At 56.4% G+C, this 115343-nt stretch carries 110 protein-coding genes and 1 pseudogene (2 of these 111 cut by a window edge); 43 read left to right on the plus strand and 68 right to left on the minus strand.

Annotation, left to right across the window (positions count from 1 at the left end):
* Positions 1-491, minus strand: partial view of a DnaJ C-terminal domain-containing protein gene (locus AB4Y96_RS00275; RefSeq protein WP_441914898.1) — the 5' portion only. Its footprint begins 430 nt before the window's first position; 491 of the gene's 921 nt are visible here — the first part of the coding sequence; its start codon is at positions 489-491; the stop codon falls past the left edge of the window.
* 146 nt (positions 492-637) lie between these two features.
* Entirely contained in the window at positions 638-1099 is a 462-nt protein-coding gene (locus tag AB4Y96_RS00280; RefSeq protein ID WP_244518347.1) for an RT0821/Lpp0805 family surface protein, read from the minus strand.
* Positions 1100-1132: 33 nt separating this feature from the next.
* On the opposite strand from AB4Y96_RS00280, the gene pdxH reads away from it, so the two are divergent.
* Positions 1133-1756 (plus strand): pyridoxamine 5'-phosphate oxidase, encoded by a 624-nt coding sequence (gene pdxH / locus AB4Y96_RS00285; protein ID WP_441915257.1) that lies wholly within the window; start codon positions 1133-1135, stop codon positions 1754-1756.
* An 8-nt stretch (positions 1757-1764) separates the two neighbouring features.
* Here the strand turns inward: pdxH and AB4Y96_RS00290 are convergent, their stop codons facing one another.
* Together AB4Y96_RS00290 and AB4Y96_RS00295 are read right to left on the minus strand one after the other, a co-directional pair.
* Positions 1765-2517 carry a crotonase/enoyl-CoA hydratase family protein gene (locus tag AB4Y96_RS00290; protein ID WP_441914900.1) on the minus strand — a complete coding sequence of 251 codons (753 nt, stop codon included), beginning with the start codon at positions 2515-2517 and terminating at the stop codon, positions 1765-1767.
* 9 nt (positions 2518-2526) lie between these two features.
* On the minus strand, positions 2527-4299 hold the full coding sequence (locus AB4Y96_RS00295) for an acyl-CoA dehydrogenase family protein (RefSeq protein WP_441914901.1): 1773 nt from the start codon (positions 4297-4299) through the stop codon (positions 2527-2529).
* Between the two features lie 292 nt (positions 4300-4591).
* Here AB4Y96_RS00295 and AB4Y96_RS00300 point away from each other — a divergent pair, with 292 nt between their 5' ends.
* From AB4Y96_RS00300 to AB4Y96_RS00310, 3 genes are all read left to right on the plus strand, one after another.
* Entirely contained in the window at positions 4592-5830 is a 1239-nt protein-coding gene (locus AB4Y96_RS00300) for a glycoside hydrolase family 25 protein (protein ID WP_441914903.1), read from the plus strand.
* 170 nt (positions 5831-6000) lie between these two features.
* Complete coding sequence (locus tag AB4Y96_RS00305) at positions 6001-7413, plus strand: HD domain-containing protein (RefSeq protein WP_441914904.1); 1413 nt, start codon at positions 6001-6003, stop codon at positions 7411-7413.
* Positions 7392-7907, plus strand: coding sequence for a hypothetical protein (locus tag AB4Y96_RS00310; protein ID WP_441914906.1), 516 nt, complete (start codon positions 7392-7394; stop codon positions 7905-7907). Before AB4Y96_RS00305 ends, AB4Y96_RS00310 begins: the two co-directional genes overlap by 22 nt.
* A gap of 87 nt (positions 7908-7994) precedes the next feature.
* Here the strand turns inward: AB4Y96_RS00310 and AB4Y96_RS00315 are convergent, their stop codons facing one another.
* The 3 genes from AB4Y96_RS00315 to AB4Y96_RS00325 all read right to left on the minus strand — a co-directional run bounded on the left by AB4Y96_RS00315 (position 7995) and on the right by AB4Y96_RS00325 (position 11249).
* A complete protein-coding gene (locus AB4Y96_RS00315; protein ID WP_441914907.1) occupies positions 7995-9686 on the minus strand; it encodes a calcium-binding protein in 1692 nt (563 codons plus the stop codon).
* 90 nt (positions 9687-9776) lie between these two features.
* A complete protein-coding gene (locus AB4Y96_RS00320) occupies positions 9777-10838 on the minus strand; it encodes a calcium-binding protein (protein ID WP_441914909.1) in 1062 nt (353 codons plus the stop codon).
* A gap of 69 nt (positions 10839-10907) precedes the next feature.
* Positions 10908-11249 (minus strand): hypothetical protein, encoded by a 342-nt coding sequence (locus tag AB4Y96_RS00325; RefSeq protein WP_441914911.1) that lies wholly within the window; start codon positions 11247-11249, stop codon positions 10908-10910.
* A 181-nt stretch (positions 11250-11430) separates the two neighbouring features.
* Between AB4Y96_RS00325 and AB4Y96_RS00330 the strand changes: the two are divergent.
* The 5 genes and pseudogenes from AB4Y96_RS00330 to AB4Y96_RS00350 all read left to right on the plus strand — a co-directional run.
* A pseudogene (locus AB4Y96_RS00330) lies at positions 11431-13044 on the plus strand (peptidoglycan D,D-transpeptidase FtsI family protein); the annotation flags it as partial.
* A 101-nt stretch (positions 13045-13145) separates the two neighbouring features.
* Positions 13146-13694, plus strand: coding sequence for a GNAT family N-acetyltransferase (locus AB4Y96_RS00335; RefSeq protein WP_441914912.1), 549 nt, complete (start codon positions 13146-13148; stop codon positions 13692-13694).
* 122 nt (positions 13695-13816) lie between these two features.
* On the plus strand, positions 13817-15358 hold the full coding sequence (locus AB4Y96_RS00340; RefSeq protein WP_441914914.1) for a cation:proton antiporter: 1542 nt from the start codon (positions 13817-13819) through the stop codon (positions 15356-15358).
* 15 nt (positions 15359-15373) lie between these two features.
* Positions 15374-15772, plus strand: a complete 399-nt coding sequence (locus tag AB4Y96_RS00345; protein ID WP_441915259.1) for a VOC family protein — start codon at positions 15374-15376, stop codon at positions 15770-15772.
* 98 nt (positions 15773-15870) lie between these two features.
* Positions 15871-16503, plus strand: coding sequence for a LysE family translocator (locus AB4Y96_RS00350; RefSeq protein ID WP_441914916.1), 633 nt, complete (start codon positions 15871-15873; stop codon positions 16501-16503).
* Here the strand turns inward: AB4Y96_RS00350 and AB4Y96_RS00355 are convergent.
* Positions 16500-16937 (minus strand): VOC family protein, encoded by a 438-nt coding sequence (locus AB4Y96_RS00355; protein ID WP_091880967.1) that lies wholly within the window; start codon positions 16935-16937, stop codon positions 16500-16502. The two genes, AB4Y96_RS00350 and AB4Y96_RS00355, sit on opposite strands and share 4 nt — an antisense overlap.
* A gap of 105 nt (positions 16938-17042) precedes the next feature.
* Positions 17043-17606, minus strand: a complete 564-nt coding sequence (locus tag AB4Y96_RS00360) for a TetR/AcrR family transcriptional regulator (RefSeq protein WP_441914918.1) — start codon at positions 17604-17606, stop codon at positions 17043-17045.
* A 222-nt stretch (positions 17607-17828) separates the two neighbouring features.
* Here AB4Y96_RS00360 and AB4Y96_RS00365 point away from each other — a divergent pair, with 222 nt between their 5' ends.
* The gene (locus AB4Y96_RS00365; protein ID WP_441914920.1) at positions 17829-18641 is read left to right on the plus strand and encodes an SDR family NAD(P)-dependent oxidoreductase; all 813 of its coding nucleotides are present in this window, start codon (positions 17829-17831) and stop codon (positions 18639-18641) included.
* Positions 18642-18712: 71 nt separating this feature from the next.
* Here the strand turns inward: AB4Y96_RS00365 and AB4Y96_RS00370 are convergent, their stop codons facing one another.
* Both AB4Y96_RS00370 and purD read right to left on the minus strand, forming a co-directional pair.
* Positions 18713-20044: a TolC family outer membrane protein gene (locus AB4Y96_RS00370; RefSeq protein ID WP_244518362.1), complete on the minus strand. Its 1332-nt coding sequence runs from the start codon at positions 20042-20044 to the stop codon at positions 18713-18715.
* Positions 20045-20208: 164 nt separating this feature from the next.
* Positions 20209-21492 carry a phosphoribosylamine--glycine ligase gene (purD, locus tag AB4Y96_RS00375; RefSeq protein WP_441914922.1) on the minus strand — a complete coding sequence of 428 codons (1284 nt, stop codon included), beginning with the start codon at positions 21490-21492 and terminating at the stop codon, positions 20209-20211.
* Positions 21493-22069: 577 nt separating this feature from the next.
* Here purD and ubiA point away from each other — a divergent pair.
* Entirely contained in the window at positions 22070-23080 is a 1011-nt protein-coding gene (gene ubiA, locus AB4Y96_RS00380; RefSeq protein ID WP_441914924.1) for a 4-hydroxybenzoate octaprenyltransferase, read from the plus strand.
* A gap of 4 nt (positions 23081-23084) precedes the next feature.
* Here ubiA and AB4Y96_RS00385 read toward each other — a convergent pair whose 3' ends face one another.
* A complete protein-coding gene (locus AB4Y96_RS00385) occupies positions 23085-24377 on the minus strand; it encodes an aminotransferase class V-fold PLP-dependent enzyme (RefSeq protein ID WP_441914925.1) in 1293 nt (430 codons plus the stop codon).
* A gap of 89 nt (positions 24378-24466) precedes the next feature.
* Positions 24467-25039, minus strand: a complete 573-nt coding sequence (locus AB4Y96_RS00390) for a DUF6101 family protein (RefSeq protein ID WP_091880977.1) — start codon at positions 25037-25039, stop codon at positions 24467-24469.
* Positions 25040-25369: 330 nt separating this feature from the next.
* On the opposite strand from AB4Y96_RS00390, the gene AB4Y96_RS00395 reads away from it, so the two are divergent.
* Entirely contained in the window at positions 25370-26437 is a 1068-nt protein-coding gene (locus tag AB4Y96_RS00395) for a MerR family transcriptional regulator (protein WP_441914926.1), read from the plus strand.
* Here AB4Y96_RS00395 and AB4Y96_RS00400 read toward each other — a convergent pair.
* Positions 26393-27808, minus strand: a complete 1416-nt coding sequence (locus AB4Y96_RS00400) for an FAD-binding oxidoreductase (protein ID WP_441914927.1) — start codon at positions 27806-27808, stop codon at positions 26393-26395. The genes AB4Y96_RS00395 and AB4Y96_RS00400 overlap by 45 nt on opposite strands.
* Complete coding sequence (locus AB4Y96_RS00405; RefSeq protein WP_441914929.1) at positions 27805-28797, minus strand: L-threonylcarbamoyladenylate synthase; 993 nt, start codon at positions 28795-28797, stop codon at positions 27805-27807. The genes AB4Y96_RS00400 and AB4Y96_RS00405 overlap by 4 nt, the downstream gene beginning before the upstream one ends.
* 166 nt (positions 28798-28963) lie before the next feature.
* On the opposite strand from AB4Y96_RS00405, the gene AB4Y96_RS00410 reads away from it, so the two are divergent.
* A complete protein-coding gene (locus AB4Y96_RS00410) occupies positions 28964-29362 on the plus strand; it encodes a hypothetical protein (RefSeq protein WP_091880983.1) in 399 nt (132 codons plus the stop codon).
* A gap of 58 nt (positions 29363-29420) precedes the next feature.
* Here the strand turns inward: AB4Y96_RS00410 and glyS are convergent, their stop codons facing one another.
* The 4 genes from glyS to AB4Y96_RS00430 all read right to left on the minus strand — a co-directional run bounded on the left by glyS (position 29421) and on the right by AB4Y96_RS00430 (position 35812).
* Positions 29421-31715 carry a glycine--tRNA ligase subunit beta gene (gene glyS, locus AB4Y96_RS00415; RefSeq protein WP_441914931.1) on the minus strand — a complete coding sequence of 765 codons (2295 nt, stop codon included), beginning with the start codon at positions 31713-31715 and terminating at the stop codon, positions 29421-29423.
* Entirely contained in the window at positions 31715-32650 is a 936-nt protein-coding gene (locus AB4Y96_RS00420) for a glycine--tRNA ligase subunit alpha (protein ID WP_175540617.1), read from the minus strand. Before AB4Y96_RS00420 ends, glyS begins: the two co-directional genes overlap by 1 nt.
* Before the next feature lie 177 nt (positions 32651-32827).
* Positions 32828-34639, minus strand: a complete 1812-nt coding sequence (locus AB4Y96_RS00425) for a tetratricopeptide repeat protein (RefSeq protein ID WP_441914933.1) — start codon at positions 34637-34639, stop codon at positions 32828-32830.
* 156 nt (positions 34640-34795) lie between these two features.
* Positions 34796-35812 (minus strand): polyprenyl synthetase family protein, encoded by a 1017-nt coding sequence (locus AB4Y96_RS00430; RefSeq protein ID WP_091880990.1) that lies wholly within the window; start codon positions 35810-35812, stop codon positions 34796-34798.
* A 199-nt stretch (positions 35813-36011) separates the two neighbouring features.
* On the opposite strand from AB4Y96_RS00430, the gene AB4Y96_RS00435 reads away from it, so the two are divergent.
* The 8 genes from AB4Y96_RS00435 to AB4Y96_RS00470 all read left to right on the plus strand — a co-directional run bounded on the left by AB4Y96_RS00435 (position 36012) and on the right by AB4Y96_RS00470 (position 41792).
* Positions 36012-36587 carry a chorismate mutase gene (locus AB4Y96_RS00435; RefSeq protein WP_091880992.1) on the plus strand — a complete coding sequence of 192 codons (576 nt, stop codon included), beginning with the start codon at positions 36012-36014 and terminating at the stop codon, positions 36585-36587.
* A 47-nt stretch (positions 36588-36634) separates the two neighbouring features.
* Positions 36635-36856, plus strand: a complete 222-nt coding sequence (locus tag AB4Y96_RS00440) for a putative signal transducing protein (protein WP_091881204.1) — start codon at positions 36635-36637, stop codon at positions 36854-36856.
* A gap of 3 nt (positions 36857-36859) precedes the next feature.
* Positions 36860-37633 (plus strand): tRNA1(Val) (adenine(37)-N6)-methyltransferase, encoded by a 774-nt coding sequence (locus AB4Y96_RS00445; protein WP_441914935.1) that lies wholly within the window; start codon positions 36860-36862, stop codon positions 37631-37633.
* A 79-nt stretch (positions 37634-37712) separates the two neighbouring features.
* On the plus strand, positions 37713-38570 hold the full coding sequence (locus tag AB4Y96_RS00450) for a S49 family peptidase (protein ID WP_441914937.1): 858 nt from the start codon (positions 37713-37715) through the stop codon (positions 38568-38570).
* An 86-nt stretch (positions 38571-38656) separates the two neighbouring features.
* On the plus strand, positions 38657-38842 hold the full coding sequence (locus AB4Y96_RS00455) for a hypothetical protein (protein ID WP_091880998.1): 186 nt from the start codon (positions 38657-38659) through the stop codon (positions 38840-38842).
* A gap of 4 nt (positions 38843-38846) precedes the next feature.
* Positions 38847-39725 (plus strand): 4-(cytidine 5'-diphospho)-2-C-methyl-D-erythritol kinase, encoded by an 879-nt coding sequence (locus tag AB4Y96_RS00460; RefSeq protein WP_441915261.1) that lies wholly within the window; start codon positions 38847-38849, stop codon positions 39723-39725.
* Between the two features lie 2 nt (positions 39726-39727).
* The gene (moaB, locus tag AB4Y96_RS00465) at positions 39728-40270 is read left to right on the plus strand and encodes a molybdenum cofactor biosynthesis protein B (RefSeq protein WP_441914938.1); all 543 of its coding nucleotides are present in this window, start codon (positions 39728-39730) and stop codon (positions 40268-40270) included.
* Positions 40271-40619: 349 nt separating this feature from the next.
* Positions 40620-41792, plus strand: coding sequence for an MFS transporter (locus AB4Y96_RS00470; protein WP_441914939.1), 1173 nt, complete (start codon positions 40620-40622; stop codon positions 41790-41792).
* Between the two features lies 1 nt (position 41793).
* Here AB4Y96_RS00470 and AB4Y96_RS00475 read toward each other — a convergent pair whose 3' ends face one another.
* Complete coding sequence (locus AB4Y96_RS00475; protein WP_441914940.1) at positions 41794-42300, minus strand: glycosyltransferase; 507 nt, start codon at positions 42298-42300, stop codon at positions 41794-41796.
* Between the two features lie 148 nt (positions 42301-42448).
* Between AB4Y96_RS00475 and AB4Y96_RS00480 the strand changes: the two genes are divergently transcribed.
* Positions 42449-43600, plus strand: a complete 1152-nt coding sequence (locus tag AB4Y96_RS00480) for a PA0069 family radical SAM protein (protein ID WP_441914942.1) — start codon at positions 42449-42451, stop codon at positions 43598-43600.
* A 138-nt stretch (positions 43601-43738) separates the two neighbouring features.
* Positions 43739-44398: a ribonuclease HII gene (locus AB4Y96_RS00485; RefSeq protein ID WP_441914943.1), complete on the plus strand. Its 660-nt coding sequence runs from the start codon at positions 43739-43741 to the stop codon at positions 44396-44398.
* 943 nt (positions 44399-45341) lie between these two features.
* Here the strand turns inward: AB4Y96_RS00485 and AB4Y96_RS00490 are convergent.
* From AB4Y96_RS00490 to AB4Y96_RS00530, 9 genes are all read right to left on the minus strand, one after another.
* Positions 45342-45821, minus strand: a complete 480-nt coding sequence (locus AB4Y96_RS00490) for a F0F1 ATP synthase subunit B (RefSeq protein ID WP_091881011.1) — start codon at positions 45819-45821, stop codon at positions 45342-45344.
* A gap of 11 nt (positions 45822-45832) precedes the next feature.
* A complete protein-coding gene (locus tag AB4Y96_RS00495) occupies positions 45833-46459 on the minus strand; it encodes a F0F1 ATP synthase subunit B (protein ID WP_091881013.1) in 627 nt (208 codons plus the stop codon).
* A gap of 94 nt (positions 46460-46553) precedes the next feature.
* Positions 46554-46781 (minus strand): F0F1 ATP synthase subunit C, encoded by a 228-nt coding sequence (locus AB4Y96_RS00500; protein ID WP_008125314.1) that lies wholly within the window; start codon positions 46779-46781, stop codon positions 46554-46556.
* Positions 46782-46852: 71 nt separating this feature from the next.
* On the minus strand, positions 46853-47605 hold the full coding sequence (locus AB4Y96_RS00505) for a F0F1 ATP synthase subunit A (protein ID WP_441914946.1): 753 nt from the start codon (positions 47603-47605) through the stop codon (positions 46853-46855).
* Between the two features lie 35 nt (positions 47606-47640).
* Positions 47641-48051 (minus strand): AtpZ/AtpI family protein, encoded by a 411-nt coding sequence (locus tag AB4Y96_RS00510; protein WP_441914948.1) that lies wholly within the window; start codon positions 48049-48051, stop codon positions 47641-47643.
* Between the two features lie 609 nt (positions 48052-48660).
* Positions 48661-49776, minus strand: a complete 1116-nt coding sequence (locus AB4Y96_RS00515) for a cell wall hydrolase (protein ID WP_441914950.1) — start codon at positions 49774-49776, stop codon at positions 48661-48663.
* A 252-nt stretch (positions 49777-50028) separates the two neighbouring features.
* On the minus strand, positions 50029-51501 hold the full coding sequence (gene der, locus AB4Y96_RS00520) for a ribosome biogenesis GTPase Der (RefSeq protein ID WP_441914952.1): 1473 nt from the start codon (positions 51499-51501) through the stop codon (positions 50029-50031).
* 17 nt (positions 51502-51518) lie between these two features.
* Positions 51519-52199, minus strand: coding sequence for a tetratricopeptide repeat protein (locus AB4Y96_RS00525; RefSeq protein WP_441914953.1), 681 nt, complete (start codon positions 52197-52199; stop codon positions 51519-51521).
* 153 nt (positions 52200-52352) lie between these two features.
* The gene (locus tag AB4Y96_RS00530) at positions 52353-52934 is read right to left on the minus strand and encodes an NnrU family protein (RefSeq protein ID WP_091881025.1); all 582 of its coding nucleotides are present in this window, start codon (positions 52932-52934) and stop codon (positions 52353-52355) included.
* A gap of 148 nt (positions 52935-53082) precedes the next feature.
* Between AB4Y96_RS00530 and AB4Y96_RS00535 the strand changes: the two genes are divergently transcribed.
* The gene (locus tag AB4Y96_RS00535; RefSeq protein WP_441914955.1) at positions 53083-54120 is read left to right on the plus strand and encodes a polysaccharide deacetylase; all 1038 of its coding nucleotides are present in this window, start codon (positions 53083-53085) and stop codon (positions 54118-54120) included.
* 22 nt (positions 54121-54142) lie between these two features.
* Here AB4Y96_RS00535 and sbmA read toward each other — a convergent pair whose 3' ends face one another.
* The 5 genes from sbmA to AB4Y96_RS00560 form a co-directional block, all read right to left on the minus strand.
* The gene (sbmA, locus tag AB4Y96_RS00540) at positions 54143-55393 is read right to left on the minus strand and encodes a peptide antibiotic transporter SbmA (protein WP_441914956.1); all 1251 of its coding nucleotides are present in this window, start codon (positions 55391-55393) and stop codon (positions 54143-54145) included.
* A gap of 107 nt (positions 55394-55500) precedes the next feature.
* Positions 55501-56646 (minus strand): YbfB/YjiJ family MFS transporter, encoded by a 1146-nt coding sequence (locus AB4Y96_RS00545; RefSeq protein WP_441914958.1) that lies wholly within the window; start codon positions 56644-56646, stop codon positions 55501-55503.
* An 88-nt stretch (positions 56647-56734) separates the two neighbouring features.
* Positions 56735-57325, minus strand: coding sequence for a class I SAM-dependent methyltransferase (locus AB4Y96_RS00550; protein WP_091881207.1), 591 nt, complete (start codon positions 57323-57325; stop codon positions 56735-56737).
* A gap of 146 nt (positions 57326-57471) precedes the next feature.
* Positions 57472-58842, minus strand: a complete 1371-nt coding sequence (locus tag AB4Y96_RS00555) for a sensor histidine kinase (protein WP_441914960.1) — start codon at positions 58840-58842, stop codon at positions 57472-57474.
* Positions 58842-59516, minus strand: coding sequence for a response regulator (locus AB4Y96_RS00560; protein WP_441914962.1), 675 nt, complete (start codon positions 59514-59516; stop codon positions 58842-58844). The genes AB4Y96_RS00555 and AB4Y96_RS00560 overlap by 1 nt, the downstream gene beginning before the upstream one ends.
* A gap of 224 nt (positions 59517-59740) precedes the next feature.
* Between AB4Y96_RS00560 and AB4Y96_RS00565 the strand changes: the two genes are divergently transcribed.
* A complete protein-coding gene (locus tag AB4Y96_RS00565) occupies positions 59741-60109 on the plus strand; it encodes an ArsR/SmtB family transcription factor (RefSeq protein ID WP_091881033.1) in 369 nt (122 codons plus the stop codon).
* On the plus strand, positions 60106-60585 hold the full coding sequence (locus tag AB4Y96_RS00570) for an SRPBCC family protein (RefSeq protein ID WP_441914964.1): 480 nt from the start codon (positions 60106-60108) through the stop codon (positions 60583-60585). The genes AB4Y96_RS00565 and AB4Y96_RS00570 overlap by 4 nt, the downstream gene beginning before the upstream one ends.
* On the opposite strand, the gene AB4Y96_RS00575 is transcribed toward AB4Y96_RS00570, so the two are convergent.
* The gene (locus AB4Y96_RS00575) at positions 60582-61052 is read right to left on the minus strand and encodes a MarR family winged helix-turn-helix transcriptional regulator (protein WP_441914966.1); all 471 of its coding nucleotides are present in this window, start codon (positions 61050-61052) and stop codon (positions 60582-60584) included. The genes AB4Y96_RS00570 and AB4Y96_RS00575 overlap by 4 nt on opposite strands.
* A 111-nt stretch (positions 61053-61163) precedes the next feature.
* On the opposite strand from AB4Y96_RS00575, the gene AB4Y96_RS00580 reads away from it, so the two are divergent.
* A complete protein-coding gene (locus AB4Y96_RS00580) occupies positions 61164-62090 on the plus strand; it encodes a PLP-dependent cysteine synthase family protein (protein WP_441914967.1) in 927 nt (308 codons plus the stop codon).
* A 10-nt stretch (positions 62091-62100) separates the two neighbouring features.
* On the opposite strand, the gene AB4Y96_RS00585 is transcribed toward AB4Y96_RS00580, so the two are convergent.
* Entirely contained in the window at positions 62101-62691 is a 591-nt protein-coding gene (locus AB4Y96_RS00585; protein ID WP_441914968.1) for a 2'-5' RNA ligase family protein, read from the minus strand.
* A gap of 129 nt (positions 62692-62820) precedes the next feature.
* Entirely contained in the window at positions 62821-63459 is a 639-nt protein-coding gene (locus AB4Y96_RS00590; RefSeq protein WP_441914970.1) for a TetR/AcrR family transcriptional regulator, read from the minus strand.
* Positions 63460-63550: 91 nt separating this feature from the next.
* Between AB4Y96_RS00590 and AB4Y96_RS00595 the strand changes: the two genes are divergently transcribed.
* Positions 63551-64165, plus strand: a complete 615-nt coding sequence (locus AB4Y96_RS00595) for an NAD(P)H-dependent oxidoreductase (protein WP_441914971.1) — start codon at positions 63551-63553, stop codon at positions 64163-64165.
* 19 nt (positions 64166-64184) lie between these two features.
* Here the strand turns inward: AB4Y96_RS00595 and AB4Y96_RS00600 are convergent, their stop codons facing one another.
* Entirely contained in the window at positions 64185-64667 is a 483-nt protein-coding gene (locus tag AB4Y96_RS00600; protein ID WP_441914973.1) for a MarR family winged helix-turn-helix transcriptional regulator, read from the minus strand.
* Positions 64668-64772: 105 nt separating this feature from the next.
* Between AB4Y96_RS00600 and AB4Y96_RS00605 the strand changes: the two genes are divergently transcribed.
* A complete protein-coding gene (locus AB4Y96_RS00605; RefSeq protein ID WP_441914974.1) occupies positions 64773-65186 on the plus strand; it encodes a VOC family protein in 414 nt (137 codons plus the stop codon).
* Positions 65187-65240: 54 nt separating this feature from the next.
* Here the strand turns inward: AB4Y96_RS00605 and AB4Y96_RS00610 are convergent, their stop codons facing one another.
* The 4 genes from AB4Y96_RS00610 to AB4Y96_RS00625 are packed head-to-tail and all read right to left on the minus strand — an operon-like array spanning position 65241 to position 67431.
* The gene (locus tag AB4Y96_RS00610; RefSeq protein ID WP_441914975.1) at positions 65241-65654 is read right to left on the minus strand and encodes a GFA family protein; all 414 of its coding nucleotides are present in this window, start codon (positions 65652-65654) and stop codon (positions 65241-65243) included.
* A gap of 36 nt (positions 65655-65690) precedes the next feature.
* The gene (locus tag AB4Y96_RS00615) at positions 65691-66155 is read right to left on the minus strand and encodes an SRPBCC family protein (RefSeq protein WP_441914977.1); all 465 of its coding nucleotides are present in this window, start codon (positions 66153-66155) and stop codon (positions 65691-65693) included.
* Positions 66152-66481, minus strand: a complete 330-nt coding sequence (locus tag AB4Y96_RS00620; RefSeq protein WP_441914979.1) for an ArsR/SmtB family transcription factor — start codon at positions 66479-66481, stop codon at positions 66152-66154. The genes AB4Y96_RS00615 and AB4Y96_RS00620 overlap by 4 nt, the downstream gene beginning before the upstream one ends.
* 56 nt (positions 66482-66537) lie before the next feature.
* Positions 66538-67431: an SDR family oxidoreductase gene (locus AB4Y96_RS00625; RefSeq protein WP_441914980.1), complete on the minus strand. Its 894-nt coding sequence runs from the start codon at positions 67429-67431 to the stop codon at positions 66538-66540.
* 123 nt (positions 67432-67554) lie between these two features.
* Between AB4Y96_RS00625 and AB4Y96_RS00630 the strand changes: the two genes are divergently transcribed.
* Positions 67555-68535, plus strand: coding sequence for an AraC family transcriptional regulator (locus AB4Y96_RS00630; protein WP_441914982.1), 981 nt, complete (start codon positions 67555-67557; stop codon positions 68533-68535).
* Between the two features lie 28 nt (positions 68536-68563).
* Here the strand turns inward: AB4Y96_RS00630 and AB4Y96_RS00635 are convergent, their stop codons facing one another.
* The 8 genes from AB4Y96_RS00635 to katA all read right to left on the minus strand — a co-directional run bounded on the left by AB4Y96_RS00635 (position 68564) and on the right by katA (position 76752).
* On the minus strand, positions 68564-69268 hold the full coding sequence (locus tag AB4Y96_RS00635) for a 3-oxoacyl-ACP reductase family protein (protein WP_441915263.1): 705 nt from the start codon (positions 69266-69268) through the stop codon (positions 68564-68566).
* 106 nt (positions 69269-69374) lie between these two features.
* Positions 69375-69959: a TetR/AcrR family transcriptional regulator gene (locus tag AB4Y96_RS00640; protein ID WP_441914984.1), complete on the minus strand. Its 585-nt coding sequence runs from the start codon at positions 69957-69959 to the stop codon at positions 69375-69377.
* A gap of 145 nt (positions 69960-70104) precedes the next feature.
* Complete coding sequence (locus AB4Y96_RS00645; protein ID WP_441914986.1) at positions 70105-70671, minus strand: hypothetical protein; 567 nt, start codon at positions 70669-70671, stop codon at positions 70105-70107.
* A gap of 161 nt (positions 70672-70832) precedes the next feature.
* Positions 70833-72395 (minus strand): glutamine-hydrolyzing GMP synthase, encoded by a 1563-nt coding sequence (gene guaA / locus AB4Y96_RS00650; RefSeq protein ID WP_441914988.1) that lies wholly within the window; start codon positions 72393-72395, stop codon positions 70833-70835.
* A gap of 308 nt (positions 72396-72703) precedes the next feature.
* Positions 72704-73342, minus strand: a complete 639-nt coding sequence (locus AB4Y96_RS00655) for a 5'-methylthioadenosine/S-adenosylhomocysteine nucleosidase (protein ID WP_441915264.1) — start codon at positions 73340-73342, stop codon at positions 72704-72706.
* Positions 73343-73349: 7 nt separating this feature from the next.
* Positions 73350-73808: a TspO/MBR family protein gene (locus AB4Y96_RS00660; protein WP_441914990.1), complete on the minus strand. Its 459-nt coding sequence runs from the start codon at positions 73806-73808 to the stop codon at positions 73350-73352.
* A 43-nt stretch (positions 73809-73851) separates the two neighbouring features.
* Positions 73852-75141 carry an RsmB/NOP family class I SAM-dependent RNA methyltransferase gene (locus tag AB4Y96_RS00665; RefSeq protein ID WP_441914991.1) on the minus strand — a complete coding sequence of 430 codons (1290 nt, stop codon included), beginning with the start codon at positions 75139-75141 and terminating at the stop codon, positions 73852-73854.
* 114 nt (positions 75142-75255) lie between these two features.
* Positions 75256-76752 (minus strand): catalase KatA, encoded by a 1497-nt coding sequence (gene katA, locus AB4Y96_RS00670; RefSeq protein WP_091881071.1) that lies wholly within the window; start codon positions 76750-76752, stop codon positions 75256-75258.
* 146 nt (positions 76753-76898) lie between these two features.
* Between katA and AB4Y96_RS00675 the strand changes: the two genes are divergently transcribed.
* Positions 76899-77828 (plus strand): LysR substrate-binding domain-containing protein, encoded by a 930-nt coding sequence (locus AB4Y96_RS00675; RefSeq protein ID WP_441914993.1) that lies wholly within the window; start codon positions 76899-76901, stop codon positions 77826-77828.
* A 406-nt stretch (positions 77829-78234) separates the two neighbouring features.
* Here AB4Y96_RS00675 and AB4Y96_RS00680 read toward each other — a convergent pair whose 3' ends face one another.
* Together AB4Y96_RS00680 and AB4Y96_RS00685 are read right to left on the minus strand one after the other, a co-directional pair.
* Positions 78235-78660, minus strand: coding sequence for an MAPEG family protein (locus AB4Y96_RS00680; RefSeq protein WP_441914994.1), 426 nt, complete (start codon positions 78658-78660; stop codon positions 78235-78237).
* 55 nt (positions 78661-78715) lie between these two features.
* Entirely contained in the window at positions 78716-79615 is a 900-nt protein-coding gene (locus AB4Y96_RS00685) for a LysR family transcriptional regulator (RefSeq protein WP_441914996.1), read from the minus strand.
* A 104-nt stretch (positions 79616-79719) separates the two neighbouring features.
* Between AB4Y96_RS00685 and AB4Y96_RS00690 the strand changes: the two genes are divergently transcribed.
* Entirely contained in the window at positions 79720-80778 is a 1059-nt protein-coding gene (locus AB4Y96_RS00690) for an SDR family oxidoreductase (protein WP_441914997.1), read from the plus strand.
* Between the two features lie 274 nt (positions 80779-81052).
* Here AB4Y96_RS00690 and AB4Y96_RS00695 read toward each other — a convergent pair whose 3' ends face one another.
* The 3 genes from AB4Y96_RS00695 to AB4Y96_RS00705 all read right to left on the minus strand — a co-directional run bounded on the left by AB4Y96_RS00695 (position 81053) and on the right by AB4Y96_RS00705 (position 83710).
* Positions 81053-81592, minus strand: coding sequence for a DinB family protein (locus tag AB4Y96_RS00695; protein WP_441914999.1), 540 nt, complete (start codon positions 81590-81592; stop codon positions 81053-81055).
* Between the two features lie 16 nt (positions 81593-81608).
* Positions 81609-83114, minus strand: coding sequence for an IMP dehydrogenase (gene guaB / locus AB4Y96_RS00700; protein WP_091881079.1), 1506 nt, complete (start codon positions 83112-83114; stop codon positions 81609-81611).
* A gap of 176 nt (positions 83115-83290) precedes the next feature.
* Positions 83291-83710 (minus strand): lysozyme inhibitor LprI family protein, encoded by a 420-nt coding sequence (locus AB4Y96_RS00705; protein WP_441915001.1) that lies wholly within the window; start codon positions 83708-83710, stop codon positions 83291-83293.
* A gap of 179 nt (positions 83711-83889) precedes the next feature.
* On the opposite strand from AB4Y96_RS00705, the gene AB4Y96_RS00710 reads away from it, so the two are divergent.
* A complete protein-coding gene (locus AB4Y96_RS00710) occupies positions 83890-85197 on the plus strand; it encodes a chloride channel protein (protein WP_441915266.1) in 1308 nt (435 codons plus the stop codon).
* Here the strand turns inward: AB4Y96_RS00710 and AB4Y96_RS00715 are convergent.
* Positions 85194-86177: an MBL fold metallo-hydrolase gene (locus tag AB4Y96_RS00715; protein ID WP_441915002.1), complete on the minus strand. Its 984-nt coding sequence runs from the start codon at positions 86175-86177 to the stop codon at positions 85194-85196. The genes AB4Y96_RS00710 and AB4Y96_RS00715 overlap by 4 nt on opposite strands.
* 251 nt (positions 86178-86428) lie before the next feature.
* Here AB4Y96_RS00715 and AB4Y96_RS00720 point away from each other — a divergent pair, with 251 nt between their 5' ends.
* On the plus strand, positions 86429-87829 hold the full coding sequence (locus tag AB4Y96_RS00720) for an MFS transporter (RefSeq protein ID WP_091881084.1): 1401 nt from the start codon (positions 86429-86431) through the stop codon (positions 87827-87829).
* A 4-nt stretch (positions 87830-87833) separates the two neighbouring features.
* Here AB4Y96_RS00720 and AB4Y96_RS00725 read toward each other — a convergent pair whose 3' ends face one another.
* The 3 genes from AB4Y96_RS00725 to AB4Y96_RS00735 all read right to left on the minus strand — a co-directional run bounded on the left by AB4Y96_RS00725 (position 87834) and on the right by AB4Y96_RS00735 (position 90805).
* Complete coding sequence (locus AB4Y96_RS00725) at positions 87834-88541, minus strand: RlmE family RNA methyltransferase (protein ID WP_441915004.1); 708 nt, start codon at positions 88539-88541, stop codon at positions 87834-87836.
* 20 nt (positions 88542-88561) lie between these two features.
* Positions 88562-90022: a Ppx/GppA phosphatase family protein gene (locus AB4Y96_RS00730; protein ID WP_441915005.1), complete on the minus strand. Its 1461-nt coding sequence runs from the start codon at positions 90020-90022 to the stop codon at positions 88562-88564.
* A gap of 183 nt (positions 90023-90205) precedes the next feature.
* Positions 90206-90805, minus strand: a complete 600-nt coding sequence (locus AB4Y96_RS00735) for an NADPH-dependent F420 reductase (RefSeq protein WP_441915007.1) — start codon at positions 90803-90805, stop codon at positions 90206-90208.
* Positions 90806-90929: 124 nt separating this feature from the next.
* On the opposite strand from AB4Y96_RS00735, the gene AB4Y96_RS00740 reads away from it, so the two are divergent.
* From AB4Y96_RS00740 to AB4Y96_RS00765, 6 genes are all read left to right on the plus strand, one after another.
* Positions 90930-91859 carry a LysR substrate-binding domain-containing protein gene (locus AB4Y96_RS00740; protein WP_441915009.1) on the plus strand — a complete coding sequence of 310 codons (930 nt, stop codon included), beginning with the start codon at positions 90930-90932 and terminating at the stop codon, positions 91857-91859.
* 244 nt (positions 91860-92103) lie between these two features.
* Entirely contained in the window at positions 92104-92370 is a 267-nt protein-coding gene (locus tag AB4Y96_RS00745) for a hypothetical protein (protein WP_091881090.1), read from the plus strand.
* A gap of 41 nt (positions 92371-92411) precedes the next feature.
* Complete coding sequence (locus AB4Y96_RS00750) at positions 92412-92552, plus strand: hypothetical protein (RefSeq protein ID WP_175540610.1); 141 nt, start codon at positions 92412-92414, stop codon at positions 92550-92552.
* A gap of 504 nt (positions 92553-93056) precedes the next feature.
* The gene (locus tag AB4Y96_RS00755; RefSeq protein ID WP_091881092.1) at positions 93057-93254 is read left to right on the plus strand and encodes a hypothetical protein; all 198 of its coding nucleotides are present in this window, start codon (positions 93057-93059) and stop codon (positions 93252-93254) included.
* A 50-nt stretch (positions 93255-93304) separates the two neighbouring features.
* Positions 93305-93577, plus strand: a complete 273-nt coding sequence (locus AB4Y96_RS00760; RefSeq protein WP_091881094.1) for a hypothetical protein — start codon at positions 93305-93307, stop codon at positions 93575-93577.
* A gap of 360 nt (positions 93578-93937) precedes the next feature.
* Entirely contained in the window at positions 93938-94147 is a 210-nt protein-coding gene (locus AB4Y96_RS00765) for a cold-shock protein (RefSeq protein WP_091881096.1), read from the plus strand.
* A gap of 183 nt (positions 94148-94330) precedes the next feature.
* Here AB4Y96_RS00765 and AB4Y96_RS00770 read toward each other — a convergent pair whose 3' ends face one another.
* Positions 94331-94795, minus strand: a complete 465-nt coding sequence (locus AB4Y96_RS00770) for a hypothetical protein (protein WP_441915010.1) — start codon at positions 94793-94795, stop codon at positions 94331-94333.
* A 341-nt stretch (positions 94796-95136) separates the two neighbouring features.
* On the opposite strand from AB4Y96_RS00770, the gene AB4Y96_RS00775 reads away from it, so the two are divergent.
* Together AB4Y96_RS00775 and AB4Y96_RS00780 are read left to right on the plus strand one after the other, a co-directional pair.
* Entirely contained in the window at positions 95137-96393 is a 1257-nt protein-coding gene (locus AB4Y96_RS00775; protein WP_441915012.1) for a D-amino acid dehydrogenase, read from the plus strand.
* 190 nt (positions 96394-96583) lie between these two features.
* The gene (locus tag AB4Y96_RS00780) at positions 96584-96910 is read left to right on the plus strand and encodes an RcnB family protein (protein ID WP_091881100.1); all 327 of its coding nucleotides are present in this window, start codon (positions 96584-96586) and stop codon (positions 96908-96910) included.
* Positions 96911-97176: 266 nt separating this feature from the next.
* Here AB4Y96_RS00780 and pbpC read toward each other — a convergent pair whose 3' ends face one another.
* From pbpC to AB4Y96_RS00795, 3 genes are all read right to left on the minus strand, one after another.
* Positions 97177-99261 (minus strand): penicillin-binding protein 1C, encoded by a 2085-nt coding sequence (pbpC, locus tag AB4Y96_RS00785; RefSeq protein WP_441915014.1) that lies wholly within the window; start codon positions 99259-99261, stop codon positions 97177-97179.
* 30 nt (positions 99262-99291) lie between these two features.
* Complete coding sequence (locus AB4Y96_RS00790; RefSeq protein WP_441915268.1) at positions 99292-104739, minus strand: MG2 domain-containing protein; 5448 nt, start codon at positions 104737-104739, stop codon at positions 99292-99294.
* Between the two features lie 78 nt (positions 104740-104817).
* Positions 104818-105714, minus strand: a complete 897-nt coding sequence (locus AB4Y96_RS00795; protein WP_441915016.1) for a LysR substrate-binding domain-containing protein — start codon at positions 105712-105714, stop codon at positions 104818-104820.
* A gap of 111 nt (positions 105715-105825) precedes the next feature.
* On the opposite strand from AB4Y96_RS00795, the gene AB4Y96_RS00800 reads away from it, so the two are divergent.
* Positions 105826-106017, plus strand: coding sequence for a hypothetical protein (locus AB4Y96_RS00800; protein ID WP_441915017.1), 192 nt, complete (start codon positions 105826-105828; stop codon positions 106015-106017).
* A gap of 68 nt (positions 106018-106085) precedes the next feature.
* On the opposite strand, the gene AB4Y96_RS00805 is transcribed toward AB4Y96_RS00800, so the two are convergent.
* The 5 genes from AB4Y96_RS00805 to fdhF all read right to left on the minus strand — a co-directional run.
* Complete coding sequence (locus AB4Y96_RS00805; protein ID WP_441915019.1) at positions 106086-109340, minus strand: autotransporter domain-containing protein; 3255 nt, start codon at positions 109338-109340, stop codon at positions 106086-106088.
* A 198-nt stretch (positions 109341-109538) separates the two neighbouring features.
* On the minus strand, positions 109539-111191 hold the full coding sequence (locus AB4Y96_RS00810) for an OFA family MFS transporter (RefSeq protein ID WP_441915021.1): 1653 nt from the start codon (positions 111189-111191) through the stop codon (positions 109539-109541).
* 149 nt (positions 111192-111340) lie between these two features.
* Positions 111341-111592, minus strand: a complete 252-nt coding sequence (locus AB4Y96_RS00815; protein WP_091883704.1) for a formate dehydrogenase subunit delta — start codon at positions 111590-111592, stop codon at positions 111341-111343.
* Complete coding sequence (fdhD, locus tag AB4Y96_RS00820) at positions 111585-112520, minus strand: formate dehydrogenase accessory sulfurtransferase FdhD (RefSeq protein ID WP_091883701.1); 936 nt, start codon at positions 112518-112520, stop codon at positions 111585-111587. The genes AB4Y96_RS00815 and fdhD overlap by 8 nt, the downstream gene beginning before the upstream one ends.
* Before the next feature lie 2 nt (positions 112521-112522).
* Positions 112523-115343 carry the 3' portion of a formate dehydrogenase subunit alpha gene (gene fdhF / locus AB4Y96_RS00825; protein WP_441915023.1) on the minus strand. It continues 59 nt past the right edge of the window, so 2821 of the gene's 2880 nt are visible here — the last part of the coding sequence; the start codon falls outside the window, past its right edge; it ends in the stop codon at positions 112523-112525.

Here is a 115343-nt window from a genome sequence, read left to right on the forward strand (position 1 = left end):
ACCTTCTCGGCACCAACGGCCTGTTCGAGCGTCACATCAATCGTTGCCTGCAGGTCCGTGCCCTTGCGTGGCCCGCCGCGACGCGCTCCGCCAGCAAAACCGCCGGCACCTTCGCCGAACAGGTTGCTCAGAATATCTTCCGCATCAAAACCAGCATTGCCGCTGCGGAAGTCGAACCCACCCGAGCGCGCGCCGCGTGCATTGCCGAAACCGGCAAACGGATCACCACCGCCACCGGAGAAGCCTTCAAAGCCCTGCGGGGCGCGCTGCTTGCCTTCGGCATCAATCTCGCCACGGTCGAATTGACCACGGCGTTCCTTGTCGCCGATGATTTCATAGGCCTGGTTGATTTCAGAGAAATTTGCCTGCGCCTTCGGGTCATCCTGATTTTGGTCAGGATGATACTTTTTGGCGAGCTTGCGAAACGCCGATTTGATTTCTTCAGGCTTCGCCGTCTTGGCGACGCCCAGCACGGTATAGGGATCGCGCATGTGTGTGCCTTTCCACTGGCATAAACGGAAGTGCGTTGGGAGTTGCCCTGTATATGCCCATCAATAGGAAGAAATTCCAGAGTTTCTGTCAAGAAATCTGCAATTACCACCCGATTCTATCGAAAATATCATTCAGTTGCAGATAATTACAATGGAGCGAAGGATTTCAATGTCCATTGCCCGCCATTCTGCATGCAGGTCTCGCCCTTATAGAGCATGACGCCATCAAAGGATTCGCGCGATGTCTGGAATTCGCGGCAAAGGCCCGTATCGGTCTTTTTCTCGGCAATGGCTGTGATCGTGCCTTGACTGCCGGTCTCCGGATTGGACCAGGGCAGCGGCTTGTTGCCCCATTGCGTGAAGTTCAGGGCAGACACAATATTGCGGACGGTAGACTGGTCTGCAGCACCCTTGGCATCGACCGGTGGTACCGGAGCAACCGAGCCTGTCACAGTCGCCTTGTCAGGCACCGCACTCTCAATGCTGAAGCTTTTCATGGCGCAACCGGAGAGAAGGCAAAGTGCAAAAACAGCGGCGACCGGCGCTGTCCGCACCGAAATTTTCGCCCCAAGGTTCCTGATATCTGGTATTGCCAGTGCCAAACGCATATCTCTCTTTAACAAGGTCAACCAGCAATGACTATGGGTGAAATGAAGTTAACAACCGATGACTTCACGGAAAAAAACGAACCCTTCGCGCTCTTCGACGAATGGCTGAAGGACGCCACCAAAACAGAGCAGAATGATCCCAATGCTGTCGCGCTGGCAACGGTCGATGGTGATGGCCTGCCTGATGTTCGCATGGTTCTTCTCAAAGATTTTGACGAACAAGGCTTTGTTTTTTATACAAATTTTGAAAGTCAGAAGGGTCAGGAAATACTTGGCTCAATGAAAGCTGCCATGTGTTTTCATTGGAAAACGCTGCGCCGTCAAGTGCGCATACGCGGCCCTGTGGAAATCGTCAGCGACGCCGAGGCCGATGCCTATTATGCCACACGGCCGCGCGGCAGCCGTATCGGGGCATGGGCTTCCAGGCAATCGCGGCCGCTCGAAAGCCGTTTTGCGTTGGAGAAAGCCGTCGCGGAATACACTGCCCGCTACGCCATCGGCAACATACCGCGTCCAGCCCATTGGTCCGGTTTCCGCATTCGCCCGACTTCAATCGAATTCTGGCACGACCGGCCTTTCCGTCTGCACGACCGGGTGGTCTTCAGCCGTGAGACGCCTGAAAGCGACTGGGACAGCAAGACGCGGCTTTATCCGTAAGGGCTTGCTCAGCCCTTTTTGCGGGTGAGAAAAGCCATCAGGGCGTTGCGTGCCTCTTCAGACTGGAGCCGTTCGGCAAAATGCCCGGCTTCCAGCTTGATGCGCTCGACAGTCTCGGCGCGCGGCATCCGCAGGAGATCGCGCGAAATTTGCATGGCTTCCGGCGGCTTGGCGGCAATTTCCGTGGCAACCGCCAGAACTGTACTTTCCAGCTGGTCCGCTTCAACAATCTTGTAGACGAGGCCAACTTCCTTGGCTTCTGCCGCACTCAATCCGTTACCCACGGCCAAAAAGGCAAAAGCCTGCTGACGGCCCATCAGGGCTGGTCCAAGCAGGCTTGAGCCAGCCTCAGGCACCAGACCCAGATCAACAAAGGGTGTCTTGAACAGGGATTGCGGTGTGGCAAATGTCAGGTCGCAATGGAAATTCAGCGTTGTGCCGATACCGATGGCAAGGCCATCCACACCGGCGACAATTGGCTTTTTGCCATTGGCCAGCGCAAGAAGAAAATCAAAAACCTCGGTGCCCATGGTGCCCGACGTGGCAAAAGCCATGAAATCCTGCAGATCATTGCCCGAGGAGAAGGCACCCGGCACACCGAAGAAGACATGGGTGCGGATTTCCGGGTCCGCATCACCTTCCACCAGCGCCTTGGTCATCGTCGCATACATGGCGCGGGTCAGCGCATTCTTCTTGTCGGCCCTGAACATCCGGATGGTCTGGACGGCGCCATGGCGCTCGATCAAAATATGGTCTGACATGGTGTTTCCTTATTGAAGAGCAGCGCGGGCGCCAAGCAGACTTGGTGCACCGGTGAGGACGCGATCTTTCAGCGCCGAGGTTTCGTTCAAAAGATTTTCCGCAAAGAACCGCGCCAGAGCCGTGCGTCCGGTATTGTTGCCGCCGAGCGCGCCCTTGGCGAGATAGGTCGCCCCGGCGGCAAGGCCGAAAAGGCGCAGATACGGCGTCGCGCCAGCCAGCGCATCACTGACTTTGCCATCGGCAAGCGCCTTTTGCAGCCAGAGCGTTGCGGCTTCGAGATCGTCAAGGCCAGCCTGCAATCGGTCGCCCGTCTGGCCAAAATCAGTGCTGTTGCTGGCAGATACGGCCTCAGCGACTTTGCGCAACTCAGCGATGTAATCCCTGACATGATTGCCGCCACCAAGCGGCAGCTTGCGCTGGACAAGATCAATGGCCTGAATACCATTGGTGCCCTCATAGATCGGCGCAATGCGCGCATCGCGCAGAAGCTGTGCAGCGCCGGTTTCCTCGATAAAGCCCATGCCGCCATGGATCTGGATGCCAATGGAGGCAACATCCACGCCCACATCGGTGGAAAAGGCCTTGGCAACAGGCGTCAGCAGATTGGCACGGTCGGCCCAGTGCCTCGCATCATCGCCGGAGCCCGTATGCGACATATCCAGCGCATGGGCGCAGGCATAGGAGATGGAGCGGGCAGCACCGGTCAGGCTCTTCATGGTCAGGAGATTGCGCTGTACATCCGGGTGKTCGATGATCGGGCTCATGCCCTCGCCGGTCCAGCCGGGCGCGCGCATCTGGCGGCGCTCCTGCGCGTAGCCAAGCGACTTCTGATAGGCAGCTTCCGCCACCGCAACGCCCTGAATGCCCACGGCAAGCCGCGCATTGTTCATCATGGTGAACATGCAGGCTAACCCACGGTTTTCCTCACCGATCAGCCAGCCAATGGCGCCGGGCTTTGCATCTTTCGCAAAGCCATCGCCATAGATCATGGTGCAGGTGGGCGAGCCATGAATGCCCAGCTTGTGCTCGACACCGCTGCAGAATACATCGTTGCGCGCGCCGAGCGACCCATCAGCATTCACCAGGAATTTTGGCACCAGAAACAGCGATATGCCCTTGGTTCCGGCAGGCGCATCGGGCAGGCGCGCCAGAACCAGATGGATGATGTTGTCTGTCAGGTCATGTTCGCCATAGGTGATGAAAATCTTCTGGCCAAAAATACGATAGGTGCCATCATCAGCCCGCTCGGCGCGCGAACGCAGCGCGCCCACATCGGAACCCGCCTGCGGTTCGGTGAGGTTCATGGTCCCCATCCATTCGCCGGAAACCAGCTTTGGCAGATAGGTTTGTTTCAGATCGTCCGTCGCATGGGCGTCAACCGCCTCGATTGCACCCAGCGTCAGCATTGGGCCAAGGCCAAAGGCTATGGAACCGGCATTCCACATTTCGAGCGCCGCTATAGCAAGCATCATCGGCAGGCCCTGCCCGCCAAACTCTTGCCTGCCCGTCAGCCCATTCCAGCCCGCACCGATCCAGTCGCTGTAAACGTCTTTCCAGCCGGGAGGCATGGTCACCTCAGCATCTTTCAGCGGTGTTCCATATTTGTCGCCAACCTCCAGAAGCGGCGCAACGCGGGTTGAGGCGAACTTGCCTGCTTCTTCCAGAATGGCGTCAACCAGATCATCGGAGAGATCGCCAAAACGCCCTGCAGCAATGGCTTCATCCAGTCCGGCAATTTTCTTGAGAGTATGTGCGATTTCCTCGACGGGTGCCCGGTACATTGATCACATGTCTCCTCATCCAGTGATGCTGGGTCGTTGTGTCAGGACATTGCAACCCTCGGCAAGGCAAGGCAAGTGGATTTTTACGTAAACGTAAGAAAATTCACTTTTTGGCAACCTCGGGATTGGTGTCATTAGATGTATTGAGCCTGCCGGTCCGCATTCCGGACAATCGGCCTTGGACCTAAATTGTCATGCGCGGGATATGGTTTACGGCATTTTAACCATAAACCAGCGACCATACGCTCTTGTATCTGAAGTGCCAGACAACGAGGTGTGAAGGGATACCCATTTGACGATCCGCGCGCAGGTTTTTGCCCTTGCTGCCATTGTCGCCGCGCTGCTTTCCAGCGCCCCTTCCCGTGCGGACTCGCAATTCCAGACCCCCTGGTCCAATCAGGACCGTGCCATCGTGCTTGACGGTTACGAGCATAATTCCTTCAATCTGCCTGAGATCATCAAGGACCCGCGCATTGCCGCCTTCATCCACAAGGGCTCCGACGGAATGCCCGCCAACTATCATTGCGGACGGATCGCCGATGTGAAGGATCAGGAGATATGCCGGCGTATCTGGCGCAATTATGCGGTGTCGCGCGAGCTTTACCAAACGCGGCGCGCGCTGGCCAAAGCGCTCGGGCTGAAATGGGGTTCCTACCACCTCGCGCGTCCCGGCAACCCTGTCGAACAGGCAAATCACTTTATCGATTATGCGGAGCCAACCAGCGATGAGTTGATGGCACTCGATATCGAGGACAATGACCCTACCCGTTTCATGTCATTGCAGGATGGCCAGATCTTTGCCGAGCAGATCAAGCTGCGCACCGGCCGCTACCCGGTGCTCTACACCAACGGCACCACGGCAAAATACATTGCCGATCACCGGCTTCAATTTCCGGTTCTTTCCCGCCTGCCGCTCTGGTATGCGCGCTATGAAACCGATATCGCCCCGCATTTTCCCAAGGGCAACTGGCAGGACTATGCACTCTGGCAATTTACCTCGCAAAGCAACTGCACGAAAACACGCTGCCCCTATCGCCCGAATGGTACAAACCGCGATATCGACGTCAACATTGCCGATATGACTGTGGCACAACTCAAACAGGCATGGCCGTTTGATAATCTCATTCCAGCCGTAGTGCCTGACGACATGCCGAGGCCCGGCGAACGGCCACCCCTTACCGATGATATATTGATGGCATCAATGGAACCACCACTGGTCGATTATCGCCAGCTTCTGCGCGCTCCGCAGATGCTGGCGGGTGTAGCTGCCCGTTTGCTCGCCGATGCACAGGCTTATCTTGACCATATGGACGAAACCCCTGAAGCAATCGACACGATGCTAACCGCCTCCATTACCCCTCAGCCCGTTGAAAAGCTGACTGTGGCGGCAATCAAAATCAGTCTGCAGCAGCCTAAAGCTGCGGCTGGCGAGCGCCCCGACAGCCAATTGATCAGCGGAATGGTGAATTTCTGTTTTGATGACGCCAAAGCATTTCGTGGCCGCTGGCCCGCCTATGCAATGCAGCGCTGAATTCCATTAAACCACAGCGATTATGTTGGATTGCAGGGACGAAACAATTCAGAACATGACCTCCAGCTTGCCGAAGCTCGAGTAATATTGTCATATGAGAACATAGAACGAATCATCATTATTTAATTTGATTTTAGCAGGCGAACAAAATAAGAACATACAGAGGGGCTATGGCTGTTCAGCGCATTCGCGACCCGTTGCATGATATCATTGAGTTTTCAATATCCAAATCAGAATTAGAGCGAATCTTATGGAAGGTCTTGCAGACTCGACCATTTCAGCGCCTTCGAAGAGTAAAACAACTTGGGTTCTCAGACTTGGTATATCCAGGAGCTAGCCACTCTCGGTTTGCACATAGTGTGGGAGTCTTTCACACCGCAAGGCAACTGGTGGAAATCATTCGACAGCAATTGAATGAACCGCAGTCTAGCAAAGAAATAACTTCATTGGCTGCAGCCCTTGTTCATGACTTGGGACACGGACCATTTAGCCATGCATTTGAAGAAGTGGGCAAACGTTTAAAGCTCAAATTGGCGAATCATGAACATATGAGCGACACGCTCATTCGCAACAGTGAAGTTACTGAAGTTTTAAATGAGTTGGGAAGCGGAATTGCAAATGATACCGCTGATATTATCCAGAAAGGTGGCGTAAAAACCGTTCATCACGCGATCGTATCAAGCCAATTTGACGCGGACAGATTGGACTATACGAGACGAGACAGGCTAATGACCGGCACTCAACATTCGGCAATTGATTTTCCATGGCTTTTAGCAAATTTGGAAATAGGGAGCGTTTCAGTGGGCGTCGATGAGGTTGAAACTGGTAAAATTGATACATTGGTCCTTGGACCAAAATCAATATACGCAGCGGAAGCCTATGTTCTTGGTCTCTTTCAACTTTATCCCACCGTATACTTTCATAAAACGACGCGTGGTGTTGAAAAAATATTCTTGGAGTTACTTATTCGCGTCGTTGAGCTAATTCGCTCAAAAAACACCAAAGCTACCGGACTGCCTAAGAACCACCCGCTTGTAAAATTTGCAATCAATCCAGAGAACGTAGAAATAGCACTTTTGCTCGATGATACAGTAATTTGGGGCGCACTTTCGTTAATGTGCGATTGTACAGATTCTGTTGTTTCCGAATATGCTCGTCGCATAAGGGATCGAAAATTATTCAAATGCGTTGATATTCGCACTCTCGTATCCAGTAAATTGGATCCTAAGAGTAGCAATAAAGAGGCTCTAACGTCGAAGATTGATGTCTGCTGTAAAGCCATAGATGTTAAGATTGACGAATGGAAAGCGACCAACGAAATTGATCGCCCTCGCATTCTTAAGGATGAAGCGACACGATCACCATATAAACCTATCGAAGCGTCTAAGGGGCCTCTTGATCGGATAAACATCCGAACATCAGATGGTCTGATCGATTTGAAAGAGCGCTCTGCTATTGTAGCCGCACTTCAAGATTTTAAACTTTTTCGTGCATATATCAGCCCGGATGATCAAATCGCACGGGACGAAATTACCAAGGTTGTAGAAGGAGAAATTGCATCATGTCTAAAGCAAAAGCACTAAAGGCAGCAGCTATTGTGCAAGATGCTGGCGGGCATATTGTTGGGCGTACTCGCTTGCAGAAAGTCGCATACTTATTGGTTGCCTCTGGCCTCGAGGAAGATTTCTCTTTCTCATACAAACATTACGGTCCTTACAGTGACGACTTGGCAGCATTCGCTAGTGATGCAAACCTATTAGGCTTTATCAAAGAAACTGAAAAAAAAGCATCATGGGGGGGCGTTTATTCAGTTTTCGATATTGCAAACTTCACAGAAGGAAATGGCTCGCCAGATCGAGAACCACTTGCAAAACTGGCAGCTTCCGCAGACGCTATAGAGCTGGAACTGGCAGCTACCGCGCTATATCTTGCCAAGGAAGGTATTATTGATCCTTGGGGCGAAACTGAGCGCCGAAAGCCAGATAAATCGACGGAAGGCCGTCTTGAACGTGCTAAAATTTTATACCGGCGGCTGAATGATCTGCCCAAACCTCTGGCTTGGCCAGCAATTGCTTAATTAGATGCAAGTTGGTGCCGGATGCATATGAGAAAACAGGCGCCTGTCACCAGACGCCTGTTTTCATAGATAAGATCGGCACCAAACTCAGGAGAAAATGACGTCATCCGCTGAGAGGTTGGCAAGCGTCACGCCTTCGATGACAATGCCATTGGTGTCGCTGCCAAAGCTGACATAGACGCCAGCCGCGGTATCATGCGAGGCCGTGAGAAAGCTGGCAAAATCGTGAATACCGGTAGCGCTGTCGGGGCCAAACCCACGCAAGCTGATTACATCGCCACCTGCGGTATCAAAGTCGGAAATATGATCGATGCCACCATTCAGGCGTGCCGTTGCCTCGTCCCAGACAAAGGTGTCGGCGTCACTGCCGCCCTTCAAGATGTCCGCGCCAACACCACCATCCAGAGTGTCCTTCCCATACATACCGTTCAAGATATCATTGCCTTCGCCACCTTCCAGAATGTCGTTGTAGGCACTCGGAATTGTCACGAGATCTTCACCGTTAAGCGTGTCATTGCCAGCACCGCCGACCAGATGATCAGCACCGCCACCGCCGTTCAGCACATCATCACCGCCACGCCCATCGATATAGTCATCGCCGCTCGCACCGGGTCTGTAGGCATCATAGCTTCCCAGCTCGTCATTGCCATCGGCGCCATATAGCTTGACGCCCTGATAACCACCGAATACCGAGACGTGAAACTCTTCAACCGTTGAGTAACGCGCTGCATCGAATGTGAATCCTTGCGACGTCGAGGAAAAATGCAGATAGGCTGTATCGTAGCCATCTCCACCATCCAAACCACCTGTCCCGCCTTCTGAATAAACAGTGAGACGATCATTCCCGGCGCCGCCGTGAAGATTGGCATTGCCTCCCAGGTAAGGCTCGTCCGAGCTGCCATCCGTCAAAGAATCGTCGCCATTACCGCCGTCGAGGAGGACATCCCATCCACCATTGGTGAAAACGCTGTCATTACCGTCACCACCAAACAGTTGATCATCGCCGGAGCCACCACCCATATAATCGTTTCCGGCCCCACCTTTGATAATGTCGTTGCCGGAACCACCGTAAAGAACGTCGTTGCCGTCGCCGCCGTTGAGATTATTGTTGCCATCGCCGCCGCTGATCCAATCATCACCGCGGCCACCAGCCAGACTATCATTGCCCGCATCGCCCCAGATCTTGTCGTTGCCGTTGCCGCCATCGACATAATCATCGCCTGCGTCGCCATGAATTTCGTCATTACCGCCGCCGCCGAACAGCAGGTCCCGGCCGTCACCACCAGAGATAACATCATTGCCTTCTCCGGCTTCAACGCGGTCATTGCCTGCACCGGCATTGACGTTGATCTGGGCAAAATTGGTCGCAATGATGGTGTCATTGCCGCTGCCGGTCTTCAGTTCCAGCTGTTCGATATCGACGAAATAGAGATGATTGGTCTGAACAGCCGGATCACCAAAGACGAAGTGGCCACTGGAGCCATTAAAAGTCACCGCCTGGGTGGAACTTGTGAGGTCAACTGCGAGCGTATCCGTACCGGCACCACCGCGTGCGGCACCGCCTACGCCAATGAAAGCCAGCCGGTCATCGCCATCGCCGCCTTCAAGCTGGTCGAAACCGCTTGAGGTGGTCAGGACATCATTGCCAGCACCACCATAGAGGAAATCATTACCAGCACCGCCATCCAATGTGTCATTGCCGCCAAGTCCCCAGAGGTTGTCGTTCTCATCCGTTCCAAGCAGGTTATCGCTTGCTCCAGTACCAACTATCTTAGCCATTGTGTTCGTCCTCCCAGACGTTGCTCGTGTTTAACTATCCTCCAACTGCATTGCGCCGCCCCATCAGGGGCGACGCATCAGACCTCATGCTCAAGAGAAAACAACATCGTCAGGCGAGAGGTCGGCAAGCGTTACGTGCTCAATAAGAATGCCGCTGGAATCGCCATCGAAGCTGACATAGACGCCATCGGCCGTGTCATGCGCTGCAGCAAGGAAGCTGTCAAAATCATGAATGCCGGTGCCGCTTGCGGCGAAATCGTGCAGATTGATCACATCTTCCGCCACGTTGAAATCAGCGATGTGATCAACGCCGCCAATGGTATTTCCATTGAACTCAAACGTATCTGCACCGGTGCCACCAATCAGTTGATCAGCGCCCGCGCCGCCATCCAGATGATCACTGCCTGAGCCGCCCTTGAGGACATCGTCGCCAGCACCGCCGAGCAGTACATCATTGCCGTCGCCGCCATTCACCGTATCGTTGCCCGCGCCGCCATCAATATGGTCGTCGCCGCGGCCACCATTCAGATTGTCCTTGCCGTCATCGCCCCAGATGCTGTCATTGCCATTGCCGCCATCGACAAAGTCATTGCCCGCATCGCCATGCAGTTCGTCATTGCCGCCATTGCCATAAATGACGTCATTGCCGGAACCGCCAAACACCGTGTCATTGCCCTCGCCGGTTTCGACGTGGTCATTGCCAGCACCTGTGTTGACCTCGACCTGAGCAAAGTTCGTGGCGATAATCTTGTCAGCACCGCCACCTGTCGTTAGCTCCAGCCGTTCCAGATCAACGAAGTACAGATGATTGGCCGCCACCGTCGGATCGCCGAAAACAATGTGACCGGCTGAACTGTTCAATGTGACCGGTTCAGAAGAATTTGAAACATCAACCGCCAGCGTATCCGTACCGGCACCGCCGCGCGCTGCACCGCCAACGCCGACAAAAGACAGACGGTCATCACCATCACCGCCCTCAAGCTGGTCGAAACCGCTTGAGCTGGTCAGGACGTCATTGCCGGCCCCGCCGTAGAGATAATCGTTTCCAGCACCACCATCGAGAATGTCGTTACCGCCAAGTCCCCAGAGATTGTCGTTCTCATCGGTTCCCTGCAGAGTATCACTTGCACCACCACCAACTATTTTCGCCATTGATTTGTCTCCCAACAACTTGCGATGGCGGAGTATATGTAAGGATTAATGACAAGCAAGTGTCGTTTTCTAGATGTAATGAAGATTAAATAGACTGTTTTTACTTGCAAAATATTTCAAATTTAAAAGTAAAATTTTCACTTTTTCATGTAACAGTACATTTGAATATATATTGCCAATGAAGCGCGTATTCTCAATATTTCCATCAGTTAATCCCTGTGCAATGCACAATATAAATTCACGCGCCATGCATGGCAGATGATGCCCTGATGAGGTGACCTCAAAGCCACACTGCGGCAACATTTTTTTCTCCTGCCCATCCGGTGCAGCAAAACAGCGGTATTTTGGAACATCCTTTGGCACGAGCGCCCGGCGCAAGGCGGTTCCTTGCAGCAAAAACGCAATGCCCATATCCAGATATTGCAGCCGCTTCCCCAGGGTTATCCACGCTAAAAATCCAAATTAATCATCTGTTCAGGTTAACAAGACATTCCGGAAATCGTGAGAATTGCAGCTGATGAAACGATGCTAGTTTGGCGCCATCAGCCCCAATCCACCGTTTTGCAATGAGATAATGACACAACGTCGCCCACGCGCCCAAAACCGTATCCTGATCGTCATGGCCTGTTTCATCGGGATTTTCAGCGTTATCAGCGGACGGCTGGTGTTCTACGGCATGAAGGACGATCCGGTTGACTATGCCGGGCCAACCGGCTCCATTCTCGCCTCTCGCCCCGATATTGTGGATCGCCATGGCGCGGTATTGGCAACGGATATCAACTCCGTCTCGCTTTATGCCGAACCGCGCAAGATCATCGATCCGGATGAAGCCTTCGAACTGCTTTCCACGGTGTTGCCCGACCTTAACTTTGAACAGACCTATGCCCGACTGAAAGGCAATGCGGGGTTTGCATGGCTCAGGCGTGGCCTGACGCCAAAGCATAAAAACCAGATCATGGCGCTTGGCATTCCCGGCATTGGCTTTCGCACCGAGAAATCCCGTTTCTATCCGGGCGGGCCAACGGCAGCACATATTCTCGGGCTTGTGAATATCGACAATCAGGGCATTGCCGGTATGGAGAAGTATATTGATGGGCAGGGCCTGACCGATCTGCGCGATGTTGGCCTTGCGCATGGTCGCACGCTCGCGCCGGTGAAGCTTTCCATCGATCTGCGCGTCCAGCATGTGGTGCGCGATGTACTGGTTAATGCCATCGAGCGCTATCGCGCCATCGCGGCGGGTGCCGTGGTGCTCGACGCCAGAACGGGTGAGATTCTTGCCATGGGCTCCGTGCCGGATTTTGACCCGAACAACCCGTTCAATGCGCTGGAAAAAGACCGGCTCAACCGCATGTCCGCTGGCGTCTACGAGATGGGTTCGACAATCAAGACCTTCACCACCGCCATGGCACTGGATTCTGGCAAGGCAGACCTGAACAGTACCTTTGACGCCACCCGCCCGATCACCATCGGTCGTCAGACCATCCATGATTTCCATGGCAAGCGCCGTGTTCTGACCTTGCCGGAGGTTTTTCTGTTCTCGTCCAATATCGGTTCGGCCAAGGAAGCGGATATTGTTGGCATTGAAGGACATCGCGAATTTCTGGTGCGGCTCGGCCTGCTTGACCGCCTGCAGACGGAACTGCCCGAAGTGGCGCGTCCAACCGAGCCGAAAGTCTGGAAGAAGGTTCATTCAATCACGATCTCCTTCGGCCATGGCATGGCAACCACACCGCTGCAAACAGCCGTTGGCGCGGCTGCCCTCCTCAACGGCGGAATGCTGATCGCACCGACATTCCTGCCGCGCACCATCGAGGAGGCGCAAACCATTGCCAAGCGGGTTGTGAGCAAGCGGACAAGCGACGATCTACGTTACCTTTACCGCCTCAATGCGCAAAAGGGCACCGGCGGTTCGGCCAGCCGCACACAGGTTCCCGGTTATCGAGTTGGCGGCAAAACGGGAACTGCCGAAAAGGTCATCAATGGGCGCTATTCCAAGGATGTGCGCTTCAACACTTTCATCGCGGCCTTTCCGATCGAAAATCCTGAATATATCGTCCTGACGATTATTGATGAACCGAAACCTGTCGACGGTCAGGTCGCAGCCGGTGCAGGCCTCAATGCCGCGCCGATGGCCGCTGAAATTATCCGCCGCTCGGCCAATATTCTCGGCGTGCTACCGGTGTTCGAGACAGCAGCCGATTAGGATCAAGTCTGATCGGCCAGGTGAATGCAGAATTGAGATTGCAAGAGCAGACAACACGGTGCAATCAGGTTCATTGATCGTTTAATGACTGGTTTCGCCAAATGGCTCTATTGCAGCGCATGATGGAACTTGCCGAACAGCCGGTATTCACCGGCGATATCAGGCTGGAACCACTGCTGCCTGACCATGCGGCGCTTCTGTTCGATGGGTTTTCTGATCCGGAGCTTTACACGTTCGTTCCGCAGGAACCGCCAGTCAGCATTGATGCGCTGCGGGCACGCTATCAGCGCCTGTCAGGTCGCCGCTCACCGGATGGAACCGAGGTCTGGCTCAACTGGGCTGTCTTTCACATTCCCTCACAGCGTTACGCCGGACTGGTGGAGGTGACGGTCAGGGACACGGCAGCAGACATTGCCTATTTTGTTTTCAGGCAAAGTCAGGGTTGCGGTATCGGACGAAAGGCCGTTGGCGGCATTGTTGCGCTCCTGCACGATAACGGCGTTGTGGACATCGGGGCTTCCATCGACACGCGCAACGTCAGGTCAATCGCGCTTGTTACAGCGCTTGGTTTTGAGCAGGTGGCTTTCGTCGAAGCCGCTGATACCTTCAAGGGTGCTGTCAGCGATGAATTCCGATTTCAGCACCGATAGCACACCCTTTATAACAGCGCTTGTATCCGGACAAACAGCCTCATACCATTTCATGACATCTTGTGTGTTCGCGGTCTGCTGTGGAGCCCACAGATGAACCGCCTTTAACGGAAAGTCCGCCGATGGCGTTGTTTGAAAACATGCTGGTCCTGATGCTGGTGGCGATCATCTTCCTCCAGCTGTCGAGAAAGCTGGCGGTGCCTTATCCAACAATGCTGGCGGTGGCTGGTGTTATCGTTGCTTCACTGCCATGGGCGCCGGAAATCTCGATTGATCCGCACCTTGCCATGGCGTTGTTCATCGCCCCGGCACTGCTTGACGCTGCCTATGATCTGCCACCGCGAACGATCCGCCGGGACTGGTTGCCCCTCCTCTCGCTTGCTGTCTGGGTTGTCATCCTCACCACGGCGGCGGTTGCCTGGGTTGGTGTATCTTTGGGCGGGTTGCCACTTGCCGCTGCGATCGCACTGGGTGCCATCGTTGCCCCGCCAGATGCAGCAGCCGCAGCCGCCATGCTTGGGCGATTTGCGCTGCCGAGGCGCGCTGTCGCCATCCTTCAGGGCGAAAGCCTGCTCAATGATGCCGTATCCCTGCTCATCTTCAGTGCCGCCGTTGGTGTTGCAATTGGTGCAGCGTCGCTCACCAGCCTCATCCCGCAATTGATCATTGCCGTACCGGGCGGACTGATCATCGGTTTCCTCCTTGCCAGAACATCCATGCTGTTCGCACCACGACTGGCCGGAACACTGGGTGGAACGCTGTTCGAGTTTGTCGCCGTGTTCGGCACATGGATCATCGCGGAGCGCCTGCATTTGTCGGCCGTCCTTGCCGTCGTCGCCTTTGCCATGACCATTGCCCATTACGTGCCAGCCCGGCAGGCACCGCGCAACCGGCTGCATTCCTATTCCGTCTGGCAAACCTCCGTGTTCCTGCTCAACGTTCTGGCATTCCTGCTGATGGGTCTGCAGGCGCGCACGATCGTTCGTGATCTTGATCCGCAGGAGCTTTCATTTGCGCTGAGCTTTGCAGCGGCGGTTTTTGCGACTGTCGTGGTCGTGCGCGTTGCCTGGGTTCTCGCCTATAATCGCCTTATCCACTATATCAATCCATCGCAGACCCGCTTTCCGCGTCCGCCCCTTGGGATGAGCCTGATTGTATCCTGGTGCGGCATGCGCGGGCTGGTAACGCTTGCCACGGCATTGGCCTTGCCTGCCAACTTCCCGTCACGAGAACTGATTGTCCTCAGCGCACTTGCTGTTGTTCTGGGATCGCTGATCATACAGGGCCTGACGCTCGGCCCCCTCATTCGCTTCCTCGGCTTCCCGCCGGACACGTCATTGGAAAAGGATCTCGCCAATGCCCGGCTCGCACTTATCGATACGGCCCTCTTCGAGCTTAATACACGGGATGATCACGCGGCGGTCAGCCTGCGCGAGTTCTACGAGGAGGAGCGTGATCTGGTGGCAGACGGTCAGCATCCGCGCGCGGTCAGCAAGACCGACCAGCTTCGACTGACCATCATCGCGGCAAAACGGGCCAAGCTGAATATCATGCGGCACAGCGGCATCATTGATGATGACGTTTATCATGCGCTTGAGCAGGACCTCGATTTTGCCGAACTTGCCGCATCACCCCCGGAAAAACTTGAGATCATCGACGGTTAGGAATTGGCTATGCATATGCTCCATCATATTTCGCTGGGTGTTTCCGATATTGAACGCGCGGCAGCATTTTACGATGCGGTGCTTGCCCCGCTCGGTTATGTCAGGGTCTGGGAGGATTTACGAACAGGCGAGACCGATCAGGCCGTAGGTTATGGTAGTCCCGGTGGCGGCGACAAGCTTGCGATCAAGCATCGCCCGAAAGGTCAACGCGCGCCCGGCCCCGGCTTCCATCTGGCATTTTCCGCTCCAACCAAGCTGGCTGTTGACAGCTTCCACGCGTCGGCCCTCGCCCATGGCGGCATTGACAATGGCGCACCGGGCCTGCGGCCCCATTACGGCCCGCATTACTATGCTGCCTTCGTTGTGGACCCCGATGGACATCACATCGAAGCGGTTTTGAATAAGGCGGAATAATTACCGCCAGAACGCAAATCATCCTGACTTGTATGAGGCAGCGTTACGTTGTTTATATTGTGCTTCTCATTCTCATGGACACTTGTCTGGAGCATCCAATGCCATCGACCGAATTGCTGATCGCTTTTTTCCTGACCACAGCGATTTTCGCCTATATTCCCGGCCCCGCCATGCTTTATGCGGCAGCGCAAACCATTGCGCGTGGCCGCTGGTCCGGGCTGATGGCAGCCCTTGGCATTCATCTGGGTGGCTATGTGCATGTGATCGCTGCGGCTGCCGGGCTGTCGGTGTTGTTCCACGCGGTGCCCATGCTTTATCTCGCAGTGAAATTCTGCGGCGCAGCCTATCTGGTCTGGCTTGGCATTTCCCTGTTTCGCGCCAAGGTGAACGGCGATGTAACCATGCCTGACGTCGCGCAGAAATCTGCACGCCGCGCATTTTTCGAAAGCATCAGCGTCGAGGTTCTTAATCCGAAGACAGCTATCTTCTTCATGGCATTCCTGCCGCAATTCATCGATGCTTCGGCGGCGTTTCCGGTGTGGCTGCAATTCATGCTGCTCGGGACCATCGTCAATCTGATGTTTTCCTCCGCCGATCTTGTCTGCGTTGTCCTGGCGGGCGCGGTGATTACACGGCTGAAGCGCTCGGGTCACGCACAGCGGCTGATGCAACGCGCCGGTGGTACGATACTGGTCGGCCTTGGCGTGCATCTTGCTTTGCAGAAGAGCTAGTCTCTGCCATCCGGATACACCGCGGGCCCCTTGATCTCGATTTTATTGCCAAAGGGATCGCGGATGTAAAATGAGTGCCCCATACCGCGCGCGCCGCCATGCATGGCTTCCCGCTCAATCTCGACCGCATGGTTATGAAGATGCGCCCGCAGGGCATCATGGTCGAACGGCCCCGTTGCGATGCAGACATGATCGACGTTGCGCCCACCCGCAACCGGCGGCACGGCGCTTGACGCGCCGGGATGGGTAATATCCCACAGGACAATCAGCGCCGAGCCGCACCACACCTGCTCCATACCCAATGCGGGGTAGATATAACCGGGCTGGCATCCCAGAACATCGTAATAGAATTTCAGGGCAGACGGCATGTCATCGACGAGAAAGACCACATGATCGATCCCCACAAGGGAAAACGGAACATTTGTCGATGACATGGATAATTCCTCCGGTTCTGGTGCGCCCAATAAAGAACGGAAAAACCCGAGTCTGTCACCACCGATCAGATCATTTTGCTGCCTATGCTGACAAGAAGCGTGCAATCACGAACCTTTGGTCAGCCCGGCAAGCACATCATGCAGGATTTCATCCGACAAGGCTTCGTCGGAGACGGCACGGGCCATGACAAGACCGCCGACCATCGCGGCAATGGCCTGAATAGCCTGCTGGCGCGCAGGCTTGTCTTCGGGCCACGGAAATTGTGATGTCATCTTATCGATGAAATCAGCAAGATGACACGTCAACGGTCCACGAACCGCCGGTTCGCGGCTAATTTCGGGCGCAAGCGCTGCTATGAGACAGCCATCACCGGGTGTATCCCGATGGGTCGCACTCAAATAACTGCCGATAAAGTCGGCTTTGCCGTCGGCGGTGTTTTCAACCGCGCTGAACTTCCCCATCGCCTTTTGCGATGTGTGCTGCATGCTTTCGGCCATCAGCGCTTCCTTTGAGGGGAAGTGATTATAGAACGGCCCGTGGGTGAGCCCCGTCGCCTTCATGATTTCACTGACACTGACACCGGAAAAGCCGCGCTCACGAAACAGTTTCGCGGCCTGGTCCAATATGCGCTCGTGCTTTTCAGCTGTTTCGGCCGCCGGGTATCTCATGACTATTTCCACTTTTATTTCACGGGTATTGACATCAAGCATGATAGTCGTCATGTATGCAAAACGCAAGCATGATGACCATCATGCTTGATGCGTAAACAGAATGAACCGACAGGAATTTGTCTCCCGGCTATCCGCTATCGGGGATTGCGAAGCTTTGCCTTTGCACCTCTTCGGAACGTTGGCCAGAAAACCTGCCATATCCATCGGATTGGAACTGATATGACGAATGAAACTGAGAAGAACCCGCTGGGAACGGCGGTTGTCACCGGCGCTTCGGCAGGACTGGGCAAGATTTATGCGGACCGGTTGGCCAAGCGCGGCTATAATCTTATTCTGGTTGCACGGCGTGAGGACCGATTGCAGGCGGTCGCCGAAACCCTTCGCAATAGCCATGGCGTCAAAGTTGATACCATCGTGGCGGATCTCGGTACTGTCGTTGACCTTGAGCGCGTTGCAACTGTCCTGTCGACAAATGCCGATATCACAATGCTTGTTAACAATGCCGGCACCTCGACGTTGGCCAAGCTTGGCGACACTGCACTCAGCGATATCAAATCCATGACGGATGTAAATGTCACGGCACTTGTCCGCCTCAGCCTCGCCGCCCTGCCTGCATTCAGGCAGCGCGATCATGGCGTCATCATCAATCTTGGCTCTGTGCTCAGCTTCCACGCGCTTCCCATCAGCAGCGCCTATAGCGGTACGAAGGGCTATGTTCTCAATTTCACACGCGGCTTGCAGGACGAAGTGGCCGGAACCGGCGTCAGGGTCCAGCTTGTGCTTCCGGCAGCGACAGCTACGGATATCTGGGATTTATCCGGCGTTCCGCTGACACAGCTTGAGCCGGGAACGGTGATGGACGCGGAAGAATGTGTGGACGCCGCCCTTGCCGGTCTCGATCAGGGTGAGTTGATCACCATGCCATCGCTTGAGGACGTGCAGGTCCTGAAAGATTACGAAGAAGCCCGTTTGAAATTAATGGCGGCATCGCGGACCAGCAAATCGGCATCGCGCTATCACGTCGGCAACTGACACGCGCACCACAAACAAAAACCGGAACATCCTTCTCGGGATGCTCCGGTTTTCTCGTCTAAAACTGGATTCTAGCGACCGTCAGGTGTTCTCGTGCCGCCCCACTTGTCCTTGACGGCATTAAAGTGCTCTTCCGGCTTGTACTCGGCCACCTGCAAACCAACCTGCCTGGCTGTCAGACGGCCCATCGCGGAAAGCACCTGATAGCTCTGCACAACGCTGTCATGCTCTGCCTGAACCAGTGCGAGCTGGCCGGTAATCACGTCAGCCTGGGCGTTCAGAACGTCAAGGGTTGTACGCTGTCCGACCTTGCGCTCTTCGATCACGCCATTGAGCGCGAGCTGCGCGGCAGAAACAACGCTTCTTTGCGCCGTAATCGACGCGCGCGCGGCATCCAGCTGTGCCCATGCAGAAGCAACCGCCTGCCGGACGCTGTCCTCAGACACATTCACCTCGATGCGGCGCTGGCCGAGATTTTCCTTGGACTGGCGAACATTTGCCGCCGTCTTGCCCGCTCCGTAAATGGGTACGGTAACCTTCAACTGCGCCGAGCCAGTGGTATTGTTGGTGGAGCTGAGCGACGTGCCGTTAAAAATATCCGTCCGGCTGATGGTGCCGGTGACACCCGCCTGCGGCAGCAATACGCCTTCCCTGACCTTGACCTGATAGCCAGCAACATCCGTGTTCAGTTTGGCAGAGCCAATCGAGGGATGGTTGGCTTCGGCGATTGCATAGGCCTGCTTAAGTGATTTTGGCAAAGATTTTGCCGGTGTGGCAGCCGTCAGCGAGCCCGGAACTGCACCAACAGTCTGGATATAGGTGGCTTCGGCAATCTTCACGTTAGCACGGGCGGTATTCCGGTCGTTGACCGCCGTAGCCTGTGATGCTTCAGCCTGTGCAACGTCCGTGCGCGTACCCTCGCCCACATCGAACCGTGCGCGGTTCGAACGTACCTGTTCGCTCAGGAACGCCAGGTTCTTTTCGCGCAAGGCTACGATCTGGCGATTGAGATAGACATCCATATAGGCCTGCACGGCTGCAGCGAGTGTTGTCTGCTCGCTTCCGCGCAAATCTTCACGGGCTGCGAGAACGCCTGTCTCGGCGGCTGCAACATTGTTTTTCGTCTGAAAGCCATCGAAGAGCATCTGATCGACTTCAACGCCTTCAGTGGCCGTGTCACTCGACGAACTTCTGCTGCCGTCAAGCTTGAGGCGGTTTGCAGTCACACTGGCCTGACCTGTAACGGTCGGGCGATAGCCGGATTTTGCAATGGCCACGTTTTCGTCGGTGACCCGCACACCGGCGCGGTTGGCATTCAACGTCGAATTGTTCTGATAGGCCTTGGACATGGCACCGAAAAGATTTTCGGCCATGGAAGGCGTTGCCGTCAGAACCGAAGTCATCAGCAGGATCGCAGTAAGGCTTCGCTTGGCTGTTATGGACACGGTGAATTTCTCCGACAGTTTAAACAGAGGGTACGGCTCAGCGAACCACTCGTTCCGATTTGAGAGAGACATTGCGCTACGAACCGCCGATGTCAATGTTGAAAACCCGATCAACAAAGTTTTTACTGCACTGCACCCTTCTCCCTGATAATGGCACGCCAGCCAATATCACGCCGATAAAAGCCTTCTGGCCAGTCGATCCGGGCAATTGCAGCATAGGCAGCATCCTGTGCCTCCTGTACAGTTTTGCCTGTCGATGTGACATTAAGCACACGCCCGCCATTGGCAACGAGTTCGCCGTTCTTCTCGGCAGTGCCCGCATGGAAAACCTGAACATTGTCCGATTGGGCCGCATCAACGCCTTTAATGACGCTGCCCTTTTCCGGAGAAGCAGGATAGCCTTTTGCCGCCATGACGACGGTCAGCGCGGGATCATCGTTCCAGCGCACCGACACCTGATCCAGCGCACCGTCAGCGGCAGCTTTCAGCAGAAGCAGCACATCATCCTTCAGCCGTAGCATCAGCACCTGCGTTTCCGGATCGCCGAAGCGGGTGTTGTATTCGATCAGTTTCGGGCCGTCCCTGGTGATCATCAGTCCGGCAAACAGCACGCCGCTGAATGGCGCACCGATCTCAGCCATGCCACGCATGGTGGGATCAATCAGTTCGCGCATGGTGCGCTCGATGATTGCCTGCGTCATGACGGGCGCGGGCGAATAGGCACCCATGCCGCCGGTATTGGCACCGGTATCGCCATCGCCGACGCGCTTATGATCCTGCGCCGTGCCGAAAGGAAGCGCGGTCTTGCCATCGCAGAGGCAGAAGAAGCTGGCTTCCTCGCCATCAAGGAATTCTTCCACCACCACTTCGGCACCGGCGCCGCCGAATGCGCCGTCAAAGCAGGCATCCACCGCATCGAGCGCTTCCTGCACTGTCATGGCAACAACAACGCCCTTGCCCGCCGCAAGACCATCCGCCTTAACGACGATGGGCGCGCCCTGTTTTTCCACATAGGCGCGGGCAGCAGCCGCATCGGTAAAGCGGCCATAGGCACCGGTTGGAATATTGAAGCGGGCGCACAGGTCCTTGGTGAAACCTTTTGAGCCTTCAAGTTGTGCCGCCGCCTTGGACGGGCCGAACACGGAAATACCCGCCGCGCGCAGATCATCGGCAATTCCGGCAACCAGCGGTGCTTCCGGGCCCACCACGACGAAATCGACACCCTTTTCCTTGCAAAAGGCAATAATGGCCGCATGGTCGGCAGGATCAAGCGCCACACATTCAGCCTCGCGCGCAATGCCGGGATTGCCGGGCGCGCAGTAAAGCTTGGTCAGCACGGGGGACGCGGCAATCTTCCACGCCAGAGCATGTTCACGGCCACCGGAACCAATAAGCAAGACGTTCATCGTTTTTCTGCTCCGTGCATAGGGGGGTTGCTGTGTCGGTATGGCCTTGAGCGCCGGGGGTCAAGCACGCAATCACAGATTTGCCCGGAAAAGCTGTGGGGGGGCGCGTAGTTCGTGGTTCGTGGTTCGACAAGCTCACCATGAGGGAGAGGGGTGATGAAAGGGAGTCAAGTTCTGCAATATGGCAGAATGAAGCTCCCTTGCATCACCACTCTCCCTCATGGTGAGCTTGTCGAACCACGAACCACGAACCACGCACATTTTTCCGCCAAGCGCTCACCCCCCCTCTGCCTTGTCAGGCATCTCCCCCACAAGGGGGGAGATCACATTGACAGTAAGGCTTTCCCACAACCGGAAGCGTTGCTGATTGTGCAAAGGCAGTAATGACAGCTGATCTCCCCCCTTGTGGGGGGTCCGAAGGACGGGCGAGACCCGTGGCTCGCCCCGGTAGTCCGACAGGACAGAGGGGGGTGAATGCCTCGTGCCAACGCCGAGCGTTGACCTTTCACCCCACCCCCACCGGCAATTTCCCGCAATATTTACTTGACTGGCAAAGCGCTCGCTGCAAGGTCACGCCATGACATCAGAAAAAGACATTATCCAGTCAAGCGAAGGCCAAGGCCGCGTTTTCGATGCGCCGTCGGGGCATTGGGTTTATCGGGCACTTCCCGCATGGCTGTGGCCCTATGCGCAATTGGCGCGCTGGGATCGGCCTATTGGCTGGTGGCTGCTGCTTTGGCCCTGCTGGTGGTCCGTCGCGCTGGCTTCAAGCGCGGGAGCCAAGGTTGGCGACAGCGTCTGGTCGATCATCCCCTCGCCCTGGCATCTGGCGCTGTTGCTCATTGGCGCGGTCGCCATGCGTGGTGCTGGTTGTACCTATAATGATCTCGCGGATCAGGATATTGACAATCAGGTGGCGCGCACCCGGTCGCGGCCATTGCCTTCGGGTCAGGTGACGCGCAAACAGGCGAAAATATTCATCGCCCTGCAAGCGCTTGTCGGCTTGCTCGTGCTTATCCAGTTCAATGGTTTTACCATTCTTCTGTCCATTGCCTCGCTGGTGATTGTCGCCATCTATCCCTTCATGAAACGTTTCACCAACTGGCCGCAGCTGGTGTTGGGTCTTGCGTTTTCCTGGGGCGCTCTTGTTGGCTGGTCGGCGCATTTCGGCGCACCGGCAACACTGAAAGATTTCCTTCCGCCGCTACTGCTCTATGCCGGGTCTATCCTCTGGGTGATCGGCTATGACACGATCTACGCACATCAGGATAAGGAAGATGACGCGCTGGTCGGTGTGGGTTCAACCGCAAGACTGTTCGGCAGCCGTACCCGCGAGGCGCTGATGGTGCTGTATGGCGGCGCGCTCGTGCTGTTCCTCTGGGCCTTTGCCATGGCGGAAGTGCCCATGCCCGCTGTCGCTGGCCTTCTGGCGGCAGGCGCGCATATGTACCGCCAGATCATGGTGCTGGACATTGACGACCCCGCGCAATGTCTGCGCCTGTTCCATTCAAACAAGGTCGTCGGCTGGCTGATCTTCGCCGGACTGGTGCTTGGCGCGCTGTGGACGGTGGTGAAGCCGTTCTTCTAGCCTGTCAGGTCGAACTGATAGCACCCAGCCCCTCGACCAGCCGGTCAAGTTCCGCCTCGGTCGTGTAAAGCGCTGGTGATACGCGCAGGCATTGGCCCTTGTTTATCCCCGCGCGACGCACCGTCAGCACATGATGCTTGTCACGCAAAGCCGTCATCAGGGCCGTGTTGTCATCCTTGCTGATTTTGCCCTTGATGCGGAACGAGGTGATACCCGCATGCATGGTGTCATCGTCAGGCGTGAGGATTTCGATGCTTTCAATGGCCCGAACCTTGTTCACCCAGTAATTGCGAAGATAGGTCAGTCGCGCCTGCTTGCGTTTTGAACTGATCATCTCGTGCAGATCAAGCGCAGCGGGTACGGTCAGGGTCGCGGCGAAATTGGTTGTGCCGGTGTGAACGCGCGAACGGATATCATCCTTTGGCCAGTCTTCATCGGCCAGATCCCGGTCAATATCGGCGAGCCTTTCCTTGCGGATATAGAAAAAGCCCATGCCAACAGGCGCGCCGATCCATTTGTGCAGGTTGAAACCGACGAAATCCGCACCAAGATCAGCGACTTTGAAATCCATCTGCCCCCAGGAATGGGCGGCATCAACAACCACATCCACGCCGCGGGCGCGCGCCATGTCGGCAATTTCGCGAATGGGCATGACGAGGCCCGTGCGGTGGGACAAATGCGTCAAGAGCAGGAGTTTCGCCTTCGGGTTTGCTTCCAGCACCGCACGATAGGCGTCAAGCACGGCTTCCCGCGTGGCCGGTTCGGGAATGGCGAAGGTCTTGACCTCAACGCCGCGACGGCTGGCCAGCGCATTCATGGCATATTGCATGGAATCATAGTCAAGGTCGGAATAGATCACGCTATCGCCCGGTTGCAGCTTGTTGTAGCCGGTGATCAGCTTTTGCAGGGCCTCCGTCGCGCCGCGTGTCAGCGCGATCTCTTCCGGTGCCGCGCCAACTGCCGCCGCAACGCGGTTGCGCACGTCCTCGGCATCCTTGCTGAACACATTGCGCGCATAAACGGTGTTCTGCCTGTTCACGCGCTGGGTATTTTCCAGATAGGCCTGCAGAACTGGCCGGGCCATAATGCCCCAATAGCCGTTCTCGAGATTAGCCATGGAACGCTCGACATCATAGAGATCGCCAACCGCCGCCCAATAGGACTGATCGGTTGCTATGGCCATGTCATTGGCGGCTGGAAGCATAGCGGTTTCCGCTGCGGATGCCTTGACGGCTGTTGCGGCGAGCGCGGTCATAGCGCTGCCGATCAGAAAATGACGACGTTCAATACCCGGCATCGGAGAGCCCCTCATACAGTGTTGTCTAGGTTCCTGATTAGAACCCTAACGTCACAACTGCATGAAGGAAATCGCCGATTGAGTATTTGTCAGCGTCTGCCCGAAGTGATGATTTCTTCACCGCCCACGACGAGGCGCAGACCGAGATCACCCATCTTGCGGCGGGCAAGGAAGCGCGGACGGCGGCGGCGCGGTTCACGGCCCTGACGGCGTTCTTTCGGTTCTGCCACGGCCACCGGCCCAATGCTCTGTTCGAGCTGACGGGCTTCGCCGTCTTCCTCGACAAGCATCATCGGCAGTTTGAAAAGCGACGACCAGGCGCGCCAATCCGCAGCAATGTCATTGAGATCATGCGCCACCAGCAAGGGCACTGAAAGGTGCGGATCGCTGTGCATCAGCTCAAGCGTCACTGTGATGTCACCAAGCTCGTCCTCGGCGGCACGGGCCGTGACCCCCTGAAAGGCGCAGGCTGGCAGAGCCAGCGAGATGGGCAGGTTGCTGTTTGGCAGCACCCGCTTGACCACCGCGCCCCGCTCATGCAGTGAGAAAGTGATATCGCCGCGATCATCGCGCGTGGCGTAGGTTACGGTCTGTGGCAGGTGGAATGGGTCGAGCCTGAATTCCTGGCCTGCCCAAACCGGCTTTGCTCCGGCTTTTTTCATGTGACGCCTTCTGTCGATCCTGAGAGCCGGTTTTCCGGTCTTCTCTTTTGTATTTCCCTGTAGAGCGGACCAATTTTTTCTGGTCTCGTATGGGGAAACAATAGGCGCCAATCCCCCCGGTTCCGCTTAACGAACGCGGTTAATCAATTCTCATCGCGGGGAATGGTTATCGAAATTCGACCATCGGTAAGGTTTCGAAAAGAGAGATAAACAAAACACTGACACAGCACCGGCCTCGCCTTAAACTGCTGGATTGTGTGGACCTGCTCTTGACCCGGCCCTTGGGGCTGCCCCGATAAGGAGAGCGGTCAACAACGAACGAGGTGAGTCGTGAATTCTTCCGCACAGTTCCTGAACCCTTCCGAAGCAGCACGACGGCTCGGTGTATCCGCCAAGGCACTTCGCCTTTACGAACAACGGGGCCTGATCGCTCCTGTCCGCACCGGAGCAGGATGGAGGACATATGGTCCGGTTCAGATGGCACGGGCTGGCGAGATCGCTGCCCTGCGCCATCTGGGTTTAAGCCTCGCGCAGATAGCGAGGGTTCTCAAAGGCGATCGGCAAGCTCTGGAACCAGCATTAACAGCACATCAGGCAACACTGGAAGGACAGCTGCGCCAGCTTGCGGGTACGATTGAAAAGGTATCCGCTATGCGAACAAATATTGCCGCTGGCCGCACGCCTGATGCCGGAGAGCTGGCGCAACTGATCCGCCCTGCCCCGACAGTCAGAATTGCATTCGATCTTCCGTGGCCGTGGGGCGGTGAAGAATTTGCGTTATCCGATATCAGGGCACTCAACTATATCATCGGTCCATTAGGCAGCGGCAAGACACGGCTGGCACTTGCCATAGCCAAAGCTTTGCCGAGTGCAGCTTTCATCGGATTGGACCGGTCAGCGGATAATGCCATGGCACGGATGGAAGCTGACCCAGCCCTTAAACGGCGTGTGGACGGGATTGTAGCGTGGCTTGTCGAGGATGGTGCCACGGCATCACAGGCCTTGATCGCACTTCTTGTTGCGATGGAGTCTTCCACCGCCGCCATGCTGGTGGTCGACATGGTCGAACAGGGGCTGGATCAGGCAACACAAGAAGCTCTTAGCGCTTATTTCAAACGGCGCGGCCCCGGTGCCAAACCGCTGTTCCTGATGACGCGCTCCAATGCAATTCTGGACCTGAATGCCGTCAGTAGCTATGAAACAATCATCTTCTGCCCCGCCAATCATAGCCCGCCCATATGTGTAGCGCCATATCCCGGCGCGCCCGGATATGAGGCTGTTGCCAGCTGTCTGGCGTCACCTGCGGTGCGGGCGCGGACCGAAGGCGTCATTGCGTGGCGACCGCAAAAGCAGTCAGATCACCTTGCCGGGGTTCATGATGCCGGCCGGGTCGAATGATGTCTTGATGCGGCGCATCAGATCGAGCGCCACGGGTGATTTGGTTTCCGACAGCTCTTTGCGCTTCAGCTGGCCAATGCCATGCTCTGCGGAAATTGAGCCCTTATAGGCACGGACAATGCCATGAACACGGGCATTGACCTCGCCCCAACGCGCAAGGAAGGCTTCCTTGTCAGCGCCCTTGGGCTGGGTGATATTATAATGCAGGTTGCCATCGCCCATGTGCCCGAAGGAAACAATGCGGGCTCCGGGGATCATTTCGAGCACTGCCGCATCCGCTTCGGTAATGAATTCCGGAATACGCGCCACGGGCACGGAAATGTCGTGTTTGATCGAGCCGCCCTCGGGTTTTTGCGCCATCGACATGGCTTCGCGCATATGCCAGAAGGATTTTTCCTGGGCGGTGCTGTCGGCAATCGTTGCATCTTCCACCAGCCCGGCTTCAAAACCTTCCGTCAGAATAGCCTCAATCGTTTCGCGCGCGTCTTCAGCCGAGCGTGATGAGGAAATATCAATCAGCACATACCAGTTGTGTACACCCTGCAGCGGGTCTCGCACGCCTTCCGTATGGGCGACGGAAAACTCGACACCGACGCGCGGCATCAGTTCAAAACCGGTCAGCGACGCGCCCGCATGGCTTTGCGCCAATGCCAGCAGTTTCAGCGCATCATCGGGGCTGTTCAGCCCGACATAAGCAACGCCTTTGCCCTTGGGCAGCGGAAATAGTTTCAACACAGCAGCGGTGATGACGCCAAGCGTGCCTTCCGCACCGACAAACAGGTCCTTCAGATCATAGCCTGTATTGTCTTTCTTGACGTAGCGCAGATCGTTGAGCACTTCGCCTGTTGGCAATACCACTTCAACGCCGAGGCAAAGCTCGCGCGTATTGCCATAGGCAAGCACTGCCGTGCCGCCCGCATTGGACGAAAGGTTGCCGCCGATCTGGCAGGAGCCTTCCGAACCCAGCGACAGCGGAAACAGGCGTCCCGCCTTCTCAGCTGCTTCCTGCACTTTCTGCAGGACGACACCGGCCTCGACAATCATCAGATTGCCCGAGGGTTCGACAGAGCGGATTTTGTTGAGGCGCGACAGGGACAGGATGACCTGCTCACCTGACGCATCGGGCATCTGGCCGCCGACGAGGCCGGTATTGCCGCCCTGTGGCACAATGGCGGTGCCGGTTTCGGTGGCCAGCTTCAAAATGGCCGAGACTTCTTCCACTTCCGACGGGCGCAGGACCAGCGTCGTCTTGCCGCCGAATTTCTCGCGCGGTTCGATCAGATAGGGTTCGATATCAAGCGCATCGCGCAAGGCATTCTTCTCGCCGACAATGGATATAAAGCGGGCAGCAAGTTCCGGCGTCAGGGTCATTTGATCTGTTCCAACTCTTCAATGGGAGGCACACGCGGCGCGGCGGCCCGGACAAGGCGGTCATTGATGGCTTCGCCCAGTCCGGTGAATGGGATCGGCTCGACGGCAATCACCGCGCCGCCAAGACGGTCAAGGCGTTTCATGTAGTCGAAGAGATTGGTGGCGGCCTCTCGCAGATTGCCCGCTTGACTGAGATTGAGGCAGGTGCTTGCCTTGTGCGCATCGGCGGCACGTTCAGGGCCGAATGCCAGCAGCGCCTCGCCATCACGCACCTCATGCACATTGAGCCGCACCCCGGCTGACGGGGCATAGTGTGAGGCCATCATACCCGGCGCTTGAATAGCCGCCCGTTGATCCATGCGCTGCAAGGAATGGCCGATCAGGGCTTCGATATCCTCAGCCGCAAGTCCGCCCGGACGAAGCAGCAGAACCGCATCGCCATCCACCTTGAGAATGGTCGATTCCAGCCCGACTTCGGACGGTCCAGCATCAAGGATCAGCGCGATCTTCTCGCCCAGATCATCCGCGACGGCCTGAGCACTGGTGCCGCTGATCTTGCCCGATGTATTGGCACTGGGCGCGGCCAGCGGATGGCCAAGCGCCGCAATGATTTTTCCCGCGATACCGCGCGGCATGCGCAGTGCCACCGTGTCGAGACCTGCGGCAACCAGTGGATGAATATGGGTACCGGGGCGTAGCGGCAGAACCAATGTCAGCGGGCCGGGCCAGAATGCATCCATCAACTGGCGCGACAGAGGATCGATGACCGCGTAACGCTCCGCCATAGTGATATCCGAGACATGGCAGATCAGCGGGTTGAAATGCGGCCTGCCCTTCGCCTCGAATATACCGGCGACCGCATCGCCATTCGTGGCATCGGCTGCAAGGCCGTAGACGGTCTCGGTCGGGATAGCGACGAGCTTGCCCGCAGCCAGCGTCTGGGCTGCCTGTAAAATTGCCTGCTCATCTGGTGCTATAATCTCGGCCAAGGGCACATCTCCGATAGAGCGCATTGCCTACACGATGGGCGGGGCCTGCCGCAAGCCTGTGCTGATGAACTCACCATATGAGGTGATGCGTAAAATTGAATCCAACCATGGTGGGAATTGGCAAGGATTGGCTGATAAAGCTGGGTGGATCACAAGGATAGAGCCCATGTTCCGCCGTTTGCTTGCCCTCACTGCTGCTGCCCTTCTTGCACCGGTCATTGCGCATGCCGGCGACTCGATCATGCTCAAAGGTCCATCAGCCCGGCCAAACTCGGTTTCCTATATCGGCTATGACAGTTTCGATGTCGACGGAAACCCTGTTTGTACGCCCTGCATCGAGCAGAAAGCCGCAGAAGCCGCCAAGCTCAAGGCCTATCTGGAGCGACGCGAACGCTCGCGTCAATATATGGCCCGCCTGCAGGGCAATGGACCCAAACCAGACGCTCTTGTCGCCGCGGCGAATGCAGCAACATTGCCGCCGGAAACGGCGGTTCCCGCCACGCAGACTCCCGCAAGCCCGATTGCCGATATCGGGGCAACGCCCCTGCGCGCCAGCATCCAATAAAATTTACGATCCAGCTGCAAGGACGAAAAGGCGCGAAGTTTTCGCGCCTTTCTATTGATTAACCAGCGATTTTGGAGAAATCCGCAACCGTGTTGGTTGCCGTCCGGATGCGTGCAAGCAGAGCAAGCCGATTGGCCCGAATGGCGGGATTCTCGTCATTAACCAGCACTTCTTCAAAGAATGAATCAACCGGTTCACGCAAAGCACTCAGCGCAATCATCGCCCCGGAAAAGTCCTGTTTTTGAATCGCTTGCGCCGCGTCCTTCTCTGCCTGATTGACGGCGGCAAAGAGCTTCTTTTCCACATCAACCGCAAACAGAGCTTCATCAACCTTGTCGGTGACGACTGTGCCCTTCTTCTCTTCGGCGCTCAGGATGTTGGCCGCACGCTTGGTACCTGCCAGCAGGTTCTTGCCCTCTTCCGAATTGAGATAGACCACCAGCGCCTCGACGCGGCGGGCGATCAGAAGGAGATTATCGGCATCATCCGTGAGGACAGCATCAATCAGATCGTGGCGCGCACCAAGATCGCGCAGATGCACTTTCAGCCGTTCATGGAAAAACGCGAGGAGATCAAGCAGAACTGGCCGCGCGCTTTGTGCAACTTCGGTGCGCACGCGCTTTTCGAAACCGGAAATTGCATTGGTGACATCTTCCTCGCCATCCACATCGCCTGAGTTCTGCGCGGCCTGAAGCGTTTCGTAGCGCTCGAGGTGCTTTTCGATTGTCGCTTCGCGCTGTTGCGCAAAAGCGGCCTGAAACACTGGCAGAAGCTCTATCTGCCAGTCGCTTGAAAGCAGCAGACGAATGACGCCAAGGGCAGCCCGGCGCAGCGCAAACGGGTCCTTGGAGCCAGTCGGCTTTTCGTCAATAGCCCAGAATCCAACCAGCGTGTCGAGCTTGTCCGCAAGCGCGACAGCGACCGAAACGGGATCGCTGGGCACCGTATCGGATGGTCCCTGCGGCTTGTAATGGTCCTCGATTGCGGCAGCGACCGACGGATGCTCGTTCTGGAGCACAGCATATTTGCGGCCCATGCCGCCCTGCAGTTCCGGGAACTCGCCAACGATCTCCGTTGTCAGGTCAGCCTTGGCCAGCACGGCAGCACGCGCTGCCAGAGCAGGATCAGCCCCCACCAGAGTTGCGATCTCACGGGCCAGCACCTTGATGCGTGTTACGCGCTCGCCCTGTGAGCCGAGCTTGGCATGGAAGGTGACGTTGAGTGCGTCAAGCTTGGCCATACGCTGGTCGAGCGGCTTTTTCAGATCGAGATCAAAGCGGATCGCTGCGGCGGCAAGCTTCTCCATGTCAGGCAGATCATGCTGATCGGTCGTCCAGAAATACAGGGCATCGGAGAGCCTTGCGCGTACAACCTTGCCATTGCCATAGGCGATCTCTTTCCCGCCATCGCTGGCTTCGATATTGGCAACGAGAATGAACTTGTTGGACAATTTGTCCGCCTCGTCCGGTTTGCGGGTCACAAAGCATTTCTGGTTTGTCTTGATGGTGAGGCGGATAATCTCAGGCGGAATGACGAGGAACTCTTCCTCAAAATCACCCATGAGCACGACGGGCCATTCGACAAGACCCGAAACCTCCTCAAGCAAGCCCTCATCCTCGACAAGTTCAAGCCCTGAGGCAAAAGCGATGTTCTGCGCGTCGGCGAGAATGATCTCCTTGCGGCGGTCGGCATCAAGCACGACCTTGGCCTTTTCCAGCTTGGCGACATAATCGTCAAAGCGGCGCACGGTGATCGGCTTGTTGTCGCTGAGGAAGCGATGGCCATAGGTAACATTGCCTGTACGTACACCACTGATTTCAAAATCAACGACAACAGGCTCTTCGGTTTCGCCGCCAAACATGCAGACAATCGACTGGAGCGGACGCACCCAGCGCAAGCTGCCAGCCTTGGCCGATGCCGCACCCCAGCGCATGGATTTTGGCCAAGGGAACTCGCGAATGATTTTTGGCAGGAGTTCCGCGATGATTTCTTCGGCGGCACGACCCGGTTTGGTCAGATGGGCAACGTAAAAGTCTCCCTTCTTCGGATCGGTATGGACGTGGGCCTGCGCGATATCCGTGAGGCCAGCAGAGCGAAGAAAGCCTGATATAGCGGCTTCCGGCGCATTGACGCCCGGACCTTTGCGGTCTTCGTGTACATCCTTCGAGCGTGCCGTCAGCCCGCGAATATCCAGCGTCAGGCGACGCGGTGTCCAATATTCACCGGCGGCTTCATAGGTCAGGCCAGCTTCAACCAGCCCATCGGTGACGAGCTTCTTCAGATCACCGGCAGCCTTGCGCTGCATGCGGGCCGGGATTTCTTCCGAGCGGAGTTCGAGCAAAAGATCAGGCATTATACGGACTCACTCTTGAAATTGATGCCGCCGGCTTCGGTCAAAAGGAACGCCTCGCCGCACTGCCGGGCCAGATTGCGCACCCGCAGAATATAGCTCTGCCGCTCCGTCACCGAGATCACACCGCGCGCATCAAGAAGATTGAAGGCATGCGAAGCCTTGATGCACTGGTCATAGGCTGGCAGGACCATTTTATGCATGGGGCTATTGTCGCTGTCCTTCGGCGCGCCAGCACGCAGCAAGGCTGCGCATTCGGCTTCCGCATCCTCGAAATGCCGCAGCAGGACCGATGTGTTGGCATGTTCGAAATTGTGCCTGGAATATTCCTGCTCAGCCTGCAGGAAGACATCGCCATAGGTAACCTTTTCATCGCCCTCAAGGCCGTTGAAATTGAGGTCATAAATACTGTCGACACCCTGTATGTACATCGCAAGGCGCTCCAGACCAATTGTCAGTTCACCGGATACCGGCGTGCATTCAATACCGCAGACCTGCTGGAAATAGGTGAACTGCGAAACTTCCATGCCGTCGCACCAGCATTCCCAACCCAGACCCCAGGCGCCCAGCGTCGGGCTTTCCCAGTCGTCCTCGACAAAACGGATGTCATGCAACAGCGGATCAAGCCCGATTGCCCGCAGCGAGCCAAGATAAAGCTCCTGCAGATTGGGCGGCGAAGGCTTCATGATCACCTGATACTGGTAATAATGCTGCAACCGGTTGGGGTTCTCACCATAACGGCCATCCTTCGGGCGGCGTGACGGCTGCACATAGGCGGCTTTCCATGGCTTGGGACCGAGTGAACGCAATGTCGTCGCCGGGTGGAACGTACCCGCGCCAACTTCCATGTCGTAGGGTTGCAGGATGACACAACCCTGCTGTGCCCAGTAATTATGGAGCGTCAGGATGAGACCCTGGAAGGAGCGGGTCGGGTGCATATGATCGGGCAATGGAACGGTCACCGGTCAGGCCTTTTTGACGAACGGAAATGGAGTGCCCGTCCTAAGGCGTGCAGTCTGRCCGGTCAAGAGAAAGGAAGTCCTGGCAGCAGCTTTCGCAGCACCCGCAACGGGAAGACGTGCAAGGATGCCAGCGCATCCCTGCTTTCAATAGTATCAACCCTTATTGCCGGGAACCGGCGCAGGCGGCATCGGTTCGGGTGCAGGCGGTGCCTTTGGAGCCTCACCGCCATTCTTGGCAACGCCCGGGTCCTTTTCATCGGGAAGGCCGTTCTTCAGCTTTGCCTCGATCTTGACCAGATCTTCCGGTTCCGGCTTGGAATCGCGCGCATGGGCCCACTGGAATGTAGCCTCCAGCTTGCGCCCGGCCCGCCAATAGGCATCGCCCAGATGGTCATTGATGGTCGCATCCTCAGGCCGCAACTTCACAGCCTGTTCCAGCTGGATCACGGCATCCTTGTAATTGCCAAGGCGATAATAGGCCCAGCCAAGCGAGTCGACGATGTACCCATCCTGCGGACGTGATGCGACGGCCTTCTTGATCAGGTCCAATCCCTGCTCCAGCTTGACGTTCATGTCGATCCACGAATAGCCGAGATAGTTCTGAACCTGTGGCTGATCCGGAAAAAGCTCAAGCGCCTTGGTGAAATTCGGCTCTGCCTTGTCCCACTGCTTCAGCCGCTCATAGGAAATGCCGCGCTGATAAAAGATCATCCAGTCATTGCGCTCGGGCTTCTCGATGGCAGCAACTGCCTTGTCATAGGTCTCGGCGGCCTTGGCGTAGTTTTTGTCCTGCGCGTAAATGCTGCCAATGGCGAGATATGTGCGGATATCCTGCGGATCGGCAGCCAGAAGACCGTTGAGATGCGTGATTGCTTCGTCATTGCGCTTCAGGATGGCAAGGTTGATGGCAATCTGCATTTCCGCATCACGGCTATAGGCCGAGTCAGCTGGAATGCGCTTGAAGTACTCGACGGCTTTCTCGGGCTGTTCAAGCTTGGCGTTGATATCGCCAATCTGGAAGAGCGTCGCGTCATGGTCTGGACGCAGCGGCAGTGACATTTGCAGATAGAGTTTGGAGAACGCTTCCGCACCACCGCGATTGATAGCCGTTGCGAGTGTATAAAGTACTTCCGCCGCACCCTGTTGCGGCGTCTGCACCAATGGCTTGACCGCTTTGGCGGCCGAAAGCTGCTTGCCGAATTCGGCCAGAACCATGCGTCCGGAAAGAGCTTCCGACGCATCCTTGATCATGGATTCCGCACCTGACTTGTCGCCATTGCGCACCTTGAAAGAGGCATAGGCCTGAACCAGCCGCTCATAGGTATCAGGCGCAGCCGCAAGGCTGGGGCGGTCATCAAGCGCACTCTGATAGAAAGCTGCGGCCTTGTCCTTCTGCCCGGCCATATCGGCAATCAGCGCAGAGTTGTAAATCTTGAACAGCGCAAAGCCATCCGGCCCTTGCAGCTTGCTGATCATGGCCAGCGCTTCATTGGGCTTGCCTGCCCCGGCTTTGGCCCAGGCCGAAACCAATCCCGTGATCATTTTGTCGAGATCGGACTGCAGCGACAGCATCATCAGGGTATCGACCTTCTGATACTGCTTCTTGTTCAGCGCATCGATGCCAAGTGCCAAACGCGAAAAGCGCTCGATCTCCGGAACGGATTTCAACTCTTCGGCAATCGGCAAGGCTTCCTTGAACTGGCCATCAGTCAAAAGCACAAGGAGAAGGCTCTGGCGCAGTTCCTGGTTCTTCGGGTCATAGGCAAGTGCCTGCCGGTAAAAGGAAATGGCGCTGTCGAAATCATTGCTGCGCTCGGCGGTACGAGCCGAGAGAAAAGCACCCGACAATGAACCGGTGGCTAAAACGGGATCTTTACCGGCAGAAGCGGGTGCGGGAGCGACCCCGATGGTCAAGGCAGCGAGTGTTGCGCCCATAACGGAGCCAAGCAATTTACTGCGCTGCATGTGCAAAATCCCTCTTCATTGTCGTCATTATGAAATGATTGCCCGAATCCTCAAGAAAAGCATGGCCTTTTTACGGTCCTCGCTCAAGTTTGATCGAAAGAATTCGAGGCAAGCCCGCAGCGCTTCAGAGCGTGGCGGGATTTCATCCAAGATTTATCAATTAACCCGGCTGATACAAAAATCGATGACTTCCAGAAGCGCATCCTTCTGCGGCGACTGGTCAAGCGGGGCCAGTGCATCGCGGGCGATACCGCCGAAATGCCGGGCACGCTGGATTGTATCGCTGAGCGCTCCGTAGCGCGTCATCAATCCCTTTGCCTTTTCCAGCGCCTTGTCATCATTGGCACCGTTTTCGAGCGCCTGCTTCCAGAACAGCCGCTCTTCCGCCGTGCCACGGCGATAGGTCAGGATAATAGGCAGGGTAATCTTGCCTTCGCGGAAATCATCGCCGGTGTTCTTGCCAAGATCCTTGGCATTGCCGCCATAATCCAGCGCATCATCAACCAGCTGGAAGGCAAGGCCGAGATTGAGACCGTAGGAGCGCAGCGCCTGACGGTCCGTGCGCGAGGTGGACGCGATGATCGGACCGACTTCAGCAGCCGCTGAAAACAGCGCTGCGGTCTTGGCTTTGATAACAGCCAGATATTCATCTTCAGTTGTTTCGAGATTTTTTGCAGCTGCAAGCTGCATGACTTCGCCTTCGGCAATCACTGAAGCGGAGGTTGCCAAAACGTCAAGCGCTTCGAGCGAGCCAACATCCACCATCATCTTGAAAGCCTGACCCAGCAGGAAATCGCCAACCAGAACACTGGCCTGATTGCCCCAGATCATGCGGGCTGTGCTCTTGCCGCGGCGCAGATCGCTTTCGTCAACCACATCATCATGCAGCAGCGTCGCCGTGTGCATGAATTCCACACTGGTCGCGAGCTTGATGTGTCCATCGCCCTGATAACCGAACATACGCGCTGCGGCGAGCGTGATCATCGGGCGCAGGCGTTTGCCGCCGGATGAGATCAGATGGTTCGCCACTTCGGGAATCATCTCGACATCAGAACCCGCCTTGGACAGGATCAATTCGTTCACACGGGCCATGTCGGCCTTGGTAAGATCGACCAGCGGTTGCACTGATCCCGTGCTGTTCTTCTTATCGTCCAGACTGACAACAACGCCCAAAACGAAACTCCTAAACTTCTCGCGTAATGCGGCGACACCTTATTTTGACAGGCTATAACCCGCAAGCGGCGAATTGGCGCGCAGAAATGGCACGGGTTACAAATTCGTGATAGGGCATCGCTATAACCTCTCCGAACATTGTCCACCGTCGATGTAATGCAGATGGGGTGACCATCCTGATTTTGAAAGGATTCTTTTCATGAAAGTCGCAACTTACAGCTTGATCGCTCTTGTTCTGGCACTGCCGAGCATCCCCGCTTTTGCCCAAACGCCATCTTTTGACGCACTTGCACAGGCGGTTGCCGGACGGCTGCAATTTGCCGACAAGGTTGCCCTGTCAAAATGGGATAGCGGCAAACCGGTTGAGGACAAGGAACAGGAAGCAAAGGTCATCGCAGGCGTGGCAGCGCTGCCCAATGCGGAAAAACTCGACCCGGCACTTATCCAAACCTTCTTCGCCAATCAGATCGAAGCCAACAAGCTTGTCCAATATGAGCTTCTGGCCGAATGGCATCGCAATGGCGAGGCTCCGAAAACCGAAAGACCCGATCTGGTCAAGGAAATCCGCCCTACCCTTGCCCGCTATACGGAAACGCTTGTCCACGAACTTGAGGTCGTCTCCAGCTTGCGCGGTAGCAAGGATTGCCCTGCCGATCTGGCGAAGGCGGCTGGCAATGTGGTGAAGGCGCAAAAGCTTGATGTGCTTCACGCAATCGCACTTGATCGGGCACTGGCAGGTATATGTGCCGCCGATACAGCTGTAAAAAAACAATAAGGGACTATATAAGAATCCTCGCAACCCCGAACGGAATGGGCACCTTCATGATCGAAATCATGCGCACGAACGACCCTGTGCTGATCTCCTTTGTCGAATCACTGTTGAAGGATGCCGGTATCAGGTACTTTATTGCCGATTCCAATATGAGCATTCTGGAAGGCTCAGTCGGCATTCTCGCCCGCCGGGTACTGGTTGATTCCGGTCGCGAAGAGGAAGCGCGCAAACTGTTGAAAGACGCCTGCCTCGAACGTGAGCTGCGCGGCTGATCCATGTCATCGATGGAAACACCCCACACGCTGGATGCATTCCATCGCGGCAGGTTTCACCTGCTCCAGCCAGCACTGAAAGGCCATCGCTCCGGCGTTGATGCAATGGTACTTGCCAGCACAGTGCCCAATGATTTTTCCGGGCGTGTCGCTGATCTTGGCGCCGGAGCCGGAGCTGCCGGACTTGCCGTGCTTGCCCGCTGCACCAAAGCCAGAGCGGTGCTGATCGAGCGTTCGGATTTCATGGCGGATTTTGCCCGCCGGTCGCTTGCCCTTCCAGAAAATGCAGATATTGCCGCACGCGCCGCGCTTGTGCAGGCGGATGTTACCCTGACCGGCAGGGCACGGGGTGCGGCGGGGCTTGCCGATAACAGTTTTGACTTCGTGATCATGAACCCGCCATTCAACCGTCCAACGGACCGGGCCACGCCTGATCCCGTCAAGGCGGAAGCGCATGTCATGACCGATGGCATGATGGAACAGTGGATTCGCACCGCTGCTGCCATCGTTAAACCCGGTGGCTCGCTTGCCATTATTGCCCGCCCGACTTCCCTGTCAGAACTGCTTGATGCCCTGCAGCGGCGCTTTGGCGGGGTGGTTATCGTACCGGTACAGCCAAGGCCGCAGGATGCAGCGATCCGCATTATTATTAGGGGTGTTCGTGGCAGCCGCGCCGGGCTGACCCTTGCCCCAGCCCTCATCATGCATCACGAGACCGGCAACGGCTTTACCGAGCGCGCCATTGCCATAAACAACGGCGTTACAGCACTTTTGTAGCATTTTCGGCCCGGTGCCATTGTGATTTCATAGGCACCGCTTACATGCGCATGACCAAAACCGCCAAAAGGAGAAAGCATTGGCCCGATTGATCAGAAAATTGCTGCCGCGCCGCTGGCGCCCCGATTATGTGGAGATACCGGTGGTTCGCCTGCATGGCGCCATCATGTCTGGTGGTGGTCAATTCAGGCAAAGCCTTTCTCTGGACAGCGCCGCAGCCGTGCTTGAAAAGGCGTTTGAGGACAAGGATTCGCCTGCCGTGGCGATTTCAGTCAATTCGCCAGGTGGTTCGCCCGTGCAGTCGCGGCTGATCTACCGGCGTATCCGCGATCTGGCCGCCGAAAAGAACAAGAAGGTCTATGTCTTCGTTGAGGATGTGGCAGCTTCCGGCGGCTATATGATTGCTGTTGCCGGTGACGAAATCATTGCCGATCCCTCTTCCATCGTCGGCTCGATCGGCGTGGTCTCCGCAAGTTTCGGTTTCACCGAACTCATGAAGAAAATCGGCGTGGAGCGGCGCGTCTATACCGCAGGTAAGAACAAGGCGACGCTCGATCCCTTCAAGCCGGAGAACAAGGCGGATATCGACCATGTCAAAGCGTTGCAGCTGGAAATCCACGAGACCTTCATCAATCTCGTCAAGGACCGGCGCGGCGACAAGCTGAGCGACAGTCCGGATCTTTTCACCGGACAGTTCTGGACCGGCGTGCGCGGCGTTGAGCTTGGTCTGGTCGATGGTCTCGGTGATATGCGCTCCTACCTTCAGTCGCAATATGGCCCCAAAACCAAGCTAAAGCTGATCTCGCAACCGCGTGGCCTGTTTGGCCGCCGAATTCCTTCGACAAGCGTGCAGATCGCCGGAATTGGCACCGGTTTGGCCAATGGGCTGGTGGATGCCGCCGAAGAACGGGCGCTGTGGGCGCGTTTTGGTTTGTAAATCGACACAGGATTTTTTGGCAAGGCCAAAACTCCGTGCTATTGATATGAGCGAGGAATGATACCGGTAGTTGAGGGTTACAGACGATGCCACAATTGATCTTTTTTGCTCTTGTCGGCGCCGCCGCCTATTACGGCTATCGTTCGTTCAAGAAGGAAGCACAGCGCGTGTCGCAACGCGTGCGCGAGGCTGAGAAAGAGGCGCAGAACCGCGCGCAGGGAACATTGGTTCAGGACCCCGAGACCGGTGAATATCGCCTGCGCAAAGATTGATGCGATGCTCGCCAGTTTTGACCACACAATCAGCCTGATCGCTCCGGCCAAGATCAATCTTGCACTGCATGTAACCGGCAGACGCGATGATGGCTACCATCTGCTTGATAGCCTCGTGGTCTTCGCCCGCTTCGGCGACAGGCTTGATGTAACAAAAGCAGTGGTGGATTCCTTCACCATATCCGGCCCTTACGGTGCTGATCTTCCCGGCGATGAAAGCAACCTTGTGCTCAAGGCGCGTGATGCACTGCGCCGCCATTATCCTGAAAAGGCAACGCCCGTTGCCATTCATCTGGAAAAATATCTTCCCATCGCATCCGGCATCGGCGGCGGCTCCAGCGACGCAGCCGCAGCCTTGCGCGCGCTGACCACTCTTTGGGGCATCGAGGCCAGCCTGATCGAATTGGCTGCGCTCGGCCTGCCGCTGGGTGCTGATGTCCCTATGTGCCTGCATGGTGAGGCGCTGATCGCGCGCGGCATTGGCGAAGATATCGAGCGGATCGCCGCCTTTCCGCGCCTCCCGATGGTTCTCGTCAATAATGGCGTGACGGTTTCAACACCGCAGGTTTTTTCTGCGCTTGGCCGCCGCGACAATCCTCCCCTTCCCGCCCTGCCTTTACGGATGGGTCCGGGCGATGTCTGCACCTATCTCGCGCAAACCGATAATCATCTTTTCGCAGCAACGCAAAAGCTGGCTCCGTCGATCAATGACAGCATGCAGGCATTGATCGAAACCAACCCGCTGCTTGCGCGCATGTCCGGTTCGGGCGGCACCTGTTTTGCCATCTATGCCGATGATGAAATGGCTGAAGCGGCGGCAACCCGGCTGCACAAAACCCAGCCCGATTGGTTTGTTGTCGCCACCAGCACGGAAGGGAACTGATCTTGACCCGCATTGACGAGACACGCCCCTTTGTCCCTGTCGGCATTGCCGTTTTAACCGTTTCCGATACCCGCACACTGGATGATGATAAATCCGGCAATACGCTGGTGGATCGCATCACGGCCGCCGGTCATCGTCTTGCGGACCGCGCCATCGTCACCGATGATCGCGACAGGATACGCGATAAAGTGCTGGCATGGTCGAAGAACCCTGAGGTGGATGTGGTCATCACCACGGGTGGCACCGGTTTCACCGGCCGGGATGTAACGCCCGAAGCACTGGAACCAATCTTCGAGAAGCGCATGGACGGCTTTTCCGAAGTGTTCCACCGCATCTCCTACGACAAAATAGGCACATCGACGATTCAATCGCGGGCAACCGGCGGCGTGGTGAATGCCACTTTCGTATTCGTGCTGCCCGGCTCACCCGGCGCCTGCAAGGATGCCTGGGACAATATTCTTCAATTTCAGCTCGACTACCGCCACATGCCCTGCAATTTCGTCGAGATCATGCCGCGACTGGATGAGCATCTGAAACGCAGCTGACGAACGCACTATCGGAATTATCAGCGACTTGGCTTGCTGCTGCAACTTGCAAGGCGCCGCGCATTACACTTTATGTTATGTTGTTACATTTATTATTGACATGCCCATGTTTTTTGCGAAATTGGAACAACAGACCCAACCACTTTTTCGAAATAAATTTAATTTAGCGAGTCCTACTAAAAGCTGTTCCACCAATTACTCGTTTTCTATTTTCACGGGCGTCGCTCTTCGAATGCACGCCTCGTTTTAACACTGGGCAGGCAGCGAATGTTCGCGGTTTGCTACCGAATTTGCTGCGTGCTCGAATGTATGGCGCAAGGGCTAAATTGCGCCCGGTTCACGGATAAATATGCTGAAACTCTGGAAAATTGAACCAGATGGCCGACCGGTATTCGTCCTCTGCCTTTTGTTCTTCTTGGGGATGTGGGTGTCCAAGACGGTTCATCCCCTCTGGTTTGAACAAAACAATGCCCTGCCCTTGTTTGGTCTTTCCTACAGCGTGATGGCCATAGCCGGGACCACATCGTTTCTTCTGGGTCCGGCTGCCACGCGATTGGGACTGCGCCATTCCATGCTCTTGGGCTGCGGTCTTTATACGCTGGGTCTCCTGCTGCGTGCTTTTCCCTTTCCCGCGCCCGCGATCCTATCCGGTCTGTTAGCCGGAATTGGCGCATCTCTCGCGCTTTTGTGTATCCGTTTGTGGGTTTTCGATTGGTCCGGCGAAAGCGAACGGGCGAGAATATTGAGCTACACCACCCTGTCAGGGCACTTGGTCCGGGGCGTTGGTATTCTGGCAATTGGCGGTGCAATAGGTGCGCTTGGCGGCCAGCAGGTTCTTGTTGTCGTGTTGTGTTGTGCAGCCGCGCTGCCTTTTGCCGGGGCGGTTTTTGTTGCGCGGCACTTGCCTTCGACGAGGCCCGTATCACACCGGAAAGAAAAAACAACGCTGACATCCAACCAGCGCACGATAGCCTATGTCCTCGTTTTGAACGCGCTTTTCACCGGGCTTTTGTCGAGTTTCATCCTGCCATACCTCCCCGTTCTGATCACACGGCTGGGCTTTCAATCTGGCACTGCAATCATGCTGGTTGGCCTCGTCAGTATCTCCGTCGTGCTTTCGCAGCCTGTCGTAAACAGGCTGATCGAGACACGAGGTGCTTTCGCGACATATCTGATTTCATTCGCAGCGTGCGCGGTCACGGTCGTGTGTCTGGATATGCCGCATTCCATCGCGCTTTTAGCATTCGTGCTCATGGCGTTTGGAATAACATCCAATGCGCGCTACCTGAGTGAAAAAAACATTGAGATGAGCGCTATCCATCGCGATCACGCGGCGGCCGTTATGGGTTGGCTGCAAAGCGCTTTTCTGTTGGGAGATTCCCTGGGTGGCGGTCTTGCCGGCATCGCATGGGTCAGCAAACAGCCGGAAGCTTTTCTGGGCTGGGTAGCGCTGGGCCTGGTTTTAACTGGTTTGCTCTTTTCAGCAACGATATCCATGCTGCGGCTTGAACGATCCCAATAAGCTATTTCAGCGCACCGGGGATGATTTCCGCCCGCAGCCGCTTCATGGCGAGACCGCGCGCCAGATCGACTGCACTCTTGCCCGGTGCTGACAAAGCCATAGCCTGACGTTTCGAAATCAGCAGACCATCGGCCAGCGGATTACCCGGCGAGAAAACGCGGGCGAAGAATGGCCGCCGATGTGCGTGCGAGCGGGTGAAACAGGCCGGACCCTGCATGCGTTCCACATGGGTGGCGACCGCCTCGATCCAGCCGTCAATCAGCCTTGCGCCCGGCTCAATGAACAGAATCCAGTCGCTGCGCGCGCGTCGCAGGCCGTCGATCAATGTCTGGTCCTGCAGGAAAATACACCCAGCCGCATCGGCCACCCGGTGCGTCTGATCCGTCGATCCCTGATCAATCACGATCACGTCGCTCAATACGCCTTCAACGGCTCCGCCCACCAGTCCGCCGAGGGTTCTGGCCAAGGGTTCATCGGCATTTCGTGTTTCAATCAGGACTGAGATCATTCATTTCAGTTATAGTATTATTATTGAAATTTCTATCCTACTTTTTTAGTAGATTGTTCTTGCTTTGTTCTCATAATTTGCTAGGAATACATTCATGTTGCGACGGTGTGAGCGACTCACAATCGCTCCGGTCTCAAGGAGAATGTCAATGAACATCATGGTGCAGGCCGATAAGGCCGCCTTCGGGCAAGGCCGGGCCGAACATGCCAATGTGCTGGTCGAGGAAGCCGGACTGCGGATCGATCATGAGCGGCGGCGCGGACGTGGCGCTGGCATGAATCCATCCGGGCGGTTCGAACCGGAAAGCCGTCATGTCTTTGATGATGGCTGGGAGACCATTGAGGATTTGCCGCCGTTCAAAACAGAAGTGCAGATCGAGAAGCCGCGCACCATCATCACGCGCAATGATTCTCCCGACGTGGGTTTCGATCGCTCAATCAATCCCTATCGCGGGTGTGAGCATGGCTGCGTCTATTGCTTTGCAAGGCCCACCCACAGCTATATGGGCATGTCTCCCGGCCTCGATTTTGAATCAAAGCTATTTGCCAAGCCCGATGCGGCCAAGATGCTGGATCGTGAACTGTCAAAGCCCGGCTATTCGGCCAAAACCATTGCCATTGGCACCAATACGGACCCCTACCAGCCGATTGAAAAGAAATGGCGCATCATGCGCGAGATTCTACAGGTGCTGGAAGAACATCAGCATCCGGTTGGAATCGTCACAAAGTCGGCCCTGATCATGCGGGATATCGATATTCTGTCGCGCATGGCGGAAAAAGGACTGGCAAAGGTTTTTCTGTCGGTTACATCGCTTGACGGCAAGCTTGCACGGACCATGGAGCCGCGAGCATCGACGCCGACACGGCGATTGCAGGCACTGCGCGCGCTCTCCGATGCGGGTGTTCCCACGGGTTCACTGGTGGCGCCCATCATTCCTGGCCTGAATGATCATGAGATCGAGCGCATTCTCGACAGTGTGTATGCCACCGGCGCACGCGAAGCAGGATATGTATTGTTGCGCCTGCCGCTGGAAGTCAGCCCGATCTTCAAGGAATGGCTCCTGCGCAACTATCCGGATCGCTACCGCCATGTGCTGTCGCTCATACGCTCCATGCGCGGCGGCAAGGACTACGATGCGGAATGGGGCAAGCGCATGCGCGGTGAAGGCCCCTATGCCTGGCAGATTGGGCGCCGGTTTGAGATTGCTGCCAAGCGGCTCGGTCTCAATCTGGCCAAGCGCCGCCTGCGCACGGATCTGTTCGTGCCCACAGCCGGAAGCGAACAATTGTCGCTGTTTTAAGCATTCAATCGGGCAATTTTTCCCGGTTCCAAAACTCCGTCAGGCGACCCCCATCCCCCTGACGGAAGCCCTGATGCCCTACCCCATCAGCATCAGGGCCTTGCAGAGAATCAGAACGAATGCGAGTCTCGCCGCAACATGGCTCGATCACGTTCTGATTCTCTGCTTCTTCCTCTCGACCTTGGCAAACCGGATTTTGCCACGGAGCGCAGGCTTTTGCGCGATGGTGCGCCCTTTGTCGTCGGCATTGACGAGGCAGGTCGGGGTCCGCTGGCTGGACCGGTTGTTGCAGCGGCAGTCATTCTCGACCCCAAAAGAATTCCTGATGGCCTTGATGATTCCAAGCGCCTGAGCGCCAGGAAGCGCGAAGAGCTGTTCGACATTATTCTGAACACCGCCCTTGCATCCGGTATTGCCAGTGTCGCCGCGCCGTCCATCGACGCTACCGATATTCTGAAAGCCGCGCTGGAGGCCATGCGCCGCGCCACCTGCGGCCTGTCGATTCTGCCCGGCCATGCGCTGATTGACGGGCGCGACGTGCCCCGTGGCCTTCCCTGCCCCGGCACGGCCATGATCAAGGGCGACCAGCGCTCCGTATCCATCGCTGCCGCCTCGATCCTCGCCAAGGTCAGCCGCGACCGCATGATGGCACAGGCGGGCCGCTGCTATCCGCTCTATGGGCTTGAAACCCATGCGGGCTATGGCACGGAGTTTCATCGGAATGCCATGGAAACCCATGGCCCGGTGATTGGCCTGCACCGTTTCAGTTTTGCCCCGCTGAAAAACCGCGAAGTTTAGGTTTTTACTGTTATTGGGCGGATGCTTGGTGCAATGCAAGTTACCAGCGTTGCAGAATAAGGCGCCATGCAACCCACCTAAGCCCCTCATCCTGAGCCTGTCGAAGGGCGAACCATGCACAACGCAACGGCGGTGCTCACCCCCCTCTGCCCTGTCGGGCATCTCCCCCACAAGGGGGGAGATCAGCTGTCAATACGGCCTTCGCACAATCTGAAACTGTTCCGGTTGTGAAAAGGCGTTGATGTCAATGTGATCTCCCCCCTTGTGGGGGAGATGTCCGACAGGACAGAGGGGGGTGATTGCATCTACCAACATTTCAATTGCGGAACACACTCCCCCATCACCACACCCGCTTTCGCGTCTGGCTATTGATGAGGTGGGAAAGACGGGCGATCCAAAGGGAACGCGGGTGTCTTGGTATTGGTAGTGTAGTCAGTGCGTTCCCCCGGAACTTTCCTGTTTCAACCAAGAAAACTCTCGGATCACCCGCCTCGATGACTGGTTTTACCCTTGTGAGGTAAAGCCATTCCATCTGCAGGATTGTCATTCCTGCAGCTGAAATCACCGATCCTTTCCTGACTTCGAAAGTTTTCCGGAGCATTCCCGCCGGAAAGGACACCATCAGAATAAGCGAGGTGGGATGGTGTTGGATAAGTTGGCATGATTTTTTTAAATTGATGGTGCATGAATGTGGTTTGTGGTTCGACAAGCTCACCATGAGGGGCTTGGGTGGATGCAACGCTAATCGCAGAGATTGYAGCGCAAGGGKTGCAGAACTTGGCTCCCTTTCATCACCCCTCTCCCTCATGGTGAGCCTCCTGAACCTGTCGAAGGGCGAACCACGCACGATGGATATGCCAATCCCTTATGAGAAGTAAGCTGACTGGAGGCCAAAAGAAAAAGCCGCCTTGCGGCGGCTTGATCCAGTTCCAATTGCCTGAAATCAATTCAGGCGGGATTTGACTTCGCTCAGCGACGATTTGAACAGGTCAGCCGACGTTTTGGCATCAACCTTGTCCTTGAGGAGGCGGCTTGCGGCGGCAACAGCGATATCAACGGCCGAAGCGCGAACTTCGTTGACTGCCTCGGTCTCGGCCTGAGCGATCTTCTGCTCGGCGAGCTTGTTGCGGCGGGCAACATATTCCTCAGTCTTCTGTTTGGTTTCCTCAAGGATGGCATGGGCTTCGCGCTGCGCTGCGGCAACGATCTCCCCAGCTTCCTTTTCGGCTTCCTTGCGCTTGCGCTGATATTCAGCAAGCAGGGACTGTGCTTCTTCACGCAGGCGGCGGGCTTCCTCCAGCTCGTCGCGGATACGGTCAGCGCGGCCATCAAGCGACTTGCCGACAGTGCCCGGAACCTTCAGGTAAACCAGCAGTGCCAGGAAAATGACCAGACCAACCAGAGCCCAAAATGTTGCGTCCATGATGGTTCTCCTTAGCCGCGCACGGCTTTGACCGCAGCGGTAACACTTGCCTTGTCGACAGTTCCACCCACGATCTTCTTGACGATTTCTGTCGCCGTTTCTTCGGCGATAGCACCGACGCCAGCCATTGCCTTGTCCTTGATGGATGCAATGCTTGCTTCGGCATCAGCCAGCTTCTTTTCCAGCGCAGCAGAGATCTGTGCAGTTTCTGCGTCCGCCTTTGCCTTGGATTCGTCGCGGGCCGTCTGAGCAATGCTGCCAGCCTTTTGCTTGGCTTCAGCAAGTTCCTGTTCGTAGGCGGCCAGCGCCTCATCCGATTCCTGCTTCATGCGGGCAGCCTGATCAAGATCGGTGGCGATACGATCGCGGCGCGTCTCGATGATGCCGCCGATACGCGGCAGAACCACGCGCGACAGGAACAGATAGAAAAATGCAAATGTCAGTGCCAGCCAGAGCAGCTGTGAAGCAAAGTGGCTGGTGTCAAAGGGCGGGAAAACACCTTTATGCGCCACACCCGTTTCGGAGTGGGTCGCGGTACCGTGAGCATCAGGCGCGGCACCCGGTGCAGCCGTTTCGGCATGCGCAGGTGTCTCGTTCTGAGCGGTTGTGGATGCGGCTTGAGCCGAAGACACAAACATATGTTGTCCCCTTGGTTCGGGCATTTCCCGAGCTACTGACTATAAATGTTATACTGGCCGCGCAATGCGCAGCCAGTATTGAGTTGTCTGCTGATTAAACAGCGAACAGAAGCAGCAGAGCGATGAGCAGCGAGAAGATGCCCAGAGCTTCGGTAACGGCGAAGCCGAATACCAGACGGCCGAACTGGCCATCAGCTGCGGATGGGTTGCGCAATGCACCGGAGAGGTAGCTGCCGAAAATGTTGCCAAGGCCGAGGGCCGTTCCGGCCATACCAAAGCAGGCGAGACCTGCACCGATGTACTTTGCTGCTACGGGATCCATGTTAAACTCCTTTGGATAGAATAGTCATTGATAGATTGCGTTTGGCGGAGCACCGCCGGCGAAGTTCTTTCTTAGTGACCGCCAGGATGCACTGCGTCATTCAGGTACATGCATGCCAGCACCGTGAAGACGTAGGCCTGCAGGAAAGCCACCAGGAATTCGAGACCGGTCAGGGCGACCGTCATGGCGAGCGGCAGAATCGCGCCGCCGACACCGGCAGCTCCGAACGCGCTCAGCGACACCACGAAACCAGCAAAGACTTTCAGTGTGATGTGGCCAGCAAGCATGTTGGCGAAAAGACGAACTGAAAGGCTGATCGGGCGGGAAAGGAAGGAAATGATCTCGATGGGTACCACGAGAATCAGCAGCGGTGCCGGCACGCCAGACGGCACGAAAACACCGAGGAATTTAAAGCCGTGTTTGGCAAAGCCGTAAACGAGAACAGTACCGATAACGAGGATCGCAAGGGCGAATGTCACGATAATCTGGCTGGTGATCGTGTAGAAATAAGGGAACATGCCAAGCATGTTGGCTGTGAGCACGAACATGAAGAGCGAGAAAACAAACGGGAAGAACTTCATCCCGGCAGTACCCGCCGAATCACGCAGCGTCGATGCCACGAATTCATAGGCCATCTCGGAAACCGACTGCAGACGGGTCGGGATCAGGCCACGATTGGATGAGGTGAGATAAAGAAACGCCGATGCCACCGCAATCGTCGCAACCATGAAGGCTGACGAATTGGTGAAGGACAGATCAATTCCACCCACATCAATGGGAATCCATCGTGCAATCTGGAATTGATGGATCGGATCGTTGGCCACGCTAACCTCGTCTATATCGTTCCATGCCCGCAGGCTTATTCCGGTTTCTCACGATCCTTGCTCTCGTCGAGCTCGAAACCGCGGTTCTCCGCCACACGTCCTGCAGAGCGCAGGATGTTCAGCGTTCCGGCACAAAAACCCAGAAGGAGCAGAATAATCAGCCCCCAGGGTGAAGTACCCAAAAATCGGTCAGCTAACCAGCCCAACCCCGCACCAACCAGAACGCCCGCGATAAATTCGCTCGACAATTTCATGGCCTGCGCGACACCGGAGGCGGTCCCCGTCCCCTCGTCCTTCGAACTGATCTTCCGGCCGACCCCTTTTGAAACAAGTTTTGCTTCAAGATCGCGGCGGCGGCTTTCCAGTTCAACTGAAGTCAGCGGCTTTCCAGCATCCGGCGTATTACCGACAGAACCTGACTGATCGGGTTCATTTCCCGTGGTCAATGGCATGTCCTTTACACGCTGAATGCAGGGCTTCACCCCCGCTTCGAAGTCGCGCGCAACATATTGTTACGATCCTCGCTAGTCAAGGCGCAGAAGCAGGACTCTTAAAGGTAATTTTCGCGGTCAATTTCAATACCTTAGGTAAATATGACTTTATGTCTCACCTCTGAGGCCAAGAATCGCCCGCGAATCCTGTGGATGAGGCAAGCAATAGACAGGTACCTGGAAGCAAATCCAGCCAGGCAATGAAGCAGATTCCGATCGCTCAAAACAGCCTGACGCAACCCTGCGTTTCTTGCGGGCCTGAGCAAACCCAAGGATAAATGACAACACAAGCAGACAGCTTTGAGGGCGAAGCAGAAAACACCGAGTCAGCCGGTGTATCGGGATGATGGGCCTCCTGACCATGGCAATGGCCTTGCCCTCAAACTTGGAGGTGAACTATGTGGTTTCTGCCATTTAGCATCACCCTGATATTGAAAAGAACCCGGACCAGTTGGTCGCTGACAATCCGGGTTCAATTCACATAACAGGAAGGAGGGGTGGGCGAGAGCCTGCCCCTCACTCCAAGAATAATAATAGCAGCTTTTGCTCAGCTTCCAAGGGGTATCAAATCCAACCACCGCCATAGGTGCGGTAGAAAACGTGCTGGCCGATCTTGTCGACGCGTTTCATCGTGCGGGCCCAGTTCGGGCGAACGTAAACAGCATGATAGTGAGTGGCGGAGCCGACTTCCGGCAGGAAAATGCGCCCCGCCGTGACAGCCATGGCGATTTCCTGCGCCATTTTCCAATATCTCGGCTCTGTCACCAGCAGCTTGCGGCCTTCGCAGGCGAAGGAGAACTGGCAACGATTGATCCAGTCATCATTCTGGTAGACGACGCCGCAAATGGTCTTGGGATAAGCAGGGTTGCGGACGCGATTGAGAATAACCTGCGCAACGGCGGCCTGACCTTTGAGGCTCTCGCTTCTTGCCTCAAAATAAATGCCTGTCGCCAGGCATTTTTGTTCTTCCTTGGTGAAAACAACAGGGGGAAGCGGCGATGCCAGCCAGGCATGGTCGCCTGCGCCAAGTTGCGGAATGAACCGGCCGGGCTGCTTTGGCTCGTTAAGAATATTGTCGAAAGGCGACGTCTTGGCATAATCGGGTTGAGCCGGGGCATAGCCCAGTGCCAGAACATCCGGCGTGTTGCTGGTAATCAGGCTTGCCAGCATTGGCGAGACCTGCGGGTCAGCCTTGGCTGGGGCGCGATTGTGAAAAGCCAGCGCAATCTGAATTTCCTTGCCGGCGATTTTCGGCTTGGCAAAGGCCATCTCGACCTCAACACCGTGGGTTGGGCGGATCAGCATGCTTGAGCGCTGCAGGATCGAACCCGCACTGAACGCCTTGGGAGGCGCTTTCTTGCTGATGGTGACGATACGTCCCTGCTTTTCAGCGCGGTTGATACGATCTTCATCAGGTGTTGCACCGGGAGATTTCTGGGTGCCGTTGACAACGACAGGACCAATACCCGGAACATTGACACCACTTGCCGGAATACCTGACGTGATAGCCCTTTCATCGACAAAGGTCATATTGGCCTTCTGGATGGAACCCGCAGGCGAATTTTCCAGATAGGCAGTCCAGCGGCCTTTGCCGGATTCGACGCCGGACAGCATGCTGGCCATATCCTGGTAGGCGATGACGGTCGGCGAGAACAGATAAATCGCCGTGCCGATGACCACCGGACCGATAAAATTCCTGTTTGTCCGATTCTTTCGACGGGAACTCGATGCCCGAAAAAACTCAGAGAAACGCACGCGAATACCCCACTCACAACCGAACACTACTGGTTGCAAAAATGAAGCATTAACCTTGATGGAGAGTTAACGATCACCGCAAAAAGAACGTATTGGGTTGTGTTGTGCGGGTGGCCACACATGCAAACCGCCCTCGTGCAGGGCACGAAGGCGGTAAAATTCGGTGCGTCGAAAGGCTCAGCGCTTCTTTTTTGCGCGTCCGGCAAACGGGTTGTCTGATGTGCGCAAGACCAGCCGCAGCGGAACACCGGGCATCTCGAATGTCTCGCGCAGACCGTTTGACAGGTAGCGAACATAGGATGTCGGGAACGCCTCGGGGCGCGAGCACGAGATGACAAAGCCCGGGGGACGGGTTTTCACCTGCGTGATATATTTGATCTTGAGACGGCGGCCAGCCACGGCAGGCGGCGGGTGATGGGTCGTCACACCTTCCATCCAGCGGTTGAGACGCCCGGTGGAAATGCGGCGGTTCCAGATTTCATCGGTGCTGGCAACAGCGGCCATCAACTTGTCGATACCCTGATTGCGCTCGCCTGACATTGGCACGGCGCGAATGCCGCGAATTTGCGGCAGCAGCCGTTCAGTCTTTTCACGCAGATCAGCCAGAACCATCTGGCGGTTTTCCACCAGATCCCATTTGTTGAAGGCGATAATCGGCGCACGGCCCTCGCGGATGATCAGATCGGCGATCTGCAAATCCTGCTTCTCGAAGGGGATCGTCGCATCAAGCACGATGATGACCACTTCGGCAAAGCGGATGGCACGCAATGCATCGCCGACGGAAAGCTTTTCGAGCTTGCCCTGAACGCGCGATTTGCGGCGCAAACCTGCGGTATCAAACAGCTTGATCTTCCGGCCATTCCATTCCCAGTCGACGGAGATGGAATCGCGGGTAATACCGGCTTCCGGTCCAGTCAGCAGACGGTCCTCGCCCAGCATCGTGTTCACGAGTGTCGATTTACCGGCGTTCGGGCGACCAACAATGGCAATGCGCAGCGGCTTGGTGGAATCATAGGCTGGAATATCTTCGGCATCCGGATCGTCGATATCATCACCGATCAGATCGTCTTTCGGACCAGCCACTGCCGGAATGGTGACAGCGACAGCATCGCTGTCAGGGTCTTTGACTTCGTGCTCATCCGGGAAAACACGTTCTTCGCCCAATACGTCGACGATTGCATCGCGCAGGTCAGGGAAACCCTGCCCGTGTTCAGCGGAAATCGGGCATGGTTCACCAAGCCCAAGCTGATAGGAATCATACATGCCGGATTCGGCACCGCGCGCCTCAGCCTTGTTGGCAACCAGAATAATGGGCTTGCTCGAGCGGCGAACGAGATCGGCGAAGGTTATATCAGCGGGTGTGATACCTGCCTTGGCATCGACAATGAACAAGATCACATCGGCTTCGCCAATCGCCAGTTCAGTCTGCGCGCGCATACGACCTTCCAGCGAATCGCTGGGAACTTCTTCAAGACCGGCGGTGTCGATAACATCGAACTTCAGATCATAAAGCTTGGCGGCATGAACGCGGCGGTCGCGCGTTACGCCCGGCAGATCGTCCACCAGCGCGATCTTGCGGCCGACAAGCCGGTTGAACAGGGTGGACTTACCGACATTCGGACGGCCGATAATGGCTAGGGTGAAACTCAAAGACTCAAATTCCTGTGTTAACCGGCTGCAGCAGCAGGTGCTGCGCCAGTGCTGCGAAGCATGTCGAGCATTGTGTCGGCAAACTGGCGAATATTGGCGGGCGCTGCCTGATCATCGGAAATCTGCTTGAACAGCTTTTCCGCGTCCCCGCCGCGACCGGCTTTCCATGCGGCAAGGCCAAGGGCCTCCCGAGCGGTATGGCGCATTGGATTGCTGCTTGATGAAAGGGATTCGACCCGGCTTGCAACATCATCATAGGTGCCCGTATCGAGAAGCAGCAATGCAGCACGCAGCTTTGCCAGATCGCGAATGGACTGGGGAACTGACGTATCGGCAGAAACCTTGTCAAAGGCCGCAACAGCTGCCGCAGGATCACCCTTTTGCGCCTGCACACCGGCAGCGCGCATGCGCGCCAGCACCGGATAGGCGCCGTAGCCAGTCTTCTCAAGTTCGTCCAGTGTCTTCAACGCTTCGTCATTCTTGCCGTCACGGACAAGGTTGAGCGCTGCGAGAAACTGATCGCCGGATTGCGATGCCTGTTTTTCCGTCCAGTATTCATAAAAGGCGAAAACGCCCGTGCCGACGACAAGCGCAACAGCCGCGCCGATCAACAGGCCGCCAAAACGCTTCCAGAACGCCCGCATCTTGTCGGAGCGCAGTTCCTCATTTACCTCACGGAAAAAGCCGTCGTCAGTCATAGTGCCTCTTTGGTGCCCTTGGGGGCCTGCCATTAAATGAATTGCAGATGCGCGAAGCAGCTTTCGCCACTCCGCGCATATAGTCAGAGCGCTTTTAGTCGGAAAATCCTTGAGATGTAAGGGCTAAGTGAAAAATAGCCCTTCGTCAGCTGTTTAAAGTGGTGATACGCCGATTAACCAGGCATGCAATTTCCACACAAACAGGATGTAGAGCACCACACCGGCGACAATGGCCATGATGTCGTTGGAGACTGGACCGGGAACAATCACCGGTTGCGCAAAGCCAGCGCGCGCCTGCCTTTTGATCGCGATACGATCGACCACCGCCCAAGCGAGGAATGATACAAACAGGATGAGCGATGCCAGATCGCCATTGGCCAGAAGATGGGCAAGTGCCCAGATTTTCACGGCAATCAGCATGGGATGCTTGAGAATAGGCTTCAACTTGCCCGGCTTGAAATTGGAAATCATCACGGAGATGAAGGAAAACAGCATCAGGAGCAGCGTGATGTGTTTCATCCAGACAGGCGGCTCATAGATAAACAGAGAATAGGGCCGCGCCAGCACATAACCCCAGATGATGAGTACCAGTCCGACAAAGGAAATGGCCGAATAAAAACCTTTCCACTTGCCCTCGCCCCACGCGGCGATTTTGTCCAAGCGCCATTGTGGCGCGGCAATACGCACCGAATGAATTCCCAGAAAGACGACAATACCCAGAATCAAAACAAGCATGACCGCTCCCCCTTGGCTGGCGGCAGACTATAGCGGCTTTAGAACAGTTCCAAGACGGATGCTTGCGGTGGATCGACGCGTCCGATCATCGCCACAATTCACCTGTAGCGAGAGGTATCTCTCTCATTGGTTGTGTTGTGCCTGCATTATGCGTCTGATTTCCGGTATCATTGCTGCGTCCCTAGCCGTTTCGGTGTGCATTCCGGCCCATGCTGATGATGCGGAGCTGCGTGGTTCCATCGGCAGCAAGCCACAATATGTCCTGATCTCTTTCGATAATTCGGGTAGCAATGCCCTGTGGGAGCGCAGCCGGGCTCTGGCCGAACGCTCCAATGCAAAATTCACCTATTTTCTCTCCTGCGTGTTTCTGATCGACCGAAGCGACCGTAAATCCTATCAGGCACCGGGCGAAAGCTTTGGCCGCTCCAATATCGGCTATGCGGCATCGAAGGATGATATTGCCAAGCGGCTCGACAATATCTGGCGGGCACGCAATGAAGGCAACGAGATTGCCAGCCATGCCTGCGGCCATTTTGACGGACGCACATGGGGCAAGGCAGATTGGGAACGCGAATTCACCACCTACAAGCAGGTGCTGCGCACGGCATGGGCAAAATATGGCAGCGATCCGGAGCCTGAGGGCTGGAAGGCGTTTGTTGACAAGGAAGTGCGCGGTTTCCGTGCGCCCTATCTTTCCACCAGCCCTGCGCTCCTATCCGCATTGAAGGATATGGGTTACGCCTTTGACGCCAGCAGCGTTTCCAAGGGCCCGGCCCTCCCTGTGCATGCGGGCGGGCTTTATCAATTCGCCTTGCCGACCATCAGCGAAGGCCCGGAACATCGACCCGTTGTTGCCATGGACTACAATATGTTCGTGCGCCACTCCGGTGGTTTTGAGCGGGCGGATCATCTCAATGAATTTGAAAACCGCGCCTATGATGCATTCAAGGGCGCATTTGAGCGCCAGTACAAGGGCGAGCGCATCCCCTTTCAGATCGGCATTCACTTCACACTGATGAATGGCGATGCCTATTGGCGCGCACTGGAACGCTTTACCGCCGAAGTGTGCACCAAGCCTGATGTGCGCTGCACGACCTATAGCGATTATCTAAGACAAACAGGCGCCGAAGCGCCTGTTGCAGTCGTTCCGGCAGCAAGCCGGAATGCAACGGGCAGCGGCATCTGACCGCCACCCGTTTTTGTGTCTTTTAGTGTTCAATGCCAGTTTCAAGATAATGTTGATCGATGGTTGGCAGAGGCTCGTCATAGATGACGGATTCGAAGGCACGCAGACGTTTGTAGATCGACAGAAGTTCTACGATCGTCGTCCATGATGTCACCAGATATTGGAATGAATCACTGACCTGACCGAAAGCTGTCGCAATCTGTTGCCACAGACCGAGCGTTATTTTGCCAGCAACAATCGTTGGAACGAGAATAAGATTCAAGAGAATCGCGTCCGCCTGACCGTATATGCCGCGCGCAATGTTGAAGTAGCCGTAGTGAAAATACAGTCGGAAATAGTTTATCCGTACATTTCGGAAGAGTTCGGCAAGCGTGATCGGCTCCGCCCGCTCTTCGTGATCTTCGCCAAGAACCAGTTCCTTACGATAGGCCGCTTCGACGCGCTGATTTCTGAATTGCAGACCCGGCAGTTTTATTCCGACGAGAGCAAGAAGCCCCGTACCGAAAAGCGACCACACGATAGCCAACACAACGAGAGAATAAGGGATATTGCCGATCAATGGTAGATCTGTGATGTGGTGGGAAAGCTGAGCCAGCAATGGCAAAAACGCGATCAACGTCATCACCGCTTGAATCAAGCTTACACCAAGTGTTTCGACGGTGGTCGAAAAGCGCATCGTGTCTTCCTGAACACGCTGCGACGCGCCTTCGATATGACGTAGCTGGCTCCAATGCTCCGTATAAAATTCGTTCATCGCCCAGCGCCACCGGAAAATATAATGGCTGACAAAGAAGTTCGAGATCACGAAGAGAGCGACATAAAGAAAGCCGATGCTCGCGAACAGAGCCATCAGATGATAGAGGTCCGACGCCGGAACCGAATTGGGCGTCGTTATCGCCTTCTGGAACATATCGAAAAATGGTCCGCGCCAGGCATTGAGCGCTAGACTCAGCTGAACAGAAAAATACGTTGTGAAAAGAATGAAGGCGGACCCGAGTACCGACCATCTCTGCCATTTGTGCGGCGAATACCACATCCAGAATGTGGAGAAGATCGCAACTGCCAAGGCAAAATAGATATAGAGCCAGATATAGGGTTTCGAGAGAAAGATACCTGCACCAATGATTGGCGGCGCGTTCGGATCAGCTGGCGGCAGACCGAAATAAGCACCAAGCTGTTCACCGGCAAATATCCAGAACAGGACCGCGAACAGCGACCAAAGGACTGCCGAGATAAAAAACAGCTTGGGCTTGGGGAAAAATGAGACAAACACGGTAGCAGGACCCTCGCATAAACACACAAATCAGGGTTGATTTGATGTGAGTCTACCACCACGAATAGGGCAAAGGTTGTATGACAGCAATTAAATTGCTGTAATCTTCACTGCCGGGAAAGATACGCAAAGACAGCCCCGATGACGAGGCTGACAGCTGCGGCAAGCGTCGCTGTGGTGAAGTTGCCTGTGATAGTGGCAAGGTATCCGCCCACCAGCGGCCCGATGATCTGGCCGATACCGAAGGCGGCGGTCATGACAGCCATGACACGGCGCGGCGATTGCGGCAGAAGTGCCCGCCCCGCCTGAAAGCCCGCTGCGGTGAGCACGATAAAGGTGAGGCCCAGCAGCACGCCGCCGAGGATCGGTCCCACAGGCAGCGGCAGGAGAACACTTGCCGCAACACCCGCTGCCTGCACAAGCATGCCCAGCGCAACCACAATAAAGGGGCCGACGCGGCGTAAGACCGGCGTCCACAACCATACCGAGAAAGCAGCCGTGACGCCGGTCAGAAACCACACCAGCGCTTCCATTTCGGCACCACCATGGTTTGCACGCACAATGGCGACGATAAACGTGGCCGTGATGATGTAGCCGAAACCAAAAACCCCATAGGCGATATTGAGTTGAAGGAAGGCACGCGTCCAGCGCAGTGGTGGTTCCTTCTGATCGGTTCCCGTGCGCACCGGCCCTTCGCGCAGCAGGTACATCACCGCGAACAGGCCGAGGAAGGAGAGGATGGCTGCTCCGTACCAGTCAAACCGCCAGCCATAGTTTCCGGTTATCCCAATCAGCACGGATGAAAGCGCGATGCCCACGCCGACACCGCCAAAATGTAATGCCTGCAAATCCTGACGGTTGGCTGCTGCGAGATGGCTGAAAACAATGGTCGCTGACAGCACCAGCATGAAAGCGCTGGCCATACCGGCGAGAAACCGCAAGACGATAAATTCGAGAAGTGTGGTGCTCAAACCTGCGACAAGGCACAGGAGAGCGCTTACCGCCAGCGAAACCAGCACCACCCGGCGTTCTCTTCCCGAGGCCCAGCCGTAACCGGCAATGATAGCGCCAAGAAGATAGCCGACATAATTGGCCGAAGCGATGACCCCGGCGGCACCGGCCGTCAACGCAAGGTCCTTCATCATGGCAGGCAGGATGGGCGTGAAAATGAAACGCCCGATACCCATGGCAACCGCCATGGTGACAAACCCACCAAGGGCGTAGCGAACGGGGGAATTGCCTGAAGATGTCATGCCGCGGACATTATCGCTGCGATGCAGCATGACAAGACAATAAAATTGATCAACCTGTCACAGATGATGATCGATCAACCGCTATGGTTCAGATCGCAACGGGTGTGGCTGCGCCGCGCCTSACAATACGGTAAACGGCAGCCGGTGGGATGTTGCGAAAAGCCCGTCCAATACAAACGGCGTCCAGATTCAACTGGTCGAGCACAGACTTCGACACCGGACAGCGAAAACCATAGGTGAACTGATAATAGGCGCCTTCGGGCCGCAGATTGCTGAATGCACCGCCAAGGATTGCTGCGACTTTCTCCTGCGTCATACTGAGAAGCGGCAGACCGCTGACAACGGCACCAGCGGGCTGAATGTCGAAGAATTCGTGCAGGTCAAGCTGGGCAGCATCCATCTGCAAAATACGCATGCCGGGAAACCGCGATTGCAGCAATCGGGCAAATTCGGCGCCATATTCAATCAGGGTCAGATCCTTGGGGCGAACGCCGCGCGCAAGCAATGCGTCAGTGAAAACACCGGTACCGGGTCCAAGTTCAAGCACCGGCCCCGATGCAGGGGTGATTTCGCTGGTGATCAAGCGCGCAAGGGCGGCTCCCGACGGGGCAATCGCGCTGACGCGAAACGGATCGCTCAGCAAGGCCCGCATGAAAGTCCAAACGCTACCCGTCATCATAAAAATCATGCTCCAACGTTTTCGTGCAATCTGCTTATGGCGCCAATATTGTGGGAAGATTGCGGTAGGGGCCGAACCCTAACCGTCTGCGACAAAATACCCACAGGGAAATGGTTTAAACAGAACTTGGAAGTATCGGCGGAAGATTACGGCACCAGAGATGTAGCAGCAAATTTTATGATGAAACAGGCACCGCCGCCGGGCGCCTTTGTGACTATAACCTGCGCATGATGCAATTGCACGATCTCCTGCACAAGATTGAGGCCAAGGCCAACCCCACGATCCCGGGTGTGCAGACGATGAAACGGTTCAAAGACGCGGTTTCGCTGTTCCGGTGGTATGCCCGGCCCCTCATCCTCGACCTGAATAATCGCAGGTGCCTTGATGCGGATGGTTATGGTGCCTTGGCGCCCACCATGCTGAATGGCATTTTGCACCAGATTGATGATCGCGCGCTCCAGTGCTGCCTGATCGCCGCTGACGACAACACTGGGCATTTCCGGCTCAAACGACATGGCATAACCGGCTGCGATAGCCAGCGGGGCAAGGTCAGCCACAACCCTCCTGCAAAGCGCCACAAGATCAACAGCCGCAAATTGGACGCCGCTCTGGCTAAGGCGTTGCAGATCGAGCAATTGTTCGGCGAGAATGCCAAGACGGGCCACATCCTCCAGCAAACGGCCATTGGTTGGGGTGACGGGCAGAGATTCCAGCCGGGTCTGCAGAATGGCGATGGGCGTGCGCAACTCGTGGGCGGCATCCAGCAGAAACCGCTTATGCCGTTCATAACCATCATCAAGGCGGCCAAGGGCATTGTTGACTGCCGTCACCAGAGGTGTGACTTCTCTTGGTACCCCGTCCAGCGGCAGACGTGTGCCGCGCTCGTCAATATTGATCCTCTCCGCCTGCGCCGCAACATGGCCAAGCGTTGCATGGGCTCTTCGCACGACAAACGGCGTCACCAGAAGCGTGCTGAGCGCCATGACGATGATGCCGGGCAGAATGATTGTTGCAAGGACAGCGCCCAATGCAGCCAGATAAAAGCTTAATGGCACGGAGCCGCCCGGACCTGTCAGTATCTGGATCATGCCTGCCTTGGTGGACACGCGCTTGAACCGGGCGGTAGAGCGTGGCGCATCGCCGAGATTCCAGCCAAACCGGGCTTGGCCGATATCGCTCAGTGCATCTCCGATACGGCTATATTCGGGTGGTACGTTGCCCTGTGTCAGGGATTGCCCCTGCCCATCGCGCACCACAAACCAGAAATTCGGATTGGTGGTACGCTCGCGCGTGAGGATGGGCGTTTCCTGCACAAACAATCGGCCTTCGGCGCTGCGTCCAATAGAGTCGCGCAAGGCATTGATCGTCGTGTCTTCCGTGTCGATTGAGCCCAACATCCCGCTATACCAAAGCGCACACAGCACGAGCACGACGAACAATGTCAGCAACGTCGCCTGCAGGAGAACCAGCCGGCTGACAAGACGCCACTTCAAGGAGTGCGGTTTTGTACTGGTCATCAGGAGGGGCGCTTCAGCAGATAGCCTACGCCGCGAATGGCGTGGATTTCAACGCCCGCCCGGGACTCCGTCAGCTTGCGGCGCAGCCGGGATACATGCGTATCCAATGCATTGGACTGAATTTCATCATCGATACTGTAAACAGCATCTTCCAGCGATGATCGCAAAACCGTGCGCCCCATGCGCCGCAAAAGCGTTTCGAGGACGAGGAGTTCGCGGCGTGGCAGGTCAAGCCGGTTGCCGCTGATCCTGGCTTCGCGATTGATCAGATCAAAGGAAAGATTGCCGACATTCAGAAGTTCCGATGGCATATTCGGGGGCCGGCGCAGGACGGCGCGCAGCCGCGCCAGCAATTCCTCAACGGCAAAGGGTTTGGCGAGATAGTCATCAGCTCCCTTGTCGAGACCGGATATACGATCCGCCAGTTCGCCGCGCGCCGTCAGTACAATGATCGGTACGCCCTCACCTTTCGCGCGAAGCTGCGGCACAATTGTCAGCCCATCGCCGTCGGGCAACTGCCTGTCGAGCAGAATTGCCGCATAGATATTGACCGACACGGCCTCTTCGGCCTGGGCAAGTGTTCCGACATGATCGACGATCATGTCATAGTTCTTGAGGGCTTCCCCAAGGGCAGCGGCCATTTCGGGCTCGTCTTCCACCAGCAAAATACGCAATATTCAGGCCCAGTCATGCACGAGGTTACAAAGGTCGCGACACAATTATGTCATGCACATTGCACAAAGGTTGCGCTCCGCGATCAGCGGAATCCCCCCTTCATTTATTCATACAACATTCCGGGTCAACTGGCATAATTTGAAACTTAGGTATTGTCCTAAGTTTCAAATTGCATTACGTTTGCCTTCTCGTTGATTGAAACCAGCAGGAAGATCCCGTCCCGATGACTGCAAGAGCGGCCGCCACCCTGCCAGACCCGAATATTTTACCGATCGACGCGGTGTTTCGCGCATTGGCGGACCCCACACGCCGCCATGTGATCGAGCGGCTCAACCGAAGTCCCGCTTCGGTGAGCGAACTGGCATCGCCCTTCGATATGGCGCTGCCATCTTTTGTCGAACATTTGCGGGTGCTGGAAGGATGCGGCCTTGTGCTTTCGCGCAAGACCGGACGCGTGCGCACCTATCAGATCGCTCCCGCCCGGTTGAAACTGGCGGAAGACTGGCTAACGGAACAGCGGGCGCTATGGGAACGCAGGCTGGATCAATTGGATGACTATCTCTTGACCCTCAAGGAGGAGGAAAAACCATGACCCCATTGCTGAGACCTGATCCAAAACTCGACCTTGTGCTTGAACGCATTGTGGATGTGCCACGCGAACTCGTGTGGAAAGCGTGGACAAGGCCGGAGCATATCTCCAAATGGTTCACGCCCAAGCCATGGTATATTTCCGACTGCGAGATTGATCTGCGTCCGGGTGGTATTTTCCGCACCGTCATGAACTCACCCGAAGGCGAACAATCCATCATTCACGGCTGTTATCTGGATATTGTCCCGAATGAACGGCTCGTGTGGACCGACGCCCTGCTGCCCGGTTATCGTCCGTCAGCCGAACCGTTCCTGACGTCGATCCTTCTGCTGGAGCCACATGGAAATGGCGGCACCAAATACACCGCCATGGCAATTCACCGGGATGAGGCAACGCGGCAGAAGCACGAGGAAATGGGCTTTTACGATGGCTGGGGCACGGTGCTCGACCAGCTCGTGGAATATGTGAAGACGATTTAGAGCCTTTCTTGCTTAGATAGAACCTCCGTTTGGTCCGCCAGCTGGCGGGCCAAATCCGCCGAGAGCAGCCCCGCAAGCCTGAACTGCGCTTCACGCCAGACCGGAATAGCCGCTTCCAGACGCCGTGCGCCCGTCTCGGTGAGCCACACTGCCCGGCGTCGCAGGTCGGTTTCCACCATGGTGATTTCAATCAAACCCTCACGCTCAAGCCTGCGCAGATTGCGCGACAGGGTTGATTGTTCCAGCCCACTCCTCTGCGCCAATACGCCCAGCGTATCATCCGGCAGGCTGGCGATCTGTGCCATCAGACCAATCTGCGCCGAAGTCAGGCCAAGCCCGGCCATCTCATGATCGAGAAAATTGGTGATGCGGCGCGCGGCAAGACGGCTGTTCCACCCCGCACATGTTTCAACCAGCGCGCGGGCATCGGATCGCAATGTCTTTTTTGGTTGTTTCTCAAGGCTCATAGATATATGCATATACATTATATGTATCTACATGGAAATCGAAATTTGCCCTTTCGACAGACAGATTTGCGCTGCCAGATCAGCGTTGATTGATCGCGGAGCACAGCCAGCATGAGCGACTTACAACGGAATATCCTGCACAGCATAGGCAACACATCATTGCTGGCGCTGCGGAACATCGTCCCGGCAAACGGCTCGCGCATCCTGCTGAAACTTGAGAGTGAAAACCCGACCGGCAGCATGAAAGACCGCATGGCGCTTGCCATGATCGAGGCGGCGGAGGCGGACGGGCGTCTTGCAGCAAACGGCTGCGTGGTCGAATATACAGGCGGCAGCACCGGCGTATCCCTGTCCCTCGTCTGCGCGGTCAAGGGATATCCGTTGCACATCGTTACGTCAGATGCCTTTGCCCGCGAAAAGCTGGATCACATGAAAATCCTCGGTGCCAGATTGCAAATTCTGGCCAGCGAAAGCGGCCGCATGACGGAAAAGCTGACCCGTGACATGATCGAAGCGGCGCGGATTATTGCGCAAGCAATCCCCGGCAGCTTCTGGACAGACCAGATGAACAACCGGGATCAGCTGACCGCCTACCACGCCATGGCAGAGGAAATCTGCGCACAGGCCAACGGGCCGATTGACGGCTTTGTTCAAAGTGTCGGCACCGCCGCATCGCTGCGCGGCATTGGCGAGGCCTTGCGCCGCCACAATGACCAGACCAGAATTATTGCGGTGGAACCGGCAGAATCCCCCGTCCTGTCGGGCGGGAAAACCGGAGCCCATAAAATTGATGGGATTGGCGCGGGCTATATTGTTCCCCTTTGGCAGAGTGATATAGCCGACGGGATAGAGCAGGTATCAACGTCAGAGGCCGCTGACATGACGTTGCGACTGGCGCGTGAAGAGGGTCTTTTTGCCGGAACATCCACGGGAGCCAATGTCGTTGCTGCGCTGCGTCTGGCCGAGAACCTCTCGCCCGGCGCAACCATCATTACCATTATGTGCGATACGGGAATGAAATATCTGAGCAAACACTAGAAGCAGTGCCTCAATGCAAGGTCCACCGCTTTAGAATGTCATACTCAGAAAGCCCGCGTTTGCTATGGATCAGCGCAAACTCGCGGACAGTGAAGCGGATGGGCTCAATGGGCTGCTCAGCGATGAGCTTCGGGCTGTAGAGCAAGGTCAGATGCGGGGTGAATTCACCAAGTCTGCCGGGCAGACCATTGCGGATAAGGCAAGAGCCAAGCACCGTATAAAGCTGTGTGAGCCCATTTCCTTCGCCGATCAGCACCAGCGGTTGATTGCGCCGTCCCTTTGCCTCAAAACTTCTAAGAGACGGTAATGTCACCTCAAAGGGCGGCACAGATACCGCGTCCCCTGCCCGCTTGGCTGCAAAGACGATCGAGCTGGGCAGACGTTTAAAATCGCCCAAAGCACGCAGAGAGATGTGGTAACGTTCTGTCCCGATAAGACTGCTTCGCACCAGTTGGAAATCGTTGATAATGCCCGCCCGGCAGGCGTCGACAATATCGCCCACATCGACATTTGGCATGATGCCAAAGAACAACCGCTCCTGTAAATTGGGCCGCTTTGGTCTATTGGGCCAGTTGTCGCCCAAGTTCAATTCGCCTTGCATGTGACCTCCCGAAATGCCCTGGCATGTTCGCCGACATGCCCCGGCACACCCCTCGAACATGCCTCCTGCTTTTTCGAGCGGCCACACTAGAACAAATAGTGAACAATATACAAGGGATTTCCGAAAAAATCAGCGAGGCGCCGCTGCATCGCGCGTGCCTCTGCGCACCATCGCAACAATTGTTTCATAGAGTTCTTCCTGCGCCTCTACCGGTGTAATTTCACCTGTGGCCGCCGCATCTGACAAGGCTTCGGCGGCACCCAGCATCGCCCAAAGACCGGCGGTTGAAATTGTGCCTGATGCGGCGAATGGTACGAGGAGCACCCGGCACTTTTCGATAAAGACAGTTTCATATTCGCGCTTCATTTTTTCCAGTTCAGGCGAACCGGCCAGCGCTGCGATAATGCCCGGGATCTCGCGTCCCTGAACCAGCACACAGTCCACATAACACGATGCAATGACATCGGCTCTCTCTTTCAGGGTCGGCCCGCTGGTGGCAAGCGCGGCGTCCATAGTGGTGGCCTGCCGGGTATCGAATTCCCGATAGAGTACGGCGAGCAGCCCGGCCCGTGTGCCGAAATGGTCATAAACGACAGGTTTTGTGACATCAGACTGCTCGGCAAGCCGTCCGAGCGTCAGGGCTTCCGTCCCCTCCTCGCGGATGATCCGCCACGCAACATCCAGAAGCTGGCGCTGGCGCTCCTCCCTCGATAGCCGGCGACGCGGCTGCGGGCTGGAATCGTCTTCTCTTGCTTCGATGCTTGACATGATTATATACCAAAAGTAACTTACCTTTAGTAGCTTACTAAAAGTATATAGCGTAAGCCACCCATCTGTAATCCTCTACAGGAGTTTCGTCATGCATGCACTCATCGTTGTTGCGCACCCCGAGCCCACCTCACTCAGCCATAGTATTGCTGCGCAGGTTGCCGAAGGCCTGTCTCTGTCCAGTCACACCTTTGAAATCGCCGATCTCTCAGCAGAAGCTTTTGATCCCAGATATTCGGCAGCCGACCTTGCAGTGCATCGTACACAGGCAACGCCGCCTGCCGATATTGTCGCCGAACAGGCAAGGATCGACCGCGCCGATACGCTGGTGCTGGTATTCCCCGTTTATTGGTGGTCCATGCCGGGTCTGCTCAAAGGATGGATCGACCGCGTATTTTCCAATGGCTGGGCTTTTGATTTCAGCCCGGATACCGGTTCGGTAAAAAAGCTCCATCACCTCAAAGTCCATCTCATTGGCATTGGTGGGGCCGATGAGGAGATGTATAGGCGGCACAACTATCTGACTGCCATGAAGACGCAGATCGACCATGGAATATTCGATTATTGCGGCGCTCGCGTCGTGACGTCAGAAATCCTGTTTGATTCCGAGATCCGTGATACGGCGCCGTTTCTCGCAAAGGCAAAAGATATCGGGCGCGATCTCTTCAACGCAAGCGGGCAAGCTGAAGCAAACAAGGCGGCATAGCTTACGATCCGCCGCACCATCAAAGCGCGGCGATCAGCTTGCGGAGCAAAGTGTTGAGCGTCTGCTGTTCATCGGGTGTCAGCGCCGACAGTATCCGCTCCTCATTTGCTACATGACGGCCAATCGTCTCGTCGATCACGCGTTTACCGGCATCGGTGAGTGCAATCAGTTTGCCGCGACGGTCGCTGGGATCGGGGCGACGTTCGACAAATCCGGCACGCTCCAGCCGATCAAGACGATTGGTCATGCCGCCTGATGAGATCATCGCCGCTTCATAAAGCCGGGTCGGCGAGAGCAGATATGGCTCGCCGGAGCGCCGGAGGGTAGCCAGCACATCGAACTCGCCGGGCTGTAATCCCGCTTGCGCAAAAAGCGGATTCATATGATCGCGCAGCACGCGCTCGGACGCGTCAGACAGACGGCCAAAAACCTCCATGGGTAAAGCGGGCAAATCCGGGCGCTCGCGACCCCATTGTTCGACAGCCATATCGGCACGATCCATCGGGATTCCTCTTGGCATAAAGTATCTTGACATTAAGATACATTCTATCTACTAACTTAATCATGGGGAATAACACAATTGGAACCCCCGCAAAAGGAGGAAGTGATGAGCAAGATGATATTTGTGAACCTGCCCGTGCGCGATCTGGCCGCGGCAACGGCATTCTATGTTGCGCTGGGCGGTGAGGTAAACCCGCAATTCTCGGATGAACGCTCGACATCGGTGATGCTGTCGGACGTGATCGGGGTCATGCTATTGACCCATGAGCGTTACAGTGAATTCACCAAGCGCCCGATCGGCGATGCCCGTCGCGAGAGTCAGGCCCTGATCGCGCTTAGTGTCGAAACGCGCGATGCGGTGGATGCAACGCTGGCGAAAACGACGGCTGCTGGCGGCCGTGCCGACCCCAATCCGGCGCAGGACCATGGCTTCATGTTCAGCCGCAGCGTTGAAGACCCTGATGGAAACGTCTGGGAGGTCATGTGGATGGACATGTCCGCCTTTCCCCAGACGGCCTGATCAATCATTGGCATATAAAAGGGCGTCCAGATCTTTCCGGGCGCCCTTTTTCATTCAAGCCGGAGGCATTCTGTCGAATTTAGGCACGGCCGGGTCGAGATGATCCCAGGCAAATCCCGCTGCCGTCCAGGAAACCAGCTGCGGTTTATAGCGGCTTGGATCATCGAGGCTTGCGGGCGTGACGATAAACACGTCAGGCATATCAGGAAATGTCATATAGACAGATGAACCGCAGGTCGGACAGAAGGCGCGCCGCTTCACAGTTCCGCCATCGCCGACGGTCTGCCACTGCGATACGTCGCCTTCGACCTTCACTTGTGCCGCTACAAAGGTCAGGTGCGATTGATGTCCGGTGCCGCTGTCGTGCTGACACTGGCGGCACTGACAGTCGACCATAACGGCTGGTTCACCTGAAATCTCGTAACGGATTGCGCCACAGGCGCAACCACCGGTATAGGATTTGCTCATATTCCTCTCCCCAAATTGATATGATTGATATGATCGTCAGTCCTGCTCATCGGCGATCGTGCCGATGCGCGGGAGAATCTTTCTCCAGCCCTCACTCATATTCTTGAGCGCCGTGTCGTTCTTCGGCAGCACGAAGCCGGAATGAACAAGGCGCAGGCGCGTGCCTGTCTCTGCCTTGGACAAGGTGAAGGTGACCACCGTTTCCAGCTGTGAGCCATAGCCGTCATTGCCCGCATGACCGCCCTTCCACGCATAGGCAAGCCGCTCATTCGGCACCACTTCCAACACCTCGCAGTGGATAGTGCCGTCCCATGCACCTGCCGGTTTCGTCTGAAACGTGAACTGATTGCCAGCTACGGGCTCGAATCCCGCAGGTTCCATCAACCACCGGCTGATCAAATCGCCCGATGTCAGTGTTTTCCAGATCATCTCCGGGGCGTGTGGAAAGATTTCGTCGACGACGATGGCCTGCGTATCGGACTTCACTGCAGCTTGGTTCATGGGTCGATTTCCTTCAGCAAGGTTCTAAGGTCCGCAAACCGCTCACGCCAGAAGACGCCGTAATGGCTCATCCAGTCGACCAGCGGCTCCAATCCCTCGGGCTGGGCACGATAATAGACATTGCGGCCCTCAGGACGCTCGGCCACCAAACCCGCATGTTTCAGGGATTTGAGATGCTGGGAAATGGCGCCCTGTGTCACGCCACTTCCCCGTGTCAGTTCAACCACACTGATCTCATCGGATTTAACGATCCGCTCAAACACCGCCCGTCTTGTCGGATCGGCGAGTGTGCGCATGACAGTCGTGATGGTGGCAGCTTCAATCATGAAAACAAATTAGTACACGCTAATCAATTAGTCAATACTAATTCATTTATTTGCTCTCAAGCCTCAAAATAACCCGCATGGGCAAGGTCCGTGAACAGGTCCGGCTGTTTCGGCTGCCAACCCAGCAACGCCTGGGTGCGTTCACTTGAGGCGAGCGCATTCATCGCGGCGAAGTTTGCAAACCAGCCAAAGTGAACCTTGGCCTCTTCTGAGGATTTGGCCACAACGGGCACGTTCAAATGATGGCCAATCAGCGTCGCAATATCCTTGAGCAAAAGCCCCTCTTCACTCACCGCGTGATACCGCTCCCCTATAGCAGCCCGTTCAAACGCAAGCCGGAAGAGAGAGGCAGCATCCAGCCGGTGCACCGCAGGCCAGCGATTGAGGCCCTCCCCCACATAGGCAGACACGCCCGTCTCACGCGCAAGGTTGATGAGATGCGGAACGAAGGCATGATCGCCGCGGCCGTGAACCGACGGAGGAAGACGGACAGTTGAGGCGTGCACGCCGCGCGCCGCCAACGCGATGGCCGTTGCTTCCGACGCGCGGGGATAGGCAGTTGACGGTGGGACCGGCATATCTTCTTCCGTCCCGATAGGCCCCTGCGCCAGAATCGCCAACCCTGAAGTGACGACCAAGGGTCGGTCCGAGCCCTCAAGCACTGAGCCAAGTGTTTCAATCGCACGCCGGTCCATTTCGCAATTCTCCGCGAATTTCGAAAAGTCGTGGTTAAAGCCCGTATGGATTACGCAGTCGGAAACGGCAGCACCCGCGCGCAGGCTTTCGAGATCACTGAGATCACCCGGATGCGCTTGAGCGCCCATTGATGCAAGCGATCTGGCGGCCGCATCCGTGCGCACAAGACCAAGAACCTGATGGCCGGCGTTAATGAGTTCCTGAACGACGGCAGAACCAACAAAACCTGTAGATCCGGTGACAAAAACACGCATTTATTTCTCCTTAATTTCATTTCACGACCGCAGTCGCAGCCCGTGTGAAGAAAATAAGCGATTGAGAAAATACGATCTATGCTGTAAAATCCGCATTATCTTTGCAATCGTCCGGAATGAACCATGGATCCACTCTCAGACGTGCTGTCGGTGCTGAAACCGCACAATTACATGTCCGCTGGCTTTGATGCTGGTGGAGACTGGTCGATCGCGTTTCCTGACCAGCATGGCAGTATCAAATGCGGCGCCGTGGTATCAGGCTATTGCTGGCTTTCGGTGGAAGGGTTTGCCGGGGCCGTACGCCTCGACGCGGGAGACTGCTTCCTGTTGCCCCACGGGCGACCTTTCCGCCTCGCGAGTGACATCACACTATCTCCGGTTGAGGCAAGCACAGTTTTTTCTACTGCGCGTAGGGGTGTTGTTGTCCTGCACAATGGCGGCGGGGATTGTTTTATGGTCAGCAGCCGCTTTGCTCTTACCGGCAATTATGCCGACCTGCTGTTACGGATGCTGCCGTCCATCGTCCATATCCGCAAGGATTCAGATCTGGCGGCGCTGCGCTGGCCGGTGGAGCGAATGATGCAGGAATTGCGCGAACGGCAGCCGGGTGGTTTTCTGATCGTGCAACACCTTGCCCATATGATGCTCATTCAGGCGCTGCGGCAGCATCTGAAGGAAGGATTAAATGGAGGGGTTGGCTGGATCTTTGCCCTTGCGGACAAACAGATGGGCGCGGCGATCACTGCCATGCACGAGGACCCCGCGCATCGCTGGACATTGCAGTTGCTGGCCGAACGTGCAGGCATGTCCCGCTCAACCTTTGCCCTGAAATTCAAGGAGGCTGTCGGGAAAGCGCCGATGGAATACCTTACGCGCTGGCGCATGGTGCTTGCCGCAGATCGGCTGGAAAACTCCGGCGATCCCGTTTCCGCTATTTCCCTATCGCTGGGTTACGAATCCGAAAGCGCCTTCAGCACCGCCTTCAAAAGGACCATGGGCTGTTCGCCACGGCAATATGGCCGTGGCCGGAAACCGATTTCCGCTTCGAACAAGGAACGCGGAGCCGCCTATATCAATCAGCCCGAACCTCTCGCGGCTGAATAGTCGCGGCTTGCAATATCCCGCCGAGCCTTCAAAGCACATATCCACCATCAATGGTCAGGCTGGCGCCTGTCATATAGGCAGACTCATCGCTGGCGAGATAGGAGACCAGACCCGCGATCTCATGCGGTTGGCCAACACGCCCAAGAGGAACCAGAGATTTCACCCTCTCCAGATGATCGGCTGTCATGTCCGTCTCGGTAGGCCCCGGCTGAACATTGTTGACAGTGATTGCGCGCGGCGCGAGATCAAGCGCGATCCCCTTCACCATGGTCGCCACGGCTGCCTTGGTCATCGAATAGACACTGGAGCCGGGAAAACCGGTGCGAATGGCGGTGTTGCTGCCGATGGTAATAACGCGGCCGCCATCAGTGAGCCGAGGCGCAGTCGCCTGAATTGCCACAAACACGCCGCGCACGTTGACATCAAGCATGTGATCGAGTTCCTCAAGGCCGAAAGTTTCGACAGAACCCAAGCGTAGAACACCGGCATTGACGACGATGATATCGAGCCGGCCAAACCGGTCGACGGCCTGCGCAACGGCATTCTGAATCGCCCCGGCATCGGCACTGTCTGCCTTTATGGCCAGAGCCTTGCGGCCAATCGCTTCAACAGCTTCGACGGTTTCTGCTGCCTTGTTTTCCGCGGATGCATAGGTCAGGACGACATCCGCACCATCTTCGGCCAAACGGCGGACAATGGCTGCGCCAATCCCGCGAGATCCGCCGAAAACCATCGCGACCTTACCCAACAATTTGAAATTCTCACTCACAACTCTCTCCATTATTGACTGATTGATCCATAATTAGACAAGCAGATGCGCCTTCGTGTTCAGATGGCGCTCAATCTATTTTAAGTCTGTCCACGGCGAAGTGTGCGAGGGCGTGCAAGGCATCAACACCCGCGCCGCTACGTGCGGCAAGCTGCAATCCGGTCATCGTCATCTGGATGAAGCTGGCCGCATCCTCGACGTTCACAGTCGGATCGATCTCACCTCGGGCCTGGCCTTCGTGCAGACGCTCAACCAAAGAGGAAAAGAGAACGGGTCCGACTTTAGCCCGAAGCTCTACAAGGGCAGAATCACCAGTACCAAACTCGCTGGCGGCACCCACTCCCATGCACCCCATGGCTCGCTGACCATCGTCTTCGGCGATCAAGCCAAGCAGCAGCGCTTCAATCCCGGCCAGAGGCGACGCCGGACCTTTCAGCCGTTGCAGATGACCCGACGTGGTGCCCTGCTGATAGCGTTCCAGCGCCTCAAGATAGAGCGCCCGCTTGTCGCCAAAAGCATTGTAGAGGCTTTGCCGACCGATCCTCATCGCGACGAGAAGGTCTTCCGTCGAGGTCGAAGCATAGCCTTTCGCCCAGAAAACGCGCGTAGCGCGCTCCAGTGCCAACTCCCGATCGAATTCCCTTGGTCTTGCCATGATAAGTGGATTAACAATTATGGACTGATTAGTCAATAATTTGCTGCCCTCCCCCTCCACTATCGATCACATCCACTCATATCGAGCTTGTTCTGAATGATTGTACCGGGGTAACAGTCAATTATCTCGACTCGGTCGCCGGCCTTCAGTTGAATTGGATGATCCTGTTCAGGTTGGGATTTGGATTTACCGCGGCACGGATTCGGGCAGCCACGTTCGGCGCCACGGTTTTCAAATAGTTTGGATTCTGCAGGTAAGTCCGAATGGCTTCCGCCATCAATTCTGCCTGCGCGTCGGCGCCGAAACAACCCCTCTGTTCAGGCCCGAAGTCTCGATATTCAAGCCTATCCGATGGATCAACATCGCGATTAACCTGTCTTGCTTTATTCAGCTCGGGATTGTTGCAATCATTGTACACGTGCCGAAGTTCATCGTTGATATCGTCCTGATTGATCGCCGATATCATTTCATCCGAGTCATTGCGGCACGGCTGGCCCGCTCTGTGGTCTATGATGTGTCCTAGCATATGGACCCAAATACTGCTGACTGACTTGGCATCAAATTGGTGCAAACAATCAAGTTGCCGCCGAAAGGGGCAGTTAGGGAAGAGGTATTGACCTTCGGCAGATTCAAAGAACGCGCGGAGGTGTTCACCTTCGGCAGTTTCAAAGAACGCGAGGATATGCTCCCCCTGCGCATCATCGTTTGCCATACTCTTGCTCCGTGTTGAACACCCCGAACAGCACCAGATAACTCATCACTCGACCTAACGAGTTAAGGTGCTTGTTGAATCTCGTCGATTACTCTCATCAGCGGACTGATCGCTCCTCGATCATTTTAAGAGACGTGCGCTTCAGAAGACAACCGACAGCCTCACTCCCACTCGATTGTGCCCGGTGGCTTCGACGTCACGTCATAGACAACGCGGTTGATGCCCTTGACTTCATTGATGATGCGGGTGGCCGCCTGACCGAGGAAGCTCATGTCGTAGTGATAGAAATCCGCAGTCATACCATCAACAGACGTGACCGCACGCAGGGCACAGACGAACTCATAGGTCCGGCCATCGCCCATGACGCCGACGGTCTGCACCGGTAGCAACACAGCAAAAGCCTGCCAGATCACATCATAGAGACCGGCCTTGCGGATTTCATCGAGATAGACGGCATCGGCTTCACGCAGGATTTCCAGCTTTTCGCGGGTGATACCGCCGGGGCAACGGATCGCAAGGCCGGGACCGGGGAACGGATGACGGCCAATGAAGCTATCGGGCAAGCCGAGTTCCTTACCGAGAACGCGTACTTCGTCCTTGAACAGTTCGCGCAGCGGCTCGACCAGCTGCATGTTCATGCGTTCAGGCAGACCACCGACATTGTGGTGTGACTTGATCGTTACCGAGGGGCCACCGGTGAAGGAAACGCTTTCGATCACATCAGGGTAAAGCGTTCCCTGAGCGAGGAATTCCGCACCGCCAAGCTTCTTGGCTTCTTCTTCGAAGACTTCGATGAAAAGACGGCCAATGGTCTTGCGCTTCTTTTCCGGATCGGATTCACCTTCCAGCGCACCGATGAAACGATCCTGTGCATTCACCAGAATGAGCGGCAGGTTGTAATGTTCACGGAACATGGCAACCACATCGGCGGCCTCGTTCTTGCGCATCAGGCCATGGTCAACGAGGATGCAGGTCAGCTGATCGCCGACGGCTTCGTGGATAAGCAATGCGGCAACGGAGGAATCAACGCCGCCTGAGAGCGCGCAGATAACCTTCTTGTCGCCAACCTGTTTGCGGATCGCCGCAACCGCCTGTTCGCGATAGGCGGACATGGTCCAGTCGCCCTTGATGCCAGCAATGCGATGCACGAAATTCTGCAAAAGCTTGGCACCATCGGGCGTGTGCACGACTTCCGGATGGAACTGTACGGCGTAGAATTTCTTGGCTTCGTTGGCGATGGCCGCAAAAGGTGCGCCTGTCGATGTACCGACAACCTTGAAACCATCGGGAATGGACACGACTCGATCGCCATGGCTCATCCAGACCTGATGCCGTGTCCCCTTGGCCCAGACGCCGTCAAACAGGGCGCATTCTTCCTGAATATCGAGGAACGCACGACCGAACTCGCGATGATGGCCGCTTTCAACCTTGCCGCCAAGCTGCGCGCACATGGTCTGCTCGCCATAGCAAATGCCCAGAACCGGAATACCCGCATCAAACACACCCTGCGGTGCGCGCGGGCTGCCGATATCGACAGTGGAATGCGGACTGCCAGAAAGAATGACTGCCTTCGGCTGAATACGCCTGAATGCTTCGTCTGCGGATTGGAAAGGAACGATCTCGGAATAGGCACCAGCTTCGCGCACGCGGCGTGCAATCAGCTGCGTTACCTGGCTGCCGAAATCGACGATGAGGACTGTATCGGGATGAGTGGGAGTGTTCATGGCGGGCCTTTAAAGCAATTGCTGAGTCGATGCAATGGGTCACCCCACCACACATCGATGCGGATTTGATTTGTTCACAATTTGGGTGGGTTTGATCTTGTGCGTGGTGGTGACACCCCATCACTCGGTCATCCTCGGGCTTGACCCGAGGACCCATGCGAGGAGCCGCTGTAGCCCTGCTCGTTTGAGCATCTTGGCCGTGGGTCCTCGGGTCAAGCCCGAAGATGACGGAGAGGGGTGTCTTTGCATCCTCACTCTCCCTCATGGTTGTTATGTCGAACCACGCACGAAGCACATTTCACAAAATATCAGAGAACGATCTTACCACCCGCAATCGCGGCCCCCATGGCCTCAACAGCCAGAGCGAGCTTTTCATCGATCACGTGCAAATATTCAGTCCAGTCGCCCACATGGCGCAGTTCTGCGGCGCCGTCGGAAATGCCGCGCAGTCCGATCAGCGGCAGGCCGAAACGCTGGCAGGCGCGCAGGATGGCAAAAGTTTCCATCTCAACCATATCCGCATCGATCAGGTCGTAGGCGCTGCCCGAGACGATGTTCGCGCCGGTGGAAAGTGATGCTTCTTTGACACCCGGAATGCGCAGCGGCAAAGGCACGGTCACCGGCAGATCGAGAAAGGGCGTGGCACCTTTGGTAAAACCAAGCGGTGAGGCATCCATATCGCGATAGGAGACACTTATTGCCTGATAGACTTCGGTCTGCTCCAGTGTGCGCGACCCGGCCGAGCCGAGGGACACAACGAGATCGGGAACAATGCCGTCCTTTTCTAGCGCCGCAAGATTGGCGGCGAGGCTGACGGCTGCTTCCACCGGGCCGACGCCGGTGATCAGCGGCCGGAACAGCCGTTGCAAGTGGTGCCCATATTCCGCATCCACAGCCATGACAAAAAGCACTTGCTTGCCACCAATGGCGGCCAGTTCATAAGGCAAACTCATATCAGACTACCGGGTTCAGCAGGTAAAGCGACACATTCAGCAGTGTGGCAAACGCCACCCAGAGAAGGTAGGGAATAAACATGATCGCCGATGGTCTCTCCGCTTCCCACGTCACCCGGATGAAGCCGATGATCGAGACCAGCAGAAGTGCGATCACCAGCAGCGCCAGTCCCATCTGCTGGAAACCAAAAAATGTCGGCGACCAGAGAAAATTCAGGACGAGCTGCGCCCACCAGAACCGCTGGGCGGATGTCAGGTCAATATCCCAGACCCGCCAACCGGCGATGGCAATGAGAACGTAAAGGATGGTCCAAACCGGCGGGAAAATCCAGTTGGGCGGATTGAAGGAAGGTTTTGCCAGACCGGCATACCATTCGCCCGGCAGCGTTATATAGCCGATGGCGAGGCCGCCACCGATGGTGAGCACGAGAAACAACAGAAATCCTACAGACCGGGACATGGGTAGACCTTTCCTGCCGACAGTGTCGCGGATGGTTGTACCGTTATTTCTCGCGTCTGAGAACTGAAATGAAGAAGCCATCTGTCGACGTGGATAATGGCGACAGGATCGTGCTGCCGTCCTTGAACAGCGGATCGAGATTATCGCTTACCGAAACAGCTTCCTGCCAGAGCGGAGCAGTATCCACGGACGCGTAGCCGGGATTGGCAGCAAGGAACGAGGCGACCTGCTGGCCATTCTCCGGTGCAAACAGCGAACAGGTGATATAAACCAGCCGTCCGCCCGGCTTCACATAGGCCTTGGCCGCATCAAGCACTTCGCGCTGTTCCACTTCGCGCCGTTCCAGCTGCTGCTCGCTCAAACGCCATTTGGCATCGGGCCTTCGCCGCCATGTACCCGAACCCGTGCAGGGTGCATCGACCAGAACGAGATCCATCTGGCCTTCAAGCGGGGCAAGTTCGCTGACATTGGCATGGGCCTGCGCATTGCGCACCCCTGCCCGCTTCAGCCGGTCGAAAATCGGTGCAAGACGCGCGCGTTCCGCATCATAGGCATGAATTTGTCCCTTATTGCCCATCTGGGCTGCAAGGGCGAGCGTCTTGCCGCCAGCACCGGCGCAATAATCCAGAACCTGCTCGCCCGGCTTGGCATTCGAAAGCTTTGCCGCGATCTGCGAGCCGAGATCCTGCACCTCGAAAAGACCGCGCTGGAATGCCGGTTCCGCCTGTACATTCGGGTGGCGGCCCATGGCGCGCAAAGGCGGAACGCGCACGGCAGTCTCAAGCAGCGGTGCCGCATTGGCTCCGGCACGAACCAGTTCCTTCAGCACCTTCTCGCGGTCGGCTTTCAGCGTATTGACACGCAAATCAACGGGCGGGCGGTCGCTGAGTGCAGCTGCTTCACCAACCCAGGCATCGCCAAAAATCGCCTGAAAATGCGGAATGGTCCATTCCGGTACGTCGGCGCGGATATGATCCGGCGCGTTGGAAAGGTCACGCGCCTGCCAGATTGCCATGCGGTCAGCTTCAAGCGGTTCAGGCGCAAACTTGTCACCCTCAAGCGCGGCATTGATTTCGTCAATGACCAGTTCGGCATCGGACAGGAGCACACCAAAGGCGATATGGCGGGCTGCATCGCTGTCCATGCGCCAGCCGAGCGACAATTTACGGCGCAGGGCATCATAGACGATATTGCCGATAACAGCGCGATCCCCGGCACCGGCAAAGCGATGCGACAGGCCCCAATCCTTGAGCGCATCGGAAGCCGGGCGTTTGCGGGTCTCTATATCATCAAGTACTTCGATTGCCGCCTGCAGGCGTCCGCCAAGTCGCATGGAAATTCCTTCATTAGATCTACCGGCATCGCATACATGGCAAAGCCAATAAAAGAAAGCCGGAGCGTGATGCTCCGGCTTTCACTTTACTCAACAAAGTACGTTCAGCCGTGTTTACTCGGCTGCGGCGTGCTTTTCTTCGTTGGAAATTGCATTGGCTTCATAGCCATGCGCTTCCTTGAGTGCCGCACGCACACCGGCTTCATACTCAGGATGAACCAGCTTGAAGTGCGCCAGCTGGCGCTCGATGATAGCGCCGGGAACGCCGCCCATTGCCGCAGCGATGTTGGAGAACAGACGCGAACGCTGCCCGGCATCGAACAGATTGAACAAAGCCGTTACCTGACCATAATCATCATTGCCGATGCGATGGTTGTAACGGTCCGCACTGCCTGACAGGGCCAATGGCGGCTCTTTTGCCGAAGGCTGCTCGACAGCACCGGAGAAGCTGTTGGGCTCGTAGTAAGCATCCACATTGCCGGTCTTCTGGCCAACGAAATTCATCTGGCCATCCTTGTGATAGTGATGCACAGGGCATTTCGGCTGGTTAACCGGCAGGGCTTCGTAATGTGTACCGAGGCGATAACGATGCGCATCCGCATAGGAGAACACGCGCGCCTGCAGCATCTTGTCTGGCGAGTGGCCAATGCCGGGAACAACGTTTGAGGGCGAGAAGGCCGCCTGTTCGATCTCGGCAAAATAGTTGTCGGCGTTGCGGTTAAGCTCCATGACACCGATTTCAATTGGCGGGAATTCACCATGCGGCCAAACCTTGGTCAGGTCGAACGGATTGTAGGAGGTCTTCTCAGCGTCGGCTTCGCTCATGATCTGGACCTGAACAGTCCATTTCGGGAACGCGCCGCGTTCAATGCCGCCAAACAGCTCTTCCTGATAGGTTTCGCGCGACTTGCCGATCAGCGTTTCAGCTTCGGCATTGGTATAATGCTTGTGACCCTGCTGAGTCTTGAAGTGGAATTTGACCCAGAAACGTTCGCCCTGATCATTCCAGAAGGAATAGGTGTGCGAGCCGTAGCCGTTCATATACATCGGCGCGACTGGCAGACCGCGATCAGACATCAGGATTGTAACCTGATGCAGGCTTTCCGGCGACAGCGACCAGAAATCCCACATGGCGGTGGCCGAACGCATATTGGTGCGTGGATGACGCTTCTGCGTGTGGATAAAGTCAGGGAATTTCAGCGGATCGCGGACGAAGAACACGGGCGTGTTGTTGCCAACCAGATCCCAATTGCCTTCGCTGGTGTAGAATTTCAGCGCAAAACCACGCACGTCGCGCTCGGCATCGGCTGCGCCGAGTTCGCCAGCAACTGTGGAGAAACGCAGCAGCAGCGGTGTTTCGGTACCCGGCTGCAATGCCTTGGCCTTGGTGTAGCGGGAAATATCGCCGGTGATTTTCAGCGTACCGAATGCGCCCCAGCCCTTGGCGTGAACAACGCGTTCCGGGATACGTTCACGGTTCTGGTGGGCAAGCTTTTCAAGCAGCTGGTAGTCGTCCAGAAGAACAGGGCCGCGTTCGCCGGCAGTTCTCGAATTCTGATTGTCTGATACCGGTGCACCGGCAGTAGTTGTCAACGTCGGACGGTCAGCCATTGGCTTCTCCCTTGAATTTCGTGTTCTGACACTATTTCAGAATCGCAGGGCACCATGGCCTACTGCGATCTCGCCGCTACCATAGAACTATTCCAATCATAGTTTCCAATTGAATTTAGAATTATTATTGATAGGATTTAGTTATCATGTTTTCAGTCCGGCAAATGCGCTATTTCGATATCCTCGCCACCACTTTGCACTTTCGCAAAGCGGCGGAACTCGCGCGTATTTCTCAGCCCGCGCTCTCGGCACAGATCGCCGAAATGGAGCAGCGGCTCGGGACAACCCTGTTTGAGCGGACGCGCCGCACGGTTGTGCTGACCGATATGGGCAAACGGCTTCTGCCGCGGGTTCGTGGTATTCTGAACGGCATCCGCTCGCTGGAAGAACTCGCCTCGCAGCGGCGCGGCATTTTACAGGGGCGCCTGCGGCTCGGGATTATACCAACCATTGCGCCCTATCTCCTGCCGATTCTCATCCCGGAACTGCGGGCGACCTATCCTGACCTGACTATCGAATTGCGCGAGGCAGTGACATCAAAACTCGTCGAGGATTTGCGTCTCGGCGATCTCGATGCGCTGATCGCCGCCCTGCCGATCGACAGCGAAGGCGTGGTTGCCAAACCACTGTTCCGGGACCGCTTTCTCATCGCCACCTCAAGCAACGACATCGACATTCTCACATCTCCGATGACGCAGGAGAATGTGGCGCTGGAGCGCCTGCTGCTGCTGGAAGAGGGCCATTGCCTGCGCGATCAGGCCTTGGCAGTCTGCACCAGCGTCAAGCAGCGGCAACTGGTCAATTACGGCGCAACCAGCATGGCAACCCTGCTGCAAATGGTCAGCCATGGCATGGGCCTGACGCTGATCCCCGAGATCGCCGTGCGCACGGAAGCCAGCCGCAACAATGTGCGCATTATTGCTTTTGCCGATCCCGAACCTTCGCGGGAGATTGGCCTGATCTGGCGCAGGCAAAGCGAGCGGCGCGATGATTTTGAGGCTTTAGCGGCCACGATTGTCGATTGCGGCCAGCGATTGCTGATTTCAGCCGATGAGCTGGATGATTTGGCTGCCTGAGGGGATTGGCGGGTATTGGTTGTGGTTCGTGGTTCGACATAACAACCATGAGGGAGAGGGGTGATGAAAGGGAGCTAAATTCTGCCCCTCTGTGATCTGCAATCTTTGCGGTTAGCCCTGCATCCACACTCTCCCTCATGGTTGTTATGTCGAACCACGAACCGCGAACCGGCGGCATTCACCCCCCTCTGTCCTGTCGGACATCTCCCCCACAAGGGGGGAGATCACATTGACATCAACGCCTTTGCACAACCGGAAGCGTTGCAGATTGTGCAAAGACCGTATTGAAGGCTGATCTCCCCCCTTGTGGGGGGTCCGAAGGACGGGCGAGACCCGTGGCTCGCCCCGGTAGTCCGACAGGACAGAGGGGGGTGACGTCTCACTCCAAAAGTGGAGTGCTGGCGGATCAAACCGGGGCAGGTATAGCCAGATGCAGGGCGAGCATGACCCAGAGAACACCGTTGAGAATATAGCCAATGGTGAAGATGGGCTGGCGAAGTTTCAAACTGTTTGACGTGACATGCACGAATGTGTGGGCAATGCGTGCTGCCACAAACAGCCATGCCACGATAACAGCAAGGAATGATGCGCCGTTGACCACGTAAAGTGAAATGCACACGGCATAGAACAACACGGGCAGTTCATAGAGATTGATCAGATTGCGGATCACCGTGGCGCTGGCCTCTGGCTCTTTCACTGGCACCTTGAAATCGCGCGCCGATGCCTGCCCGCTGCTGACAGCCTCCATCCGGCGCAGAAAAACCAGCCCGTAAACAATGTAGATCAGGGCTGTCAGAGCGATCATTGGCCAGAGTATTGCTGTTTGCGACATGGTTTCCTCCATCGTTGACGCATCTTACGTCTACGTTCATTTTTTCCGCAACCTGTTAATTCAGACCGGGAATTTCCGTCAGACTTGCGGCGAGATGATCAACAAAGGCGCGCACTTTGCGCGGCAGAAACGTTGCCGATGCATAGACCACATGAACATCCATCGGCGCATAGCCATAGGCGGGCAGAACCCTGACAAGAGTGCCCTCGTCAAGGAATTGCCGGATCAGCGGCACCTGCGCTCCGCCAATTCCCAACCCTGCGCACAGGGCCTGATTGAGCACGAAGGCATTGTTGGCGAGAAAGCTGGATTTAACCGGCACTGTGATCGCACCCTCAGGACCAATCAGGGGCACCGCCTCCCCCTGTGGCGACCAGATGAACCTGACATGCGGGTGCTCTGACAATTCCTCCGGTGTCGAGGGATTGCCGTATCGTGCAATGTAATCGGGCGAAGCCACGAGAATGCGTTCGAACGTGGCAAGCTTGCGCGCCACCAGCCCTGATGATGCCAGCGCGCCGAAGCGAATGGCGACATCGACACCCTCGGCCACCAGATCGGCAAAGCGGTCATCAAGGATGAGTTCGACGGTCAAATCCGGGTGTTGCCGCTGAAAATCGATAAGAACAGGTGCCAGATGCATCTGGCCAAAGCCAACAGGTGCATGCACACGAAGATTGCCGCGAATGGCCGTGGCAAGACCGGCCACCTCCTCTTCTGCCTCCTCAACCGTCTGCAGGATATGCCTCGTCCGCTGGTAATAGGTTTCGCCACTTTCCGTCAGAGCCAGCTGGCGGGTCGAGCGGTGCAGAAGCCGCATCTTGAGATGGCGTTCCAGCGCAGCCACCTGCTGGCTGACCGCAGGTTGTGTGAGGCCAAGTTCCCGCGCCGCAGCCGACAATGAGCCAAGCTCCGCCACCCGCATAAAGGTCTTCATCGCTGTGAACCGGTCCATACATCACCTCAAAGATATTCTTATGAATGATATCATCACAGCGCATCTACGCAAATAGCTACGAATGAATGATGATGCAGCACCAACGAAATGGAGCTGATGGAATGACGGAGAATATCAAGAAGGCCGTAATTGTGGGTGCCAACGGCATTATCGGCGGCAATCTCATCGCGCATCTTAAAGAACTTGGTGACTGGGAGATTGTGGGGCTGTCGCGGCGGGGCGGTAAAACTGCGGGCAAGCTCAGCCACATCGCGGTCGATCTGCTCGACGCTGATGATGCCAAGGCAAAGCTCGCGCACCTGACAGATATCACGCATATATTTTACGCGGCGTATCAGGATCGCCCCACATGGGCCGAATTGGTGCCGCCGAACCTTGCCATGTTGGTAAATGTCGTGGGCGCTATTGAACCTATAGCACCCAAGCTTCAGCACATCAGCCTGATGCAGGGCTATAAGGTCTACGGTGCGCATCTCGGTCCATTCAAGACCCCGGCCCGCGAAAGCGACGCCAATCACATGCCGCCGGAATTCAATATCGACCAGCAGGATTTCCTTGAAGCCTTGCAGAAGGATAAAAGCTGGACATGGTCAGCCCTGCGCCCGTCCGTGGTGGTTGGATTTGCATTGGGCAATCCGATGAACCTTGCATCGGTGATCGCGGTCTATGCTTCGATGTCGAAGGAACTTGGCATTCCCCTGCGTTTTCCGGGCAAGCCGGGCGCCTATGACAGCCTGCTCGAAATGACCGATGCCGGACTGCTCGCGCGGGCAACAGTGTTTATCGCCACCAATTCGGCCAGCGGCAATCAGGCCTACAACATCAACAATGGCGACCTGTTTCGCTGGAGTGAGATGTGGCCAAAAATTGCCAAATTCTTTGATCTCGAAGTTGCCCCGCCCCTGCCGATGTCACTGAATGTAGTGATGGCTGACAAGGAACCACTGTGGGACAGTATGATCAGGAAACACGGTCTCACCGATGTGCCCTACAAGGATGTGTCCTCATGGGGATTTGGCGATGCGGTGTTCGGCTGGAATTATGATTTCTTCGCCGACGGCACAAAACTGCGCCGCGCCGGATTTCATGAATATATCGATACGGAGGAGATGTTTTTGCGGGTATTCCGGGATTTGCGGGAGCGGAAGATTATTCCGTGACTTTCAAATACTGTTTGCATCAACATCGTGCGTGGTTCGCCCTTCGACAGGCTCAGGAAGCTCACCATGAGGGACTGGGGTGGGCTGCAATGATAGTCGCCAACGTTGCAGGATGTGACTCCCTGCAATCTTCACTCTCCCTCATGGTGAGCCTGTCGAACCACGGTATTTGGTTCTGTAACCTCTTTGATGTTCAGGCATTTGATCGATGGAAAGATGGCACCACTCTTACCCTCCCCCTTGTGGGGAGGGGGTAAGAGCGGCACTTACGCTCTCACCCCGTAAAAGGCTCATCTTTCCGCCGGGGCATATCATAATTCAGGAAAAACTCGTCGAGCTGCGGCGGGGGCACATTTGTTCCCGCCAGCATGGCATGGGCCTGACCCCGGTGATGGATCTGGTGGATGAACAGATGCGACAGGACAAGCTGTAAAGGTTCCTCAGAAACCGCGCCATCATGCCATTCGATGGATATGATCCGGTTGAGATCGGATGCGCTCAGGCTGTCGCAAAAAGCAATAAGTTCCGCATCGAAAGCATCCTGTGCTTTCTTCAGATCAATGAGTTTGGGAAAAGGAATATCGCCGACAAGGCTGATGTTCCTACGCCCGATACCTTTGATGTCGGCCATATAGATATGGTCAACGATAAGGTTGTGGTTGAGCGTCATCTGGATCGATGGGAAGAAACTGGTGCGCTCCTGCGCAAACTCGGCATCGGTCAACCCTGCACAGGCACCAAGCAGCCGGTTGTTCGACCAGGCGCTGTTGCGCGCCATGGCCAAGAAGTGGTCGCGGAGGGTGTTGTCAGACATGGCCTCCGCGCCTTTGTCAGTTGCCGCCCGGATAGTTGGGGCTTTCGCGGGTGATCGTCACATCGTGGGTGTGGCTTTCACGCAGACCCGCATTGGTGATGCGCACGAATGTTGCCTTTTCGCGGAATTCTTCAAGGTTTTTTGCACCGACATAGCCCATGGAGGCACGAAGACCGCCAGCGAGCTGGTGCAGCACGCCCGATACCGGACCCTTATAGGCAACCTGACCTTCGATGCCCTCTGGAACCAGCTTTAGCTCGTCCCGCACCTCAGCCTGGAAATAGCGATCTGCCGAACCGCGTGCCATGGCGCCAACCGAGCCCATGCCGCGATAGGCTTTGAACGAACGGCCCTGATAGAGATAGACCTCACCGGGGCTTTCTTCGGTGCCTGCAAGCGCGGAACCGGCCATGGCAGCGGAAGCACCGGCAGCAAGCGCCTTGGCAAAATCGCCTGAATATTTGATGCCACCATCGGCGATAACAGGAACGCCTGATTTGTGGGCCGCTTCAACCGCCGACATGACAGCCGATAGCTGCGGTACACCAACACCGGCAACGATACGTGTGGTGCAGATGGAGCCGGGTCCAATACCGACCTTGACCGCATCGGCGCCCGCATCAATCAGCGCCTGTGTGCCAGCAGCCGTCGCCACATTACCGGCGATGATCCGCACGGCATTGGACATTTTCTTGGCGCGGGTGACTGCATCCAGAACACGCTGCGAATGGCCATGGGCCGTATCAATGACGAGAACGTCGACGCCGGCAGCAATCAACCGTTCGGCGCGCTCAAAGCCGTCTTCGCCCACACTGGATGCAGCGGCAACGCGAAGGCGGCCCTGCGCATCCTTGGCGGCGTTCGGGTTAAGCTGCGACTTTTCCATATCCTTGACGGTGATGAGGCCGACGCAATGGCCCTTGCCGTCAACAACCAGCAGTTTTTCGATGCGGTGTTGATGAAGAAGCCGTTTGGCTTCCTCGTGCTGAACATTGTTCTCGCGCACGGTGATCAGGTTTTCGCGCGTCATCAACTCGTAAATCTTCTGCGACGGGTCCGAAGCAAAGCGCACATCGCGGTTGGTCAGGATACCAACAAGACGGCCGGGCTTGCGGCTGCCTTCGCCGCCATTCTCGACGACGGGAATGCCCGAAATGCCATGGGCACGCATCAGCGCCTGCGCATCGGCAAGGGTTGCATCCGGGCCGATGGTCACAGGATTGACCACCATGCCGGATTCGAACTTCTTGACCTGACGGACCTCTTCGGCCTGCAATTCAGGGGTGAGATTGCGATGGATAACGCCCATGCCGCCAGCCTGTGCCATGGCAATCGCCAGACGCGACTCGGTGACCGTGTCCATGGCTGCGGAGAGCAGCGGCAGGTTGAGTTCAATATCGGGAGCAATGCGGGTGCGAATATCGGTCTGGCCGGGCATGACCTCGGAGTGACCCGGCTGAAGCAGGACATCGTCAAATGTCAGTGCCAGCGCGCCTGTCGCGGATTCTACGATTTTTGCCATACCCAATTCCTTAAAAAGCGACAAGCGCACCACGATGGCGGTGCGCCGAGTCAGTAATGTTCAGGTGAATTGGCACGGGCTGGTAACATGGATATGTCGGTTTGGAAAGGTGGAAACGTATTTATTCCGCAATCAGTAATAGGTGATCACCCGCTAGGGGTGGATAAAAACCGCCCCTACTGCCCATAATATTGAAGTTCCTTGATGCGCGCACGCACCGCATCCACATTCATTGCTTCAATATCGATGCTGACAATTGTGCCCCGGTCGGCACGCCAAGGGCCATCATTGGCCTTGATCTGGGCTTCGCGCCACGCCACCCATTTGCGCTGGGCATCGCGGATCTGTTTGGCAGACTCTGGATCAACCGAAGTGAGAACTTTCTTGTAGACTTCGTTCAATTGCTTGTCGTAGGCCACGAACGCCTGATGCGTGCAATCAACCATACCTGCGGTTGTTTGCCCCTCCGGTTTGGCCAGACATTCATTGGCGGCCTTATCGATTGGATCGACCTTTTCTTCCGTCGATGCGGCAAAAGCCGGAGCCACGGCACCCAGTGTCAGCGAAACACAAAGTAAAGCATAGAATCGTTTCATGGCGTCCTCCTTGTCCCGGCAAATTGCCCTATGCATCTTGGCAAGAAAAGGGCGAATTGTTGAGACTGGCCTGATGTTTTCGCCCATGTTAGGACGAAACATCCCTTCTGCTGTTTGATATTGGAAATCCAGTGCGCCCGATTTACCGAAAAGTTTCCGTCCTGCGCCGGTCGCGCGCCATGTGGGGCAATACCCGCGTCTGGCGGCCACGCCTCGTGTTCTGGGCGGGTGCAATCACCATCGGCGTTATCAGCGTGCTTTTTGCCAAACTGGCGGATCTTGCCCAACAATCGTTCCATGGCGTGATCGGCACCAGCGACTGGACCACCTATCTGCCGCTGATCATTACGCCGCTGGGATTTGTGTTCTGTGCCTATATGGCCTTCAGCTTTTTTCCCAACGCCCAAGGCAGTGGCATTCCGCAAGCCATTGCCGCGCGCCATCTCAACGATCACGAAGATCGCGTCAGACTGCTGTCCTTGCGTATGGTTTTCGGCAAGATTCTTCTGACTGTTGTCGGGCTGTTTTCGGGCGCCTCCATTGGCCGTGAGGGTCCGACTGTACAGGTTGGTGCATCGCTGATGCTGCAGGTGGCGCGCTGGGGCGGCATGGCGCAGGCGCGCGGTCTTATTCTGGCCGGTTCCGCCGCCGGTATCGCTGCCGCCTTCAACACGCCGCTTGCGGGTATCGTCTTTGCCATCGAGGAAATGGGCCGCTCCTATGAGGCCCGCACCAATGGTCTGGTTCTGACCGCCGTCATTCTCTCCGGTCTGGCTGCTATCGGGCTTGTGGGCAACTACACCTATTTTGGTGAATCGGTGGCGGCAACCACCGGCTTTTCCGACTGGCTGCTGGTTATTCTGTGCGGTGTTGGCGGCGGTGCATTCGGTGCCTGTTTCAGCGCGGGTGCGGTCAAGGCACTGCGCCGGATCAAGCGCTGGGCCGCGCCTGACCCGTTTCGCCGGACACTGTTGCTGGCTGCGGTGTGCGGCTTTGCCGTTGCGCTGATCGGGGTGGCATCAGGCGGGACAACCTTTGGCACCGGCTATGAGCAGGCGCGCGGCGCTGTGGAAGGCCATGCCCTGCCCTGGTATTTCTTTCTGGAAAAACTGCTCGCCAGTTTCCTCTCCATGGTATCAGGCATTCCCGGCGGTATTTTTGCGCCATCACTTTCCGTCGGCGCAAGTTTTGGCAGTTCAGTTGGTCTGCTTACCGGCAGCAATATCGGCCTTGCGGCGGTACTTGGCATGGCCGGATATTTCGCCGGTGTCGTGCAGGCGCCAATGACGGCCTTTGTCATCATTCTGGAAATGACCGGCAGCCACGACAGCGTGATCGCCCTGATGTGCACGTCGATGCTCGGCTACGGCACGGCGCGGATTATCTCGCACGAACCGCTCTACCATGCCCTGTCACGGGTGTTCATTGCCGATACGATCCGGCGCAAGCGCGCCGAAGCCGCAGCGGCAATACCGGAACAGCCTTAAACGTCGAACTGGTAGGTCACCGGCACAAAGCGGTAGCCGCTTCCAAGCCGTTCAAGATAACCGGCTGACGGGAACGGCATGTGATAGCCGATGAATGGCACCCGGTCGGTGGCGATCATGTCGAGAACCCGCTTGCGCGTTTCGATGCCCTTTGCCCTATCCGTGTCAAAAGCGACCTCCCATTCGGGATGCTGCAAGGCAGCGACATAGTGATTGGCTGTGTCGGCTGTTAGCACCACTCGCTTGCCTGCGGATTCCACGTGGAAAATCATATGGCCGGGCGTATGCCCATAGGCTGCTTCACTGGTGATGCCGGATACGATGGCATCGCCAGCCTTGATGAACGTGGTTTTTTCGGCCAGCGGCTTCACTTTGGCTGCAACACCTTTGGCACCTGCTTCTGCGGGTGTGCCCGTTCGCGCCGGATCGGTCCAGAAATCATATTCGATCTGCCCGGCGATATAACGTGCATTGGCAAAGCCCGGCGTGTCGCCATTCATCAGACCGCCGATGTGGTCGCCATGCATATGGGTGGTGACAACCATACTCACTTGATCCGGTGTGTAACCCGCCGCTTTCATATTGGCTTCCAGCTGGCCAAAACCATTATCGCGACCAGCAGCACCAAAACCGGTATCGAAGAGGATTAGCTCACTGCCCGTATTGATGAGAACCGGAGCAAAGCCGTTGACGAATTTTGTCTCCGGCAGGAAGTTGGCGCGCATCAGTTCGCCGACCTTCTCCTGCGACTGATCAGCGCCAAAGGTGGGAAACGGACCATCGGAGAGGCGCAAGCCATCGAGAAGCGTGGTGATTTCAAAATCACCCAGTTTGAAACGCTTGAAACCCGGTGACTTCGCACCAGACAACGGGACCGCTGCCGTAGCAGGCTCTGACATAACCTGCGACATAGCCAAGCCTCCAGCAATCGCGCTAGACGCAAGAAACAAGTCGCGACGGGAAATTTCATAGGGGGTCATAGGGGGCATCTCCTTCAGGCAGTCTTGGGTTCTGCGGTTGAGATTTAGTCCGGGCAACGCTGCGGCTGGCGAACTGTTCCGTTCTGAATAGCGGAAAATCTGATCGCGCCGGATCACATCTGATTGATCGGTGCTTGAGCACCCGCCACACTGGTGATATCGCAGCGCCAGCAAGGGTTGTTTTTTGAGTGTGAGTCCCGCGACGGACCCCGATTGCTGACGAAGCCCTTTACTGAGAACTGGAATTCATTGTGAATCGCATTGTTCCGCTCGTGCTCGCTGTCGCCCTGTTTATGGAGCAGATGGACTCGACTGTCATATCGACGTCCCTCCCCGCCATTGCGGCGGATATCGGGACAAGCCCGATTGCCCTGAAACTGGCATTGACCGCCTATCTCGTCTCGCTTGCCGTCTTCATCCCGGTCAGCGGCTGGATGGCCGACCGTTTCGGCGCAAAGAATGTGTTTCGTGCGGCCATTGTCGTGTTCGTGCTGGGCTCGATTGCCTGCGCCGTATCGAATTCGCTATTGGCTTTCGTTATCTCGCGCTTCGCGCAGGGTGTTGGCGGTGCCATGATGACACCGGTTGGGCGGCTTGTGCTGGTACGCTCGACCCCACGCAGTGAACTTGTCGGCGCCATGGCGTGGTTGACAGTCCCTGCCCTTGTCGGCCCGCTGCTTGGACCGCCCATTGGCGGATTCCTGACCACCTATTTCACCTGGCACTGGATTTTCCTGATCAATGTTCCCATCGGCTTGCTTGGCATCTGGTTCGCCACCCGCTATCTGCCTGACGTGGAAACGCTGATCCAGCGCAAGCTTGATGTGCCCGGCTTCTTCCTCAGCGGCATTGCCGCGTCCGGCGTTGTGTTCGGCCTTTCCGTTGTCAGCCTTCCTGCCTTGCCGGTCTGGGTCGGAATAACAACGCTTATTATCGGGCTGATCTCGACGGTGCTTTATCTCATTCATGCCAAGCGCACGCCGGAGCCGCTGCTGGCGCTTGATCTGTTCAAAAATCAGGTATTCCGTGCGTCGATATTCGGGGGAAGCCTGTTCCGTATCGGCGTCGGCGCGACACCGTTCCTGCTGCCGCTGATGTTCCAGATCGGTTTTGGCATGACGCCGTTTCAATCGGGCCTGATCACCTTTGTGTCGGCTGCTGGTGCCATCGGCATGAAGCTGGTTACCAAGTGGTTTTTCCGTAAAACAGGTTTTCGCAATGCGCTGATGTGGGGCTCGCTGGTCGCTGCAAGCTTTATCGCCATCAATGGCTTCTTCACACCGCAGACGCCAACAGCGCTGATCATCGTTCTGCTTTTGGTTGCTGGCTTTTTCCGGTCTCTGTTCTTCACCGGCACCAATGCGCTTGCCTATGCGGAAGTGCCGAATGAACAGACCAGTCTGGCAACACCTATCGCATCTGTCGCACAGCAAATATCCATTGCGCTTGGCGTGGCGGTGGCTGGCGGCATTCTTGAAGTTTCGACCAGCCTGCACGACAGGCCATTGGGATTGGCCGACTTCCACACGGCATTCTTCCTTGTGGCAGCCATATCATCGCTGGCGTTCTTCTCGTTTATGCCGATGAAGCCGGATGCTGGTGCCGAAGTATCGGGCCATTACCCGCCCGCCAAGCCCGCACCTGCCGAATAGAGGATCAGGAACGACCCTTGAAATCGCGTGCGAGCAGATAAAGCTCGACCGACTCCGCGCGTGATGCGGGCGGCTTGACGTGATGCACGGATTTGAAGTGCTGCTTGAGCAGCGTCAGCACTTCATTTTCCGTACCGCCCTGAAAGGTCTTGGTCAGAAAATGGCCGCCGGGACGCAGCACGGAAACCGCAAAATCCGCCGCCACTTCGCACAGATGTGTCGTGCGGATATGGTCGGTACGGCGATGACCCGTGGTCGGGGCTGCCATATCAGACAGGACAATATCCGGCTGACCGCCAAGCGCTTCGATCAGTTTGTCCGGTGCTGCGTCATCGAGAAAATCCATCTCAAGCAGCGTCACGCCCGGCAAGGGATCGATGTGCAGATAGTCGATACCGACAACCGTCGGCGCGTCCTCGGGAGAGCCGACAATACCAGCGGCAATCTGGCTCCAGCCGCCGGGGGCGGCACCCAGATCAATGATGCGCTGACCCTTTTTCAGGATCTTGTAGCGGTCATCGATTTCGATCAGCTTGTAGGCGGCGCGCGAACGATAACCGTCCTGCTTGGAGCGCTGCACATAGGGATCGTTGATGTGACGTTCCAGCCAGCGGCGTGACGATTCCTTGATCGTGCCAGCCTTCTTCTTGATCTTGGTATGAAGGCCGCGCGTACCCGTGCCGCCGCGCCCGCCTGTTGTTGTCTTAGCCATTGGGAAATTACGCCCCTCTTTTACGCGACATTGGCGCGAAACCATCGATTGCGCCACGCGCCATCGCGCGACATGAGTTCAGTCAAAATACCTTCGCGCAGGCCCCGATCAGCCACGCGCAGTTTCTGGCTGGGCCAGACATTGCGAATTGCATCGAGAATGGCGCAACCGGCAAGAACAAGATCGGCACGATCAGCCCCGATGCAGGGATTGGCAACCCGCTCGTCAAAGCTCCACGATAGAAGCCTGCTGGTCATCTCGGTCACATCATCATTCTGCATCCAGATACCATCGATGCGGCGCCGGTCATAGCGGTCGAGCCCCAGATGGATACCGGCAAGCGTGGTCACTGTGCCAGACGTGCCAAGCAGGTGGAAATTCTGGCTGTTCACCAGATCACCGAGTTTATGGCGCTCGGAGAAATCATTCAGCAGTTCTGCCACATGATTGACCATGACAGCGAAATTATCCGTCGTTACATCGCGGCCGCCAAAACGTTCGGCCAGCGTGACAACGCCCACAGGCAACGATGTCCACGCAATGATGTGCTCGGCCAGACGCGGCGAACGCCGTTCCGATACGTCGATCAGGGCAATTTCCGAGGAACCACCACCGATATCGAACAGAACAACCGCATCGGTTTCCCGTTCAACCAGCGTGCCGCAGCCCGATACTGCAAGGCGGGCTTCGGTCTGCCGATTGATGATTTCGAGATCAAGACCAGTCTCGTGCTTGACCTGCCCCAGAAACTCCGCGCCATTTTCCGCCTGACGGCAAGCTTCCGTCGCGATGAGACGCGCCTTGCGTACATCATGGTTTTCCAGCTTGTCGCGGCAGATTTTCAGCGCTTCGATAGCGCGGCTCATGGCATTGGGGCTCAAACGTCCGGTTGCACCAAGGCCTTCGCCAAGACGAACAATGCGCGAAAATGCATCAATGACGCGGAACTGGCCGGGCCGCGTTGGTGTTGCGACCAAGAGGCGGCAATTGTTGGTGCCAAGATCGAGCGCCGCGTAGAGCGGAGCGCCCGCATATTTCGGTTCGCGCCTGACATTATCCTGTTCCGCAGGCTTTGCCTGATTGCTCGGTGTTACAGTCGCGGCAATAACAGCTTCCGGCTGTTTCGCACCGGAACGTCCACGACGTCTGCGGTTCGGACGGCGTTTCTTGCCTGTCTTGGCCTGCGCAACGGTACCTGCTTCTCCGACCGGGTGCGCCGAAGCTGCAACGGCAACAGCATTCTCTGTCGAAACAGCACCATGTTTCGACTTGCCACGCCGACGGCGGCGCGCACGTTTCTTGGGGTTTTTGTCGAAGCGTCCTTCTTGGGAATCAGGCTGGCTCTCCTGCGTCTGTCGCGCAGAATCCCCTTGTGGCCCGGGTCCGTTCTTGGCGGGATTTGTAGTGCCGTTTGACACCGAACCACCGCCAGACGCCCCTTCATTCGACGCTTTACGGGCGTCCGATTCGGGGTCTTTCAAAATCTTATCCTTCGGGCGCCGCGCGAACCTCTGGAGGACGCAGGCAAGGCGCTTGTTCATTAACGTTGAAGCCAATGTAACATTATTTGCCGAATATAAAAGTACCCGAGGGAAATTAGCCGGTGATGACAGGGCGGAGAGCCCTGAAAGGGCCCGCTCATGGAGCAGGCCCTTTGACAGCGATCAGCCAAATTTAACGAGGTTATGGATAACAAGCGGACCGCCGGGGAAACCCGCCATCTTCTCGCCCACTGCCAGACTGCCAAGATCAAGTGCAAAGAATCCAAGCTTTTCAAACAGGGCAGCCACCTTGGCTTTGGCGTCCGCATCGTCGCCCGAATAAAACAATACGCGCTTGCCACCTTCGGCTTTCGGGTCAGCGGCAAGCAGGGCAGCGGTCAGATGGTTGAGCGCCTTGACCAGTTTTGCTCCGGGAACGAGATCGCCAACCACTTCGCTCGACAGACGTCCTTTCAGATCAAACGGCTTGAATTCAGGTGCCTCAATGGCATTGTTGGCATTGATGACAATGCGGCCATTCCATGCGGGCAGACCGGCAAGTGCTTGCGGCAGTTTCGTCCAGTTGACGGCAATCAGAACAATGTCAGCGCTTGCCGCCTGTTGCACTGTACCCGCTTTGATGGACGGTCCGATTTCGCCGACCAGTTCTTTGAGTGAATCCGGTCCGCGGCTGTTGGAGAGAGTGGCTTCGATCCCGGCGCGCGCCAATGCCCGTGCAAAAGCCGAACCGATCAGTCCCGAGCCAATAATACCAATGCTCATGATGTTATTTCCTTTGATGTCGTGAACGAGTGAAGTTGCATGGGCTGAATATGGTCCGTTCATTCATTGACGATAAGCGAGTAATGGCTTTAAGTATTTTCAAGTATCAATTGAAAGTATCGACATGGAAACCTTGACCAATCTGGAGTCCTTTGTACGCAGCGCCGAGTCTGGCGGCTTCTCGGCCGCAGCGCGGGGGCTGAAACTGACACCCGCAGCGGTGAGCCGCAATGTGGCGATGCTTGAGCGCAATCTTGGTATCCGGCTGTTTCATCGCAGCACGCGAAACTTGACGTTGACGGAGGAAGGCGAGCGCTTTCTGCAGGCTATCAGGACGAACCTTGATAATTTGCAGGCAGCAATTGCCGACATTTCAGCCCAACGCGACGAACCTTCAGGCGTGCTCAAGGTGAGCATGAGCCCGACGCTCGGTATTGGCTTTGTCATGCCGTTGCTCCCTGACTTCCTCAAGCGCTTTCCGTTGATCCGGCCTGAATGGCATTTCGAAAACCGGCAGGTGGACCTGATAGGCGAAGGTTTTGATGCGGCTATCGGCGGCGGCTTCGAGCTTTTGCCCGGCATGGTGTCGCGTTCGCTCGCGACGCTTCATCTCATTGCCGTTGCCTCACCCAGCTACATGGAGGGGCGCGTATCTCCGACCGATCCGGTGGAGCTTGCCAATATGGACGGAATTGTCTTGCGTCGGGACAGCACAGGACGAATACCCGTTCGAATGCTGCGCAACAGTGCAGGAGAGGAAAAGCCGGCACATATCAGGGAAAGGATTGTCGTCAACGATCCGGCGGCCATGCGGCAGGGAGCACTGCTTGGTCTCGGGGTTACGATTCTTTCGGCGCCGGTTGCCCTGCCTCTTCTGAAGAGCGGCAAACTTGTTCGGCTTTTGCCTGATTGGTATGTCGATGCCGGACCGGTGTCGATCTATTATGCCAGCCGCACATTGCTACCGGCAAAGACGCGGGTGTTCGTTGATTTTATTGCCGAGGCATTCCGGCAAGGCAGGCTGACAGAAAGTTTTGCCGGTGTCCTTGGCTGAAGGTGTTTCCGGACGAGACATCCGCAATTATGCCTTAAATGATGACGATTGTTTTGCTGTCGCCTTTTGGATATCCTTGGTTCAGATTTGGCTCTTCGCGGCGTCAGAGGTTCCCGGCCCGCCAATCTCATTCCAAAGCGGCGACGGGTTTAAACGTTGCACGACGACTGATCTCCGGCACCCGCCGGGATGAGAACACCGCAGGTCAGCTTTCGCTGCTTGCCACTTCCAGAGGAGGGTTGGCATGTTCACGCGTACGACACATTCCATCGTCCACTTCAACGCACCATTTGCGCTGAAGGGAGTGGACAAGACATTGCCCGCAGGGGATTACGACATCGATCAGGATGAAGAGCTGATCGACGGCCTGGCCAGGGTTGCCCACCGCCGCGTTGCGACCTTCATTCACGTTCCATCCCGGTCATCAAAGCTCAGCACCCGGCAGGTTTTCCCGATTGATCACTTTGATCTGGAAGCAGCGCTTCTTGAGGATCAGTCCCGCCCCGAATAAATCTTCCCGTCCAGATTACAATCAACAAAAGGAGAACCACCATGGCTAAAGGTCAACAGCGCAGCAACCGTGAAGTGCGCAAACCAAAGAAGGACAAGGCTGAGGTGAAAGCCGCTGTTCCGTTTGCAAGCTCCATTGGCAAACAGACTGAGGTTATTGGCAAGGGCAAACCCAAGCCTTAAGGGCCTCTCTCTTATCCAACAAACCATTGTTCAGGTGCGGCGCGATTGTGATGATCGCGCCGTATTGTTGCGGTGAACGTTGGGTTGTGGTTCGACAAGCTCACCATGAGGGGCTTGGGTGGATGTAACGCTAATCACCAACGTTGCAGAACTTGGCTCCCGCCATCCCACCCAATTCCGTCATCCTCGGGCTTGACCCGAGGACCCACAATTTAAAAGCGTCAAGTTTCAGATTTGTTGAATTTCCTTTGCCATGGGTCCTCGGGTCAAGCCCGAGGATGACGGAGAGGGGTGATGTAACGGAGCCAAGTTCTGCGACCTTGGTGATTAGCATTACATCCACACTCTCCCTCATGGTGAGCTTGTGGAACCACGAACCACGCGCAATGCCCATTCAGCCCCGCAACCCGAAACACGCGTCAAGAGTAAAATTAGAACAAAACAGGAACAAATTCCTTTTCAAGGGTTCCCGCTTGTGGCATTCTTTCTGAAAAGGAGATTCCGATGAACGCCATATTGAAACAACCGGAAGACGAAATCGATGAAGCCTTGGCTTACCATCAAGGGGACACGCGCGCGACGATAGCCGCACTTCTGGCCGAGCGGGAGTTCCTGCTGCGCGAGATCGAATATGCCTCTCTGGCCATGTCCTATGGCTTTGCACGGGGCTGGACGCCGGGACACAGCAGGAATGCACGATAGACTTGTGGAGCGTCGCGTGCGATGATTGTGGCTCAAAAATGCGAGACACGATGAAACATAGTCCAAAACAATTGCCTGAAGTTGGTGTCCGTCCGAAGCGGGTCCTTAGTCCTTCGGAACAGAAAAGTCTGGCCACAACCGCTGCCGCATCCGCCATTATCAATGACGAGACTGCAAAATGGGAAAACAAGACCGCACGCCTGAAGGCGCTGCGGCTGGCCAAGGAAGCGGAAGAAGAAGCTGAAAACGCTTTAAAACCGGCCAAGAAGCCTACGAAAGCCAAGGCGAAGGCAAAGGTGACGCTGGCAACCAAGGGTAAGTAACCCGACAGCAATTCATAACGCATTGACGCGGTCTTTTAAGCCGCGGCTGGATCAATTTATCAGAATGCAGACGTGCTTGCCCCATGAAGAATGGTTGCCAGCATCACTCAAATATTGCGCAGTAAAAGCATCCAATATAGCCGTTGAATCAGGCTAAGTTTTTATAATTAAATTATTTTTTCCGGCGCAGCATTGACGAAATGATCTTCAGGCCCTATGTAAGGCCCATCGGTATTTGGTAGTTTGTTTTTAGTTTTATTGCGCCAACGCGCTCTCAACGATCCTTCTTCAAAAATCGAGCTAAAACTGTCGGGCGTCGCCCGGTAGGTCACCAAAACATATTCCTTGAAAGGGTTCATTATGAGCACTGGAACAGTAAAGTGGTTTAATTCCACAAAGGGCTTCGGCTTCATTCAGCCAGACGATGGTTCGGCAGACGTGTTCGTTCACATCTCCGCAGTTGAGCGCGCTGGCATGCGCAGCCTCAATGACGGTCAGAAGATCAGCTTCGAGCTGGTTCGTGACAACAAGTCCGGCAAGATGACTGCTGACCAGCTTCAGGCTGGCTGATATAATTCGTCTTCGCGGTCTTTGACCACGGATGTACTGGCACTGATAGCCAAGATGAATTTGAGAAGGTCGGGTTTTCCCGGCCTTTTATTTTGTCGTTTTGATGATTCCCGTTACGATGCGAGATTGCGAGAAATCGAGCAGGCTGTCCGTTCCATTAGGCCAATATCGGGTAGAGATATATCAATAGAGGCCGTCTGGAAGCCAGGAATCCAGATAGTCTTCCATAGGTCTTCCCGACATCACTGTTGAGACCCAAGCACGCCGCTCAAAATCGATGGGAATGAGTTCATAGGCGCAAGCCATGATGTCAGTTTTCGCAGATGAAAACTTTGGCACTCCTGAATATTCTGTCTGAGCCACGTATTGCATACAGACACATTCATTCGTCCACCATTGAGTCAAAAGAGACTTCGCACCGCTCCCATGGTGCAGAATAGCAAAACCGACCGAATAGTGCGGTGTATCATTCATTCGGGCAAGATTGACCTCGACGAAAACGCGGGCTGCCTCAACTAACTGCGGATCAAGGGCCAGTTTTTGTTCTGAAGCTTCCGCTGAAATTCCATAGACTTTAATCGCCCAATCAGGGAAGCGCCAAGTATCCAGACGTCCAAAATATCTTGGTGTGTATGTAGGAATTAGCACAATACATTCTCCAGATGCGAATATCGAAATGCCGCAGTTTGTTTGAAATGCCCACCGGGGATTTCAAAGGTTAGTCGCTCGCGGTAAATTTGACCATGGCGGGACACACGACCGGAGCCAGACGCGCGGATATTGTAGGCAACATCACAAGCTGAGAGCGGATGGGCGGCAGCGCATATCCCAAGCTCGGAAAGTACGCGCATTTTCCAAGATATTTCCGCGTATTCTTCAAGAATCCTCTGGAAAGAATTTTTGCGGCATCCCACAGTGCGAGTCACCCCTATGCTGATGTCTGCGAAGACACCGGCACATTTTGCATTGTATGAAGGAGCCCTGCGGCCATGAAAGTTCTCGTTCTTGGAAGTGGCGTCGTTGGCGTCACATCTGCCTGGTATCTGGCACAGGCAGGTCACGAGGTCACTGTGGTGGACCGGCAGCCCGGTCCGGCTCTGGAGACAAGCTTTGCCAATGCCGGCGAAATTTCACCCGGCTATTCATCGCCATGGGCTGGCCCCGGCGTTCCCATCAAAGCCATCAAATGGATGCTGATGCATTTCGGTCCCCTCGTCGTGCGGCCGAAATTTGATCCCTATATGGCGCTGTGGCTGGTGCGTATGCTGCGCAACTGCACGTCGGCACGTTATGCCCGTAACAAGATCCGCATGGTTCCCATCGCTGAATACAGCCGCGACTCGCTGCGCGATTTGCGGGCTGAGACCGGCATTAGCTATGATGAGCGCAGTCAGGGCACATTGCAGCTCTTCCGCAAACAGAGCCAATATGACGGCACATCAGGCGATATCGAAGTGCTCAAGCAGTTCGGCGTGCCCTATGAACTCCTTGACCCTGCTGGCTGTATTGCCGTCGAACCAGCCCTTGCCAATGTGCGCGAAAAATTTGTCGGCGGTCTACGGCTGCCCGGTGATGAAACCGGCGATTGCAAGATTTTCACGGAAAAGCTGGCCGCGCTTGCGGCTGAAAAGGGCGTTACCTTCCGCTTCAACACCACCATCACCTCAATCAACACCAGCGGCAACCGTATTGCCAGCGTTTCGACGGAGACGGAAGAACTGACAGCCGACGCCTATGTCGTCGCATTTGGCAGCTACTCGCCATTCCTCTTGCGCCGCATTGGCGTGCCCGTTCCTGTGTATCCGATCAAAGGCTATTCCATCACCGTGCCGATTGCCGATGCCACATGCGCACCTGAATCGACCGTCATGGATGAAACCTACAAGGTAGCCATTACGCGGCTCGGCGATCGTATCCGCGTCGGCGGCACTGCGGAAATCTCCGGCTATGATCTGACCCTGCGCGATGCGCGCAAGGCGACATTGCAGCATTCTGTCAGCGATCTTTTCCCCGGTGGCGGCGATCTGTCGAAAGCCACCTTCTGGAGCGGTCTGCGACCGATGACGCCTGATGGCCCGCCCATTATTGGTGGCGGCACCAAATATCAGAACCTCTTCCTGAACACCGGCCACGGAACGCTTGGCTGGACCATGTCCTGTGGTTCGGGCCGGGTATTGGCTGACATTGTGTCCGGTAAAACACCTGACGTTGACGCATCGGAACTCGGGATCAGCCGCTACGGCTGACGGTCCGGTTTATGCTCCCTTCTGYCTGCCAAGGTTGACTTTGCGGGCAGAAGACAGCGACGTCTCCATCAAGCTAACCCATTTAAAACATTACAAATTGTTTAGGTTCGCGTTCAGTTTTCATTCATCTCGCACCTCGTAAAACTGCATGGTGTTTCAAGATAACCCCTGCAACCGACGAGGAAACAACATGAAAAAGATCGCCCTGGCAGCCCTTGCCATTTCACTGATTGCAACGCCCGCAGCCTTTGCCCAGCAGCAGCAGGGTTATGGCCACCAACAGCAGGACCGTATGGTCAAGAAGCGTGTCATTACCGAACGCACTGTTGTGAAGAAGACGCGCTGGGTGCGTGGCCATCAGCTGCCCAACAACTACCGCCGCAATGTGGTGCGTGATTATCACCGCTATCACCTGAAGACACCGCCGCGCGGTTATCAGTGGGTCCGTGCAAACAATGACTATGTCATGGTCAGCATTGCATCCGGCATTATCGCATCGATGATTCAGGGCCGGTAGATACATGAGCCCCTCTATGTATGATCTGTAAAAACGAGCAGATCGACATAGGGGGTTCAAAGAACATTTTTGCGTGGTTCGACAGGCTCACCATGAGGGAGAGGGATGATGCAAAGGAGTCAAGTTCTGCAACCTTAGCGATCTACAACCTTAGCGATCTGCAACGTTGGTGATTAGCGTTGCATCCACACTCTCCCTCATGGTGAGCTTGTCGAACCACGAACCACGCGAAACCGTTGCCTGCAGCAGAAAAACCAGTGCCTGCTCTAGTTCACGAAGACCCGGACACTTGCAGCGCGCCCAACGGCATCAATAACAGTCAGGGTTGAATATCCCCCACCATCCGGCACCCATTGATTGTCGCGGCGGCGCGAGGTTTCCGGCAGAGGCTTGCCATTGGCCAGCCAGCGGAACGGTGCGCGGCCTCCCTGCAATTTCAGCACAAGCGGCGATAAGGCTCCACCTGATGTTGCGCCGAGTTCGACACGCGCACCTTCAGGCGGATAAATGATCTGCGGTGCAGGCTCACGCGTGGATGAGGCCAGAAGCCCGTTGGAGGTTCGGCTGAAACGCCGCTGGCTGATCGGCAATTCCGCCTGACTGATCCGAACGGCACCGCCCGGTGCCCTTGGCAGCGGCGTAACAGGAACACCGGATTTGACAAAGCCTTCGAACAGGATCGGCGCCGCTGTACCAAAACCGGTAATCCCCGGCACGGCGCCATTATCCGGACGGCCAACCCAGACACCGAGCACGTAGCTGCCATCAAAGCCGACGGACCATGCATCGCGATAGCCATAGCTCGTACCGGTTTTATAGGCGATGCCACGCTGCACTGCGCCAAGCGGCGGCATGACGCCTGATAGAATATCGGTCACATGCCATGCGGCAACCGGCTCCAGCAATGGTTCCGCCTCAATCGGCTGCGGCTTGCCCTGAATGCCATCCCCAAGCAGCACGGGTCTGCCGCGATTGGCAAGCGCCGCATAGAGCTGCACCAGATCTTTCAATGTAATGCCGACGCCGCCAAGACCAATCGCCAGTCCGGGCTCTTCATTGGCTGGGAGGACAGGTCTTACTTCGGCCCGGCGGAAACGCACCATCAACCGCGTCGGGCCAACGGCATCAAGCAGCCGGACCGCAGGCACATTTAGCGACAATTGCAGGGCCTGCCTTATGCTGACATCGCCCTGATAGCTCATATCGAAATTGCGTGGACGATAACCGAAGAAGTCGGACGGACGATCCTCGATGATCGTTTCCTGCGACACAAGACCATCCTCGAAGGCCAGACCATAGATGAACGGCTTCAGCGTCGATCCCGGCGAGCGCATGACGCGGGTCATATCAATCCAGCCGGAGCGGCTGGCATCAAAATAATTGGCTGAACCCACCTCACCGACGATTTCGCCGGTACGGGCATCAGCCATCACCATGGCAATCGATATCTTTGGGCCAAGCTTGCTGGCCGCATCCTTGGCAACCGCTTCAAGCCCTTGCTGGATCGGACGGCGCAGCGTTGTCTGGTGCCTGAGAATCTGCGGCTCCTTGCGCAAGGCGGCTTCGGCCAAATGCGCCGCATAAACAGGAAGTTGCAGGCGGCGGGATGGAATGGGTATCAGCCCGGCACGTTCTGCCTCGCCCTCGCCCACCACTTTGGCGACGGCCATGCGATCCAGCACGCGCTCGCGTGCGGTCTGTGCTGCAGCAAGATTGCGATCGGGTCGACGCTTCTCCGGCAATTGCGGCAGTGCCACCAGCAAAGCCGATTCAGCCACCGTTAAACGACGCGGTTCCTTGCCGAAATAGGCAAGGCTTGCCGCCCGGATACCCTCAAGATTACCACCATAGGGGGCATGGGTGAGGTAAAGGTCAAGAATCTGCGCCTTGGTCAATCGCCGTTCGATCTGTAGGGCACGAACCAGCTGGGCAAATTTCGCACTGAGTGAGCGCCCTTCGCGTGGTTCGATCAGCCGTGCCAATTGCATCGACAGGGTAGAGCCACCGGAGACAATGCGACCATTGCTTACCAGTTGCAGTGCCGCGCGCGCCAAGGCCTGCGGGTCAACGCCGCGATGCTGCCAGAAGCGTTGATCCTCATAGGCAACCAGCATACGGACAAATTGCGGATCGACATCGGCAGCTGTGGTCTGCAAGCGCCAGCGCCCTTCCGACGTGGCAAAGGCGCGGAGCAGCTGGCCATTGGCATCGACAACTTCTGGCGATACTTCCCGCGCCTGTTGCAATGGCGGCGGAAATTTTCTGTCTGCCAGGTCAAGGCCGAACGCAAGCACCGTCGCCACCACCAGATTGGCGGATATGCCGATACAAAATGTGCGCCACGTGATCATCGAATGAACCGACCTTGAGCAAAGACTCGCCTATTGCGCCGTTACAACCTCCATCCGGCCCGTTGCCGTGCGTGCGGAGAATTGCGGACGATACATGTCCTCGACACTGGCTGCCGGATGATCATAGGTTCCCGGCGTCACGGCACGCACCACATAAGCAAGCGTGATTTCCCTGTTATCGCCCGTATTGCGATCAAAGGCGGCGACGAAGCGATCACTGCGGAATTCCGTATGGGCGGCTTCTACTTCACCGATCCAGTCGAAATTCGACAGCTGTGCGCTGTTGACGAGACCCGGATTGTCGATCTCGAAACCGGCGGGCAGGAGATCGGTAATCAAGACACGCGACGGCCAGTTGTTGTTTTCAGTGACCTTGATAACCACAACATAACGCTCGTTCTGCTTGGCTTCGCTGACATTGGCCTCCGACCCATCCAGCGTGTAATAGCTGCGCTGGATGTTGAAGCCATCACCACCTGCGGGTAAAGGCTGGGCGGGTGCAGCAACTGTCGTCACCACGGCCGATATGGCTTCAGTCGATCCATTGGTGATGCTGACAGGCTGCGCGATCAACTCGTCGCCGGTCATACGCTGGGCATAGCCGCCCGTATGCGCCGCACCGTTGATGGTGAGCTTCAGATCATTGTCGCCGCTCTGAATGGCACGCGCGGCCAGTAGCATCCATGTCTGCTCCTGCGTACTGGTATAGAGCTTGCGCTCCCATTCCTTGGCAACAATCTGCGACAATTGCGGAATGATGGCCGGAACCGGACGGCTTTCGGCCGCCAATGCCAGAACCGCCGCATCATCACGCAGGGACGAACCATAATCGGAACGCACAAGGCTGACATTGGTGGCCTTGGTCGACATTTGCAGCGAGTTGGTGAAGATGCTCTGCGAGCGCTGCGCATCCCCATAAAGCGCCAGAGCAGCGGCCAGATGAGCACGCGACAATGGCGTGGGGAATTCCGACAGCTTCGTATCGGCATAGTAGCGCAGGTCACTCACAGCCGCCTTGCGGTTGCGGGCGAGAACATAGAGTGCATAGGCAATCTGGTTGCCCTGATCCTTGACATTCACGTCATAGCTCAGTGAATTCTGCAGATTTTCCAGTGCCTGTACGAGCGCCTTCTCAGGCACGTCATATTTCTGCTCGCGTGCCCGCGTCAGGAAATCGGTGACATAGGCATCAAGCCAGAGATCGCCGGAACCGGGCGCCCACAGACCGAAACTGCCCGTCGATGACTGGTAGGACAGCACGCGGAAGATGGCATCCTGCACCCGCTTCTGCACATCGCCATCTTCGGCAAGACCCGATTGTTTAGCCATTTCGCTGAGATAAAGCAGCGGCATGGCACGGCTGGTGGTCTGTTCGGCGCAGCCATAGGGGTAACGGTCGAGCGTCATGAGCAGGCCCGGTATATCGAAGGCCGATGAACGCGATACATTGAGACTGACCGATGCGCCTTGCAAAAGACTGCTCGCCAGCAATTCGCGGTCAATTTTCAACGTGCTGTTGGGTGCAATCTTGATCGGATTGCGCAGCGTGATCGGCAGTGATGCCGGCCGCACCGGAATGTTGAGAGATTGTTCAAGCGAAATGCCTGAGGCATTCGAGAGTTTGACCGAGACAACGCCGTCGCCCGGTTCACGGCCGTTAAGTGGCAATGTCAGATCGAACTTGCCGCCAGCCGTCAGCTTGACGGTTTGGGCAGCGGACTGCTGATCCACAGCCACTGCCTGATTGCTCGTCACCTGCAACTGATAATCGCCTGCCGGTGCATCCGTATTGGCGATATCGAGCCGTAGTGCGGCCTTGTCTCCGGGTGCGAGGAACTTTGGCAGGCTCGCCGTCACCACAACAGGGTCGCGGATGATGACATCCTTGCTGGCATGGCCAACGCCCGCCTTAGACCAGGCAACAGCCATGACGCGCGCAGTTCCGTTGAACTGCGGAATATCAAAGCTCACATTGGCTTTGCCTTCCGCATCGACCTTTACCGGGCCGGAGAAGAAAGCAACCAGTTTTTCTGTGGGCGGGCTGCCCTGCAATGGCATCTGCGCGCCATCACCACCGGTGCGCAACCGGCCTGCCACGCCCTGCGAGCCGTCAATGAGACGGCCATAGAGATCACGGATTTCAAGGCCGAGCTGGCGCTGGCCAAAATACCAGTTGTCGGGATTGGGCGCTTCATAGCGGGTGAGATTGAGGATACCGACATCAACGGCGGCCACCGTAACATAGGCCGTGTCACCAACGCCCGCACCGGTCACCTGAACGGGAATGTTCAGCGGCTGGCGTGGCAGGGTCTTTTCTGGTGTATCCAGCTTCACCGCAAGATTGCGGTCGCCCGGATTGACACCCAGCCATTTCACGCCGATGGCGCGCATCGGCATATGGCTGTCCCGATCATTGCCCGGACGGAACAGCGTCGCCGTGACATAGGCCCCGGCGCCCCAATCGGCAGTGACAGGAATTTCCACCTCGCCACCTTCCGCAGGAATGCTTGCACGCTTCGTCGTCAGCAGGTTTTCAGCGCCGACCGTCACCAGAAGTTCACCGGCAAAACGCGGCGATACTTTCAATTTGGCCGTATCGCCGGGAGCATAGTTCTGCTTGTCGAGCGCGATCTCAAGGCCATCAGGCGTTTCGGTCGACGTGGCGGCAACATAATATCCGGCATCGAACTCGACGCTGGATGTAGGCCCGTCCGCTTCTGCTGTTTCCACCTCAAGCCGGAAACGGCCCCAGGTAACAGGGACGGAAATCTCCGAGCCCTCAGCCGTTGCATCAACAGTGCCGTTGGAGATGAGTTTTGTCGAAACGATCGGCTCATATTTCCATGAGTTTCCATCGCGATACCATTGATAGTTGCGCTGGACGCTGACAAGTTTCCAGCTCAAGCCATTCATCGCCTGTTTCTGACCATTATTGTCAACGCCGATGATGTGGAACTTGCCGACGGAATTTTCGGCGAGATCGCCATCGAATTCCGGTTTGATGCCGATCTTCGAGCCTTGCGATTTCACCGGCAGGGTAAGGGTGCGCTCAATGGCACGGCCACCGGCTTCCTGCATACGCACGACAATATTGGCATTCAGCAATTGCGTTGTTGAAGGCACCTCATTCAGCGTGACATCGAATGTCGTCTTGCCGTTCTCATCAAGCGCCTGCAAATCCTCCAGCGGAATGCGTGTGTCCTCATTGGCCTGTTCATCGGCCAGACCGAAACGATAGCCTTTGAAGTTGGCATCCTCATGCGTCGGCTTGAGGCTGACTTCACCTTCAAGATTGAGGCCCGCTGCCGGTGCGCCATAGAGGAAACGGCCATCAACCGTAACTGGCGTCGGCGCACCTACCGCGACCGACTTGGCTTCGCTGGTCAGGTCGAATTCGATCCTATCAGGAACGAAGTCTTCAACCATGAAGGATTTTTCGGCGATCGGCGAAGCTTTGGGGTCCGTATAGATCTGCATGTTCCATGTGCCGCGCATGGCGTTTGCCTGCAGCACCAGATCGAGCATATGGCCGCCAAGCTCAGTACCGGCGCTGACCTTACGGCGATCTTCCACACCATCAGGACGCTTGAAGACAAAGGTCAGCGGCAGGTTTTCGATGGCATTGGCGCTGATATCGCGGGCAAGTGCTGCCGCATGCACAGTTTCACCGGCGCGGTAGATACCGCGTTCCGTCCACGGAAGCACGTCAATTGCACCGGGGGCCGTGCGACCGGTCACGCCGCGATCCGAAAGGTCAAAGCCCGCCCGCGTCATGTCGAGGAACACATAATCCGCATCGCCATTCTTGGCGGTGATGACGGCGGGCGTCATGGCAGCAGTGCCGCGCAGCAAGCCCGCGGTGAATGTCGCGCGGCCATCCGTATCGGTGATAGCAGTGCCAAGAACTTCATTGTTCTTGGCCAGAAGCTGCAACTCAACGCCTATCAAAGGTTGAGCGCTTGCCAAAGACCGGGCGAAAACATTGAGGCCATCCGTGCCGGTATAGGTGGAAAGCCCGATATCGGAAACGACAAACCACTGGGTCGCCTGTGAATCCCACTCATTGGTATGAGCGTCGGTTGAGACTGCGGTCAGAACGTAGACGCCAGGCTTGCGCTGCGGCAACGCTTCGTCCACGGGGAAACTGGTAACCACGTCCTTGTTGAGATCGGACTGGATATCAATCGCGCCCTGCCAGACCAGTTCGCCGGATTCATCCTGCAATTTCTGGGCGTTATAACCATCAATCTGGGTGAGAAACTGCGAGCTGGTAAGCAGTGAAGCAATGCCGCGATCACCAATGCGGTAAAGCTTCAGATTGGCGCTGGTGGTATTAACAGAGACAATCGGAATGCCACGGCGGGCGGTGCTCGGCAGCACAAAGCTGTCGCCGGTAAAGCGCACCATGGCCGAGCGATCCTTGACGTAAATGTCGAGATCAACCTGACCTTGCAGCGGTTCACCCACCGAAGATGGCAGACCCGCGCGCAAGGCGAGCTTATAGCGCTGGCCGTGATTCAGACCCTCTACGCAAATCTCGCTGCCCTTGGCTTCAAGACCTTTGGGCGCTGCTCCATCCAGTGTTACGAATGGCGCGTAGTCCGTTCCCATTTTAACCAGCGGCTCGGAAAACTGCACGCATGCCCGCGCCGTTGCACTGTCCGCATCGATGGTGTGGTTGATGACCCGGAAGCCCTGACGAGCCTTCAGATCGACATAGGCAGCCTTGACAGTTTTCGCATCGACAAGTTCGAGGCTGGCCTTGTAGGCATTCAGCGCCGCGCGATAATTCTGCGCGTTTTGCAGCGAAGCCGCCAGCACAGCCAACGCATCGGCGCGGCTCTGGGTGGTGCGGGTTAAAAGATAACCATTATAGGCGGCAAGCGCGGCCTGACCGGCAATATAGGTGTTCTTGTCGGCGCGATTGGCAGCGAGAGCGGTTTCAATCCACAGATCCGCATCATCGGGCGACACGGCAAGCGCGCCTTTGAAGGCATTAAGCGCATTTTCAATATTGCCAGCGGCCAGTTCAGCCCGTGCGGTAGCCTTCAGCCCGTCCGCGCCCTCTGCCTTCTGCGCGTCCGTCAAGGCAAGACGCGCCTTAACCTGCCGGGCATCCTGCACAAGCTGGTCGGAGAGAAAAGCCAGTCTTGTCGGCGCGCCGATATCCGGCTCGACGGTGGTTTCAACAACCTTGCCGGCGATGGCACCGGGGAAACTGTGCAACTGGTTGAAGTCAGACTTCATGAAGCACCATTTCACCTTGGGATTATAGGTGAAGGCTTTGCACGTTGATTCAGCCAGACAGACAGCCTCGCACTGCTCAAGGGTCACATCCTCTTCAGTGCGCAGGTCAAACCCGAAATAGTCGCCGTCCTTGGTGGTGACAATGTCGCGATTCGTTTCGGCAGCGCCAACGGGTGCGCCGGAAACCAAGGCAGAGAGAAGAAAAACTGAAAATCCGATAACCGCGCGCATAGACATGTAGTCCTCCCCAACGCAACCCGTCTGGTGGTGAGCCGCACTCTTCAAACTTCGGTATAACTTGTCAACAGATCATGCGGTCGGAGCGCGGTCGTCCAAGGCGATTTCCGTGCGTATCCATGCCTGAAAATGCTGCATTTGCAGCGTCGGCTTGCGGTTTTTCGGGGAAACCAGCCAATAGGCAATATTTGAAGGCACACGCAGCGGAAATGGCGCAACCAGACGCCCATCGGCCAACGCATCCTCCACAAACAATTCCCAGGCCAGCATGATGCCCTGCCCGCTGATGGTTGCTTCAACCGCGAGCCACGGGTCGGAGAAAGTGGGGCCATCAAAGGATAGCGGACCACCCAGACCCGCCGCCATCTGCCATTCATCCCAGCTGAACATAGGATTTTCGTAACAGATGATCGGCTGGCGGAAAATATCGGCGGGTCCCGTCAGGCGTTCGGCGAAGGTACGCGTGCAGACCGGAAACATCTTTTGCGGCAACAGGCATTCAGGTGCCCCATCGTGCCAATCACCATTGCCGAGCCGGATGGCCAGATCGATATCGGAGTTTTTCAGGTCAAGAATGCCCGGGGAAGGATCAATGCGAATCTTCATATCCGGATGTGCGGCGCGCAAACGACCAAGCCGTGGCACCAGCCATTTTGAGGCAAAAGTCGGGGCCACGGAAAGAAGCAGGGTCTGCTCAACCCCATCCGCCATGGCGACAGCGCGCGACAGATGCTGGAACCCCTCTTCCAGTCGGGCAATGAACCCCTTGCCGAAAAAGGTGGGAACGAGCCCTGCCCGCGTCCGGTCAAAGACCGTGTGACCAATCTGCGCTTCGGTGCGGATCAACTGCTGGCTGACGGCGCTGACTGAAACGCCAAGTTCTGCCGCCGCCTTAGGCAGCGATCCCAGCCGCCCGATGGCCTCAACAGCACGCAGACCATTGATGTGAACCCTGTTCAAATTCTTCATGATGCGATTTACTCATCAAGATTTTCTAAACTCTGATATCGCCATTCTTGATTGATGATAGCAATAAACCCAATCAGAATAGCACATTCCTCCAATCATGGGAGCCGTGTTATGAAGATTTTCTGGCTAACAAAGTGGTGTGCGGAAATCCTTGGCCTGTTCCGCCCCAACCGGAGTGTTCCCGACGAAGTTGCAGCTGACCATTGGCGCCGGGACCCACTGTCCCATCCGGCCTTGCAGGCAATGTGCCTTGATGAGTTAGCTGATCTGCCATTCGATCCGCGCAGGCTTCGCAGTTGCTGATTTTAAAAAGAAAAGCCCCGGAAGCATTCCGGGGCAATCCTGTTCATGAACAGATTGGATCGACTGAGCTAGAATCGTACAGTCAGATCGGCTTTGACGGCGTTGTCATGGCTCTGGCTGGAAAACTGGCCGGTATAGCTAACACCAAGCGTGGTGGCCTTGCCGATACCAAAATCCAGTCCCGCCTCGACGAGCGCAGTGTCCTCAGCTACCGGCAGACCATCAACAGAGAAGGCATTGCCACCGGAGAAGGCCAGCGAGGCTTCCGGTGTGGTATCGCCAAAAGCATGTCGCCAACCCGCCATGCCGCGGGCGGTGAGGACAGTCGTATCGCTCATGATGAAGCGATGCGAGGCCCTGAGCCCAAGAGTTGTCGTGGTCAGATCAGTCGTGTCTGACCGCCCCGACAACGCGGTGATACCGCCGGTTTCGGTAAAGCCATCGGTCTTTAGATGCGTATAGGCAACTGCGGCAAAGGGTTCGAATGCAGCATAGGCTGTATCGATCTGGTAGGCTGCCTCACCAAACACCTGCACCGATTTTGCCGAATAATCTGCCGTATTGTTGTCATTGATACCGCTGAAGACGACCTTGCGGCGCGTATCGATCTCATGATGGGCAAGGCTGGTGCCAAAGCTCAATGTCAGCGCATCGATTTTGGTGCCGCCATAGACACCGACCTGATAGGTATCGGCAGAGGCACGGCCACGATCCGTATGAACAGATGTGTTGCCATAACCGGCCAAGAGACCAAAGCGCCACGTATCGGCAATCACCCCGTCAAACCCGGTTACGAAACCGCCGGTATTGCGGCTATAGGCGGATGCATTGCCATTGCTGTCAACATCGCTCCATGAGCCAGAGGCTTCGCCCCACAGCGCTGTTGTTGGAGTAGCAGGTTCGACAGAAGCAAAGGCCGCACTCCCCTTCTTCTGGTCGGGACCGTAAGCCAGAACCGGCATCGCTGACTTGCTGCTTGCCGTATCGCCAAAGGCAGCCCGGATACGATTGCTCGCGGCATCGCGGACAAACTTGCCATCCTCGGCCAGAATGCCTTTCAGTGAGGCATGGACTTCTCCGGAGAGGGCGTCGAAGTAGGCAGGCAGGTTCTCGCCAAGTCTGGTGACGGCTATGGTGTTATAGAGCGGATTGCCAAGTCCAAGGCTTTCGACACCGGTTGCCGCTGCCTTCTGGTTCTTGGTCCGTCCGGCATCGGCGAAGGAAAGTCCGTTTTGTGACAGAGTGACATTCACATCATTGGCGTTATAGGAGAGCGCTCCACCAATGAAATAATATTGGGGTAGAACCGTATCAAACTTTCCCTCCCTGCTACCAAAAGTGACGATCTTATAGCTCTTGTTGAGCAGAGCTAGCGTTTCGGCAGGCGAAAGGGCCTCGGTGCCGTTCTCGGCAGCAATGATAACCACACCTCCCAATAAATGGATCTCTCCCTTCACGTCCAAAACATCTGGTGTTCCATTCGCCCCCAGCTGGATAACCAAGCCGCTGCCCTTGTCGAAGCTGGCATCTCCAGCCACATGCAGCGTGCCGACGGAATTGCCCGGCGCAACGATACCACCCGCATGCACGCCGAGGCTGCCGACCGTGCCAATGCCGCCAAGCGCACCGTTGTTATTGACTGAAACAACCGAAGCAATGCTGCCATCAACAGCGAGCAGGCCACCATTGATCTGGGTGTCGCCCGTATAGGTGTTGGTTCCGGTAAGACGCAATGTTCCGGTGCCGGATTTGATCAGACTGCCGAAATACTGGCGCGTTTTGAACGCCTCGTCGCGCGCGGTTTTGGTGGTATATTCAGTCCTGTCCGCATCGCTTGCATTGGCAGGCAGGCCATTCTGCCAGCCCTTTGTAGTTTTGGTCGTTTCCCATTCATCGTGTTCGGCCTTGTCTTCGGTCTGCCGGGCACGAATCGCCACATCGGAAATATTATTGCTCCAGCTATCGCTCACACCGGCGCCCAGATTGGCATCGAACCGGCCAAGGAACTGGCCGGGGCCGTTCATCGCCTTGTTCAGATCGACAAGTCCCCAGCCGGTCACGGCATTGGGTACCTGTGCGGTGCCGGGAACGACGGGTGTGCGCGAGCGCGTGCCCGTCGTCGGAGCGACGTCAGGGCTTGCAACCATATTCTGCGCCGTTGTGAACAGCACCGACAGTGCCTGTTCATTGGTCATATAGGGGAACCGTTGCATGATCAGCGCCAGCGCGGCGGAAGCATGGGGTGCAGCGGCCGATGTGCCGTTAAAACCATTGCTCAAACCACCATTGGTATCCGTCGTTTGCACAATGGTCGGCGCCATGATGCACCAGTATTTTGCAATGCCGCACCGATTGTAAATCTGGTCTTTCTGGTTGTTGGCAAAACCGGTTGTCGTCATCCAGTGGCCTTCAAGCTCCGGACGAAAATAGGGCAGCGAACCGCGCAGACTGGCATTGTCATAGCCGGAATTGCCCGCGCTGAAATTGTTGATAATGCCTTCCTTGCCGTTCTTGTCCGTTGAGGCTCTCGCGGCTCCCTCGATCCAGGTATTCTTGCCGTCATATTGCTGATAGGCGGCGAACAGTTTTGCCAGAGTGGAATAGTTCTGGTCCGCTGGCTGGCTGCCCCAGCTATTGCTGATAATGCGCACATCCTGCGCTGCTACAGCGTCGTAAACCGCGGCGAGATAGCTCGCCGACGATTTTGGAAAGGCAGCTTGAGGGGCTGGACCGAAAAGCAGGGCATCGGTTGCATTGGTATTGCCGACATAGATGTCCGCATCAAACGCCACGCCCTGCACACCTGTGCCATTGCGGGCGGCGCTGATAACGCCTGTTACCTTGGTGCCGTGGCTGTCATTGACGCCGCTGATCCAATTGCCGGAAACACCATCGGGATTGTTTGGATCTGGTGCGGCATTGGGGTCCTTGGCGAAAACCGCGTGATATCTGGAAGTCGGAGAAAATTCCGAATGCGGGTTGTAGAACCCCGAATCAACAATACCGATCTTGACGCGCTTGCCTGTGGTCGCGTCATAGCCGGTAATGCCGCGGGCATAGGCATATTCGGCCTTCATGGCGCCGACGCCCCAATTTGCCTGAAATTCCTTGTCGGCCCGCCATGTTGCGGCTGCCGCCTCAAGATCACTGGTCTTTGATCCATCGGCATTGACGTAAATCGCATTCGCCTGCTGCGCGTGAGCGCCTGAGCACGCCGCTGCAATCAGGAACGCCGTAGAGGCGGTGCTGAGAAGATAGTGGCGATACTTGGCGAAGAGGTCTGGACGTGCGGATGCAATCGTCCCTGTGGTACGGAAAGACATGGAATCTGGCCCCCCAGTTTCATCGTGAAAAATAAAATTCGGAAAAGTAGCGAGCAAATAGTTGGGTAATAGAGTTACAACCACTAGCAGCAGTCAAGTGGAAAAATATTTCAACCGAGGTTTTCCGCACGTCTTTTTGCTGTCGATGAAATAAAAACAGGCCCCGCGAACGGAGCCTGTTTTTTGCTTGGCATGGCTTTACCGGAACAGGATCACTGCCTGTTGCAGCGTGACCCAGACACCCCATAAAATGGGGATACCCACTGCCGCCCATGCGAGTGCGGCTTTGGCATCCAATCCGCCATGGCCAATACCGAAGGAGCCGGTTGCGCCCGCATCTGCTGTCTTGGTCTTGGCCTGAAGCGCCGCGACCTCGGCGTCGGACATGAACCATTTTGATGCCAGCGGGCGGACAAAGAAGTTGGCGATGAAGCCGAGCGCCAGCATGCAGGCAAGGATATACATGGTGCGGTCATAGACCTGATCACGCGGCACGCCTGCGCTGATCTGGAACTCGCGAATATAGTTGACCACAACCGGTCCCACGATACCCGCCGTTGCCCAGGCGGTGAGCAGACGGCCATGGATGGCGCCGACAAACTGCGTGCCGAAAATATCGGCGAGATAGGCAGGTACGGTGGCAAAGCCGCCGCCATACATGGACAGGATCACGCAGAAAATGCCGACAAACAGCGCCTGACTGCCCATGTGGGCGGCGGTTGGTGCCAGCGCGTAAAGCACGATGCCGAGGGCAAAGAAGGTAAAATAGGTGGCCTTGCGGCCGATGCGATCGGAGAGTGAGGCCCAGAAGAACCGCCCGCCAATGTTGAACAGCGAAAGCAAACCGGCAAAGCCTGCAGCAATCGAAGCGATGGCGGTTTTCTGGCCCGCATCAAGCTGGGTGAAGCTGACATCCGGCAGGCCAATGAGCTTGCCCGCGAAGATTTCCTGCAACATGGGTGAAGCCATGCCGATCACGCCGATACCGGCTGAAACGTTGAGGCAGAGCACGGCCCAGATCAGCCAGAACTGTTTGGTCTTGTGGGCATCGCGCAGATGCACATGGCGGGTGGTGATCATCGCCCTGGCATCGGTTGGTGGTGTCCATCCCTCGGGACGCCAGCCTGCGGGCGGAATGCGATAGCCAAAGGCACCAGAGATCATGAAGACGAAGTAACCCGCTGCCATAACGAGAAATGTCTGCCAGACACCGACGGAATCGGGCGTCTTGAAGTGGTTCATCAGAAGGTTGGCCAGTGGCGCGCCGATCATGGCACCGCCGCCAAATCCCATGATGGCCATGCCGGTTGCCATACCGCGACGATCAGGAAACCATTTAATCAGCGTGGAAACCGGAGAAATATAGCCAAGTCCGAGGCCGACACCACCGATGACGCCAGCACCAACCCACATCAGCCAAAGCTGGTGGGTGATAACGCCGATGGCAGCCAGAACCATGCCGCCGCACCAGCAGAGCGCCGAGACCACACCGGCCTTGCGCGGCCCTGCCCGCTCCAGCCAGCCACCCCATATGGCGGCGGAACAACCGAGAAGCACGAAAAACAGGGTGTAAATCCAGCCGAGATCACTGACACGCCAGTCGCAGTTTGTCGTGAACAGGGCAGTTATCAGGTTGAGATTGGCACACGCCGCCGGATCGCTGCCAATGGCGCGCGACAGAGGTAGCCAGAAGACGCTGAAACCATAGGCCATACCGATGCAAAGATGGATGGCAAGTGCTGCGGGTGGCACCAACCAGCGGTTGAACCCCGCTTTGGCGACGATACGCTCGCGATCAAGTATGCCGGGATTGCCATAGGCACCCCGCTCCGTCCTGTCAGTTGCTGACATGTGAATTCCTCCTCCAAGCCCCAATTTATGTTCTGGTATTTTAGTTTCTGGATAGTCTTTGGATAGCGCTATTTTCGTTGATTAACAGCACAGAATGCCCCTGCCGAAGGGGCCGAGGCGTACATAGAAGTTTCAACCATTGGAAAAGGTCAGACCGGGGTTGCAGCAGGCTTGCGGATGTGCGCGGACGCCTCGACCACCAGCGGATCAAGGCCGTTGTCTTCCTTTTCCAGAATGGCAAAAAGCTGGGTGCGCATGCGCGGTTCCCAGAAATTGTTGATGTGTCCGGCTACCCCTTCCACCGCCTCGCTCTTTGGCTGGGTGTGAAAGAATGTGGCGATCTGATTGGCCATATAAACCAGCTTGTCGGCAGTTGATTGCCGGTGACTATCATTATCCATATTGCACCAATCGAACTGTTGGACTTTGCACAAGGGTTGATGAAGCGGCATCCGCATTGGGCTTTGCCGCAGCCATAGGCTCTCCGGGCGTTACGGCCACCTGATGAACAGCAACGGGAATGCGCTCGGGCCGGGTGAACACGTCAAATTCGTCGCCGCGCACCAGCGCAACCAGCGTCATGCCCGCCGCCTGCGCGGTACGAACAGCAAGCGCGGTTGGCGCGGATACTGCAATCAGCACGGATGCGCCGATGATCGCGGCCTTCTGCACCATTTCGATGGAAACGCGGCTGGTAATGACAACAGCACCCGACGCGCCACTGATACCGGAACGGCAAAGCGCTCCGGCCAATTTGTCGAGCGCATTGTGGCGGCCGACATCCTCGCGTGCCGCAACAATACCCTTGCCGGGAACATAGAAGCCCGCCGCATGCACAGCGCCGGTTTCATTGTGCAGGGGTTGAAGCGGCGACAGCAGCCGGACGGCCTGCGCCAGATCGTCAGGCGACAGGTTCAGCTGCGTCCCATCAACGGAGGCCACGGGTTTCAGCGCCTGTTCGATGGATTCAATACCGCAGAGGCCGCAACCGACAGGGCCTGCCATGCGGCGGCGGCGGTCGGTGAGGTCTTGTCCCGCTTCATCGGCCAGAAGCAGCTGGATATCGATGCCCTCGCCATGGTCTTCAATGGCGATCTCGCTGATCTCGCCAAGCTGGCTGATAATGCCTTCGGAAAGACTGAAGCCGACAGCAAAATCCTCGATATCGGCAGGGCTTGCCATCATCACCGCATGGGTCGTGCCGTTATAGCTGAAAGCGATGGGCGTTTCCTCCGGCACCATCCGGCTATCCGTCGCATAGACAGACCCATCGCCTTTACGGCGACGGGTTATGCGCGGCACCTGCAGCCGCGTTTCACGCACGCTCATCGTTATTCCGCCGCATCCAGAGTCTGGACAATGCGCCTGCTCTGGCGGGCCTGCTCGTCATATTTGACCTGCCAGTCGCTCGGCCCGTTGGACGCGCCAACCTGCACCGCCGTGACCTTGTATTCCGGGCAGTTCGTCGCCCAGTCGGTAAAGTCGGTGGTGATGACGTTGGCCTGCGTCGTCGGATGGTGGAAGGTCGTATAGACGACACCCGGTGACACACGATCCGTGATCAGAGCGCGCAAAGTGGTTTCACCGGAGCGGCTGGTGATTTTCACCCAGTCACCATCGCGTACACCGCGCTGTTCGGCATCGTGCGAGTGAATTTCCAGCCGGTCTTCCTCGTGCCAGACGACATTATCCGTGCGGCGTGTCTGTGCACCGACATTGTACTGCGAGAGGATACGTCCGGTGGTGAGAAGCAGCGGGAAGCGCGGGCCGGTGCGCTCGTCGGTTGCCACATATTCGGTGCGTACGAACTTGCCCTTGCCACGGGCAAAGCTTTCAATGTGCATGATGGGTGTGCCCAAGGGCGCCTTTTCATTGCACGGCCACTGAACGGAACCTTCCTTGTCGAGAAGCTCATAGGAAACACCGGCAAAGCTTGGCGTCGTCAATGCGACTTCATCCATGATCTGCGACGGATGAGTGTAGTTCCAGTTGAGGCCCATGGTCTGGGCCAGCGTCTGGGTGACTTCCCAATCGGCAAAGCCGTTCTTCGGGCTCATGACTTTGCGCACGCGGTTGATACGCCGCTCGGCATTGGTGAAGGTGCCGTCTTTTTCGAGGAAGGTAGAACCGGGCAGGAAGACGTGGGCGTAATTGGCAGTCTCGTTGAGGAAGAGATCGTGCACCACAACGCATTCCATGGCGGCAAGGCCAGCGGCTACGTGTTTTGTGTCAGGGTCGGACTGAAGAATGTCCTCACCCTGAATATAGATGCCCTTGAATGTGCCATCGACGGCAGCATCCAGCATGTTCGGGATGCGCAGGCCGGGTTCATCCTGCAACTTGACACCCCAGAGCTTGTCGAAAATATCACGGGTTGCTTCGCCCGAAACGTGGCGATAGCCGGGCAACTCGTGCGGGAACGAACCCATATCGCAGGAGCCTTGGACGTTGTTCTGGCCACGCAGCGGGTTCACGCCAACGCCCTTGCGGCCGATATTGCCGGTTGCCATGGCAAGGTTGGCAATGGCCATGACGGTCGTTGACCCTTGACTGTGTTCGGTGACGCCAAGGCCATAATAGATCGCGCCATTGCCACCGGTGGCGAAGAGCCGGGCTGCTTCACGCAGGGTCTGCGGCGATACACCGGTCAGTTGCTCAATGGCTTCGGGGCTGTGCTCAGGTTCGGACACAAAAGTCGCCCAATCCTGAAACTCATCCCAGTCGCAGCGCTCGCGAATGAACTGCTCGTCGAACAGACCTTCCGTTACGATCACATGGGCAAGCGAGGTGACAACGGCAACATTGGTGCCGGGACGCAGCGGCAGATGATGAGCGGCAGCGACATGGGGCGAGCGCACGAGATCGGTACGGCGCGGATCGATAACGATCAGCTTGGCACCCTGACGCAGGCGCTTCTTCAACCGCGAGGCAAAGACCGGATGACCATCGGTCGGGTTGGCACCGATAACGATGACGACATCGGTATGCTCAACACTGTCGAAATCCTGTGTACCGGCTGACGTGCCGAACGTTTTGTTCAGGCCATAGCCGGTCGGCGAATGGCAGACGCGGGCGCAGGTATCGACATTGTTATTCCCGAAACCGGCGCGAACCAGCTTTTGCACGAGGTAGGTTTCCTCATTGGTGCAGCGTGATGAGGTGATACCGCCGATGGAATTGCGACCATACTGGTACTGGATGCGGCGGAACTCATTGGCGACATGCTTGTAGGCCTCTTCCCATGAGACTTCGCGCCATGGATCGGAGATCTTTTCGCGGATCATGGGGTTGAGGATGCGATCCTTGTGGGTGGAGTAGCCATAGGCAAACCGGCCCTTGACGCAGGAATGGCCGCGATTGGCCTTGCCATCCTTATAGGGAACCATGCGCACCAGCTCTTCACCGCGCATCTCGGCCTTGAACGAGCAACCGACGCCGCAATAGGCGCAGGTGGTGACCTTGGAATGCTCGGGCTGGCCGATCTGGATAACCGACTTTTCCGTTAGCGTGGCTGTCGGGCAAGCCTGAACGCAGGCGCCGCAGGAAACGCACTCGCTGTCGATGAAATTCTCGTGCATACCGGGCGAAACGCGGCTGGAGAAACCACGGCCCTCAATGGTGAGCGCAAATGTGCCCTGCACTTCCTCACAGGCCCGCACGCAGCGCGAGCAGACGATGCATTTGGCCGGATCGTAGGTGAAATAAGGATTGGATTCATCCTTGGGCATCCAGCGGTCATTCGCGACGTTATCGGCCTTGGCGAAGACGTGGTTGTCGCCCTCATAGCCATAGCGCACATCGCGCAGGCCAACGGCACCGGCCATATCCTGCAATTCGCAATCGCCATTGGCGGCGCAGGTCAGGCAATCCAGCGGATGGTCAGAAATATAAAGCTCCATCACGCCCTTGCGGATATCTTTCAGGCGCGAAGTTTGCGTGTGGACGACAAGCCCCTGCATGGCGGGTGTGGTGCAGGAGGCAGGCGTGCCATTGCGGCCTTCGATCTCGATCAGGCAAAGACGGCAGGAACCGAATGCATCGACCATATCGGTGGCGCAGAGTTTTGGAATCTGAATACCCGCTTCCATCGACGCGCGCATGATGGAGGTGCCTTCGGGAACGGTCACCTCGTTGCCATCGATGGTCAGGGTG

Source organism: Phyllobacterium sp. TAF24 (assembly GCF_052113785.1).
Taxonomy (GTDB): domain Bacteria; phylum Pseudomonadota; class Alphaproteobacteria; order Rhizobiales; family Rhizobiaceae; genus Phyllobacterium.

Coding starts and splice junctions, on each gene's coding strand:
- AB4Y96_RS00280 (WP_244518347.1), bottom strand. CDS start 1,099: ATGCGTTTGGCACTGGCAATACCAGATATCAGGAACCTTGGGGCGAAA.
- pdxH (WP_441915257.1), top strand. CDS start 1,133: ATGGGTGAAATGAAGTTAACAACCGATGACTTCACGGAAAAAAACGAA.
- AB4Y96_RS00290 (WP_441914900.1), bottom strand. CDS start 2,517: ATGTCAGACCATATTTTGATCGAGCGCCATGGCGCCGTCCAGACCATC.
- AB4Y96_RS00305 (WP_441914904.1), top strand. CDS start 6,001: ATGGCTGTTCAGCGCATTCGCGACCCGTTGCATGATATCATTGAGTTT.
- AB4Y96_RS00310 (WP_441914906.1), top strand. CDS start 7,392: ATGTCTAAAGCAAAAGCACTAAAGGCAGCAGCTATTGTGCAAGATGCT.
- AB4Y96_RS00315 (WP_441914907.1), bottom strand. CDS start 9,686: ATGGCTAAGATAGTTGGTACTGGAGCAAGCGATAACCTGCTTGGAACG.
- AB4Y96_RS00320 (WP_441914909.1), bottom strand. CDS start 10,838: ATGGCGAAAATAGTTGGTGGTGGTGCAAGTGATACTCTGCAGGGAACC.
- AB4Y96_RS00325 (WP_441914911.1), bottom strand. CDS start 11,249: ATGGGCATTGCGTTTTTGCTGCAAGGAACCGCCTTGCGCCGGGCGCTC.
- AB4Y96_RS00335 (WP_441914912.1), top strand. CDS start 13,146: ATGGCTCTATTGCAGCGCATGATGGAACTTGCCGAACAGCCGGTATTC.
- AB4Y96_RS00340 (WP_441914914.1), top strand. CDS start 13,817: ATGGCGTTGTTTGAAAACATGCTGGTCCTGATGCTGGTGGCGATCATC.
- AB4Y96_RS00345 (WP_441915259.1), top strand. CDS start 15,374: ATGCTCCATCATATTTCGCTGGGTGTTTCCGATATTGAACGCGCGGCA.
- AB4Y96_RS00350 (WP_441914916.1), top strand. CDS start 15,871: ATGCCATCGACCGAATTGCTGATCGCTTTTTTCCTGACCACAGCGATT.
- AB4Y96_RS00355 (WP_091880967.1), bottom strand. CDS start 16,937: ATGTCATCGACAAATGTTCCGTTTTCCCTTGTGGGGATCGATCATGTG.
- AB4Y96_RS00360 (WP_441914918.1), bottom strand. CDS start 17,606: ATGAGATACCCGGCGGCCGAAACAGCTGAAAAGCACGAGCGCATATTG.
- AB4Y96_RS00365 (WP_441914920.1), top strand. CDS start 17,829: ATGACGAATGAAACTGAGAAGAACCCGCTGGGAACGGCGGTTGTCACC.
- AB4Y96_RS00370 (WP_244518362.1), bottom strand. CDS start 20,044: ATGACTTCGGTTCTGACGGCAACGCCTTCCATGGCCGAAAATCTTTTC.
- purD (WP_441914922.1), bottom strand. CDS start 21,492: ATGAACGTCTTGCTTATTGGTTCCGGTGGCCGTGAACATGCTCTGGCG.
- ubiA (WP_441914924.1), top strand. CDS start 22,070: ATGACATCAGAAAAAGACATTATCCAGTCAAGCGAAGGCCAAGGCCGC.
- AB4Y96_RS00385 (WP_441914925.1), bottom strand. CDS start 24,377: ATGCCGGGTATTGAACGTCGTCATTTTCTGATCGGCAGCGCTATGACC.
- AB4Y96_RS00390 (WP_091880977.1), bottom strand. CDS start 25,039: ATGAAAAAAGCCGGAGCAAAGCCGGTTTGGGCAGGCCAGGAATTCAGG.
- AB4Y96_RS00400 (WP_441914927.1), bottom strand. CDS start 27,808: ATGACCCTGACGCCGGAACTTGCTGCCCGCTTTATATCCATTGTCGGC.
- AB4Y96_RS00410 (WP_091880983.1), top strand. CDS start 28,964: ATGTTCCGCCGTTTGCTTGCCCTCACTGCTGCTGCCCTTCTTGCACCG.
- glyS (WP_441914931.1), bottom strand. CDS start 31,715: ATGCCTGATCTTTTGCTCGAACTCCGCTCGGAAGAAATCCCGGCCCGC.
- AB4Y96_RS00420 (WP_175540617.1), bottom strand. CDS start 32,650: ATGCACCCGACCCGCTCCTTCCAGGGTCTCATCCTGACGCTCCATAAT.
- AB4Y96_RS00425 (WP_441914933.1), bottom strand. CDS start 34,639: ATGCAGCGCAGTAAATTGCTTGGCTCCGTTATGGGCGCAACACTCGCT.
- AB4Y96_RS00435 (WP_091880992.1), top strand. CDS start 36,012: ATGAAAGTCGCAACTTACAGCTTGATCGCTCTTGTTCTGGCACTGCCG.
- AB4Y96_RS00440 (WP_091881204.1), top strand. CDS start 36,635: ATGATCGAAATCATGCGCACGAACGACCCTGTGCTGATCTCCTTTGTC.
- AB4Y96_RS00445 (WP_441914935.1), top strand. CDS start 36,860: ATGTCATCGATGGAAACACCCCACACGCTGGATGCATTCCATCGCGGC.
- AB4Y96_RS00455 (WP_091880998.1), top strand. CDS start 38,657: ATGCCACAATTGATCTTTTTTGCTCTTGTCGGCGCCGCCGCCTATTAC.
- AB4Y96_RS00460 (WP_441915261.1), top strand. CDS start 38,847: ATGCTCGCCAGTTTTGACCACACAATCAGCCTGATCGCTCCGGCCAAG.
- AB4Y96_RS00470 (WP_441914939.1), top strand. CDS start 40,620: ATGCTGAAACTCTGGAAAATTGAACCAGATGGCCGACCGGTATTCGTC.
- AB4Y96_RS00475 (WP_441914940.1), bottom strand. CDS start 42,300: ATGATCTCAGTCCTGATTGAAACACGAAATGCCGATGAACCCTTGGCC.
- AB4Y96_RS00480 (WP_441914942.1), top strand. CDS start 42,449: ATGAACATCATGGTGCAGGCCGATAAGGCCGCCTTCGGGCAAGGCCGG.
- AB4Y96_RS00485 (WP_441914943.1), top strand. CDS start 43,739: ATGGCTCGATCACGTTCTGATTCTCTGCTTCTTCCTCTCGACCTTGGC.
- AB4Y96_RS00490 (WP_091881011.1), bottom strand. CDS start 45,821: ATGGACGCAACATTTTGGGCTCTGGTTGGTCTGGTCATTTTCCTGGCA.
- AB4Y96_RS00495 (WP_091881013.1), bottom strand. CDS start 46,459: ATGTTTGTGTCTTCGGCTCAAGCCGCATCCACAACCGCTCAGAACGAG.
- AB4Y96_RS00500 (WP_008125314.1), bottom strand. CDS start 46,781: ATGGATCCCGTAGCAGCAAAGTACATCGGTGCAGGTCTCGCCTGCTTT.
- AB4Y96_RS00525 (WP_441914953.1), bottom strand. CDS start 52,199: ATGACTGACGACGGCTTTTTCCGTGAGGTAAATGAGGAACTGCGCTCC.
- AB4Y96_RS00530 (WP_091881025.1), bottom strand. CDS start 52,934: ATGCTTGTTTTGATTCTGGGTATTGTCGTCTTTCTGGGAATTCATTCG.
- AB4Y96_RS00535 (WP_441914955.1), top strand. CDS start 53,083: ATGCGTCTGATTTCCGGTATCATTGCTGCGTCCCTAGCCGTTTCGGTG.
- AB4Y96_RS00545 (WP_441914958.1), bottom strand. CDS start 56,646: ATGACATCTTCAGGCAATTCCCCCGTTCGCTACGCCCTTGGTGGGTTT.
- AB4Y96_RS00555 (WP_441914960.1), bottom strand. CDS start 58,842: ATGACCAGTACAAAACCGCACTCCTTGAAGTGGCGTCTTGTCAGCCGG.
- AB4Y96_RS00565 (WP_091881033.1), top strand. CDS start 59,741: ATGACTGCAAGAGCGGCCGCCACCCTGCCAGACCCGAATATTTTACCG.
- AB4Y96_RS00570 (WP_441914964.1), top strand. CDS start 60,106: ATGACCCCATTGCTGAGACCTGATCCAAAACTCGACCTTGTGCTTGAA.
- AB4Y96_RS00575 (WP_441914966.1), bottom strand. CDS start 61,052: ATGAGCCTTGAGAAACAACCAAAAAAGACATTGCGATCCGATGCCCGC.
- AB4Y96_RS00580 (WP_441914967.1), top strand. CDS start 61,164: ATGAGCGACTTACAACGGAATATCCTGCACAGCATAGGCAACACATCA.
- AB4Y96_RS00585 (WP_441914968.1), bottom strand. CDS start 62,691: ATGCAAGGCGAATTGAACTTGGGCGACAACTGGCCCAATAGACCAAAG.
- AB4Y96_RS00590 (WP_441914970.1), bottom strand. CDS start 63,459: ATGTCAAGCATCGAAGCAAGAGAAGACGATTCCAGCCCGCAGCCGCGT.
- AB4Y96_RS00595 (WP_441914971.1), top strand. CDS start 63,551: ATGCATGCACTCATCGTTGTTGCGCACCCCGAGCCCACCTCACTCAGC.
- AB4Y96_RS00600 (WP_441914973.1), bottom strand. CDS start 64,667: ATGGATCGTGCCGATATGGCTGTCGAACAATGGGGTCGCGAGCGCCCG.
- AB4Y96_RS00605 (WP_441914974.1), top strand. CDS start 64,773: ATGAGCAAGATGATATTTGTGAACCTGCCCGTGCGCGATCTGGCCGCG.
- AB4Y96_RS00610 (WP_441914975.1), bottom strand. CDS start 65,654: ATGAGCAAATCCTATACCGGTGGTTGCGCCTGTGGCGCAATCCGTTAC.
- AB4Y96_RS00615 (WP_441914977.1), bottom strand. CDS start 66,155: ATGAACCAAGCTGCAGTGAAGTCCGATACGCAGGCCATCGTCGTCGAC.
- AB4Y96_RS00620 (WP_441914979.1), bottom strand. CDS start 66,481: ATGATTGAAGCTGCCACCATCACGACTGTCATGCGCACACTCGCCGAT.
- AB4Y96_RS00625 (WP_441914980.1), bottom strand. CDS start 67,431: ATGCGTGTTTTTGTCACCGGATCTACAGGTTTTGTTGGTTCTGCCGTC.
- AB4Y96_RS00630 (WP_441914982.1), top strand. CDS start 67,555: ATGGATCCACTCTCAGACGTGCTGTCGGTGCTGAAACCGCACAATTAC.
- AB4Y96_RS00635 (WP_441915263.1), bottom strand. CDS start 69,268: ATGGTTTTCGGCGGATCTCGCGGGATTGGCGCAGCCATTGTCCGCCGT.
- AB4Y96_RS00640 (WP_441914984.1), bottom strand. CDS start 69,959: ATGGCAAGACCAAGGGAATTCGATCGGGAGTTGGCACTGGAGCGCGCT.
- AB4Y96_RS00645 (WP_441914986.1), bottom strand. CDS start 70,671: ATGGCAAACGATGATGCGCAGGGGGAGCATATCCTCGCGTTCTTTGAA.
- guaA (WP_441914988.1), bottom strand. CDS start 72,395: ATGAACACTCCCACTCATCCCGATACAGTCCTCATCGTCGATTTCGGC.
- AB4Y96_RS00660 (WP_441914990.1), bottom strand. CDS start 73,808: ATGTCCCGGTCTGTAGGATTTCTGTTGTTTCTCGTGCTCACCATCGGT.
- AB4Y96_RS00665 (WP_441914991.1), bottom strand. CDS start 75,141: ATGCGACTTGGCGGACGCCTGCAGGCGGCAATCGAAGTACTTGATGAT.
- katA (WP_091881071.1), bottom strand. CDS start 76,752: ATGGCTGACCGTCCGACGTTGACAACTACTGCCGGTGCACCGGTATCA.
- AB4Y96_RS00675 (WP_441914993.1), top strand. CDS start 76,899: ATGTTTTCAGTCCGGCAAATGCGCTATTTCGATATCCTCGCCACCACT.
- AB4Y96_RS00680 (WP_441914994.1), bottom strand. CDS start 78,660: ATGTCGCAAACAGCAATACTCTGGCCAATGATCGCTCTGACAGCCCTG.
- AB4Y96_RS00685 (WP_441914996.1), bottom strand. CDS start 79,615: ATGGACCGGTTCACAGCGATGAAGACCTTTATGCGGGTGGCGGAGCTT.
- AB4Y96_RS00690 (WP_441914997.1), top strand. CDS start 79,720: ATGACGGAGAATATCAAGAAGGCCGTAATTGTGGGTGCCAACGGCATT.
- AB4Y96_RS00695 (WP_441914999.1), bottom strand. CDS start 81,592: ATGTCTGACAACACCCTCCGCGACCACTTCTTGGCCATGGCGCGCAAC.
- guaB (WP_091881079.1), bottom strand. CDS start 83,114: ATGGCAAAAATCGTAGAATCCGCGACAGGCGCGCTGGCACTGACATTT.
- AB4Y96_RS00705 (WP_441915001.1), bottom strand. CDS start 83,710: ATGAAACGATTCTATGCTTTACTTTGTGTTTCGCTGACACTGGGTGCC.
- AB4Y96_RS00710 (WP_441915266.1), top strand. CDS start 83,890: ATGTGGGGCAATACCCGCGTCTGGCGGCCACGCCTCGTGTTCTGGGCG.
- AB4Y96_RS00715 (WP_441915002.1), bottom strand. CDS start 86,177: ATGACCCCCTATGAAATTTCCCGTCGCGACTTGTTTCTTGCGTCTAGC.
- AB4Y96_RS00725 (WP_441915004.1), bottom strand. CDS start 88,541: ATGGCTAAGACAACAACAGGCGGGCGCGGCGGCACGGGTACGCGCGGC.
- AB4Y96_RS00735 (WP_441915007.1), bottom strand. CDS start 90,805: ATGAGCATTGGTATTATTGGCTCGGGACTGATCGGTTCGGCTTTTGCA.
- AB4Y96_RS00740 (WP_441915009.1), top strand. CDS start 90,930: ATGGAAACCTTGACCAATCTGGAGTCCTTTGTACGCAGCGCCGAGTCT.
- AB4Y96_RS00745 (WP_091881090.1), top strand. CDS start 92,104: ATGTTCACGCGTACGACACATTCCATCGTCCACTTCAACGCACCATTT.
- AB4Y96_RS00750 (WP_175540610.1), top strand. CDS start 92,412: ATGGCTAAAGGTCAACAGCGCAGCAACCGTGAAGTGCGCAAACCAAAG.
- AB4Y96_RS00755 (WP_091881092.1), top strand. CDS start 93,057: ATGAACGCCATATTGAAACAACCGGAAGACGAAATCGATGAAGCCTTG.
- AB4Y96_RS00760 (WP_091881094.1), top strand. CDS start 93,305: ATGAAACATAGTCCAAAACAATTGCCTGAAGTTGGTGTCCGTCCGAAG.
- AB4Y96_RS00765 (WP_091881096.1), top strand. CDS start 93,938: ATGAGCACTGGAACAGTAAAGTGGTTTAATTCCACAAAGGGCTTCGGC.
- AB4Y96_RS00775 (WP_441915012.1), top strand. CDS start 95,137: ATGAAAGTTCTCGTTCTTGGAAGTGGCGTCGTTGGCGTCACATCTGCC.
- AB4Y96_RS00780 (WP_091881100.1), top strand. CDS start 96,584: ATGAAAAAGATCGCCCTGGCAGCCCTTGCCATTTCACTGATTGCAACG.
- pbpC (WP_441915014.1), bottom strand. CDS start 99,261: ATGATCACGTGGCGCACATTTTGTATCGGCATATCCGCCAATCTGGTG.
- AB4Y96_RS00790 (WP_441915268.1), bottom strand. CDS start 104,739: ATGCGCGCGGTTATCGGATTTTCAGTTTTTCTTCTCTCTGCCTTGGTT.
- AB4Y96_RS00795 (WP_441915016.1), bottom strand. CDS start 105,714: ATGAAGAATTTGAACAGGGTTCACATCAATGGTCTGCGTGCTGTTGAG.
- AB4Y96_RS00800 (WP_441915017.1), top strand. CDS start 105,826: ATGAAGATTTTCTGGCTAACAAAGTGGTGTGCGGAAATCCTTGGCCTG.
- AB4Y96_RS00805 (WP_441915019.1), bottom strand. CDS start 109,340: ATGTCTTTCCGTACCACAGGGACGATTGCATCCGCACGTCCAGACCTC.
- AB4Y96_RS00810 (WP_441915021.1), bottom strand. CDS start 111,191: ATGTCAGCAACTGACAGGACGGAGCGGGGTGCCTATGGCAATCCCGGC.
- AB4Y96_RS00815 (WP_091883704.1), bottom strand. CDS start 111,592: ATGGATAATGATAGTCACCGGCAATCAACTGCCGACAAGCTGGTTTAT.
- fdhD (WP_091883701.1), bottom strand. CDS start 112,520: ATGAGCGTGCGTGAAACGCGGCTGCAGGTGCCGCGCATAACCCGTCGC.